Genomic DNA, 115343 nt, shown 5'->3' with positions numbered 1-115343 from the left:
TGTACGCAGGTCAATTGTACGCACAAAACTACTTTTATAAACTATGAATATCAAAGAAAAATTCGGATTCAAAGTCAAAGAACTTCGAGAACAAAAAGGATACTCAATCGAGTACTTAGCCAATATTTCCAACGTTGACAGGAACTATATTTCTGACATTGAAAAAGGTCAACGAAATGTTTCAATAGAAATAATAGAAAAAATAATAATAGCTCTTGATACTGATTTTGGAGCTTTTTTTAATGATAAGGATTTTAAAAAATGAAGAAAGTAAAAAAATATTCAGAAATCAGACAAAAACTTCAGATTGATATTGATAAAAAAACAGATAATGGTCTAGCTCAATTCACTCATTACTTACAAAATCATAAAAATGGTGTTTCAGAATATTATAAAAATGATGCTACCGAATATCTTATAAATGTACATGAAAAATTAAACATCTTAGAAGAACCTAATTTTCAATATTATTTACCTATAAAATGGGACATTCCTTTTCCTTCACCTGAAAAACCAAAATTTAAATTTATAGATTTATTTGCCGGAATTGGAGGAATAAGGTTAGCTTATCAAAACTTGGGAGGAAAATGTGTTTTCACTAGTGAATGGGATACTTATTCAAAAAAAACTTACGAAGCAAATTTTGGAAAAGTACCATTTGGAGATATAACTCAAATTAATGAAACAGAAATTCCTGATCATGATATTCTACTTGCTGGTTTCCCATGTCAACCTTTTTCTATTGCTGGAGTTTCAAAAAAGAATGCTCTTGGCAGAAATCATGGCTTTTTAGATGAAACACAAGGAACTCTTTTCTTTGACATTGCAAGAATTCTTAAACATAAGAGACCAAAAACTTTCATGTTGGAAAATGTTAAAAATCTTGTATCTCATGATAAAGGAAACACATTTAAAGTTATTCAAAACACATTAAGAGAATTAAATTATACTATTTATTTTAAGGTTTTAGATGGCAAACATTTTGTTCCGCAACATAGAGAAAGAATCATCATTGTTGGATTTGACAATGAATACTTTAGAGGAAAAGAAAACTTCAAATTCCCTGAAATGAGTGATGTGAAATTTGCCTTAAAAGATATTCTTTTACCGGAAGTTGATCCCAAATACACATTATCGGATAAACTTTGGAATTATCTCCAAGAGTATGCAAAAAAGCACAAGGCAAAAGGAAATGGATTTGGATTTGGATTAGCTGACTTAAATGGAATTTCTAGAACTATGAGTGCCAGATATTACAAAGACGGCGCAGAAATACTTATTCCTCAAGAAGGCAAAAACCCGAGACGATTAGTTCCAAGGGAATGTGCAAGACTTCAAGGATTTCCAGATAATTTCATAATACCTGTATCTGACAATCAAGCATATAAGCAATTTGGAAACTCAGTTGTTTCACCCTTAATGCAAGCTGTTGGAAAAAATATTATTAAAGAACTAATTGCAATTGATGAACTTAACTCAATTAAAGAAAATATTCTCGGATAATGGCTGTCTTAAAATTTATGTGAAAATTTTATCTCCAAATGACAACTCTAAAAATCAAGTATATTTTAGCGGTAGTTTTGATGTTTTAAATGTTTTACCGATTAAAGAGATAAAAAATGAGGCGCCAGGTGATTGGAGTAAAGAAAGATTTAAAGCTAAAATAGATTTTTCTTGGATTGATCATAAGGGAGAAATAAATATAGCTCCTAAATCACAATTAATCCTTTATCCAAAATATCCAGAAGTAAGATTTTCTGGTTTCTTACTTGGTTGTAAAAATCCTCCTTCGGAATTAATGACACAAAGAACCGCGGGAAGATTATTCTTTTTTAGTGTTTCTAATAAAGGAATGGTTTTAGGACATGTAAGTGGTCCAGATTCGGAAATAGCTCGAGAATTTAATCATACTACGACACTAGAGAATTATGGGGTATTCAAAATAATTGAACTACCAATTGCACAGAATAATAGAGAAAAACTTATCTCTGAATTATTAAGAATCCATCAATTGGGATGGATAAAATCGAAAAGACTTAATAGAGAAGGTATGATTCTATCTTGTGATGCTCCAAATTGTGGTGGTTATACATTGGAAGCAGAATTAGGAATAACTCCGAACGGATATTCTGAACCTGATTTTTTAGGCTGGGAAGTAAAACAGTTTGGAGTGGCAAATTTTGCCAGGATTAATTCCAAAATAATAACCCTAATGACACCTGAACCTACTAATGGTTTATACAAAACAGAAGGGGCTGAAGTTTTCGTACGAAAATATGGCTATGCAGATATAAGCGGAAGGGAGGATAGAATGAATTTTGGCGGAATTCATAAGTCTGGAATAATACATCCTAGAACTAAACTCACTCTTGAATTAATAGGCTTTGACAGCGAATCTGGAAAGATAAGAAACACAGATGGAAGAATAGCTTTATTGGATGAAAATCAAAATGAAGCAGCATCATGGAGCTTTTCTTCAATGCTACTTCATTGGAATAGAAAACATAATCAAGCTTGTTATGTTCCATCTCTATCAGAAACTAACGACGGAAGAAATTATAAATATGGCAACAAAGTTATTTTAGGAACAGGCACTGATTTTCAGCTTTTTTTAAAAGAAATGAGTAACGGACATATTTATTACGATCCTGGTATTAAAGTAGAAAATCTCTCAACAAAACCTACAATTAAGAAAAGAAGCCAGTTTCGTATAAAATCTGAAAATTTAGTAAATTTATACAAAACGAATGAAATTATTGACATAACTGCATGAGTTTTCAATAATATAAAAAGCCACTTCTACAAGTGGCTTTTTCCAATTCTATAATCATTCAACATCCAAATAAGGATCTAAAATCTCCGCCAATTTATTCAGCCAGTAAAAGCTTTCATCCAAGCTGATATTTTCTTGCTGTAAAAATTCAGTTTCGTGCATTACATTTAAGGCAAGAATATAATTTACTTGTCGAATGCTTTTGGCCATACTTTTGGCATCAATAGAATTGTTGAAGAATTCAGTTAACCTTAATTCTGTTTCTTTGGAAAGGGTGTTTGTAGTCATGATCTTGAAGTTTAGGAATTATAAAACCCGCAAGGGTTAGCTGTCCTACGCCTTCAAGAAAGCGTTGCAGTTGTTTCCAATACCGCCAGCATACCACGCGGGCAAGAAGTTTTGTCTTGTTCATAATCTTGAAGTTTAGGAACCGCAAACATACGAAAATTATTATCATAATATTTCCTTAACTCACTTGGCTTTTCCTTCTAAAATGGATAGATTTGAGAAACAATCATTAAATACAATCCGTTATGAAAGTACAAATCAACACCGACAAGAACATTGATGGACATGCAAGATTAGAAAGTTACTTTTCTGCAGAATTAGAAAAAGGTTTAGCTCGTTTTGAAGATAAAATTACCCGAATAGAAGTTCATTTTGGAGATGAAAATGGAGAAAAATTCAGTCTGCAAGACAAAAAATGCGTAATCGAAGTTCGTCCTGTAAAATTACAGCCAATCACTGTTACAGAACACGCTGATACACTGGAAAAAGCATTCAGCGGCGCTTTGGCAAAAGTCAAAAAATCGTTAACTACAACTTTCGAAAAAATAAAAGCACATTAATATTTGCGCTTATTTCTATAAAAAAGGACGTTTCAAATGAAACGTCCTTTTTGTTTTATATCAATTCGATTACTGATTTATGACTTTGGCAGCGGAGCTCCAACTGCAATATCGCAGCGATGTCCAGGTTTTCCGTGTGCTGGGTTTAGTCCGTCTGCTACTGTGTTATCAGTACTTTCTGTACTTAACAATGCCGGAACTGCATTTGATGGCGGAGGTGTTACGGTAAAACTTTGAGAAACCGATCCGCTTTGTGCTGTATTTGAAGTTGTGGCAGTAGTTTTTGCTGTAGGCGAATTTAACGGCGCTCCAACTGGAATATCACATCTATGTCCCGGCTGTCCGTGCGGCGGATTCATTCCTTTGGCAACTTTAACTGGCGTAGCTGTTGTTGTAACTACCTTTTGTTGAGTCGGATTTACTTGAACAGTTTGTCCTTGAGTCGCTTGTACTTGTTGTGTTGGCGCAGAATTTAAAGGTGCTCCAACAGCAATATCACAGCGGTGTCCTGGCTGTCCGTGTGCTGGGTTCAGTCCTTTTGTATCGCTCAAAACTGTATTAGGGTTTGCTGCTGGAGTTTGTACAACCGGTGCTGCAGCTTTTGTAGTATCTTTTGCAAGTCCTAACCTTACCAATTCAGAGGTTGCTGTACTTTCTTGAGGCTCTAATTCTTTTTTACAAGAAACAAATAATAGAGAAGTTATAGCGAGTGAACTTATAAGTATTTTTGGATTCATTGGGGCGGTATTTAAAAATCTCTCAAATATAATCGTTTTTTCGTGATTACGCCATATCAGATTTTTTTAGAAATTAATCTGTGTTTATTTCCTTGGATCTTTTAAAATCTTCGTGAAACCAGAATTATAAAAACTTCCACTTTCTTATATCATTTATATGGTTCAAAAAAATTAATACCTTTAAACTCAAATAATACATCTCATGAAAAAAACATTTTTACTTCTTTTATTCGTTGCTTCTTTTGCAAATGCTCAAACTGAGAAAGACAAAATAAATCAAACTTTAGATGCCTGGCACAAAGCCGCTGCCGACGTAAAATTTGATGCTTATTTCAATGCTTTAGCAGACGATGCTATTTATATAGGAACTGATGCAACCGAAAATTGGCAGAAAAAGGATTTTAAAACTTGGGCAAAACCGTATTTCGATAAAGGAACAACATGGAATTTTAAAGCATTAGAACGTCATATCTTTTTTGACAAAACTGGAAAATTAGCTTGGTTTGACGAATTATTGGACACTCAAATGAAAATCTGTCGTGGCTCTGGAGTTTTGGTAAAAGTGGGTAAAGAATGGAAAATCCAGCATTATGTTTTATCCATGACTATTCCGAATGACGAAGTTGATGCTGTAACCAAAATCAAATCTCCAATTGAAGATGCTTTAATAGCAAAGCTTCAAAAGAAATAAAACATTTTAGGCTTTTCTTATTATAAACATAACTTTTATAGCACTTTACGAAACGTATTGAGAAATTAATTTTAATAAATTCGGCAAAAACGATACTTTTTTGTAACTTTAAAATAGGATACTGTCAAAAAAAGACCCCTTATTTTAAAAAATCAACCAAAATAAAGCCCGCACCTCTATTTTAACAGCCTTCAAAACAAGAATCTTTATTTTTTTTTAACTTTGACCCCAAAAAAAATAGGGTTAACAAAGTATTTTAAAAATGAAAATAGAAAAACGCTGGATTATTTCCTTTATCATGATCAGTGTCGTATGTACGATAGGTGCATTTTGGCCAACAGTAACAGAAAATAGTTATGTCCTATCAGAATTTGGAACTACAGATCATATTGTTCCTGCCGATGTTGCCTGGATGCTTACTTCAAGCTGTCTGGTACTCATCATGACTCCTGGATTATCTTTCTTTTATGGCGGAATGGTTGGTAAAAAGAATGTAATTTCAACTATGCTTCAAAGTTTTATTTGCCTAGGAGTTGTAACGCTTTTATGGGTTGTGGTAGCTTTTAGTCTTGCTTTTGGAGAGCCGGTTGGTTTTGGTTCTGGAGATCATTTTTACAGCTTTTTCGGAAATCCAACAACTTTTGCTTTTATGGATTATGTTGGGGTTCTGCCTCATAAACAATTGGCAAATACGATTCCGTTTATGCTTTTTGCTTTGTTTCAAATGAAATTTGCCATCATTTGTCCTGCGATTATCACGGGTTCATTTGCAGAACGTGTTCGTTTTATTTCTTATTTAGTTTTCATTAGTTTATTTACCATTTTTATATACGCTCCTTTATGTCACGCCGTTTGGTATCCGACAGGTGTTTTAGGAAGCTATTTTGGGGTAAAAGATTTCGCTGGAGGAACTGTAGTTCACATGAGTTCTGGTTTTGCAGCTTTGGCTGGTGTTATTGTTTTAGGAAAAAGAAAAAACAGCCAGCATATTCCAACCAATATTCCATTTGTATTATTAGGAACTGGAATGCTTTGGTTTGGATGGTTCGGTTTCAACGCTGGATCTGCTCTTGCTGCCAACGGAACAGCCGCTATGGCTTTTGCAACTACTACAACCTCATCTGCAGCCGCAATGTTAACGTGGATCTTCTTTGACAGAATGAACGGAAGAAAAGTTTCTGCATTAGGTGCCTGTATCGGGGCTGTTGTTGGTCTTGTGGCGATTACCCCTGCTGCGGGATATATCTCTGTACCAGAAAGTATGTTCTTCGGATTTGTAACGGCTTTGGTTTCTAACACGGCTGTAAATTGTAAATATTCAAAAAGATTTGACGATACGCTTGACGTTTTTGCCTGTCACGGTGTTGGTGGAATTATGGGAATGATTTTAACGGCTATTTTTGCTCACGGAGAAAATGCTAGTTTACTTCACGGAGGCTGGAATGTTTTTGGACATCACATGATGGCATTGGTATTGGTTTCAATCTTTACTTTCTTCGGAGCTTATTTCTTGTTTAAAGTAACCAATTTCATTATTCCGTTAAGGGTTTCTGAGGAGTCAGAACACATCGGACTGGATTTATCACAACACGACGAAACTTTAGATCCAAAATCTAAACCAATTACAGAGCCTCATTACGGTTAATATTTGTTGCCACGAATTTCACTAATTTTCACTAATTTCTTTTCGCAATCAGTTAAATTGATTCGTGAAAATTTGTGAAATTCGTGGCAAAACAAAATATACTTCATAGAAATTCGTGGCTAAAAAAATTAAACCGCAATTACATCTTATCCATTCGTTTATATTCCTTAATTTTGCGGAAAATTTTTGTAAAAGTGGGAAGTAAAAATAAACTAAAAAGATTCAGAGAAAACGAAACATTTCAAAACGTTTTTCAACCAACCAGAGAAGAAGTTGTTGGAAATTTAATGCCTTTAAGAGGAAAATGGAATTCTGATTTCTTTAAAAACGATAATCCTTTAGTTTTAGAATTAGGATGTGGAAAAGGAGAATATTCTGTTGGATTAGCTGAAAAATACCCAGCCAAAAATTTTATCGGAATTGACATTAAAGGCGCGCGTTTCTGGCGTGGTGCTAAAACAGCTGTTGAAAACGGTTTGCATAATGTTGCTTTTGTACGTACTCAAATCGAATTGATCGATCATATTTTTGCTGAAAATGAAGTAGATGAAATCTGGATTACTTTCCCAGATCCGCAGATCAAATACAAAAGAACCAAACACAGAATGACAAATTCTGAGTTCCTGAAATTATACAAAAAGATCCTGAAAAAAGACGGTGTCGTAAACCTTAAAACCGACAGCGAATTTATGCACGGATATACGCTTGGATTGCTTCATGGTGAAGGTCACGAAGTTTTATATGCTAATCATAATGTTTACAAAAATGAAGGAAGCCCAGAAGTTGTAACTTCAATCCAGACATTTTATGAGAAACAATATTTAGAAATTAACAAGGCAATTACGTATATTCGTTTCAAAATTAAAGACTAATTTTAGTTCTGAAAACTATCTTTTAACCACTTAAACAACTGAATGGTATATCTTACTCCATTACTTTCAGGTTTTATTGCCGCCGCTATTGGGATTATTCCACCAGGATTAATCAACATGACAGCAGCCAAAATAAACTTGAAAGAAGGAAAAAAGAATGCTTTTTGGTTTGTTATTGGTGCGGTTTTGGTGATTTTTTTCCAAGTTTATGTAGCTGTTTTATTTGCTCGTGTAATTGACAACCGTCCAGATGTGGTAACGCTTTTGCGCGAAGTAGGTTTTGTTATATTTTCTATACTTACAATTTACTTTTTGTTTATTGCAAAAGATCCGATAACTAAGAAAAAATCAAAAATAAAGAAGAGTAGTAAAAAAAGTCGATTCTTCCTTGGGATGCTGCTTTCGAGCTTAAACTTTTTTCCAATTCCTTATTATGTTGTGGTAAGTGTCACTTTGGCTTCGTACCATCTTTTTGTATTCGAAAACAATATTATTTTTACCTTTGTGCTCGGTTCGGTAATAGGTTCATTTGCCGTTTTATACAGCTATATTGCCTTCTTCGGCAGAATTGAAAAGAAAACCGATTACCTGATGCGAAATATGAATACTATCATTGGAAGCATTACGGGCTTGGTTGCAATTGTAACACTTTTTAATATTTTAAATTATTATTTCGGTTAATTTTATAACCACAGATTGAAAGGATTAAAATGATTTTCTATTTTGTGGTGAATAATTTTTCACGGAGATTTTGCAGATTCAAACAGATATTTATGCTGCAGATTAATTAAGTTTTGCTTCAATTTTAATCTGCTTAAATCTTTAAAATCTGCGTGAAACTTGTAGTTTATATGTGGCAAAAATGATAAAATCATGGTTGAGGAAAATTTTTTCGAAAGAGTTTATACAATCGCAAGACAGATTCCGTACGGAAAAGTAACCTCTTATGGTGCAATTGCAAAAGCCTTGGGAGCCGCTCGTTCTGCCAGAATGGTTGGCTGGGCAATGAATGCCTGCCATAACATGGACGATGTTCCAGCTCACAGAGTTGTAAACCAAAAAGGACTTTTGACAGGGAAGCATCACTTTGACGGAACGAATTTAATGCAGCAGCTTTTAGAGAACGAAGGAATTAAAGTTGTCAATAACCAAATTGTAGATTTAGAAAAACACTTTTGGAAACCAGAAGTCGAACCTTAAGTTTTTTGAACCATATAAGTTCTTTTTAAGTTTGCTTTACTTTATCAATTAATCGCGCAAAGACGCAGAGCCGCTAAGTTTTCCTTTTTAAGTCTTCCTTTTTAAGTCTTCCTTTGCGACTCTGCGTCTTTGCGCGATTAAATACCAATAACTTTGCGTAAAATTTATACGCAATGTTTAAATGAACTTATATCACTTATATGGTTCAAAAAAATCAAATCAAGCAAATAACAAAATCTGTTTTCTCTTCATCGGTTTGGTAGCTTAAATAACCACCGTGTGCTTCGATGATATTTTTAGAAAGCGTCAAGCCAATACCAGCGCCGTCTTTTCTAGTCGTGAAGAAAGGCAAGAAAACTTTATCTCTAATTTCGGGATCTACTCCTCTACCATTATCAGAAATTACAATAAAGAAGCGATTGTTTTCGGTATAGCTGGAAAGAATTAATTTCTTTTCTGTTTTTTCTTTTAAAGCATGAATACTATTGGTAATCAAATTAATAATCACTTGTTCCATTTGGTTTTTATCTATCAAAATAGAACGGGAGCTATTGATTTCATTAACCAATTCGATGCCTTCTGCTTTCAAAATCGGACTCATAATTCGCAGACAATCTTCAAACAAGGCATTAATGGGCGTCATTTGTTTATTTGGTGTCGGAAGCATGGCTAGTTTTCTATAATTTTCAACAAAAACCTGTAAATGATCGCTCCGGTTTATAATTGTCGAAATACTGCTTTTAATATCTTCAAAATCATCTTCTTCGAGCTTTTCCTGATCTACAATGTGAAGTAAATTCTGCGAAAGCGCACGAATCGGAGTCAAGGAATTCATTAATTCATGCGAAATGATTTTCATTAAATTAATCCACGCTTCTTTTTCTTTTTTCTCAATAACACGCTGAATGCTGTCTAATAGAATAATAAAATATTCTTTATCATAAGTTGATGTATGCGAAGTCTGCAGCATAAAAGTCTGCAGATCTTGATCTTCAATTTTGATCGAAATAGCAGTTTTTAGTTCTGTAAAACCAACATTTTCGATTTCGCTGCAAAGCGCAGGAATATAATTTTTTAGGTATTTCCAATGACTCACTTTCGGCACTTTGAATAAGTTCGAAAAGCAGTCATTCATTATAAAAATTGACCAAGTATCATTATCTTTTTCTAAAATTAAAGCTGCAGTATCGATACTGTTTAATATCGAACGATAAATCAATTCTTTTGAAGTCTGCTCCTGTTTTTGAACTTTTAAAGTATCATACAAAAGATATAAACTCTTGAAATTGTCTTTTTTATGTTCTTCTTGAAAATGTGTAGAAAAGTCATTGTGCAAAATGGAGTTTATCGTTTTGTCATAAAACAATAATTGGTTCTTGACAAAAAAATACATTTCGAACAGAAAAATCAATACAAAAAAACCAGCTAAAATGGCGTTGAATCGAAATCCTTTGTAAAGCAGCAAAACACTGCATAAAAAAAGAATCATGACAAACAAAACCCTTACAAACAAAGCGTTATAAAATTTCCAATTCTTCATGTTTTAATTTTTTCTTGCCATAGACTTTAAGAATTAAAAAGATTGATCTTAATGACCAACCTAAATTCAATCTAAACCGCACAGCATATAATAATCATTTTTAATCGTCTAAATCTGTGGCAAAACTTAATTTAAGTCTAATTCTTTAAATCATATTTTTCGATTCTTCGATACAGGGCGGCACGTGACAAACCTAGTTCTTCGGCTGTTTTAGAAATATTTCCGTTGTGTTTGAACAATGCTTTTTCGATTGCACTTTTCTCCATTTCAGACAACGGATTTTCATCGTTTTCCTGAATTTCTTCAAAATCTAGAATATCCAAATCGATTACTGAAATTGTATTGTTTTCAGATAAAATTAAAGCTCGTTCAATTTTATTTTCCATTTCACGAACGTTTCCTTTCCAAGGATATCGCTCTAAATATGGAGCTGCATTGTCATCAAAATGCCATCCCGAAACGTCGGGACCTTGATTGTATTTTTCTGCAATCTGCTGCAGGATAAAATTTGCCATTGGCACAATATCGTCTTTTCTTTCGCGCAGGGATGGCAGATTTATTTCCATAGTATTTATTCTATACAATAAATCTTCGCGAAAAGTTTTGTTCTTTACTTCGGCTTTAATATCGCTGTTGGTCGCGGCAATAACACGTACATTTAAAGGTCTGGGTTTGCTTTCGCCTAAACGCGTAACGGTTTTAGTTTGTAAAACATGAAGCAATTTAGCCTGAAGATGAAACGGAATATTTCCTATTTCATCTAAAAAAATCGTTCCGTTTGAAGCGTTTTCAAAACGTCCGGGAGTGTCAATTTTTGCATCAGTAAAAGCTCCTTTTGCATAACCAAAAAGCTCGCTTTCGAATAAATTATCACTTAACGAACCTAAATCGACATGTACAAAAGGCTGATTTTTTCTTTCAGAATGCTTATGAATAAATTCGGCAAAAACATATTTACCAGTTCCATTTTCGCCTAAAATCAAAACATTGGCATCCGTCTTAGCTACTTTTTCAGCTATGGAATAGGCTTGTTTTATTTTGACTGAAGTTCCTACAAAGTATTTCTTTTCGGCTTTTTCATTTTTATCCAAAGATGTTTTCTTGCTGTTCTTTCTGCTTTCAACTACAGCTTTATCAATCGTCTCTAAGAGTTTTTCATTGTTCCAAGGTTTTAGAACATAATCAAAAGCTCCAATTTTTATTCCTTCTACAGCCGTTTCAATTTTACCAAAAGCTGTCATTAAAATCACAATAGTCTGCGGGGAAAGTGTTTTAATTTCTTTCAGCCAATGAATTCCTTCCCTCCCATCTTCAAAACCAATTCGGTAATTCATGTCAAGCAAAACCACATTTATTTCATTTTCGCTTAAAATTGAAATGATTTTTTTGGGACTATTTGTTGTAAAAATCGTCTCAAAATGCTTTTTAAGAATCATTTTTGCCGAAAAAAGAATTTCTTCCTGATCGTCTACAACTAATATTTGGGCTTGTTTCTTTCTCATGTGGTATTTTTTCTGTCCGCTTCCGAACGGTCAACTGTTCATTATCGAACACTAGTTTTTCAAAGCGGTTTTAAAAGCTTCTTTAAAATCAAGACTTTACAAATAATAAATTTTATGGCACAGTATTTACCTATTGATTATCAGTAAAATATTGAAAAAATGGACAAGATAATTCCTCGTAAAAGTAAAAAATTTAGATATGTCGCAATAGCAATTGCTGTTTTTTTAGCTTTGGCGGTAATCATCATTTTTGCTTTTAACACCAAAAGAACTTTAAATGTAAAAACAGAAGAATTGGTCATTCAAAAAGCTGAAAAAGCTTTTTTTGAAGACTTTGTTGTTTTTCAGGCAAAAGTTGAACCTTTAAATGTAATGTTGGTTAACGTTACCGAAGGCGGTTCTGTAAAAGAAATTTTTGTAGAAAATGGTGCAATGGTGACCAAAGGACAATCACTTGCTCGTTTATACAATCCGAATACAGAATTGAATTATTTGACTCAGGAAACGGCTATTATCGAACAAATCAACAACTTAAATACAGGGAAATTAAATATCCGAAATCAAGAACTAAATTTAACCAAAGATTTTGTTTTAATTGAACATGATTACAACGACGCCAAAAGATTATATGATGTAAATGCTAAACTGTTTGCCAAAGATGTAATCTCGAAAAACGATTGGAATACTTTTAAGGAAAGTCTTCGTTTTCAGGAAGAACGTAAAAGAACGATTCAGCAGAGTATTCAAAAAGAGAAACAAACCAATCAAATTCAGATTTCTCAAATTAATCGTTCGATTCAAACTATGGAGAAAAGTTTGGAAATCCTTAGAAACAACAAAAAGAATTTTTTAATTACAGCGCCAGAATCTGGAAGATTAACTTCTTTTGAACCTGTTTTAGGAAAAACTTTTCAAGCTGGGGAAAGCATTGGAAAAATCGATTCAAAACGCGGTTACAAACTTTCTGCTGATGTTGATGAGTTTTATTTAGAAAAAATTAGAGAAGGCTTAAAAGGCCAAGTCGAATATAAAGGAAAAAATCTTGAGGTTTTGGTTACCAAAGTTATCCCAGAAGTAAAAAGCGGCCACTTTACAGTTGAATTGGTTTTTACTTCAAAAGAAGATATTGCACTGCAAGACGGACTTAGCTTTGGCGTGAAACTAATTTTATCTGAAAAGAACAAAACTCTTGTAATTCCAAAAGGAAGTTTTAATCAGGAAACAGCAGGAAAATGGATTTTTGTAGTAAAAGGAAATAAAGCCGAAAGAAGAAATATAAAACTAGGACGCGAAAATCCTGCTTACTATGAAGTTTTAGAAGGTATAAAAGAAGGCGAATCTGTAATTACTTCTTCTTATTCTGATTATAAAGATATCGAGGAACTTTCGCTTGAGAAGTAATTTTTGTTTCAAGTTTCAAGTTTCAGGTTTCACGCCGCCAACCAACCTGAAACCTGAAACTTGAAACTTGAAACAACAAAAAAACAAAAAAATCATCGTTTCAATCATCAATCAAAAAACGTATTTAATAACATTTCAAAACCTAAAAAATTATGATCACAATTCAGAATTTAACCAAAGTTTTTAGAACAGAAGAAATCGAAACTGCTGCTTTAAGCGGAATTAATTTAGAAATAAAAAAAGGAGATTTTCTAACAATTATGGGGCCTTCGGGCTGCGGAAAATCAACTCTATTGAATATCATCGGACTTTTGGATAGCGCGAGCGACGGAAGCTATAAATTATTAGATCAGGAAATGATTGGTCTAAAGGAAAAAGGAAGAGCTAAGGTGAGAAAAGAAAATATCGGTTTTATTTTTCAAAACTTCAACTTAATCGATGAACTTTCTGTTTACGATAATATCGAATTACCGTTGCTTTACAACAACGTAAAAGCTTCTGAAAGAAAACAAAAAATTGAAGCTATTGCCGAGAAACTGAATATTTCTCATCGTTTGAAACATTTCCCGCAGCAACTTTCGGGCGGACAGCAACAAAGGGTTGCCGTTGCAAGAGCTTTGGTGAATGATCCGAAAATTATTTTGGCCGATGAGCCAACTGGAAATTTAGATAGTAAAAATGGTAATGAAGTGATGGAACTTTTAACGGATTTACATGCTAAAGGTGCTACAATTTTGATGGTTACCCACTCTGATTATGATGCTTCTTTTTCACAAAGAACGATTCACATGAAAGACGGAGTTATATTTTCTGAGAAATTAAACCAACGTAATGTTGATGTTTTTATGGATGCTAAATAAAAAATGATGATCAAAATTATTGTTACTGCACTCGTAGCTCTGGTAGAGCTGGCCTGCAAAATATTTACTCTTCTTTAGAACCAAACGGTTTTATAAACTGCCATATCAACTATAAAAATATACATCAAAATGATTTTCAACTGGTTTAAAATATTTGTTTATCATTTAAGACAAAGCAAATTGTTTTCGTTCTTAAATGTTTTAGGATTAAGTATCGGAATTTCTGGTGTCATTTTCGCCATTTTATATTGGAACAATGAACACGCATACGATCAATGGAATCCTGAAAAAGAAAATGTCTATCAGGTACTTAATAAAATAGGCGCAACTGGAGACACTTGGACCACAAGTTCAATTCCTTTTGGACAAACTTGCAAAACTACAATTCCTGAGATTGAGCAAATTTGTTTCTTAAACGATTGGTACAGCGAAGCTGTAATCAAATATCAGAATAAGAAAGTAATTGATAAAAAGATAACTGTAACAGATAATAACTTTTTTGATTTTTATCCTTTCCCAATAATCAAAGGTGCCAAAAAAGATATTCTGAAAGAAAAAAACAGCGCGGCTATTTCGGAAGAACAGGCAAAACTGCTTTTTGGAGATGAAGATCCGATAGGAAAATCTATTACTTATGACGATAAGTCTTATACTGTAAAATCTGTTTATCGCATTGTAAAACCTTCATCTGTTGAACCTAATTATGTTTTTGGAGGGATTTTGCGTGAAAACGATCTTAATCAATGGGGGAATTTTAGTTATGGTTTGATGATTAAAACCAAAAAAGGTGTTGACGTTGCAACGGTTTTAAAGAAAATGCAAAACGTAAATTTTGTAAACAGAACTTTAAAAGATGCTAAAGCAAGCGGCCAAACTGTTGAGCAGTACATAAAAGAGAATGGCGAAGTCAAAGTTATACTTGACCAGCTGAAAACACGCTACTTGCATGGCACAAAATCTTCAGGTTCAGCATCTCCAGAAGGGAAAGGAAATTTGCAGCTTTTGTATATTATGGCAGGTTTATCTCTTTTAATTTTAGTTTTATCATTGGTAAATTACATTAATCTAGCGACTGCATCTGCTATAAAACGTGCTAAAGAAGTTGGTGTCCGCAAAATTGTGGGAGCTTCAAAAAACCAGATTGTTGCACAGTTTATATTCGAAACAGCAATAATTGTAACACTGGCGATTTTGTTTGCGCTGGCAATCGTAGAACTTTCTCTACCGTATTACAATACTTTTTTAAGAAAAACTTTGACTATGAATGGCAGTGAATTTTACCTGCAGCTCATTTTAATATTTGGATTAATAATCATTCTTGCGGGTATTTTCCCTGCCATTTATATCTCAAATTTCGAAACCCTAAAAGTTTTAAAAGGTAATTTTTCTAGAAGTAAAAGCGGCATCTGGATTCGAAATTCGATGCTTATTTTTCAATTCGGAATTGCAGCATTTTTCATTATCGGTGCTTTAATTGTAAATTCTCAGGTTGATTACATGATGAATAAAGATCTTGGTTTTAGCGGTAATCAAGTAATTCGTATTCCGTTTAATTATCAGGATTACAGCAAAAAAGGTCAAAAATACGAAACCACAAAACAAGAAATTCTTAAAATGCCTGGCGTTCAAGAAGTCTCTACTTTTGCAGGAACTTTTGGAAACAGTACGAATTCTAGTTCTGGTTTTACTCATAATGGCATTTTTGTACAGCCAAGAAATGTCGAAATGGATTTTGGCTTTTTGGAAATGATGAAAATTAAAATTGTAGAAGGCCGTAATTTATCGCCAAAATTTGCTTCAGATACTATAGACAACTGGCTAATAAATGAAACCTTAGCAAAAGAATTAATGCTTAAAAACCCTATAAATACCGTTATCACTTCGGGATGGGGCACCGAAAAAGGAACTTTAAAATTTAAGATTGTAGGTGTTGTAAAAGATTTTCATATTACAGGTTTACAAAATAAGGTGCCGCCAATGGTTTTTATCAACATGAAAACTCTAAAATGGAATAATTTTCAAAATGTTTATGTAAAAGTTTCTCCAAATAATTTGAGTGAAACATTATCAAAATTGAAAACATATTGGGAAGCTAATATTAACCCTGATTATCCGTTTGATTATGAATTCGTTAATAAAGGATTCGCGAAAACTTATGAGGAACAAGTAAAACAAAAAAACCTCTTTTTTATCTTAAATTTGGTAGTAATCATCATTGCGATCTTCGGATTGTTTGCTTTGGCATCATTTTCGATGGAGAGAAGATTGAAAGAAATCGCTATTAGAAAAACTTTAGGAGCAGAAACAGATGCTCTTTTAAAAGAATTGTCAAAACAATATATTGTTTTTTGTCTAATAGGATTTGGAATCGGAATTGTTCCTGCCTACATTTTATTGCAAAAATGGCTTGAAGATTTTGCTTTTAGAATCGGAATTTCAACTGTTCCTTTTGGCATTGCACTGATTTCTCTTTTGTTTTTAACTTTATTAATTGTTCTAACAAAAGCTTTCCAAGTAACTAAAATAGATGTTTTAAAATATTTAAAATACGAATAAGCTTGTAGACCCATTTTTTTTAGAACCCGGCAGATTCCCAAGAAATCTGCCGGGTTTTTATTTCAATTTACTTCATACTTACCGAATCAGAATAAAGCAGTTTATCTAAACTTTCATCTCTGCTGTACACATCTGGGAAAAAATTTATTTCGCCATCATCCTGAACCCAAGCTGTAAAATATCCAATATAAACTGGAATTTTATTTTTAAGCATGCAGGTTGTTTCTTTTTCACCGCTCATTGCTTTATCAATTTTATCTACCGGCCAGTCTGGATCATCTTTTAAAATTGCCAATGCTAATGCTCTTGCTTCTTTTACATTAATACAGCCGTGACTAAACGTACGATTTTCAAACTCGAACAAACTTTTTGCAGGTGTATCATGCATGTAAATATCATTCGGATTCGGAAACATAAATTTTACCAGTCCTAAAGAGTTTTTAGGTCCAGGTTTTTGTCTCACTTTCCCGCCATTCCATTCCATATTATGATCGGCCAAATAGTTTTTATCGTTTGCCATCTGGAGTTTTAATTCGTTTTGAATAATGCTGTTCGGAACATACCAGTAGGGACTAAATACGATTCGGTCCATAGTACCGCTAAAAATTACAGTTTCGCTCAATCTATTACCAACGAAGATATCAGAGACGAGTTCGTATTTTCCATCTTTTACATAAAACATTCTAAATGACGGAATATTGACCATTACATATTCATTCGCTCTGGCCAATTTGGTCGGAATCCATCTGCATCTTTCCATATTCAGCATTATAGTTTTAATTCTTTTGCTGATCGGTTCATTCATTTGGTTGATATGATCTCTCGTTATAACGTAGTTTAATTTTAAATTGTACCGCTTTTTATAGTTCAGTATGCCGGCCATCAGCTCTTCATCATAAACATCACTTTTAGAATCCTGCTTTAAATCTCCCACAACAAATAAGCGATTTCTAATTTGCTGAATAGCAATACCCTTATCATCTGGTCTCAATTCTTTAAAGTTTACACTATCAATTGTTATCTTCTGCCAAAGATTATCAGTTTCTATTTTTCTGTATTTTTTTAAGGCATCTTTCAGCTTATAATATTGGCTAAACAATAAATAATCGTCTTCATTTAATCGATTTGTGTCGACAATCAGCGAATCTAGAATTCTGGAATACGAAATAGTTTTAGCCGGTAAGTACCAGCCAATTTTCTTTAAAGTCGCAGGATCTACACCAGAGTAAACATTACTGGCATAAAAAATATACATATTTGTAAGGAGTAATTCTGTATCTATTTGCTGAGGGGTGATATTATCACTCTCATTAAATGCTTGATCGATTACTTCTTTATAAGGCATTTCATTATTTATTCCCTGGTCTTTCAGCACATTTACTTTTTGATACAGTAATGCACCAAATTCGGTTATGCTTTTATCATCATACCAAATAGATTTGTATTGTTTGTTTTTGTAGATATCCTCTACATCTTTTTGATATTTTTTTAGTTTGGGATATTTTTTAAAAAAAGCATTTATAGATGCCGCATCTATAGTTATGATTGAAGCATATTTATAATTTGCTGAAGCTTCTTTGCTTTTTTGGCCTGAAAATGACTTAAATGAAAATGCAAAAAAGCAAATCGCAAGAACGATTGTTGAAAAAGTAAAATTTCGCATATTTTTAAAGTTTAAATGATAGAAATAACTTTTGTAAAAAATATCGAAAACCCAATAGACATTACTTAAAAAACTAGTTTTCACATACTTTTTTATTAACTGGAAATTATCGATTTGGGCAATCAAATATAGCGAAGATTTATGAGATTCTAATTTAAAAAAGCAGAAAATTTATACAAAAACTACAATTTTGGCTTAATTTGAAAGCTGCAATAATTTTCATATTTGATCTTTTACTCTTATTTATTCAATACAAAAAAAGCTTTTAGAGGCTATTGAATAATTTTGAATAATCTCTCTATCAATAATTACAATTCAAAATCGCTTAATTCCGAACTTAATCTGTTATCTTTGCACCCTGAAATCAGTTTAAATAAACATAATATTTAAACCGACTTCATACAATAGAAAAATAGCCCATTACAATGAAATTAGATAGAAAAGAAATTCTTAAGGCTTTAGAAACAATTACTATTGCTGGAGAAGGAAAAAATATGGTGGAAAGCGGCGCTGTAACCAATGTTATAACTTTTGGTGATGAAGCTGTGGTAGACTTAGTGCTGCACACGCCTGCGATGCACATTAAAAAAAGAGCTGAAGATGATATTAAAAAGACAATTCACGAGTTAATATCGCCTGATGCTAAAGTAAAAGTAAATATTAAAGTAGAATCTCCAGAGAAGCCTGAAATCAAAGGCCGTGCTATTCCTGGAATCAAAAATATCATTGCAGTTGCTTCTGGTAAAGGAGGAGTAGGAAAATCTACTGTAACTGCAAATCTTGCTGTTACACTTGCAAAAATGGGATTTAAGGTTGGTGTTCTCGATGCCGACATTTACGGTCCTTCGATGCCGATTATGTTCGACGTTGAAAACGAAAAACCAGTTTCTATTACTGTTGACGGAAAATCAAAAATGAAACCTATTGAAAGTTATGAAATCAAAATGCTTTCAATCGGATTTTTTACGGCTCCAAGTCAGGCTGTAATTTGGAGAGGTCCAATGGCAGCAAAAGCATTAAATCAAATGATTTTTGATGCAGACTGGGGAGAATTAGATTTCATGCTTCTTGATTTACCTCCAGGAACTGGAGACATTCACTTATCTATCATGCAGTCTTTACCAATTACTGGAGCTGTTGTAGTAAGTACTCCACAAGCTGTAGCTTTAGCAGATGCTAAAAAAGGAGTTGCAATGTTTATGCAGGATAATATTAATGTTCCTGTTTTGGGAATTATTGAAAATATGGCGTACTTTACACCAGAAGAATTACCTGACAATAAATATTACATCTTTGGACAAGAAGGTGCTAAAAACCTTGCTGCAGATTTAGATGTGCCATTTTTAGGAGAAGTTCCTATTGTACAATCTATTCGTGAAGCGGGAGATTACGGTCGCCCAGCAGCATTGCAAACAGCTTCTCCTATAGAAAAAGTATTTGAAGAAATTACACGTAACGTTGTACAGCAAACAGTAAACAGAAACGAAAGTTTACCAGCAACAGAAGCTATCAAGATTACAACTATGGCTGGCTGCTCAGCAGTAAAAAAGAATTAGATAATTTAGACAATGAGGCAATGAGATAATGATTTAAAGTAATTTAGGATAATTTTAAAATTATCTAATTAACACATTATCTCATTGGCACATTATTTAATTGACACATTAAATATTATGACAACAGAAGAATTAACAAATAATGTTTTATTGGCTTTAGATGAGATTAGGCCATTCTTGAAATCAGATGGAGGAGACATTTCATTAATTTCTATTGAAGACGATAAACATGTAAAAGTTCGCCTGGAAGGAGCTTGTATTAGCTGCAGCGTAAATCAAATGACGTTGAAAGCAGGTGTTGAAACAACGATAAAAAAATATGCACCACAAATAGAAACGGTGGTAAATATTATGTAACAAAAAATTCATTTTTTTTGAAAGTAAAGTTTTATAATTAACAAGAATAATAAGCCTTATTATGATTTGTTTAAAAAAACACTAAAAAAACCTTCAAAAAGCAATGGTTTTTGCGACATTCACAAAAAACAACTCAAAGTTTTAAGAGTTTTAGTTAGAGATTTGTTACATTTTAATTTAAATTTGTAAACATAACCCTAAAATCTAAACTTATGAGAAAATACTACGCTCTTTTTATATTATTGTTTACAAGCGCTGTAAATTATGCTCAACAGAGTCAAACGCTTTTTGCCGACAAAGCATGGGTAAATGAATCTGAAGAATGGTCTGACTTTCAATATTCGGGACAGATTATTTTTTCTACCAAAGGAACAAATGAAGAAGGTACCTTGAGAATTGGCAATTATGATTTTTTATATGACCTTTGCGAAGGAAAAGCTAAATTCTCAAATAAAGCAACTTACAGCTCTGCCGAATTCGCGCACCCAAGAAAACTTAGTGCTCAGACAGACAAACAAGGAATATTAAATTCTACTTACGAGGGAACATTAATATTTCAATCAGATAAGGATTATTATTCTGTTATTTCAGTTGTCACGATATTAGAAAAAGGAGGCAATATTATTGGTGTAAAAATGCGCCTTAAAGACAGTAATCGAAAAGAATATGCTTTTAGCTTAAAAGAAAAAAGTTAAAATTAATAAGGAATTTGAACACGTTTTCAAATTCTACAATAAAATTCCAATAATTAAAAATGGATGTATTAATAAAGATTAAGGATCGAGAGGGAGTTATACACGAATTACAGGCTCCAACTGATATGGCAATGAATATAATGGAGTTATGCAAAGCATACGAACTTCCTGTTGAAGGAACCTGTGGCGGAATGGCCATGTGCGCTTCCTGCCAGTGTTATGTTCTTAATGATGTTGCATTACCAGAAATGGGAGATGAAGAAGAAGCCATGCTTTCGGAAGCGTTTTATGTTAAATCTAATAGTCGTTTAGGCTGTCAGATTCCAATTACTACAGAATTAGAAGGACTGGAATTAGAACTGGCTCCGGAATATTAAAAATAAAAAAAAGCGAGAATTTAAAAGTTCTCGCTTTTTTTATGAAATTTTTACAACAACAAAAGCATTAAGCTTTTCTGCTTCTTCGTAAAATCTTTTAAGTTCGTTGAATTCTTCTTTCAAGTAAACAAATTTATCAGGATGTATTAGTTTATAAACTATATTCTGCATTTCTTCTAGATTATAATATTTAATAAGCTCATCAAATTCAACACATTTTAGAAGATTATAAATTTCGTTCACTTTTTCCTGATTTATATACTCAAATCTTACAAATTGCGAATCATTTTCAATCATAATTCCTGAATAGAAAATCTCTGAGACCTTAATTTTGTTTTTATCCTTTAAATAATGTTTTAAGAGATAATTAATGGTATCGTAGCCTCGTGTCCGACTATAAAAGTTATAATTTTCAATATTTTGATTTGGATAAAAATAGACGACCTTAATCGAGTCCTCTATTAATTCTTCTAATCTATTTTCAGTATTTACATCTGAATTTTTCTGGATCATTTTTAAATGAAGCCTTAAAGTTTTAACATCTAAAATTTTATCAAAATCTATAGCATACGACAAGTTTGATTTTGCTTTCTCAATAACAAAATCAGCTTTTCCTGGAATTGAAAAAAGATGTAAATCTAATCCCATCATTATGAGTTAAAAAAATGAATTTAAGTTTTCTGTTTGATAAAATCAAGGTTTTATTTCCACTTCCAATCTAGTTCTGAAAGGAAATCGATTTGTTGTTTTTCAGTAATTGTTTTTAATTTATTTCTTAGATTTTCAACATTCTCAATTTTATCTTTAGGAATCATCAAGTTTCCAGATGCTTTAAAAGTAATAAAAAAATAATCTGCAATTTCAATTATATTCTCAAATGAAGAAAAATTCAATTCTGCTTTTCCAATATTCTCACTAGTAGTTTCAAATAAATCTTCTTTAAATATTATACTTGACACAATACCAACTCTCTCTTTAAGATTTTCATTTACATATTTTTTAAAAAGTCTTTGATAATAATGTTTTAAATATATTGGAAAAATAAAAAAACAAACAATTCCAGCACTCGTAAAGTAACAAGCCTCAACTAAACATTTATTCAAATAAAACAAAAATCCTATTAGCAACAGTATTAGTGTCACAAATACTCTAGCTAATTTTTTTTGTTTTTTAATTAGTTTACTTTTTGATGCTAGATAGAGTTGTTGTTGTAAAAAGTCGTTTTCTGTTAGGGTAAAATTTATTTCCATATTTTTATAATAATGCTACATCCGTAATTTGATAGTTTTAGTTTCAAAACTTATACTTTCTGCAAAACAAATACTGTTAACACCTTTGCAGTGACCCCTAAAGACATAATTATAATATTATAAGGTTTTATTTCGAAATATATTTGTCTTTTTATAACACTATTATGTCTTTTAAAGACCAAACAGTCCTTTCTTAAAAATTACTTTTGCGAAAAATTAGAGCAACAAAAATCTTCTTAAGCTCTTTTTAAATTATTTATAATTAACAACAATGACCAAAATGAAAGGAATTTTAAGCTTTATCGGCATTACATTATTGACAGTTACTTTATTTTCATGCAACAAAAACGAATGGACACCAGAGAAAGAAGCCATCTTCAAAAAGGATATAAAACAGAATATACAAACCAAAGAAAAAAGTATCCTTTCAGATAAGCAGATCAATTATATCGCTGATTGCATTTTTGAGCAAATTAAGAGCAAAAATTTAAACCAAGATGATACTAGGAAACCTGAAAATGTAGAAATGATAAAAAAGATAGAAGCTGAGTGTGCTAAAAACTCGTTTATAAATACATTGACTAACGCTGATGTAGCCAAAGTTTGGAATCCAGAAATCAACAAATTATATAAGGCTACTTTAAAAAATATTTTTCTTGAAAACGGTCTAAAAAGCGAACAAGCATCAGTCATTGCTGATTGTACCGCTTATTATTTAATGATGCAAAATGTAAGTCTGGCAGATTTAAATGATCCTAATTATAAGGATGTCATTCTAAAAACCGGAACGTACTGCTCGGAACAATTACAAAAAACAACTAAAATGAACAACTAAAATGAACAAATTTCTAAATTACATTGGTATTGCCCTGATTGCTTTGACATTATTCTCTTGCAACAAAAATGAATGGACACCAGAAAAAGAAACCGAATTCAAAAAGGCATTCAAAGACAGTTTACAGAGCGCAGGAAAAGGTATATTCTCTGAAGATCAGATAATTTACGTTTCTGATTGTGTTCTTGAGAAAATGAAGAGTAAAAATTTAAAACCGAATGACGCGCAAACACCAGAAACTTCTCTAAGTGTTATGAATATGGGAAAAGAATGTGCACAAGAATCATTCGTAAAATGCAAAACGCTATCCAAATCTGAAGTAAAAAATAGCTGGGATTCAAATACTGAAGAAAAATACAAAACAATTTTAAAGTATGGTTTTGTTCGTACTGGTCTAAGCAGCGAAAAAGCTTCTTTTATTGCAGATTGTGCCATTTCTAAATTGAAAGAACAAAATATACGCCCTGCAGATTTACAAGATCCAAAAAATGGTGATTTGGTTCAAAAAATTGGTAAAGCTTGTGGTGAAGAATTAATGAGAAAGAAATAATTTTCAACTTTAATTAAAATCAGAAAAGCCGTAATTACATTCTTGTAATTACGGCTTTTTCTTTATAATATTTTTTATTAAACAAATTTAAATAGCTGACTACGATTCAATTAATCCTTTTATATTTTCTGCAACTTGTTCATAATCTCCAGTTTCATGATGCCACAGATAAATATGTTCACTTAATTTTTTATTGTTATCTAAAGAAATAAGAATTAAGTAATCACCACAGCCGTTTCCTGCAATAGCAATTGCATTTAACGGAAAATTATCCCATTCTCTAGCTTGTTTGGTTTCTAAAACAATATGATTGCAAGTTCTGCTTATTCTCTTCTTATCGCTCTTATCAAAAAACGGGTAAAGATTCCAATTATCGTTTTCGGTTATAGCTTCACCTCCATTTTCTGCTGTCATTTTTTCTTTGAATAAAGTAGGAAAGCTTACTCCTAATTCTTCTTCCGTTTCAATTATATATTTTAGATCGACTGGAAATGCCATAAAACTTAATTTAACTCTATTTACAAAAGTAATTTTTAAACACTAGATAACAAAAAACAATCCAATAGAATTCAAAAAAGCCGTAATTACATTACTGCAATTACGGCTTTCTCTTTATAACAAGTTTCTTTAAACTCTTAAATATGCCAGAAATACTTAAATTAAATATTGGGTAACTATGAAGATTTTTGATATTTGATTCATCTGAAAAGTTCTTAAAGTTTCTCTTCCACATTGGGATAAATTCTAACATTTCTTCAGCTAATTCCTTTATGAATTGCTGATCAAATTCACCATGCCGTTCTTTTACTTTTCTTATTATGTGTTTCTTGTAAACATTTTTTATTCTTAAATTCTCAACTAAATTTGCTTTAATACAAACTGATATAATCCTCTTTGTTTTTCTATGAAGTCCTACAACAACGATGGTTTCACACATACCCGGATACCAATCAATTATATAAACTTTTGTCCCTCCGCTAAAATTTTTTGTCCCGTTTTTAATTTCTTTATTTGGTCCAAAATATCTTTTAGCTACTATGTTTCCAACCAATAAATAAATTGGTTTAATCCCTGGTTTCATTAACTTTAAATCTAAGATATTTAAATTGAGCTCAAAATTATCCAAAATATATCTTTAAAGTAATCTTGTCAAGCCATAAAACAAACAAAATAAGCCATTTATAAAATCAAAAAAGCCGTAATTACAATCTTGCAATTACGGCTTTTTCTTTATAACAATTTTCTTTAATCTCTCAGATTATACCAAACCTGCTTGAATTAAATATTCAGCGATTTGAATCGTGTTTGTTGCAGCGCCTTTTCTTAAGTTGTCAGCAACGATCCACATGTTTAATGTATTTGGCTGGCTTTCGTCACGACGGATTCTTCCAACAAAAACATCATTTTTACCTTCTGCGTATAATGGCATTGGATAAGTAAAGGTATCTAAATTATCCTGAACTACAACTCCATCAGTATGGTGTAGAATTTCGCGAACTTCGTTCACATCAAAATCATTTGTAAACTCAACGTTTACCGCTTCGCTATGTCCGCCTACAACTGGTACACGAACTGCAGTAGCTGTAACTCTAATCGTGTTATCACCAAGAATTTTTTGAGTTTCACGAACTAATTTCATTTCTTCTTTAGTGTATCCGTTTTCTTCAAAACTATCGCAGTGTGGAATCGCGTTTCTGTGAATTGGATATTTGTAAGCCATATCACCTTGAATTCCTGCGTACTCATTTTCTAATTGTTTTACCGCTTTTACACCAGTTCCAGTAATCGATTGGTAAGTAGAAACAATGATTCTTTTAATGTTGTATTTTTTGTGCAATGGAGCCAAAGCCAATACCATTTGAATAGTAGAACAGTTTGGATTTGCAATAATTTTATCTTCTTTTGTCAATACAGAAGCATTGATTTCTGGAACTACCAATTTTTTAGTAGGATCCATTCTCCAAGCAGATGAGTTGTCGATAACAGTTGTTCCTGCTGCAGCAAATTTAGGAGCCCATTCTAATGAAGTATCTCCACCTGCAGAAAAAACAGCGATATCCGCTTTCATATCAACAGCTGTTTGTAAGCCTACTACTTTATATTTTGTTCCTTTGTATTCAATTTCTTTTCCTACTGATCTTTCAGAAGCAACAGGAATTAATTCTGTAACCGGAAAATTTCTTTCCGCTAAAACTTTAAGCATTACTTCGCCAACCATTCCGGTAGCACCTACAACTGCAATTCTCATTTTTATATTTTTAAATAATTCAATAATCAAATTTTATAGGACAAAAATAAGTATAATAAAAGTCTAAACAAGGTGATTCACAAAAAATAACAAAATGTTGCAAAATAAACATTTTGTAAAAAAACCGCCTCTTTAGAAGGCGGTTAAGTTAGACTTAGTGTAGCGGTATTATATCTTATTGTTTATTTTTCAATAAATCTCTAATTTGAGTAAGCAATTCTTCCTGAGTTGGTGCTGCAGGTTGATTTGGAGCTGGTTCTTCTTTCTTTTTAAGACTGTTTAATCCTTTAATTATCAGAAACAAAACAAATGCCACAATAATAAAGTTAATTACTGCAGAAAGAAACATTCCGTACTTAACACCTCCAAAAGCTGTTAAATCTTCTATTCTTGACAAATGAGCTGCATCTAAAGCAGGTTTTAATACTAAAGGCGTAATTACATCTTCAATAAATGAACTTACAATTTTACCAAAAGCCGCTCCAATAATTACTGCAACAGCAAGATCAACTACGTTGCCTTTCATTGCAAATGCCTTAAATTCTGAAAAAAATCCCATATCTAACGTGTTTGTGTTTATAATAAGTGAATATCGAAAATACGGAATTTTATTGAAAGTTTTTAAGATTATCGGAAAAATACCCGTTTTACGCGCTGCGAAATACTCGTCATAATCTCGTACGGAATTGTTTTTAAAGCTGCTGCCATTTCAATAACGGTTGGGCTTTCGCCGAAAATAATTACAGAATCGCCTTCTTTGCAATCTATTTCGGTTACGTTTACCATCAGCATATCCATACAGACACTTCCAACAATTGGTGCTTTTTGATTTTTTATGACAACAAAACCAACTTCATTTCCCCACAATCTGGCAATTCCGTCAGCATAACCAATTGGAATTGTAGCAATTTTAGTTTCTTTTTCGGCCATAAAACGGCGTCCGTAACCCACGCTGTCTCCAGCGGGAATAGTTCGAACCTGCGAAATAATCGATTTTAAGGTTCCAACATTTTCCAAATATTTTTGTTCTAATGGATCGTTGGAAACTCCATACAAACCAATTCCTAAACGCACCATATTGTATTGGGCATTCGGGAAATTGCTAATTCCAGACGTATTTAAAATATGACGAATCGGATTGATATTTAATTCGCTTATTAATTTTGACGATAGTCTGTCAAATAAGTTGATTTGTTGGTTTACAAATGCATAATGTTTTGGTTCATCGCTTGTTGCCAAATGCGATAGAACACTTTGAACACGAACGGTTGAATTTCCTTTTAAAGTAGCGATCAATTCGCCGATCGTATTGTCTTCAAAACCTAAACGATGCATTCCAGTATCAATTTTAATATGAATCGGGAAATCTTTTAGATTCTTTTCGCGGGCAATTTTCAAAAAGGCATTCAGCCCTTTTATGCTGTAAATTTCAGGTTCTAACTGATATTGTATAATAGATGGAAAACTTGTCGATTCTGGATTTAAAACCATAATAGGCAGTTTGATACCGCCGTTTTTTAACAAAATCCCTTCATCGGCGAAAGCCACACCTAAATAATCTACTTTATGATGTTCTAATAATTTAGCGATCTCCAAACCTCCGTTTCCATAACCAAAAGCCTTAACCATTACCATCATTTTCACATTTGGTGCCAATTTTGATTTGTAGTAGTTAAAGTTATGGCTGATTGCATCGAGATTAATTTCAAGAACCGTTTCGTGTGTTTTCTCTTCAAGCATTGAAACAATTTCTTCAAAATGAAACGACCTTGCTCCTTTTATTAAAATGGTTTCATTGGCAAAATTTAAACTTTCAATGGCCTCGATAAAGTCATTTTTAGTTGGAAAAATAGTAATGTTTGAAAATTTAGAGGCGAAAGCGCTAATCGTTTCTCCAATTCCAATTATACGGTTTATTTTATTAGAAGCAATTAAGTCAGCAACTTTTGAGTACAATTCTTCATTGGAAAATCCGCTTTGAAAAATATCCGACAAAATAACTGTTTTGGCAGCATTCTTTTTTTGGCTTTCCAAGAAATCTAAAGCGATTTTTAACGATTGAAAATCGGAGCTGTAACTATCATCTATTATACTGCAATTGTTAATTCCATTCTTAACTTCAAGGCGCATTCGAACGGGATAAAGCATCTGGATTCGATTTTGAATCGCTGCCTGATCATAGTTAAAATGCAATAAAACCAATAAACAAGAAATACTGTTTTTTACAGAAGCCGAATCACTGAACGGAATTTCTAAATCAAAAATTTCATTTTGATATTGATATTGAATCTGGGTGTGATCGTTTTTACTTTCTTTTTTCAGAATAAAAACATCAGCAGTTTTATCGGTAAAACTCCATGAAAAAAGTTTTCGAGGATGAAGCATATATTCGGCTGCAAATTGTGTCAAACAAGAATCTACAACTTCATTTTTTTGATAAATAATAACTGGGCAGTCTTTAAATAAAAGCAATTTTTCATCAATCTTTTGCACTAAATTTAAAAAGCCTTCATCGTGTGCGCTTCCAATATTTGTGAGCACGCCAATTGTAGGTTTAATGATTTTTTCGAGATTAACCATTTCGTTAACCGTAGAAATTCCAGCTTCAAAAATTCCGAGATTGTGTTTTTCGTTAATGGCAATTACCGAAAGCGGCACACCAACCTGCGAATTGTAACTTTTTGGACTTCTGATAATATTGTATTCTGGGCTTAGTAAAAAGTTAAGCCATTCTTTTACTATCGTTTTTCCGTTACTTCCCGTTAATCCAATAACTGGAAAATGAAAAAGATTTCTATAATATGCTGCAAATTTCTGTAATGCTTCCAGCGTATTTTCAACAACCAAAAAATTAGCTTTTCCAGAATAATTATCGGGAATATATTGCACAACAAAGTTCTGCACTCCTTTTTCTATTAAATCGGGAATAAATAAATGAGCATCATTGTTTATGCCGGCCAAGGCAAAAAATAATGTCTGAGGTCCGTTTTGGAGTGAACGGCTGTCAATCGAAATATGATCTATAGAAATAGATTCATCAGAGCCAATCCATTTGGCATTAAGAACTGAAACTAGGCTTTTTAAATTTAGGCTCATTTAGGAAAATCTTTTTTTCAAAATTAAGATATTAAAGATAGAAAAGAGTTGTGATTTTCTTAAAAAATAAAGCGTTTTAGCTTCGCTATTTATATTTCTGTATATTTGTTTATTACCACAAATTTGAGCGTTTTGAAAAAGTTACTTCCTATTTTCTCCTATATATTACACCCCATTTTTATATCGTTGTATGCAACATTGTTTTATTTATTCTATAAAGGAGACATTTTTAGCACACAGGAAAAATATTTTGTTTTAATCCAGATTTTGGTGATTAATGTGGTTGTTCCTGTTTTATTTTATTTATTGCTGCGATCCACTGGACATGTAAAATCGATCATGCTGAGCCAGACTTCAGAACGCACCATTCCGTTAATTTTACAGTGCTTTTTGTATATTTTACTGGTAAAACGAAGTATAGTTATTATTCGTTATCCTGAACTTCATTTCTTTTTTCTGGGAGCCTTGTTTAGTACAATTTTGGCTTTAGTAAGTACACTATTTAAAGTAAAGGCAAGTTTACATATGGTTGCTATTTGTGGTTTTGCCATTTTTGTAATTGGCTTAAACATTCACCTGCAAATGCATAATCCGTATTGGCCAGCTTTGCTTATTTTATTATCTGGAGTTGTGGCTTCATCCCGTTTAGAGATGAATGCACATACATCAAGAGAAATATTAATTGGATTATTTATTGGAATTATGCCCCAGCTTTTATTTTTATATCTGTGGTTATAAAATATAAAAGATCAATCCGGCATTTAAAGTTTTCAAATTGATTTTTTCGCCAGCCCCAGTAGTGGCAGAATTAAACAACGGATTTAAACCGTAGTAAATATATATGTTCCAGGTATTATATCCCGCGGCAAGATAAGGCCCGTATTGAAATTTATTGATATCGGGATTATTATTGATTTTATAGGTTTTCTCTCCATCATCCAAAATTGATGCACTCGAAAAAACATAACTCAATTTCACACCGCCATAAATACGCCAGAATTTAGTGCTTTCATAAGTTGAATTTCTCCATCTAAATTCTATCGGAAGATCTACAGAATATTGTTTATAACGATTTGAAACAAATTCTCCGTAATCATTTACCCCATAAGCAATTGCACCTGATCCATCTTGAAAAATGGTTAGATTTTGATAATAATTTTGATAGCTTAATCCTAAACCGGCAGCAATTGATACTGTTCTTGATTTGTTAACCGGCATATCGCGCAGAAAACCTCCAGAAAGTCCCAAAGAAAATTTATTCTGTTTAAACTTATCAGGAATATCAGTAAACATGTTATAGGTAACCGAAAAGAAAAACTGATCTTCTCGATATAAAGAATCAATTTTGATTACTGGTTTTACTTCAGGTTTAACTTCTTCCTGTGCAAAAGAGCTAAAAAAAGTGAGTAAAAACAAGCAGCTAAAAATAATTCGCATATCGTGGTTTGGTTTTAAAAGGTTTTAAAAATAAACGCTCTTCTGCGTCTATTTATTTCATATACAAATATAACATAATGCTTTTTCTAGTAACGATAAGAAATATAAATATTCTCTTTTTGTTGGAGATTAAAATTAATTGCTGCGTTTTTTGCAATAAATCAATAGGGATAAGCAAAAAATAAATGAATTTTCTTTTTATCTTTTATACCTTTGCTGGAAATGAAGAAAAAACAGCTCATATTAAGTTTATCTTTTGCTGTAACAATATTGTTCTCGATATTGTTTCAGTCGATACACAGTTATGAGCATATTGCAAAACAGCTTTCAGAAAAGCAGTGTCATCATAAGTACAATGATCCCAGCGGAGAAATAACGCACCAGCATCATAATTATGAAGTTTGTTTTGTTTGTAATTTTGCGTTTGAATCATTTGTGGTTCCGCAAGATTTCTCTTTTCAGTTTTATTATTTCAACAGCGATATTCCTTATTTCTTTCCGCTGTCAGAAAAGATTTTTTCTGTTTCCCCAAGCGCCTATTTATTGCGCGGACCTCCTTTTGCTGTAGTTTCTTAAATTTTTCGGTTTCTAAAAAAATCACATTTTCTTTTTATTTTAAATTGAAACTGCGTTGAGTTTCCTAATCCTAACTTATTTTTAATTAGGATCAGAATGCTTTGCTGCTTGTTTTGGTTTTCATTCAAAAAAGAAAAAATCAATTTAACTATAGCATCATTTTCAAATGAAAAAAATTATAATTGCCCTTATTTTAGGGTTCTCGAGCATTCTTACTGCTCAAAATTCGGTTTCAGGTATTGTAACCGATGCTCAAAATCAGCCATTACCAGGAGTTTCAGTTTACGCACCTGAATTACATAAAGGAACAACAACAGATGTGAACGGAAAATACGAATTAAAAAATCTTCCAAACGGAAGTCTTCGCATTGCTTTTTCTTATGTTGGATATGCTAATCAGAATCAAACTATTGCGAAATTAGTAAAGGAAAATACCCTTGATATTATTCTTTTAGAATCTGTTTTAGAAATGGATGAAGTGGTTGTTTCTACGCCTTTTAATAAATTGCAATCGCAAAACGTAATGAAAATTGAGCACGAAAGCATCAAAACATTACAGCAAAAAGGTACCTCAACTTTAATTGAAGGTTTAGCAACAATTCCTGGAGTTTCTCAGATTTCGACTGGAACTTCTATCGGAAAACCTGTAATTCGCGGACTTAGCGGTAATCGTGTTTTAGTGTATTCTCAAGGTGTTCGTATCGAAAATCAGCAGTTTGGAGACGAACATGGTTTAGGTTTAAATGATGCCGGAATCGAAAGTGTCGAAGTTATAAAAGGACCAGCTTCCTTATTATATGGTTCCGATGCTTTGGGAGGTGTTTTATATTTTAACCCCGAAAAATTTGCTGATGCTGGAGATTTTAAAGCTAATTTCAGTCAAAAATATTTTACTAATACGCAAGGAAGTAATTCTTCTATCGGATTAAAAACTTCGACAGATAATTGGAAATTCTTAGCTCGTGGAAGTTACAACACACATTCTGATTACAAAATTGCCGATGGCGACCGCGTAACCAATTCACGCTACAATGAAACTGATTTTAAAACTGGAATTGGATACAGCAATTCAAGCTTTTCAAGTGTTTTAAGATACAATTACAACAAATTGGACATTGGAATTCCAGAAGATGGAATTGCGGAACAATCTTCAAGCAAAGACACTCAATTTCCGAGACAAGGAATTTTTAATCATTTATTGAGTTTGAATAATGTTATCTTTTTTGAAAACTCAAAATTAGACGTTGACTTAGGTTATATCGCGAATGATAGAAGCGAATTTGAAGACAGCAACGAAGCTTCTCTTCATATGAAATTGAATACTTTCAACTATAATGCAAAATATCATTTACCTAAATTCGGAAAAATCGAAACTATTTTTGGAGTTCAGGGAATGCATCAAACCAATAAAAATTCTGGTGAAGAATATTTAATTCCAGATGCTACAACAAATGATTTTGGCGTTTTTGGAACTGCGAATTACGAATGGGACAATAGTGTTATTCAAGCCGGATTGCGTTTTGATAACAGAAATATTACTTCAATTGCTCACGGAACTGAAGGCGAAGAAGGCTATTTTCAAGCTTTAGATAGATCGTTTGACAGTTTTAATGCTTCTTTGGGATATAAAACAAAACTGGCGGAACCGTTGACGCTTCGTTTAAATGTGGCAACTGGTTTTAGAGCACCAAACTTAGCCGAATTAACTTCAAACGGTGTTCACGAAGGAACAAATCGTTATGAAATTGGAAATGCTAATTTGAAAACAGAACAAAACGTTCAGACTGATTTGAACTTAGAATACAAAAACACACATTTCGAATTCTTTGTTAACGGATTTTACAATCACGTAAACAATTATATTTATACCTCTCCAACTGGAGACGTTTTAGATGATAATGATGTTTTTGCTTATGTCCAGGATAATGCAAAATTGTTTGGAGGCGAAGTTGGTTTACACTTTCACCCGCATCCTTTAGATTGGTTACATTTTGAAACTAGTTTTGAAACTGTAACAGGTAAAAAAGACAATGATGATTATCTGCCTTTAATTCCTGCTAACAATTGGAACAACACGCTTAGAACTGAATTTAATATCAAAGATTGGTTAAGCGAAGGTTTTGCTTCATTAAATGTTTCGTCTACTTTCAGCCAAGATAATGTAAGCGGATTTGAAACTGCTTCTAAAGGTTATACTTTAGTAAATTTAGGTTTTGGAGGAACTGTAAAACTAGGAAAAACAGCATTTGACATTAACTTAAACGGAAACAATTTATTTGATAAAAAATATATTGCACACCTTTCTAGATTAAAAACAGACGGTATTCCGAATATTGGAAGAAATATCGTTTTGGGAGTAAATTTTAATCTATAATATTTAATTTAACCGCAAAGAGCACAAAGAGTTTACACAAAGTTCGCTAAATTTAAAAAGTTGTAATTAAAAAATCTCGCAGAGACGCAGAGACGCAGAGACGCAAAGTTAAAAAAACCTCTTTGCGACTTCGCGTCTTTGCGAGATTAAAACATTGCGCTCTTTGCGTTAAACATTTACCAATCTCACAAAAAGTGCTATTTTTGTTACAACAGATAAAAACTAACTATGAAAAAAACATTTTTATTAATGACACTTACAACCGCAGGAATTTCATTCGGGCAGCTAAAATACCCTGAAACAAAAAAAGGAGAAACTGTTGATGTATATTTTGATACCAAAGTAAGCGATCCGTACCGATGGCTTGAAGACGACAAATCTGCAGAAACTGGAGCTTGGGTAAAAGCTGAGAATGAAGTTACTTATGGATATTTAGATAAAATTCCGTTTCGTGAAGAACTCAAAAAACGAATGGAAAAACTATGGAACTATGAAAAAATAGGTGCTCCTTTTAAAGAAGGAAAGTTTACTTATTATTCTAAAAATAATGGTCTTCAAAATCAATCTGTTGTTTATAGAAAAGATGCAAATGGAAAAGAAGAAGTTTTCTTAGATCCGAATACATTTTCTAAAGACGGAACAACTTCTCTTGGAGGTTTAGATTTCTCTAAAGACGGAAACAAAGCCGCTTATTCTATTTCTGAAGGAGGAAGCGACTGGAGAAAAGTAATTATAATTGATGCTATTTCTAAAAAAGTTTTAGAAGATACTTTAGTTGATGTAAAATTCAGCGGGGTTTCTTGGCACGGAAATGAAGGTTTCTACTATTCTAGTTATGACAAACCGAAAGGAAGTGAATTATCTGCCAAAACAGATCAGCATAAATTGTATTTTCATAAACTGGGAACTTCTCAAAAAGAGGATAAAGTAATTTTTGGTGCAGATCAAAAAAGAAGATATGTAAGTGGTTATGTTACCGAAGATGATCATTTTTTAATTATTTCTGCTGCCAATTCTACTTATGGAAATGAATTGTACATCAAAGATTTGACGAAACCTAATAGTCCAATTGTTACGATTGTAGATAATTTCAATAGTTCAAACTCAATTATTGAAAATGAGGGAACTAAGTTATTTATAGAAACTGACTTAAATGCTCCAAACGTACGCGTAGTTACTGTAGATGCTGCAAATCCGAAGGTGGAAAACTGGAAAGATTTTATCAAAGAAACTGAAAATGTTTTATCTCCTTCAACTGGAGCAGGATACTTCTTTGCTAATTATACAAAAGATGCTGTTTCGTTTGTACAGCAATATGATTACAACGGAAAATTGGTTCGCGAAATCAAACTTCCTGCTGTTGGAACTGCAGGCGGATTTGGCGGCAAAAAAGAAGAAAAGATTTTGTATTACAGCTTTACAAATTACACAACTCCAGGAAGTATTTATTCTTTTGAACCAAAATCTGGTAAATCAGAAGTATATCAAAAACCAAAAGTTGATTTCAAAAGTGAAGATTACGAGTCTAAACAAGTATTCTACACTTCAAAAGACGGCACAAAAGTTCCAATGATTATTACTTATAAAAAAGGAATCAAATTAGACGGTAAAAACCCAACTATCCTTTACGGTTACGGTGGATTCAATATTAGTTTAACTCCAAGTTTCAGTATTGCAAATGCTGTTTGGATGGAAAACGGAGGTATTTATGCAGTTGCCAATTTAAGAGGCGGCGGCGAGTACGGTAAAAAATGGCATGATGCAGGAACAAAATTGCAAAAACAAAATGTATTTGATGATTTTATTGCTGCGGCAGAATACTTAATTGCTCAAAAATATACTTCATCAGATTATCTAGCTATTCGCGGAGGATCGAACGGAGGTTTATTAGTTGGAGCAACTATGACGCAGCGTCCTGATTTAATGAAAGTGGCTTTACCAGCGGTTGGGGTTATGGATATGCTTCGTTACAATGCTTTTACAGCTGGTGCAGGATGGGCTTTTGATTATGGAACTGCTCAAGACAACAAAGAAATGTTTGAATACTTAAAAGGATATTCTCCTGTTCATAATGTTAAAAAAGGAACTCATTATCCTGCAACAATGGTAACTACAGGTGATCATGATGATCGTGTGGTTCCAGCGCATAGTTTCAAATTTGCTTCTGAATTACAAGAAAAACAGACAGGAGAAAATCCGGTATTAATTAGAATTGATGTTAAAGCTGGTCACGGTGCAGGAAAATCTGTTGCTGCTTCGATACAAGAAAATGTAGACATTCAAGCTTTCACACTTTACAATATGGGTTTTAAAGCTTTACCGAAAAAGTAAAACTTTAAACTGGATTTTTTTAAGCCACGAATTCACGAATATATTTTGTGAATTTGTGGCTTTCTTTTTTGCCACATATAAAAGGATTAAAATGATTTATTCGCGTGCTTTTAATTTAATCTGTGAAAATCCTTTAATCTGTGGCAAAAATTCAAAAAATAAATTCGTGACAATTCGTGTAATTCGTGGCAAACCTTTTTTAAATTTGAGAAACTAAAAAACCAAACGATGAAAATTATAAAATGGGGAATTATAGGCTGTGGGAATGTAACCGAAGTAAAAAGCGGACCAGCTTTTCAGAAAGCCCCAAACTCTGCTTTAGTTGCTGTAATGCGAAGAGATGCTGCACTTGCTGAAGATTATGCAAAACGCCATAATGTTCCAAAATGGTATTCTAATGCCGCAGATTTAATTAATGATCCAGAAGTTGATGCTGTTTATATCGCAACTCCTCCCTCATCTCATAAAGAATATACTATTTTATGTGCCAAAGCCGGAAAACCAGTTTATGTTGAAAAACCAATGGCGCTGACTTTTGAAGAATGCAATGAAATGATCAGCGTTTGCAAAGAACATAATGTTCCTTTGTTTGTTGCTTATTATAGAAGAGCTTTACCACGTTTCTTAAAAATAAAAGAAATCATCGACCAAGGAAAATTAGGAACAATAAGACATGTAAACTGTGTTTTATATCATCCTTTTGAGCAACGCTATGATGATGAAATTAATCTTCCGTGGACTGTTCTGCCTCACATTTCCGGGGGTGGAATTTTTGTTGATTTAGCGTGTCATACTCTAGATTTTCTAGATTTCGTCTTAGGTCCGATAAAGTCTGTTCGCGGTCATGCAACTTCTCAATTACAAGCTTATCCTGCTGAAGATGCTGTTTCGATGTCGTTTTTATTCGAAAACGGAATTCACGGATCTGGTCTATGGAATTTTGCCAGTTTTGAACGTTATGATAATACTGAAATTGTGGGTGATAAAGGAAAAATTTCTTTCTCAACTTTTGGCAATGATCCTTTGCATATTCAATATGCAGATGGAGAAAAAGAAAGTATTACGATAGAAAATCCATTACATATTCAACAGCCATTTATAGAAACTGTTATTGCTGAACTATTAGGAGATGGCGCTTCTCCATCAAAAGGAATTTCTGGTTCAAGAACGACTTGGGTTATTGATGAAGTTTTGAAAGAGTTTAGGAATTCTTCAAAATAATAGCATTTAGAATTGAATTGCCTCAAGCTTTAGCTGGAGGTTTATGAATTTATTACAGTAATAGGGCTTTAGCCAAATTTAGGTTTGGCTAAAGCCTTTTTATTCTAGTCCATTTTCAACCTCCAGCTAAAGCTGGAGGCAATTCATCGTAAAAACTTTGACAAAGGCTGGTATCTGTAAAAAAAAGAGGATATTCTTTCGAATATCCTCTTTTTGTAAACTATAAAAAGTCTAAAATTACAAGCTGTATTTAAGACCGAAAGTCAAACCTAATCCAGAGATTCCAACATATGAACTAATATCATTCATAGCATCATTAGGTCTAGTTGTATCGGTAGGAATATTTGTTGTTGCAGTATTTGGATTAAACAAATAGTGATTAGACCCTGTGTTTAATTGCTTAACGTAATCAACATGACTAGCAGAATAAGAAGCGTCTGGACGGAAAGATGTAGGCGTGTTTAATTTGTCTACACCATTTTCAGTATATACCTCTGTTTCTTTACTTTTACCATGAACAGTAAAGTTACGGTACTCTAATTCTGCAAAAACAGCTATGTGCTTACCTAATTTATATGATGTTCCTAAAGCTGCCAAAAACCCTACTGTTGGATTTGGTTTTACTACATCTTTAGCATAACTATTGACAACTCCCGCAGGATTAGTGTAAGTTCTAGTAGTTTCGATTGTTAAATCTCCGTGTATAGGTACAATAACTCCTACTTTCGTATAAGGTTCAAAGCCATGAGATTCTCCTAAAAACAATACAAGAGCTGGAGCAACATCAAAAGCTTCAATTTTCCCAACTGCTTTTCCACTAGCAAAGGTAGGTCCAGCAGCAACTAATCTATTAGTGGTTTGAACCATAGTTTTACTAGCACTGCTAAAATAATTAATTCCCATTTCAACTCCCAAACGAGCTGTAAAACGATATCCTGCAGTTATACCTGTACGAAATCCTTCCCCAAATGAGCCGTGATTTGTTTCTCTTGAAAGTAATGTTGTACCATCTGCGGCATAAACATCGGTATTAGGCAATGCACCATTTACAATTGGAAACTCTGTAGCTGCTGTTTGAATAAAATAAGATCCACCTAGTTTAAAATACCAGCTTTCTGGTTTATCTGCTTTTTCTGTTTGCGCCATTGTGGCCATAGAGCAAACTAATAATCCTAATAAAAATAGGTTCTTTTTCATAATTCTGATTTAATTGATTAATACAAACTTAGAGTATTTTAACATATTCTTATAGTTTGTAAAGTTAGACTTGGCACGAAAACGTTGTAATTTTGGGCAATATTACTAAAAAAGTATTATGCATGCATATTTTTAACTAAAAAATTTAACATCTGGTTAAATTTTAACTGTTAATTTTTTAGTTCAATTTAAAATTGATCTGCATTTTCTCCAATTCCTGCAATAATTCAGTTGAAATTCTCACTTTTAAACGACGACTTGGCATAGTTAATTTCGTCACGACTTTTATTTCTTCAACCTCATTTACCTCTTGCACTTTTGTACTTTCAAGTACTTCATCTTCGTTTTCATTTTCATCTTCAAAAACGGCATCATCGGGTTCAAAATCTGTTGGTGTTTCCACCTCAACTAATCGTTTTATCTTTTCTAATTCCATGATTTCAAAAGTCACAGAATTATCTCCCTTGTTCTCGTTAAACAAATGACTCAGCTTATGAATAAATTCTGCCTGAATATCTTTAATATTTAATAGGACAATTAGTTTCTTAGCAAAAGCTTCTAAAATATCCTGCAGTTGTCGTATCTCTACAAACTGCATCCTCGGTTCAGATTTTTTACCTGTGTCATGATTTACCCAACCGTCTTTTATCAATATCTTTATGTAGGCAAAATTATTCTGAATCAGGAAATGACGGAATTTTAAATATTCTTCACCAAAAATTTTAAACTCATAACTTTCGTCATATCCTTCTAAATTAAATACAGCCCAGCCTTTTCCATTTTTAGCTACACGGTGCTGTACGTTATTAATAATTCCGGCGAAGTTTAAATTTTTACCCACATATTCATTCATACTTTTTAATGCTTCTAATCGGGCATTACAGAAGTATTTCATTTCAAATCTAAAATCGTCCAGAGGATGTCCAGAAATATAAATTCCGACAACTTCTTTTTCTTTGGCCAGTTTTTCCATTGTACTCCAGTCCTCGCATGGAGGCACAACTGGTTCTGCAATTTGTACTTCGCTGGTTTCCCCAAATAAACTTACCTGAGAGGAATTTTCATTTTCCTGAAACTTCGATCCATAACGCATTGCTTTTTCATAAAATGTAATTCCGTCACCATCATCATGAAAATACTGCGCTCTCGTTGTTCCTTCAAATGAATCAAAACCACCGGCAAGAGCTAAATTCTCAATCGCTTTTTTATTGGCAGCACGCAAATCAATTCGCTTCGCCAAATCAAAAATCGATTTGTATCTTCCGTCTTTTCTGTTGGCTACAATAGTTTCAACGGCTCCAGAACCAACACCTTTAATCGCTCCCATTCCGAAACGAACAGCATATTCATCATTTACCGTAAATTTATAATACGATTCATTTACACAGGGACCCAAAACCTGTAATCCCATACGCTTACATTCTTCCATGAAAAATGACACTTGTTTAATATCATTCATATTATTCGAAAGTACCGCTGCCATATATTCTGCAGGATAATGCGCTTTCAAATAAGCCGTTTGATACGCAATCCAAGCATAACAAGTCGAGTGCGATTTGTTGAAGGCGTAACTCGCAAAGGCTTCCCAGTCTTTCCAGATTTTCTCTAGAATTTTAGCATCGTGACCTTTAGCAGCAGCTTGTTCCACAAACTTCGGCTTCATTTTATCTAGTACGTCTTTTTGTTTCTTACCCATCGCTTTACGCAAAACGTCGGCCTCACCCTTTGTAAATCCTGCCAAAGACTGAGACAAAAGCATTACCTGCTCTTGATAAACCGTAATTCCGTAGGTTTCAGACAAATATTCGGCACAGGCATCTAAGTCGTATTTAATTTCTTCGTCACCATTTTTTCTTCGAACGAAAGACGGAATATACTCCAAAGGTCCTGGACGATAAAGTGCATTCATCGCAATTAAATCTCCAAAAACTGTTGGTTTCAGATCTTTCATGTATTTCTGCATTCCAGGTGACTCGTATTGGAAAATACCTACCGTTTCACCTCTTTGGAAAAGCGCATACGTTTCTTCATCATCAATCGGGAAATTATCTGGATCTAAATCAATTCCTGTTCTATATTTTACCAGTTTAACGGTATCTTTTATCAGCGTAAGGGTCTTCAGACCCAAGAAGTCCATTTTAAGCAGTCCGGCACTTTCTGCAACCGAGTTATCAAACTGGGTTACATATAAATCAGAATCTTTTGCGGTAGTAACGGGAACATAATTCGTAATATCCGACGGCGTAATGATTACCCCGCAGGCGTGAATTCCAGTATTACGCATTGATCCTTCGAGGATTTTTGCCTGCTGAATGGTTTCTCCTGCCAAATCATCTTCATTGGCAATCGCGATTAATTCTTTTACATTATCAAATTCGTCAGAACGAAGTGCTTTTTTTACCTCTTCTTCACTTTCAGAAATAAAACGTGCCAAATTCCATTTTGACGGCATCATTCCCGGAATCAGTTTGGCAATTCTGTCGGCTTCGAACAAAGGTAAATCCAGTACACGAGCGGTATCACGAATTGCCGATTTGGTTGCCATTTTACCATAAGTGATAATCTGCGCCACCTGTTTTTGACCATATTTATTGATTACGTAATCCATTACACGTCCACGACCCTCGTCATCAAAATCGATATCAATATCGGGCATCGATACACGGTCAGGATTAAGGAAACGCTCAAAAAGTAAGTCGTATTTAATAGGGTCAATGTTGGTAATTCCGAGGCAGTACGCAACGGCAGAACCTGCCGCAGATCCACGTCCGGGACCTACCGATACGTCCATTTTTCTGGCTTCGGCGATGAAATCCTGTACGATCAAAAAGTAACCTGGATATCCAGAATTCGAAATCGTTAATAATTCAAAATCCAAACGTTCCTGAATCGATTCTGTAATTTCGCCATATCTTCTTTTGGCACCTTCCATAGTAAGGTGTCGCAGGTATTTATTTTCCCCTCTAACACCGCCGTCTGCTTCATCTTCGGGAACCATAAATTCTTCTGGAATATCAAATTTCGGAAGCAATACATCTCGATAAAGAGAATATCCTTCAACCTTATCTATAATTTCCTGAATATTGATAATCGCTTCTGGCAAATCGGCAAAGAGTTTTTTCATCTCTTCTTCCGACTTGAAATAATACTCCTGATTTGGAAGTCCGTAGCGATATCCTCGCCCGCGTCCAATAGGTGTTGCCTGCTTTTCACCGTCTTTTACACAAAGTAAAATATCGTGGGCATTGGCATCTTCTTTGTTTAAATAATAAGTATTGTTGGTCGCAATTAATTTGACATTATGCTTTTGCGAAAACTCAATCAGGGTTTTGTTTACGCGATTTTCATCTTCCTGATTGTGGCGCATTACCTCTAAATAGAAATCTTCGCCAAATTGTTCTTTCCACCAAATTAAAGCTTCTTCTGCTTGATTTTCACCAATATTCAAGATTTTACTCGGAATTTCTCCGTATAAATTCCCAGACAAGACCATGATATCTGCTTTATATTGCTCCACAATCTTTCGGTCAATTCTCGGAACATAATAAAATCCTTCCGTATAAGCAATCGAAGCCATTTTCGCCAGATTATGGTAACCAGCTTTATTTTTCGCCAGTAAAACAACCTGATAACCGTTGTCTTTTTTGCTTTTATCTAAATGATTTTCACAGATATTAAATTCACAGCCAACAATTGGTTTTACCTCAGTTTCTGTTGGCTCTTCTCCCGCTTCAACCAGAGCTTTGTTTTTTCCAGATGCTGCTTTGTTATGGTTCATAACGGCGCTCACAAAGTGAAAAGCTCCCATCATGTTTCCGGTATCCGTCATGGCAACTGCCGGCATTCCGTTTTTGGCTGCAGCCGCAACAATATTTCCGATTCCGATAGTTGACTGGAGAACCGAAAACTGTGTATGATTGTGTAAATGCGCAAATTTTGCTGCTTTAAAATCTGCCTTATCAGATTCTGAAACTACAGTTGGAGTATCATCAACTTGTAAAGCTTTAATTTGCTCTCTAACTTTTTCAGAAGCCGCTTTTAAATTGATATGCTTTAAACCAATCAGTTTAAATTCCTGCGGATTTCTATCTTGAAATTCTTTAAAATATTCCTTCGGAACGTCTAATTCTTCTTTGGTAAAAACTTCTCTTCTTACCAATTCCAAGAAACAACGCGTAGTTGCCTCAACGTCGGCAGTTGCGTTGTGCGCTTCCGCGAATGGCTGATTGAAAAGATAACTGTGTAATTCTGTTAAGGTTGGAAGTTTGAATTTTCCTCCACGACCTCCAGGAAGCTGCAATAACGAAGCCGTAACTTCTGTACATGTATCCAAAACCGGCATTGTACCCATAGGAGAATCCACACCCATTCTGTGAAATTCAGCTCCCATAATATTAACGTCGAAACCTAAATTTTGACCAACGATAAATTTGGTTTTGCTTAAAGCGATGTTGAATTTTTCTAAAACTTCGGCCAAAGAGATTCCATCGGCTTCAGCCAATTCAGTCGAGATTCCGTGAATACGTTCGGCATCATACGGAATATTAAATCCTTCTGGTTTTACCAAATAATCCTGATGCTCAATAAGCTGTCCCATTTCGTCATGAAGCTGCCAAGCGATCTGTATACAGCGGGGCCAGTTATCAGAATCGGTTATCGGGGCATCCCATCGTTTTGGTAATCCGGTTGTTTCGGTATCGAATATTAAATACATAGAGTTGTAAAAATCAAATTTTAAAGCTCCAAAATTTCAAATCCTACACATTGCAAAACATTGACAACATGAAACATAACAAAATGCGAAATGAAAAATGGAAGAAGTTCAAATTTACGCTTTTTTTACAGAAATAAAGAAGCTAAAGTTGTTAACAAAAGCATTTTTAACACCTTGTAAAATGTAATTCTTAAAAAACTCAAAATATAGATTTCAACGCGGATGATACGGATTCGTTATCACGAAGACGCTGATTAAAACGGATTTTTCAGATAAAATACAAAATCCGTTTTAATCAGCGTTTTTGCAAAGCAAATCTGTGTCATCCGCGTTGTAATCTTACGTTAAATCATCGATTATTCATTTTGAACACTCATTACACCAAAATGAACACTTTTAAACTGTGATGTATACTGAACTTTGCTTAATCAAATTATAACAATTAAAAAATAATAATCATGAAAACAATTTTTATCACAGGTGCGTCATCAGGTTTAGGAAAAGCAACAGCAAAATTATTCCACGAAAAAGGATGGAATGTAATTGCAACTATGAGAACTCCAGAAAAAGAAACAGAACTTTCTAAGTTAAAGAACGTAACGCTATTACCGTTAGACGTTACAGATTACGATCAAATACAAAATACAGTTCAAAAAGCACTTGAAATTAGTGACATCGATATTGTCTTTAACAATGCTGGTTATGGGTTAATTGGCCCTCTAGAAAGCTTTTCAGATGATCAGATCACAAAACAATTGAATACTAATTTATTGGGAGTAATTCGTGTTACAAATGCTTTTATCCCGTATTTCAGAGAAAGAAAAAGCGGATTATTTATTTCAACAACTTCAATTGGCGGATTGATTTCTTTTCCTTTAGGATCAATTTATCACGCAACAAAATGGGGGTTAGAAGGCTGGAGCGAAAGCATGGCTTATGAATTAAATCCATTTGGAATAAATATTAAAACAGTTTCTCCAGGAGGGATCAAAACAGAATTTCTTCATGGTTCTCTTGACACCGGAGTTAAACCTGAATATCAGGCAATGGCAGACAAAATGTTTAAAAATGTAGATGCAATGTTTGAAATGGCATCAACTGCAGAACAAATTGCAGATGTAGTTTACGAAGCCGCTACAGACGGAAAAACTAAATTAAGATATGTAGCTGGAGAAGATGCTAAAGCACTGTACCAGCAAAGATTGGAACAAGGCGACGAAGCTTTTCGTACTGCATTTGGAAAACAGTTTTTTGAAGCATAATAATTCCTGATGAGGCAATCCAAAAAGTATTTTACGTTCTTTTTATTAAGCTCCAGCGGAGCGAAATACAACAGTATTAAAAATATTTCGCTTCTCCGAAGCTGATGTTTCATAAATCAAAGAGCTTGTTTAATACTTTTCGGAAAGCCTCATTAGTCTTTTAATGTCATATTTTATATTTTTATATTATGGAAAAGAAAAAAAATAACCCTGCAAAGATTTCCTCTATATCGCAGTTTCATGACCTGCTTAAACTGCAAAAACCTCTTCATCCGATGGTGAGTTTAATAGACAATACACAATTGGTTATAAACGAAGATTTGGCAAACTATGCCTTTTTACTTGATCTGTATAAGATATCTTATAAATTTTCTACCAATGGAAAAATGGGTTACGGACAAGGTTTTTATGATTTTAATGAAGGCGGATTACTATTTTCTTCTCCCAATCAGCTAATCTTTACAGAAAATGAAGAAGGTGCTGAATATGGCGGCTATACGCTGCTTTTTCATCCAGATTTTATTCGAAATTATCCTTTAGGGAAAAACATCAAGAAATATGGTTTCTTTTCTTATGACACCAATGAAGCACTGCATCTTTCTGACAGCGAAAAAACAATTATTATAGGTTTATTAAACAGTATTGACACTGAACTTCGGAACGCTATAGACGAAATGAGCCAGGATGTAATTGTTTCCTATATTGATGTTTTGCTGAATTACAGTAATCGTTTTTATAAACGTCAATTTATTACCAGAAAAACAATCAGTCACGACTTATTAGTCAAAGTTGAAGAAACACTGGATAATTATATAAATAATGCTGAAACCCTAAAAGAGGGTTTACCAACAGTAGATTTTCTTGCCTCCAAAATTAATGTGTCTACTCACTATCTAAGTGACATGCTCCGCAATTTAACCGGACAGAATACACAGCAGCACATTCATTCAAAACTAATTGAAAAATCAAAGGATTTCCTAATTACTACCGATCTTTCAGTCGCAGAAATTGCGTATCAACTGGGTTTTGAATATCCACAGTCGTTTAGTAAATTATTTAAAAAGAAAACAAACCTTACTCCTCTCGAATTTAAAAATTCATTGAACTAATTTTCAAAATTATTAGCAGCAAAAATTCCCTTTTTGACTAAAAAAAACATAAAATTTTATAAAAATATACTTCTTGGATGTCGTAGTATTTTGATACTTTATTGAATCTAAATAATGTCCATAAAACTCCTTTAAAAGCTTTAAAAAACCGCAAAAGCATAGTTTGCACACAGAAATCAAAACTAACAATTATTACTATTTTTATTCATTTTGTTAGATTTTTTTAATTAAATCCTTATATTTTATAGCGATTTTGAGATAAATTTGCAAACTATTAAAACAAAAAACAAACAAGGAAAATTAAAGCCGAAAAAGAAAATCAAAATCAATTTCTTTATCATTTTTCTTTCAAATTTTAATGCATAAAAGCAGTTTCGCAATTTGTAATTTAATTTGGGTATCGTATATAATGAAATATTGAAATTGACGCTTTTCTATCTTTTTTTACTTTTGTTTTGCTATTATAATGAACAGGAGATTGCTGTGGTTATAGAAATTACAATTAAAAAAAATAAAAATGAGTAAGACATTATTTGACAAAGTATGGGATTCACATGTAGTGCGTAAAATTGAAGATGGACCAGATGTGTTTTTTATTGACCGCCATTTCATTCACGAAGTTACGAGTCCTGTTGCTTTTTTAGGATTAAAATCAAGAGGCGTTAACGTATTATATCCAGAACGTACTTTTGCAACTGCAGACCACAATACACCAACCATAAACCAACATTTACCAGTTCAGGATCCGCTTTCTGCTAATCAGCTTAAAGCTCTTGAAGACAATGCAATCGAATACGGAATTTCTCACTGGGGATTAGGTCATCAAAAAAATGGAATTGTACACGTAGTTGGTCCTGAAAACGGAATTACTTTGCCAGGTGCTACTATTGTATGCGGGGATTCGCATACATCTACTCACGGTGCTTTTGGAGCTATTGCTTTTGGTATCGGAACTTCTGAGGTTGAAATGGTGCTTTCTACTCAATGTATTATGCAGCCTAAACCAAAGAAAATGCGTATCAACGTAAACGGTCAATTAAGCAAAGGTGTTGGTCCAAAAGACGTTGCACTTTATATTATCGCTCAATTAACTACTTCTGGAGGAACAGGATATTTTGTTGAATATGCTGGTGATGTTTTTGAAAACATGACTATGGAAGGTCGTATGACTGTTTGTAACTTAAGTATCGAAATGGGTGCTCGCGGCGGAATGATCGCTCCTGACCAAACTACTTTCGATTTCCTTGAAGGAAGATTATATGCCCCTAAAGGTGAAGCTTGGACAAAAGCTGTTGAATATTGGAAAACTCTTAAAACGGATGCTGATGCCGTGTTTGATGCTGAATTAAACATTAAAGCGGAAGATATCGAACCAATGATTACTTATGGTACTAACCCTGGAATGGGAATTGGTATTACAAAACATATTCCGAATGCCAACCAAGTTGAAGGTGGTGAGGAAACGTATAAAAAATCTTTAGCTTACATGGGCTTCCACGAAGATGATGTGATGATTGGAAAACCAATTGATTATGTTTTCTTAGGAAGTTGTACAAACGGACGTATTGAAGATTTTAGAGCTTTCGCTGAAATTGTAAAAGGAAGAAAAAAAGCAGATAATGTTACCGCTTGGTTAGTTCCAGGTTCTCACGTTGTTGAAGCGCAGATTAAAGAAGAAGGAATTTTAGATATTTTGACAGAAGCTGGTTTCGTATTACGTCAGCCGGGTTGTTCTGCTTGTCTAGCAATGAACGATGATAAAGTTCCTGCTGGGAAATATGCAGTGAGTACTTCAAACAGAAACTTTGAAGGCCGTCAAGGTCCTGGATCAAGAACACTTCTTGCAAGTCCAATTATGGCTGCTGCAGCTGCGGTTACAGGAAAACTAACAGACCCAAGGGAATTATTTTAATTCCGCTGTAAGCTTTAAGCAATAGGCTTTAAGCTTCTAACAGAATTTAAAAAAGGCCTACAGCTTAAAGCTTATAGCCTAAAGCAAATAAAAAATAAACGCTGTGCAAAAAGCTTAAAGCATACAGCTTATAGCCTAAAGCAGAAAACAGCCTAAAGCAAAAACAAAAATGGCATACGATAAATTTAATATACTTACCAGCAGTGCAGTGCCGCTGCCAATTGAAAACGTAGATACAGATCAAATCATTCCAGCTCGTTTCTTAAAAGCTACAAAACGTGAAGGTTTTGGAGATAACCTTTTTAGAGACTGGAGATACAACGGAGACGATACACCTAAAGCAGATTTCGTTTTAAACAACCCAACTTACTCTGGAAAAATTCTTGTTGGAGGAAAAAACTTCGGTTCAGGATCTTCTAGAGAGCATGCTGCTTGGGCAGTTTACGATTACGGATTTAGAGCTGTAGTTTCTAGTTTCTTTGCTGATATCTTTAAAGGAAACTGTTTAAATATTGGAGTTTTACCAGTACAAATTAGCCCAGAGTTTTTGGAAAATATCTTCAAAGCGATTGAAGCTGATCCTAAAACAGAGTTGGAAATCAATCTTCCAGAACAGACTATTACTTTATTGTCAACTGGTCAGCAAGAATCTTTTGCTATTAACGGTTACAAAAAGAACAATATGATTAATGGCTTTGATGACATTGATTATTTACAAGATATGAAAGAAGATATTAAAGCTTTCGCTGATAAACTTCCTTACTAAATAGAAATCTCATTCAGGATATTAGACCCGACAGGTTTCAAAGACCAGTCGGGTCTTTCTAGAATAATAGGACGCGGATGAAACTGATTTCCTTTCACAAAAGCGCGGATTGCCACGGATTTTATTCTATTCAATATAAAAAAATCCGTTTAATCAGCGTCTTCGCAAAGCGAATCCGTAAAATCAGCATCAAAATTAAATAGGATATTAATAATATTCGACCCGTTAGAAACATCAATATGGAAAAAAGAAAAATTGAAATAATGGATACGACGCTTCGTGATGGTGAACAAACCTCAGGAGTATCTTTTTCTGCTGCAGAAAAACTAACCATTGCGCAATTATTGCTGGAAGAATTAAATATTGATAGAATCGAAATTGCTTCAGCACGCGTAAGCGAAGGAGAATTTCAAGCTGTAAAAGGCATTACTTCGTGGGCTGAAGAACGCGGTTATATTGACAGAATCGAAGTGCTTTCATTTGTTGACGGAGGTGTTTCAATTGATTGGATGAAAAAAGCCGGCGCTAAAGTGCAGAATTTATTGACCAAAGGTTCAATGAACCACTTAACACATCAATTAAAAAAGACACCAGAACAGCATTTTTCTGAAATCGCTCAAATAATAGCTTTAGCTAAAGAAAATAATATTGAAACGAATGTTTATCTGGAAGACTGGAGCAACGGAATGCGAAATTCTCCTGAATATGTTTTTCAATTTCTGGATTTTCTAGCAACGCAGCCCGTAAAAAGAATTTTACTTCCCGATACTTTAGGAGTTTTAATTCCGTCTTTGACTTTTGAATTTATTTCGAAAATTAGAGCAAAATATCCTCAAATTCATTTTGATTTTCATGCTCATAACGACTACGATTTAAGTATCGCTAATGTTATGGAAGCCATAAAAGCTGGAGTAAACGGACTTCACGTTACGGTAAACGGAATGGGAGAACGTGCTGGAAACGCACCCCTTGAAAGTACTGTTGCTGTTATAAACGATTATCTGCCAGAAGTAAGCATTAATATTAAAGAGACATCTTTATATACGGTCAGTAAATTAGTGGAAACTTTTACTGGTTATAGAATTCCTGCCAATAAGCCAATTGTCGGCGATAATGTTTTTACGCAGACAGCTGGAATTCATGCTGATGGAGACAATAAAAACAATTTATATTTTAATGATCTTCTTCCAGAGCGTTTTGGCAGAAAAAGAAAGTATGCTTTAGGAAAAACTTCTGGAAAAGCTAATATCGAAAAGAATCTTCAGGAATTAGGTTTAAAACTAAACAATGAAGATCTAAAATTGGTTACCCAAAGAATTATCGAATTGGGCGACAAAAAAGAAACTGTAACTAAGGAAGACCTTCCATACATTATTTCAGATGTTTTGGACAGTCATACTTACGAAGAAAAAATAAAAATTGAGTCCTATATATTAGTACACTCAAAAGGAATGCGTCCGTCAACCACTTTGTGTTTAAAATTTGGCGAGGAAATCATCGAAGAAAATGCACAGGGCGACGGTCAGTTTGATGCTTTCATGAATGCTTTATCCAAAATCTATAAAAGCAAAAAACTTACGCTTCCAAAATTAATTGATTATGCAGTAAGAATCCCGCCAGGAAGTAGTTCTGATGCGTTGTGCGAAACCATCATTACATGGGTCAATAACGGAAAAGAATTCAAAACCCGCGGATTAGACTCTGATCAAACCGTTGCAGCGATTATTGCAACGCAGAAAATGCTTAACGTAATAGCCTAAGGTGCTAAGAGACTAAGATTCTAAGTTACTAAGATTTTTTCTTGACCTTAGAATCTTAGCAACTCAGAACCTTGGAACCTTTTAAAAAAAATTAAGTCACTAAGAATAAAAACCTTAGAATCTTAGCAACTCAGAACCTTAGAATCTTAAATAACACATAGAATGAAATTAAACATAGCCCTTTTAGCCGGAGACGGAATCGGACCAGAAGTAATAAATGAAGCTGTAAAAGTATCTGATGCTATTGCAAAAAAATTCGGACATGAAATCACTTGGAAACCAGCTTTAACTGGAGCTGCTGCAATTGATGCAGTAGGCGAACCTTATCCAGATGCAACACACGAGATTTGCAAAAATGCTGATGCAGTTCTTTTTGGAGCAATCGGCCACCCTAAATACGATAACGATCCTTCTGCACCTGTAAGACCAGAACAAGGTTTGTTAAAAATGCGTAAAGCGTTAGGTTTGTTTGCAAACGTTAGACCAACTTTTACATTCCCTTCGTTATTAGATAAATCTCCATTAAAAAGAGAAAGAATCGAAGGAACTGACTTAGTTTTCTTAAGAGAATTAACTGGCGGTATTTACTTTGGTGAAAAAGGAAGAAGAGACAATGGCGATACTGCATTTGACAACTGTGTTTACACAAGAGCTGAAGTACAGCGTTTGGCTAAAAAAGGTTTCGAATTAGCAATGACACGTTCTAAAAAATTATGCTGCGTTGACAAAGCTAACGTTCTAGAAACTTCACGTTTATGGAGAGAAACAGTTCAGGCAATGGAAAAAGATTATCCAGAAGTTGAAGTGAGCTACGAATTTGTTGATGCAGTTGCTATGCGTTTAGTACAATGGCCAAACTCTTATGATGTATTGATTACTGAAAACTTATTTGGAGATATTTTAACAGATGAAGCTTCTGTAATTTCTGGCTCAATGGGATTAATGCCTTCTGCTTCTATGGGAGCTGAAGTATCTTTGTTTGAACCTATTCACGGTTCTTACCCGCAAGCTACAGGATTGAACATAGCAAACCCAATGGCTACTATTTTATCTGCTGCTATGATGTTCGAAAACTTCGGATTGATGGAAGAAGGAAAAGCAATGAGAGATGCAGTAAACAAGGCTCTAGAAGCTGGAGTAGTTACCGAAGATTTAGCCAATGGAGGCAAAGCATACGGCACTAAAGAAGTTGGTGACTGGTTAGCTGCGAATGTATAATTAGTTAATTTTTGTTTCAGGTTTCAAGTTCGAGCAACTTGAAACTTGAAACTTGAAACAAAAAAGGGATCAACTTGCGTTGATCCCTTTTATATTGTAGAAAAAAAATATTAATATCCTCCTCTGTTTCCGCGGTCATTTCCTCCACGGTTGTTTCCATAACTTCCACGAGAGTCTCCTCCACGGTTGTTATTAAAACTTCTTCTTTCGCCTTCTGGTTTTGGCTCAGACTTATTAACAACGATTGTACGTCCTGAAACAACAGCACCGTTCAATTCGTCGATAGCTTTCTGAGCTTCGCTATCATTTGGCATTTCAACAAAACCAAAGCCTTTACTTCTTCCAGTAAATTTATCAGTAATAATTTTAACAGAGTCAACTGTTCCATAAGCCTCAAAAGACTCTCTTAAATCTGCTTCCTCAATACTGAATGGAAGGCTTCCAACAAAAATATTCATAGATATTTATTTATAATAATAAGCAAATGTACTCTTATTATTCTGTAATCTACTATATATTAGTTTATTTATGTTTTTATTTTGATTTTAAAACCTAAAAAGCCTCAAAAACCTTAATCTATGGTAAATTTAGTATCTAGTTCAACGGGGATTTTATAGAAAACACCTTCTGTAAAATGTATTTCTTTTTTTTCAGCACCATTATTTACATTAATGGCTGTAAATTTAAATGTACCCGAAATTGTCTTATCAATAGTATTGTATTCTGTAACTATAATTTGCCCACTTCCTTTGTCTTCTCCAGTAGTAAATTCTTCTTCTTGTCCTGGATAAGTATTTTTAAATGTCGCTTTTGTAACATCATCTACACCTAAAATATATGTTTTTTGAGATGGTGCAGGGAGCTGAAAACTTATTTTTTCATAACCCAAAGAACCTTCAACAACAAAAATTCCAGTTGTTTCTGTTCCCGACTTATAGCTCTGAACCCTCCAAAAAACATTATCTTTTAAAGTTTGAAAAGCAGGATTATTAAACCTAATATCCTCTGTGCATGATGTTAGTAAAAATATAAGTGGTAAAAAGTAAAAGTATTTTTTCATATTCTTAGGATGAATTTGGCACAAAAATACCGCATTACAATTAATAAACGTTTGAAAGGAAAAGCAAAAACAGCCAAAAAAATGGTAAAAATTTATCTTAAAGATATTTAATACTTTTTGAAACGCATTATTGATAAAAAAATTATATCTTTGCGCCCTTAATTAACAGAGGTCGAGTACCTCAAAATTTAATCACAAGATTATGTCAGTAAAAATTAGATTACAAAGACACGGTAAAAAAGGAAAACCTTTTTACTGGGTTGTAGCTGCAGATGCACGCTCAAAAAGAGATGGTAAATACTTAGAGAAAATCGGTACTTACAATCCAAACACAAACCCAGCAACTGTTGAGTTAGACCTTGACAGCGCAGTTAAATGGTTACACAATGGTGCTCAACCAACTGATACTGCTAGAGCAATCCTTTCTTACAAAGGTGCTTTATTGAAACACCACCTTGATGGAGGTATCCGTAAAGGAGCTTTAACTCAAGAGCAAGCTGACGCTAAATTAGCTGCTTGGTTAGAGGCTAAAGCTGGAAAAGTTGATGCTAAAAAAGATGGTTTATCAAAAGCACAAGCTGATGTTAAAGCTAAAGCTTTAAAAGCTGAACAAGAAGTTAATGCTAAACGTTTAGCTGCTGCAGCTCAGGCTGAAGCTGATGCTATCGCTGCTGCAACTCCTGCAGTTGAAGAAGAAGAAGTTGCTGAAGTTGAAGCTGCAACTGAAGAAGCTCCTGCTGCTGAAGAGAATAACGAAACAACTGAAGCATAATTTTACTTAGCGAGAATGCGTAAAGAAGAATGTTTTTATTTAGGTAAAATCGCTAAAAAATTTAGTTTCAAAGGTGAAGTTCTAATCTATTTAGATACGGATGAACCTGAGTTATACGAAAATCTGGAATCAGTGTTTGTTGAACACAACAAACACTTGGTTCCTTTTTTTATTGAAACAAGTTCTTTACATAAAAACGACTTTCTAAGAGTTCGTTTTGAAGATGTAAATACAGAGGAAGAAGCAGATTCTTTAGTAGGCAATGCGATTTATCTTCCTTTAACCATGTTACCAAAACTTACAGGTAACAAATTTTATTTCCACGAAGTTATTGGTTTTGAAATCGAAGACAAACGTTTAGGTGTTTTCGGAAAAATAACTTCTATTAATGACTCAACTGCTCAACCACTTTTTGAAGTTTTAAATGGTGAAGTGGAAATCTTAGTTCCAATGATCGACCATTTCTTGGTAAAGATTGACCGCGACAACAAAAAAGTAATCATGGATCTTCCAGAAGGTCTTGTGGAGATGTACCTTTAGGTTTAAATTTCAATTTTTTTTTAAATTCCAAATTCCAAACGGAAGGAAATTCCAAATTCTAAATTGCTATAAAAATTATTGTTTAATGTTTTTTTGAAAGAAAAAACTCATAAAAAATAAATGCTTATTTTTGAAATCCAGCTATTGAGATTAAAAATTGGAATTTATTTTATTTTATGAACAAACCTTATGATTTAGAAGAGAGGACTTTCTTGTTTGCAAAAGAATGTCGAACATATATTAGAACTTTATCGAAAACAACATCCAATATTGAAGACGGCAAACAATTAATAAGATCGCCTGGTTCTGTGGGAGCAAACTACATTGAAGCGAATGAAAAATTAGGTGATAAAGATTTAATATTTAGACTTAAAATATCCCGAAAAGAAGCCAAAGAATCTAAATTCTGGCTGCGCTTATTACACGAACTAAACCCTGATCAAAGAATGATTTCTGATTCTTTATTATTTGAGGTAGAAGAATTGCGTAAAATTTTATCAGCAATAATCACGAAAACTTCAAAATAATTATTAAGATTTTAATCTTACTTTTGCCAAACAATAAATCTTACTGATTTACTGCTTTCAATTGGTTTGAGAATTTCGCTTTGGAATTTACACTATTTGGTTGGAATTTGGAATTTAAAAAAAATTGGAATTTTTCACTTATGTTTTCATTTAAGCAATTTACCATTAATCAAGATCGTTGTGCAATGAAAGTTGGTACAGACGGCGTTTTATTGGGTTCTTGGGCTCCAATAAATCACAATCCATTTAGTATTTTGGATATTGGTGCAGGAACAGGAATTATAGCTTTGATGCTGGCTCAGCGCACTCATGCAGAACAAATCGATGCTCTTGAAATTGATGAAGATGCTTACGAACAAGCCGTTGAAAATTTTGAAAGTTCTCCTTGGGGAGATCGTTTATTTTGCTTTCATGCTGGTTTAGACGAATTTATCGAAGAACCTGAAGACGAATATGATTTGATTGCTTCGAATCCTCCTTTTTATGCTGAAGATTACAAAACAGAGAATGAACAGAGAGATTTAGCACGTTTTCAAGATGCAATGCCTTTTGAAGAAATCGTCGAAGCTGCAGATTTATTGCTTTCAGAAAACGGAATACTTGCTATAATTATTCCTTTTAAAGAAGAAGAAAAATTCATCGCTTTAGCAAAAGAAGCTGAATTGTACCCAATAAAAATCACAAGGGTAAAAGGCACTCCAAAATCAGAAATTAAGCGAAGTTTACTGGCTTTTAGCCGCAATGAAGTTTCCACAATTGAAATCGATGAATTAGTTATCGAAATCGACAGACATGTTTATACTCCAGAATATATCGAACTAACTAAGGATTTTTATTTGAAATTCTAAACTTGTTCAAATATACTTTTAAATTGATACAAGATTCTTTCAATTAATCGCAAATCTTCTGTCACAATTTCGGCACTTCCTTTCATTTCCTGCTGGAAGATAATTTGTTTATTATAAGATGTTTTTAAGCCGTTTGGAAGTGCGACGTCCAGCAATAAGTTTCCATCTTTATCGGGCACTAACGAAATATTTTTGATTTCACCTTTCAATACACCAAACTCTCTATCAGGATAATTGGCCAGACGAATATTGACTCTCTGCCCTACTTTTATTTTTCCTGAATTCAGAGCGGGAGCTTTTACTTTTCCAACAAAACTGTTTTTAGCATCTGGAATTATAGAGAAAACATTATCCCCCACATTTATAGTCTGATTTTCGTTCCAAACCTGCAGAAAAGTAACAACTCCGCTTACAGAAGATTTTAATGTATAAGCCAGTTCCCAGTCTTTTATCACTTTTTTCAGCTGATAAAATGACTGCGCCATACTCCTTCCAAGATTAACCTCCTCTTTTGTGCTGTTTATGTGCGAATTTTGGCTCGATTTTGTATTATCGATCAAAGAGGACCTTAATTGGGAAATCGAGGTTAAAAGGCTTTTATAACTCTTCATTGCCTGAAGATAGCCCAGTTTCTTCAATTCCATTTCCTGAGCAGAAATAATTCCTTTATTGAATAAAACTTCAAAACGCGCTATTTCATTTTTCTGCAGTTCCAGTTCACTTTCATTAATTACCTTTTGCTGCTGGAGAATATCCAGTCTTTCTTTGATCTGGATTTTCTCTGAGCTCTGCGCCCTGCTTTCAATTTCAAAAGGATGCAGATTTTCGTTTAATTCCTGAGCCTGATAATCTTTCTGAAAAACAGCAAAGGCACTTTCTATTTCACCTAGCTGTTTATTTTTCAGCATCGCAAACGGAAATGCTTTTTTAGCATTAATATCATAGCTATCTATAATGCTTTTTAATAAAAAAACATCCTTGTAGTCAGCGGTATTTTCAATGATGGCTAGTGTGCTGTTTTTAGGAACCAAAGTTTTGTTTTTTACCAAAATTGCCTCAATACGACCAGAAGATTTCGAAACAATTCTCTCAGGCGGAATATTTGTGGTAATTACGATTTCGGTATGCACAACATCTGGATATTTGACAAACCAGGAAACAAAAAACAGCATTACAATTATGGCAAATATCAGCACTGTTCCCCATCGGATCATCCAATGCGGTACTTTGGTCAGGATATCCTGAACTTCTTCGCTTCTTAACTCAAATGTATCTTCAGCCATGATTAATTTCCTAATTGCAGTTGATTTCTAACCAGTTCAAAATAATTTCCCTTCTGTTCTACTAATGCTGAATGACTTCCGATTTCGATAATTTTTCCTTTATCTAAAACCACAATCTGATCTGCATTCATAACAGTACTCAATCGATGCGCAATTACGATTACCGTTTTATCTTTGAAAAAAATATCTAATTTTTTCATTATTTCTTTCTCATTATTGGCATCTAATGCAGAAGTAGCCTCATCAAAGAAAAGTATTTCTGGGTTTTTATAAACAGCTCTGGCAATAAGAAGTCGCTGCTTCTGGCCTGTGCTCATTCCAATACCTTCCGCTCCTATTTTAGTATTAAAACCCAACGGCAGACTGCTGATGTATTCTTTAATATTTGCCACATCTGAAGCGTAGATTAATCTTTCTTTATCAATCCTGTCTACTCCAAAAGCAATATTATTAGCAATTGTATCACTAAAAATAAAGCCTTCCTGCATTACAGCACCAATATTTGACCTCCAGGCTTTTTGAGATATATTTTTAAGCTGTGCATTTCCAATTAAAACCTCTCCTTTTTCGGGTTCGTAAAATTTCAAAAGCAGTTTCATCAGGGTTGTTTTACCGCTTCCGCTGACACCCACAATTGCAGTTACTTTATTGGCCGGGATGATTAAACTTAAATTATCCAATACTGGAATATCCGACCCTAAATAACGATACGAAAGATTTTTAATCTCAATATCAACATCATTCGGCACTTCAGTTGTCTGGTGCACTTCCTGCTGCAGTTCATCTTCTTTTTGATGAATCTCGGATAATCTGGCAAGTGAAATTTTAGCATCCTGCAATTCTCTAACAAATTCTATTAACTGAGTAATTGGGCCATTTAAATTTCCAACAATAGCGCTTATCGCGAGCATCATCCCTAATGTAATGGATCCATCAATTACAAGTTTTGCAGAAAGAAGAATTATAAAAATGTTTTTAAGCTCATTGATAACCGACGAACCGATCGTTTGTGCCTGTTCTAAAACCAGGCCTTTTATTGAAACCCTAAAAAGTCTTGCCTGCACATACTCCCAGCCCCAGCGTTTTTGTTTTTCGGCATTATGAAGCTTTATTTCCTGCATGCCGTTTATCAGCTCCATTACTTTACTCTGTTCGTTTGAAACTTCTGCAAAACGTTTATAATCTAAAACTTCTCTTCTTTTTAGGAACATTGTTATCCATGCAAAATAAAGTACGCTTCCTAAAAAGAAAACTAAGAATATCTGCAGATTGAAATAGGCTAAAACCGCTCCCATTATAAACATATTTATTACAGAAAACAGCACATTAAGAGAGGATGTGGTAAGTATTCTCTCGATACGGCGGTGATCGTTTATTCGCTGCATAATATCTCCTGTCATGCGGACATCAAAATAGGAAATTGGCAGATTCATTAATTTAATAAAGAAATCTGAAATTAACGAAATATTGATTCTCGTTGATAAATGAAGTAAAATCCAGCTTCTAATTAACTCCAAACCAGTCCTTCCTGCAAAAATAAAAAGCATTGCAAAAAGAATTAAATAGATAAAATGAATGTTCTGATTCTGAATCCCGACGTCGACTATACTCTGGGTTAAAAATGGAAAAATAAGCTGCAGCAGACTGCTGGCTACAAGTCCAATTGCAAGCTGTATAAGAAATGATTTGTATTGAAATAAATATTTAAAAAGAAATTTAAATCCTAAACCGGAATTTTCTTCTTTGTCAAAATCAGATTGAAAAAAGTTTGGTGTCGCTTCGATCAGTAATGCAATTCCTTCCTTCGTCTCATCGCCTGCGTTATTACCAATCCAGAACTTAACAAAATCTTCTTTGTTATATTCTAAAAGTCCAAAAGCGGGGTCGGATATATAGTATTTACCTTTTTTTATTTTGTAAAGAACAACATAATGATCTTTATTCCAATGCAGAATACATGGCAGCGGAGCTTCTTCTATTCTCTTTACAGACAATTTAACCCCTAAAGTCCTAAAACCGATTTTCTCGGCAGCGTCACTCAAAAAAAGCAAATTACTTCCTTCACGAGTTGTTTCGCTAAAATCTCTCAACTCCTGAATATTGATTGTCTTACCGTAATATTTAGCTATTATCTTTAAACATGTCGGCCCGCAATCTTTATGATCGGCTTGTCTGTAATGAGTGAATTTTTTCAATTTCAATTTGATTTATTCAAGGCCAATTTAAGAAAAAAAATTCTTGTTAATCCATAAAAAAACAGAGAAGATATAAATCTTCTCTGTTTGGGTATTTAAAAACAAAATTACCAGTAACACAATTTCTTTAGGACATGGCCGCGGTTTACCCTAACCAATTAAAATTAACACAGCGGCCAACTCCTAAGAATCCCAGTACCAATCATCAATACTGAGAATTTGCTCAATGTTCCACGATCGAGCGCCTATACATTCAAAAAAAACATGACTAAATTCTAAATAAGGCTATATCGTATTACTTCTAAAAAAGTTAAAAAAATCAACAACAAAGACGACTTGTATCGCAAATACCTGATGTGGTATTTAAAGGACAAGTTTCGTCTGATGAAATTAAAATGCATCCAGCTTCTAAGGCATAAATCCAGCACTCAGGAATTCCTCCTCTCATGGTTTTCTGCTCATTTTTATTAATACTTTGAGCACCGTTCAGATTTAAAATTTTCTTTAACATCTTTAATCTCATTTTTAATAGTAACAGAGTTTTTTGGTCTCTGTTACTATTTAAATATTCAAATTAGCAAGCATAATATTTTTCGTCAGCAGGATTATTACAATTTGGTTCTAGTGCATATTCACCTGCCAAAATGTTTTTCTGCTCTTTTTTTGTCAGCTTTTTAGTTTCTTTACTTTTTAAAATCTTTTCTAACATAATTGGTTATTTACGTTTTCTGGGTATAAGCCTCAAATCTGTAAAAAACTTGATGCTTAAAAATTTCCTTAACAGCTTCCGACATAATTATTTGGCACACAATCCCAATATGATGATACTGTTCCAAATTCTGTACATCTTTTAGCTTTAAATCCATCATCACAAATAGGAGCGTTACTTCCGTTTATTGTTTTTTGCTCATTAGCAGATAATTCTACTGCACCTTTCAACTTCAAAATATTCTTTAACATAACTGCAGGTTTTAGGGGTTATTATTTCTATTTAAACAGTTTAAATTCTGTTTTCACTTTATGCTGTTTTTTCTAAAATTTGAACTTCATCGACAAAATCGTTCAAGAAGTATTTTAACTCATTCAGCTCATATTCATTTGGAAATAACCTTTCGTTTACAATTTTAACTGGTGTGTAATTAAAATTATTCATTGAACACCAATCATATTGTTTTTGAATTTCCTGACTAATCATCATACTCACTGACTCAACAGACCATTTTTTAAGCCATTTTTTATGAACCATTCTCTTAATGTACCAATCAGAAATTGCCTCTACTGTTTTTCCAGGCGTTGTTCTATTAATAGTTAAAAGTCTTTCAACAACTGCCTTATAAGGATTGTCGTTGTTTTCTGGATTAATATTAAAAAGAACGTTCAAATATATTTTATCTGGAAACTTCAATACTAAATCAAAAGCTTCTTGAAAAGTTTTATAACAGTGTCCGCAGCTTGGGCTTAGTATAATAGAAAGCTTTACGGCTGCATTTTTATTTCCAAAGTTCAACCCTCTTAAATCTTCAAATCCTTTTGTGTATTTTACTTTCTTAGACAAGAAGTTTAATAAAGAATAATTTCTTTTGAACTTTTTAAGTTCTTTTAATGAACTTTCATTATCAAGCATTTTTCTAATCATCACTTTAACTGCTGCCCAAATCGGGATTAAAAGCAATAAAGAAAATACATAAGGAAAAATAGCACTTAAACTAAAGCTCAATGTAAATAGGTCTGATGAAAACCATAAAACACTTTGAACTACAATTAAAAATGATACTGCTAAACACATAACACACCATTTTTGAATTTCAAATTTCTGAATCCAAATAGAACAAACTACTACTGGAATTGCCAACAGACTTAAAAACCCAACAAAAACTGCTGAACTCAATGGCTGTACCAAAATTGCAATAATGCTTGAACTAAAGAAAAGCAATGGTAAATCTGAAAAACTCAACCATCTATTTGCTATATCGTCATTGAAACTAATTACTGAGTGACAAGAAGAGTTAGAACTTAAATTACAAAATTTTGAAATTACAGTGTTTTTAACACCCCATTTCTCCTGAACAATAAATATGCTCACGATTAAACCCAAAATTGATGTTACTAAAAAAATAGTACTAAATAAATCAAAGCCGTTATAGAAAAAAGATAATCCTGTAAGAAGGGCAAGAGGCAAAAAATATTTTAACCAATTATATTCTACTTTTAAATTATCTCTCGAAACTACATTATTTGGCTCAATAGCAACAATTACTCCATTCCAGTCCAAAAGAAATTTATCATAAGATAACTTTTGAGTTCCTTTTTTGTTAGTCGTAATTCGAACACCACTTTTAGTCTTTTCAACCAATATCAATTCATCTTTAAAATACGCCAAAAAATTAGACGGTAAATCTACAATTTGCTCTTTCGAAACTCTTACTGCTGCATTCTCTACAGAAAGCAAATCGAATGAATCTGTAATCGCAAATAAACTCGGATAATTGGGATGAGACAAAAACAGATCCTTGAACTCATTTTTTATATCTGAGTATCGATTAATTTGTAGAAATTTTTGGACCAGTTTCAACATCGCTTTTGATCGTTTTTAAATCATAATTACACTGCAAATATTGTAGTTTTTATTGATAAAAATCGCATGCATATATACAATTTATTAATTATACCACATACAATTTATAAATTATACCAAGTATAGTACACAACATAAATTACTGTAAAACAATATATTATGATTGATTATCTAGTATAAAAAGCTCAGAAAGGCTATTTTCGATTAACGGCTTTACTTTTTGCCTAGTTTTGGAAAAGCAATAATCTAAATACCGAAAAACATGAAAAACATGGTATCAAAATCGAATGGTTTTGAAGAAGAAAAAACAAAATAGAAGAGATTAAAATGACTCAAAAAAAGTCTAAAATCAACCTCAAATTCGCAGCAAAAATCCCCCCAAAAAAGCAATGCTTAAAAATAATTTGACAAGATTTAACTTATAAATAAAGTTCAATTTTATTGCTTTTTTTAAGTAAAATAACAACCCAAAATTCTTAACGTAAACCAATTTTTAGCGCTTTTTCATCGCAATATGACAAAATTGCTTAAAAATTTTATGAAAGATTAATCGTATTAAATTTAAATCCAAAAAAAATTAAAAGACATGAAAAATTCAGCATTCACATTAGAAAATTTTGAAACAGAAACAATTTCTAAACAACAACAGCAAGCTATTAAAGGCGGAGGTAATGACAGCCAAACACCACCACCTACTGACACAAACAATCCTGTAAAAGGTACTGGAGGAAACGGAAATGGTTAATTCTTTCTACAAAATTAAAACACATAGTAAATAGTATAAAAAGCAATCCAAAAAAAAAGAAACATGAAAAATAATTCACTGAAAATCAAAGATTTTGAAATAGAAAAAATAAGCACAGAAGCACAAAAAGTTATAAAAGGCGGTGATGGAGAATCTGTGGATCCGCAGAACAATCCAGCTAAAGGTACTGGAGGAAACGGAAATGGTTAACTCTCATTTATAATAGTGTAAATAATAATTAAAAAACATACGACATGAAAAATATAAAATTGGCAATTAAAGATTTTCAATTAGAAAAAATAAATAAAGAAGCTCAAAAAGTTATAAAAGGAGGTGATGGAGAAGATGTCGATCCGCAGAACAATCCAGCTAAAGGTACTGGAGGAAACGGAAATGGTTAACCCTCATTTATAATAGTGTAAATAATAATTAAAAAACATACGACATGAAAAATATAAAATTGACATTTGAAGACTTTCAATTAGAAAAAATAAATAAAGAAGCTCAAAAAGTTATCCGAGGCGGTGATGGAGAAGATGTTGATCCAAAAAACAATCCTGCTAAAGGTACTGGAGGAAACGGAAATGGTTAATAGTACAGCTTTAAATATTGTTCGCAAATTGAGCTGGAGATACTCCAGTTCTTTTGCGAAACGATTTTGCAAATGAAACCGCATTCTTAAACCCAACACTTTCTGCAATTGCCTGTGTTGAATATTTACGATATAAGTGGTTTGTAATCATTTGATTAATAACATAATTAATTTTTAACTCATTAGAATATTCTCCAAAAGATTTACCAAATCGTTTATTTACAACATAAGACAAATAAGTTGTATTAGTTTTGATTTTTTTGGCAACATAAGACAATGTAAAATCAGGATTTAGGTATTCTAATTTTTCTTCTAATGCTAATAATTTTTCTACAATTTTATTTTCTTTAGCTTCATCAATACTAAGGTTTGCATTTTCCTTTTTAAGTAATGTATCTTCTAGTTCTGGAGTTTCAACAAGTATATTTTGTTCTGCAGCTGCTTTTTCGATTTCAGCTTTTTCAATTTCTTTTTTCTCCAGATTAGCTTTAAATTCTTCAATTAAAGCATTCATTTTTTTCTGTGCTTTATTTTTGTCCCGAATATTTTTAATTAGGAAAAACACAATTCCAACAACTAGAATAACATATAAAACTTTAAGGGCTTTATTCCATAAAACCTCGTACTTATACTTTTCTTGAATGCTTATCATCTCATCGCTAAGATTCGCCGTACCCAGTTTGTAATTGACTTCTAAAGCTTCTTCTCTTAATTCTCCTTCGTACTTTTCATAAGAATCTAAATACATTTTAGAATATTTGAAAGCTAATTCGGGTTCATTTTTTGCACTATAAATTTTAGCCTGAAGATAATTGGACTGAAAAGAAATTCTATCTGTTTTTTTTTCTTTAACAGACATAGAATCAACCTTCTTTAAAAATACCAAAGCTTTATCATAATTTTTTAATGAATGATAAAGGTCTCCTAAATTATAATTTGCAATCCTATAATAATAATCATCATTATTTTGCTTAGCATACATCGAAATATCGAAGTAGGTTCTTTCTGCATTTTTAAAATCTTTTTTGTATAGATAAATATTTCCTAAACTAAGAGTAGAAGTAATTTTATTGTCTAAATAATTTTGCGAATAATTGATTGCTCTTTTATAAAAGTATTCGGCAGAATCTAATAAAAATAATTTACCTCGAGCTTTCATGAAATAGCCTTCATAGACATTTCCTAAATTGGTATAAATATTACTTTTACTATTTTGAAATTGATCTTTTTCGTATAGACTTTCATTTTTATCTAAAAAAATACTATTCTGCCTTAGATTTCTAATAGCAAGTTCATAATTCCCTACTTCTTCATTAACTAAAGCTATATTGCTTTTAAACTTAACGATCTGTATAACATCCAATGTTTTGGTAGAAAGTTTTATTCCTTCCTGGTAATTACTTAAAGCATTACTGAAATTTTTTCTTTTCCATTCCGTTAATCCTCTATAATTATATAGGTATGCCCGAAGATTTATTTTTTGAACAGATTCGGGAATTCTATTATAATATTCTAGTGCTTTTTTATACCATTCATCACACTTAGCTCTATTGTTCTTTAGTTGATATAAATAAGATCCTGATCCATAAGCAAAAGCTAAATGTTCATTATTACTAGATTTTTGTAATTCAGCAGCATACTTAAGTCCTTCATCAAAATTACCGTTCATGCTGAAACGAATTTTATCCTGCAATTCTAAATACTCTTGTTCAGTAAGCTCTTTTTGAGGTTGAGCCACAGTAGTATTAAGTATCAATAAAAATAAAAAAGAGATGATCAGCCTCATTTAATTAGTTTTTGGTATTCAAAAATAGTCTATAAATTATCAATAAACTACAATTAATTTGCCAAATTCCTATTAATTTTATTTTTGGCTTAAAAAAATATAACAATTTAAGCGTTATTTGTTATATTTTTATTGCGTAAATTTGTTTAAGTAAAATTAAAAAACATGAAACCAGACTTATTTCAATCTCCAGATTATTATAACCTAGATGATTTACTAACCGACGAACATAAATTAGTTCGAGAATCTGCTCGTGCATGGGTAAAAAAGGAAGTTTCTCCTATAATAGAAGAATATGCTCAAAAAGCAGAATTTCCTAAACAAATTATTAAAGGACTTGGAGAAATTGGCGGTTTCGGACCTTATATTCCTGTAGAATATGGCGGAGCGGGATTAGATCAAATCTCTTACGGCTTAATCATGCAGGAAATTGAAAGAGGCGATTCTGGCGTAAGATCTACCTCATCTGTTCAATCTTCTTTAGTAATGTATCCTATTTGGAAATATGGTAATGAAGAACAGCGAATGAAATACCTTCCGAAGCTAGCTACTGGTGAATTTATAGGATGTTTTGGTTTGACCGAACCAGATCACGGCTCTGATCCTGGAAGTATGATTACCAATTTTAAAGACATGGGAGATCATTATCTTCTAAATGGTGCCAAAATGTGGATATCAAATGCGCCTTTTGCTGATATTGCTATTGTTTGGGCAAAAAATGAAGAAGGAAGAATTCATGGTTTAATTGTAGAACGAGGAATGGAAGGTTTTACAACTCCAGAAACGCATAATAAATGGTCGCTTCGTGCATCTGCAACTGGAGAGTTGATTTTTGATAACGTAAAAGTTCCTAAAGAAAATCTTTTACCTAATAAATCTGGTTTAGGAGCTCCGCTTGGCTGTTTAGATTCAGCTCGTTACGGAATTGCCTGGGGAGCAATAGGAGCGGCGATGGACTGTTACGATACGGCATTAAGATATTCTAAAGAAAGAATTCAGTTTGGAAAACCAATTGGAGGTACTCAATTACAGCAAAAGAAATTAGCCGAAATGATTACTGAAATCACAAAAGCGCAATTATTAACCTGGCGTTTAGGTGTTTTAAGAAATGAAGGAAAAGCTACTACAGCACAAATTTCGATGGCAAAACGTAATAATGTAAACATGGCAATTACCATTGCAAGAGAAGCTAGACAAATGCTTGGAGGTATGGGAATCACTGGCGAATACTCTATTATGCGTCACATGATGAACCTTGAAAGTGTAATTACTTATGAAGGAACTCATGACATCCATTTACTAATAACTGGAATGGATGTGACTGGAATTCCAGCATTTAAATAGTAGACAACTATTAAAATATATACAAAATCGATCTAAAAAGCTTCTTCTAACAAAGAAGCTTTTTATCTTTGCACCAAAATTTTTTCCAAAAATGAATATTGAAGCAATAAACAAAAGCATACAACCACAAAAAGACCAACTGTTAAAACATTCTTTATATAATAAGATTCAGAACATAGATGACTTACATAGTTTTTTAGAAAGTCATGTTTTTGCTGTTTGGGATTTTATGTCGTTATTGAAAGCTTTACAAGCCAAACTTACCTGCACAACAACGCCTTGGTTTGCTACTAAAAATCCAGAAACTCGTTATTTAATCAATGAAATTGTTCTTGCCGAAGAAACAGATTTAACACTTGACGGAAGAAGACAAAGTCACTACGAAATGTATTTGGAAGCAATGGAAGCTTGTGGCGCTGACACAACTGGTATTTTAAATTTCCTATCAGAAGTAAGTTCGCTTCACAATATATTTGTTGCTATTAAACAAAGTCAGCTGCACCCGAATGTGAAAGCTTTCTTAGATTTTACTTTCAGAGTTATTGAAGAAGGAAAACCACACCAAATTGCCGCTGCATTTACTTTTGGAAGAGAAGATTTGATTCCGAGTATGTTTACCGAAATCCTAAAAAATTTCCAAAAGAATCTTCCCGAAGTTGATTTGACAAAATTGCTTTACTATTTTGAAAGACATATCGAGCTGGATGCCGACGAACACGGACCAATGGCCATGCAGATGATTACAGAATTATGCGAAGACGATGCTCAAAAATGGAAAGAAGTAGAAGAAGTTTCTATTCTAGCCTTAGAAAGACGTATCGGACTTTGGAATGCAATTGAAGAAGATATTGTGATGAAAACCGAAATGGTTTAATAAATCCAAACCCGCATATTTAACGTAACTATTTGTTTAAAACGACCTCAAGATTTAAATTTAAACAAATTATGAAACCACATTTTAAACAAATAGTTACCATTATACTTTCAGTATTTCTTCTGAGCTGCAGCTCATCAGAAGAATCTGCTCCTATCACAACTACACCGCCAGTTGTAACCCCTCCCAAAACCCCAGAGCCACCAATTGCGAGTTCGATCAATTATTTAGCATTAGGCGACAGTTACACAATCGGGCAGAGTGTTTGTGCTACATGTCGTTTTCCAGAACAATTAAAGACCAGTTTAAACGCGATGTATTCCAGTACAATTTCGCTAAAAATAATTGCTACAACAGGCTGGACAACATCCAATTTACTTTCAGCAATAAACACACAAAATCCAGAAGCCAATTACGATTTGGTGACGCTTTTAATTGGTGTAAACAATCAATATCAACACAGAAATTTTTCGGTTTACGAAAAAGAATTTCCAGAATTGGTAACCAAAGCAATCATGCTTGCCAAAGGTGACCGAAAAAATGTTGTCGTCATTTCTATTCCAGATTATGCATATACACCTTACGGAAAAAGTCTCGCCGGTGATCAAACCTCAACGATTTCTGCCGAAATTGACCAATACAATTCTTTTGCCGAGAAATATTGTGCCAATAATCAAGTGGCTTTTGTTTCCATTACAGACATTACACGACAAGGACTCAACAGTCCCAATCTTGTTGCTTCAGATGGTTTACACCCTTCAGAATCAGCCTATAAATTATTTGTGGACAAAATGATGCCGGAGGTAAAAAAAGCTTTGCAGAATTAATATTTTTATTTCCAGAAGCAGAAAATTCATTTTCATTACACCTTTAGTCCCGCTATTCACTATATCTTTTGCGGCGAACCCCGCCGCAAAAGGATATCGTTTCTATCGGGGCTAGATTAGATACTAAAAGTTTTTCAAGAAAAATATCCCTAATTTTGCTAAACTCATAATTACTTGCAAAATGACATTTCAATTTGCATTCAAATCAATTAGAGTTATGCAGATTTCGCCATCAAAAGAATTATCACCTTATATCAAACATTATCTGTTTTTAGATAATGCAGAAACTGCTGTCCAAAAGTTTCGTTTGTTTTCTGATGGTAATACTGGTATTGTATTTTCTGTAAAAAGTAAACTCATTTCTGAAATCGGCAAAGTAAAAGATTATTTACCAGCTTCATTTTTGTATGGACAGCTTAACGGTTTTAAAGATCTATATTCTGAGAATAAAATAACATTAATAATTGTCGTTTTTCAACCCAACGGAATTCATCAATTATTAGGAATTCCTGCCCATGAATTTCACGATTCTATTATTCCGGTAGAAGATGTGTTTGACCAAAAAATTATTGAGCTCCAAGAAAAATTATTAGAACAAAATAATCAGGCTCGTGTTAATCTTTTAAATCATTTCTTCAGATCAATCATTGCTTCTAAACCGTCTTCAAATCAGTTCCTAATAAATGGTTCCCTAAATTTTATCATTGACAAAAAAGGTCTCTTTTCTATAAAAGAATTGGTTGAATATATTGGGTATACCGAAAGACATTTGGAAAGAAAATTCAAAGAATGCATTGGATTAAATCCGAAGAAATTTGGGAATGTTATACGAATCCATCATTTTTTGAAATTATTAAAAAACAAACCTGACGACACCAATCTAACCACAATTTGTTATGATGCTGGATTTTCAGATCAGTCGCATTTAATAAAAGAATTTAGAAAACATACTGGAATTACTCCAACGGAATATGTCTGCACCACGGGAAAACTAACCAACAATCTTATAAAAAGATTTCCCGCATCAACATTCTAAAATGTCGGTTTTATACAATTTATAACGTATTGCTCACACTAATTTTGACCCTAATTAATAGTGAAAAATATGAAAAATCTAAAAATAGCTACAGCTCAATTTGAAAACAAAAGCGGCAATAAAAACTATAATTTATCTGTAATTGAAAAGCTTTCGAAAAAGGCATCTGAAGAAGGCTGCGATGTAATTTCGTTTCACGAATGTTCAATAACAGGATATACATTCGCAAGAAATCTATCCAAAGAGCAAATGCTAGACTTGGCAGAATTAATTCCGAGCGGCGAAAGCATTTTAAAATTGACTCAAATTGCTAAAAACAACAACATTGTAATATTGGCAGGGCTTTTTGAGAAAGATGAAAATGATAATTTATTCAAAGCCTATGCATGTGTTGATAAAAATGGTCTAGTTGCCAAATATCGAAAATTACATCCTTTTATAAATCCATATTTAACCGCTGGAGATCGTTATTGTGTTTTTGAAATTGCAGGATGGAAATGCGGTATCTTAATTTGTTACGACAATAATATTATAGAAAATGTCCGCGCCACAAAGCTTCTAGGAGCCGATATTATTTTTATGCCTCATGTAACAATGTGCACACCTTCTACCCGACCGGGCGCTGGTTTTGTTGCTCCGCAGCTTTGGGAAAACCGAGAAGCTGATCCAACATCGTTACGATTAGAATTTGATGGGATGAAAGGCCGTGACTGGCTTATGAAATGGCTTCCGGCAAGAGCTTATGACAATGCGGTTTATACCATATTTTCAAACCCGATTGGTATGGATGACGACCAGCTCAAAAATGGCTGTTCTATGATTATTGATCCGTTTGGAGATATATTGGCAGAATGCAGAACTTTTGATGATTCTTTTGCAACTGCTATAATTACTCCCGAAAAATGCATTCAAGCAGGAGGAAATCGTTATATAAAAGCTAGAAGACCAGAATTGTACAAAGAAATTATTGGACAAGATCACAATTCTGAACAAAATGTCGTTTGGTTAAACCCTGATAAAAAAAGCATAAATTAAACATTTCACCCGTATAAAGCTGTTGAAAGATTTATCTTTGAAGATTCATTAATTTACAGAATTAGCCCAATAATGGAATTTTTTAAAACTACAACTCAAGATATCGACGCTGTTTTCGATATTTACAATCAAGCTACATCGTATCAAAAAACAGTCAATAATAAAAGCTGGAGAGGTTTTGAAAGAGCATTAATAGAAAAAGAAATTGCCGAAAATCGTCATTTTGTAATCAAAGAAGGAGATGAAGTTGCTTGTACATTTGTAATTACTTTTAATGATGAAATTATTTGGAAAGAAGCTAGCAAAGATCCTGCGGTATATTTGCATCGTATTGCTACGAATCCAAAATTCAGAGGGCAGTCGTATGTCAAAAAAATTATAGAATGGACTAAGGAATATGCCAAAGAAAATGGTAAAGAATACATTCGTCTTGACACACACAGCGGAAACGAAAGAATAAATAAGTATTACACCAGCTGTGGTTTTACATACAAAGGAATCAGCACCATAGAATGGACCAATGAATTACCAGAACATTACAAAGAAGGTTCTTTTAGTTTGTTTGAGATTAAGGTTTAAATTTATTTTTTAGATTTCCAGATAAATCCATCCAGCAGATAATGCGTAAACTGCGGAACACTCAACAACGGAACTAATAAAATCTGCCAACTCGAAAAATCAAAATTGGTTATGTTTATGTTTTCATTCCAAACAAAAAGTTCCCAAAGAAATTCTTCTGAAAAGGCAATTAAAACTAAGATACCAACGTAAACAAGAATGCCTTTATATTGTTTTAAAAAAGACAGACGACCCAATTCTGATTTAGATTTACCGTCAATTTCTTTAAAATAAATCAAAGCCATATATGGAATTCCGTGCGAAACGACGTTTAATAAAGTAAAAATCAAATCGTCATTAAAATACACTATTCCGAAATACCAAGAAAGTGCTGTACCTAGAATAATGCTGTTTTTCGGAATATTAAAAAAGTGATTTCGAATTGATTTTATGGCAGTATAAAAGACATACAAAATCAAAATTCCGATATAAATCCAAAATAGGATTTCTAAGATTGTTTGGCTTTCAAACCTAAAAAATTCATTTTCTACAAACCAGTTAAACTTTCGCTTAGACGAAAAAAACCAATACAACATTGGATATCCAGTTGAAGCATAAATCGCCAGATTATCAATCCAAACCGATATTTTAGTTTTGGTTTCTTTTCTGGCGTACAATCTCATAAAACCATACTGCTGTCTGATAAAATGAAAGACAGCAACATAAGCCAAAAACGACCAGAAAACTAAACTGCCAAAAGAAAAAAGTACAATTCCTGTCAAAAAACAAATAATCGGTAAAAGAATCAATCTTTGTTTTTGTTTCTTGAATTCATCGGCAGCAAAATAGGTTTTGAATAATGTTGCATAAACGTGTGCTACATCAATAAAAACAATTAAAAAAAGCCAAGTATAAAAAGAATAATTTTCTTCAATTCTGGTAATATAACCTTGAAAAATAAAAATTATGGCCAGCACAAAAAATGACGGACCTATAATGAATGCTAAATCTGTTTTTGCTTTATGAATCCACGGTTGTTCCATCTAAAATCTCATTTACAACATTAATTCCTTGGTGAAAAGCTTCTTCAAAAATCGAAATTCCTGATAAATCGCTATGTGCAAAATAAACAGCATTCTGAATATTCTGTTTGGCTAGTTTCTTCGATTCTCCAAAAATAAACCCCGGCGCAGGCGAAATCATGCCGTGCCCTAATAGAAAAACTTCAATGTCTTCTGTATATTCTTCAATATCAGGATGCGCAATTTTTAAATCATTCAAAACAAACTGTTTCCAATATTCTTTGTCTTTTTTATACAGCTCTTTTCTCGTTTTTCTTAAATCTGCAGAAGAAAAACTAAAGTAATACGTAATTACTTTTTTCTCCTGAACCTGATTTAAATTCTGATGCTGATCGTAAACATAACCCAAACCTTTGGAACCGTAAATTACATTATCCCAAGCCAGTGGAAAACTGAAATTATCGGGCAAATCCTCTACAACCAAAGTTGCTAAAAGCCAAGGCGTGTAATGAAAATCTTTGGTAAACGTTTTTCTGTCCTTGATCAAATATTGATTTACAAATTGCGGAGAAGCCATTATTACTTTATTGGCAATGATTTCAACAGCTGTTTTGCTGACATCATCAAAAGCTTTTGCAATTACTTTGTTGTTTTCGATTTTTACTTCATAAACCAAATGGCTTTTTAAAGCTTTATCGTTTGTATACTTTTTTAAATGATTGGCAAGACGCGAATTTCCCTCTGGCCAAGTTAAAACGCTGTCGTGTTTTTCGGCTGTGCTGTCTTGTTTTCTTCCTGCAAAATAATGAATCCCTGCCCAAGCCGAAACAAATTCAATTCCTAAACCAAAGTCATCTTTACAGCAGTAATCGATATAATTGAATAAAGGTTCAGAGGTAAAATGATTATCTTTAAACCATTTCTTCATTGTAATTTTATCTAAAGCTCTCGTCTTTTCATCTGACGATGAAAGATAAAGCGGAATATCAAATAAGTATTTCTGATCTTGTCCTTTTGCTGTTCTAAAAATATCCATTTCTTTGAAGAATTTCTGAAACTCCAAGTCATCAGAAACCATGTTTCCCTCTTTTGGAACAACGCCTTCCTGCCAATTATTTTTATAAAACAAACGCTCGTCTGGTGCAAAAGTCAATTGTAATTCGTCGAAAACAGGAAAACCTTTTGGATCGTAACCCAGAATTATTTTTTCTTCTTCGAGAAAACCAAGCAATTCTTTATCTTGAAAATTAGGGAGCGGCAGATAATGCGCACCCAAAGGATATTTGGAATATTTGTTTTCTCCGTTTGAAGAATTTCCTCCCAAATGATTATCTAATTCTACGATTAAAAAATCTGTTATTCCTCTTTTTTGAAATTGGCGTGCTGCACTTAAGCCAGCAATACCTCCTCCGACAATTAGATACGGAATCTCAACTTGTCTGGTTGGTTTAGGAAAATCTTTGATCCACAAACGATGTCCGAGCAAATGTTTGGTGCCGGATAAACGAATCATTAGTACCGCAATTTTATTAGAACAAAACTGCAGAAACGGAATCAGCAGCAACGAGGCGCCGACACCTTTTATAAAATTCCTTCTGGATTTATTGCAGTTTTCCCCACTCTTCATCAAAATAGCGTACTAAAATCTGGTTATCTAAACGATTGATTTCGATTTGATTTGAAATCATATCGTTGCTAAAATAATTAAAACGGTCAAACTGGTAATTGTAAAATTTTAGTCCGTCAGCTTTTCGGTTTACGGTATTAAAAGTTGTTCCAAAACCATTTATGGCAATGGTATAACCCCACTCTCCAAACGACGGAACATAGGCATGATATGCATCGACCTGCGGAAAAACCTGCATTACCGTTTTATTGATACACCAAAAAGATTTTGGCGCAAAATAAGGTGAAGTAGTTTGTATAACAACCGCAGCGTCTGGCTGCAAAATGGTTTTTATGGTTTGATAGAAATTAAGCGAGTACAATTTCCCTAAACTATAATTGGACGGATCTGGAAAATCGATTATCACAGCATCGAATTTCTCTTTACAGCTTTTAGCCCAGATATAAGCATCGGTATTGATAACGGTAACCTTAGAATTATTAAGTGAATTTTTATTGAAATTGGTCAAGACTGTATTAGTTTTAAACAACTTTGTCATTCCTTCATCCAAATCAACCAAAGTCACTTTTTGCACCTCTTTGTATTTCAATATTTCGCGAACTGCCAAACCGTCTCCACCTCCCAACACCAAAACGTTTTTTACACTTTTTGCCATCGACATAACGGGATGAACCAAAGCTTCGTGATAACGATATTCGTCTGCCGAACTGAATTGCAGGTTATTATTTAAATAAAGCCTATAATCGCTTTTATTGTGCGTTAAAACAATACGCTGATAAGGTGTCGAATTGGTATAAATAATATTTTCTCCGTACAATTTCCCTTCTGAATAAGCTAGAATATCATTCGAAAAAACAAAAACAGTCAGCAATAATAAAAATGAAAAAACGGCTTTTGCACGCAGTAAAGCAGGTTTCTTTAGTTCTCTTTTCAATAAAAAACATAAAGCAATAGCAATACTTACGTTAATCATTCCGAAGAAAAGAGAGGTTCCCATAATTCCCAATTTTGGCACTAAAACCAACGGAAATAAAATTGAAGCTAATAATGCTCCGATATAATCAAATGTAAAAACATTCGAAACCAAATCTTTAAACTCGACTCTGTCTTTTAAAATATTCATTAAAAGCGGAATCTCTAAACCAACCAAAAATCCGGTTACGAAAACAAATAAATATAAGATGAATTGAAAAGAGCCCACACTTTCAAACAGTAAAAACAAAACTACCGAACTCAGACCTCCAATAAGTCCAACCAGTATTTCTATTTCTACAAAAGTGTTAAGCAGATTCTTGTGAAAAAACTTTGAAAAAAAAGAACCTATACCCATAGAAAACAGGTACACGCCAATAATAAATGAAAACTGTTTTACCGAATCGCCTAATAAATAACTCGCCAGAGTTCCTGCAACCAACTCATAGATAAGTCCGCAGGTGGCAATTATAAATACGGCAAAGAGTAAAAGAAATTCAAACCTAAGAAACTTTTTACCCATGAATTGCGGCGCTAATAATCATTGAAATTCCAATGATAAATGCTGCTAAAACAATGGCAACAGCAATATTATTCTTTTCTACAACTTCTTTCCAAGTATTTTCTGGAGTAAGTTTTTCAATAATATAATAACCGATTAATAAAATGATAATGCCTAAAAAAGAATAAATAATTGAATTTACTATTGGTTGCGCGTGAATTAATTCCATATTGTTTGAGTTTTTATTTGTGGTAAAAATGATTATAAGAAGAACGGCTTCCTGTTGGTTTGTAATTTTCTGTGGTTTCGCAGTCGCAGATTCTATTTCCTGCTAGAGCAAAATAAATATAAACTCCAAAGCAAAAGAATCCAATTGCTAATGGCGCCCAATTATTGATAAAGAAATCTGAAATTCTTTTCATATTATTATTCGTAAGTCGAGTAGGAACTGTCTGACCATCTCTGTTTTTCAAATTGATTTTTAAAATATCGTATTACGAAATAAATCACAACCATACCGATGATAACCAGCCATAGATTTCTATTCGAAGGCTGATTCCAAACCACATTAACATTCATTTCACTATTATTAGCATCTTCAGGAGCTTTCATTGGTGTTATTAGAAGATGGTATTTACCTGCTTTTACGCCACAGATATTAAACTTCTCAGACTGACTCCCTTCTGTCCAAGATTCTCCATCAGAATAACCGTAATAGTATTCTATATCTTTGTTGGCATAAATCTCGTCGCCATTATCTTCATTAATTAAAGCAACATTCAAATTTGCCCATGAATTATTAACCCCTGTTGAAACCTTAATCGTCATAGGAGCAGAAGCACCATTGAGCACAAAAGATGGACTGGTAATTTCTTTATTATCAAATTCGCTAAATTTAATAGCACTATTGAAAACATTTTGCTCCACCTGATCTTTATAAATATACCAGTTTGCCATTATAATCAATAAGGCGAAAAGACAGAAAATAATGGCTGTATTTCTAAGGTCAAAGCGAGATGGCTGAATCATATTAACACCAGACTGATATGGCATTGTTCTTTTTGGAAAAGCTTTCTGAATGACACTTTTGCTCACATATTCACCATAATATGCCGTTTGTACGTTATTCATCTTTTCAACAGAAATGATATTAGGCGGATTTATAAATTCAGCAAGATGAATTAATTTGTTTTGAGGAAGTTCAAAATCAAAAAAACCTTGTGCATCTATAATCTCAGCATCCGAATGTTCAAACAGATCATAATCTACATCATCATGCTTTAGAACTTTAACACCTTTTTTTAGTTCTTCAATACTTTCCATTTCGGTAAGCATCATCCAATGTCCATTAGAAACAGAAAGATATAGAAATTCTTTAGCGTCATTCTGTAGAATAAACTCTGTCCATGTATAATTAGGATGTACATTTTTCCTTAATAAGCCTGTAACTTTGTATTCACTCCCTTTCAGAAATCCTACATCACCAATTTCTAGCGGATAATCTCTGAGAACGTTTCTATATTTGGATCTTCTCCGAAACTTTCCCTCTTTGTCAATAGCATATAAACTCTGACATTTCGGACAGACAAAATTGATTACTTCAAAACCAACCTCTAATTCGGTTTCTGTATTACAATCGTAACAAGGAATCTTCATATCTTATCGGTTAATTTCAAAATCCTTAATAATTTCTGCATCAAAATAGGCAATATAGTCGGCCATTACAGCACGTACTTTCTGCGAATTATCCTGAAGATAATTGCATAAATAAACATCCAAAGTAAGCTGCTTGTATTCTGGCCAGGTGTGTATACAAATATGAGATTCTTTAAGGCAGAATGAAATTGTAAAACTTTCGTTTTCAAAATCATGCACTACAACACCAACCTTTTCAAGTTCATATTTTTCTAAAATAGAATTGGTAACCGCAACAAAACCGTCGCTATTGGTAAGCTTAGAAATTTCGTCGACATGTAAAGTAACCAGTTTATGCAAACCTGGCGAATAAGGAGGTAAATCCATCAAATTATTTATATTACACAGCAGCCAAATATATAATAATTTCTGTAATAAAATAATCTAAAGAAAAGCATTTTTAACATAACTTCTCAGAACTATGTATTGGTGTTTTTTTTTGTTTTAGGAAGCAGATAATATTCATTTTCATAAAACCTTTAGTCCCGCTATTCACTATATCTTTTGCGGGGAACCCCGCCACAAAAGGATATCGTTTCTATCGGGGCTAGATTAGAAATTTTCGTTTTCATTTATAATTTTGAAAATCAACTTGCACTTTCTCAAACAGTTCTGACTTTTCCAAAATCGAATCAATCCTAGCTAAACCATCCTGATTATTTTCTGCCATTATAAAAGCAAAACCCCAGATATCTTTTGAAATTGTAAAACTTCCAATTTCAGAATCGTACGTCATTAATACTTCATCGTTCATCCATAAATCGAGAATATCAATCATTTTGGGTTTTATTTCTTGAATCGCATACAGGAAATCAGAATTGAAATTTTCGCTTTCAGCACCGCTAAAAACATCTATTAAAAGTTCTGTTGATTGATAACCTGGACGAAAATGATATTTATACATGCAAATACTTTTTAATCAACAAATTTAAACTTTAAAATTACTTGATTCGGTTGTAATGATAGCCCAGATTATAAGCAGATCCAGCCCAAAAAAGAAAAAGAATTGCACCAGAATTATCATAAGCATAATTGACTAAAAGTCCGTTGTCTTTTGCTAGTCCGATTCTTGTTTTATAATTGGTAAAACCGCCGGCAAGATACGGAATGCCGTTTCGTTTTAAGAATTTATTGTTTAGGTAAAAAAGTCCATTTTTGAGTGTTCCACTTAACTCAATGCTGTCAATTTTAGCAGTTTTATTTTTGGTAATAAACTTGATGGTGTTCTTATTAATTAGTTTTACCTCAACAGAATATTTCGATTTAGAATCGTATTTCACCTGTTTAGATGAAACAAAATAATTGAGACTATGGTTTATTTTAGAATCTTCAGAATCAATTGGTTCAGCCTTGCTTTTTTCATCATATTTCAAATCTGGAAATAATTCATAAGTTCCTTCTAGCTTCGATAAATCATTTTCCACTAAAGTTACTTTAGCATCTTTTATCATTTTGTCTGAAAATGAAGCGCAGGAAGATAAGAGCAGTATAATGAGAAATGTGATTGAGGCTGGTTTCATGTATCTTCTTGTAATTCTTAAAATTATGGTTACTTAAAGATAGCTTTTATTAGCAGTATTTTATCAAATAGAAAAAATCTTTTAGAATAAGGTTGACACAATTTTGACACAGTAAATTTATAAAATCAGCAAAAAGCCCAGTAAATACTGGGCTTTAGGAATAATTCGCAGAAAGGAAGGGATTCGAACCCTCGATACAGTTACCCATATACTAGCTTTCCAGGCTAGCTCCTTCAACCACTCGGACACCTTTCTTTATTGGTTTGCAAAGAACACAAAAAAATCTGAGTTACAAAAACAAAATGCAAGTTTACTTTAAATGCTTTTTTTAAATTCTTCCATAAATAGTTTAACAGCTTTCTTTTGGTAACTCCCAAGCGTGAGCATATACGAATCTCGTTTAGTGACAACTCCTGTAATTTGAATAGCTTTGAGATCGTCCCAATCTTTTAGAGCCATCTCGGCAACAATTGTTGCCCAATCGCTATTTTCTACCATTTGCAGTAATGCGTGAATGGACTGAAGCTCTATTGAAATTTTAGGTTTCATATTAAACTTTTTAAACAGTTCTTCGACATATTCTCGCGAATTGGATCCTTTCCCTGGCAATATCAGCGGAATCTCTTCTATTTTCTTAAAAGCGATTTTATCTAAATGGGCTAAAGCATGATTTTTAGAAACCACCATAACCATATTTGAAGTAAATAATGGTACTTTCTGAATCGGCATTTCAATTTCGTGTGACGAAATAACAAATACTAAATCTAATTCGTTATCAAGTAATTTCTGTTCTAAAACCTCGGTAGTTCCATACTCGACAATAATTTTGAGATTTTGGTATTTCTTAGCAAATGCATTTACAACAGGCAGAATCAATAATCCGAAGATATAGGTTACGCCAATTCGGAGTTCGCCGCCAATCATTTCGTTTAAATCCTCAATTGCCTGTTTTCCGTTTTCGACATTCTCAACTACTTTTTTAGCGTGAATTAAAAAAACAGCTCCAGCTTCTGTCAATTGTACTTTTTTCCCAATTCTTTTAAACAAAGGCATTCCGAGCTCTTCTTCCAGCTTTTTAATTTGTTGCGAAAGTCCCGATTGCGTTACAAAACACAATTCGGCAGCTTTGGTAAAATGCAAAACCTCAGCTGTTTTGATAAAATACTGCAGTTGATAAATTTCCATATTGATAAGTTTTACTACTTATTATAAGTAAAATTATTAATTTTTCTAATGAAATCATAATCCCGACCTTTGTATCAAATATTTCAAGGTTATGTTTAAAGCGTTAAAATCAAAAAATTTCAAGTTATTCTTTTATGGTCAATCTGTTTCTGTAATTGGAACCTGGCTGCAGAAAACCGCCGTAAGCTGGATGATTTACAGTGTAACGGGATCTGTTTTTCTACTGGGATTAGCGACTTTTTTAAGCATGATTCCGTCACTCTTTTTAGCTCCTTTGGCAGGAAGCATGATCGGACGTTACGATAAACACCGCGCCATGATTGTTTTGCAGTCTCTCGCAATGCTTCAGGCTGGAACTTTAGCTTTGCTTATTTACCTAAAAATTTACAATATCAACTTTATTCTGGCTTTGAGTCTTATTCAGGGAATAATCAATGCTTTTGATATGACCTGCCGTCAAACAATGATGATCGATATTGTTGATAAAAGAGAAGATCTTCCAAATGCCGTTGCGCTTAACTCTACAATGAACAATTTTGCTCGTATCGCAGGACCTGCACTTGCGGGAATTATTCTGCACCAATATGGAGAGGATATTTGTTTTATCGGGAACTTCATTAGTTATGTTCCGGTTTTGATTTCATTGCTGATGATGAAAATTACTCCGCACATTAAAGCTGAAAACAAATTAAATATGCTCGACGATCTTATCGAAGGGTTAGATTATGTAAAAAAAGAAACCGAAATGGCGAGAATGCTTCTTATGCTTACCTGCAGCAGTTTGTTTGTAATTTCTTTTAATACTTTGATGCCAGTTTTTGCTAAAGATATTTTTAGCGGAAATGCTCAGACTTTCAGCTGGTTTGAAAGTGCTGCCGGAATTGGTTCGGTTTTATCTGCCATCTATTTAGCCAATTTAAAATCGACTGAAAACATGAATAAATTGATGATCGCAGCAAGCTTACTTCTCGGTTTTAGTATTATTATTTTGGCTGTTTCTAGCAGTTTGACGATTGCCTTGATCTGCATGACCTTAAGCGGAGTGGGAATGATGGGGCAAACTTCTTCTATCAATATTTATATTCAAACGCAGAGCACAGTAAATATGCGTTCTAGAAGCATCAGCTATTACATGATGGCTTATCAAGGAATGATACCAGTTGGAAGTTTAATTATTGGTTACGTTTCTCACTTTATTGGAACTCGAAATACTGTTGTTATTCAAGGAATTATCTGTATTATTTCTGTAATTGTGTATGTATATTACAAAAATCATAAAACTTCAGAAGATTTGGAGACTTGCCCAGTTCCTTATCAAAATTCCAAAAATTAAAATTCCAAATTCCAATTTTAGAGAGATATTCCAATATAAAAATTCCAAATTCCAAACTGAGTGAATCTCAAAATTGAATTTGGAATTTTTTATATTTGAATTTTCATCTACGATATCTCCCCGCGCAAAGCAGTTTCAAAAATATCCTTAAACTCATTTTGAGGGATATTATGACCAAGCAAATACATCAATTTAGTAATTGCCGCTTCTGTAGTAATGTCTTTTCCTGAGATTACTCCAAGTGATTTTAAAGCTGTACTGGTTTCATATTGTCCCATATTCACGCTTCCGCCAGAGCATTGCGTAACATTTACAATATGCAATCCCGATTGAATTGCTTTCTCAATTAAATTTAAAAACCAATCTTCGGTTGGAGCATTTCCTGAGCCGTAGGTTTCTAAAACAATTCCTCTTAAATCTGGAATAGCAAGAATTGAAGCCAAAACTACTTCGCTCATTCCTGGAAACATTTTGATTATCGCTACATGATTATTCAGATTTTTGTGAACAATCAAATCGGCGTTTTTATTTATAGGAAGAAATAAATGTCTGTTTAGTTTTAAGTGAACACCAGATTCTACTAATTCAGGATAATTTGGTGCTGTAAAAGCTCTAAAATGTTCTGCATTTACTTTAGAAGTTCGGTTGCCGCGGTACAATTTGTATTCAAAATACAAGCAGACTTCGGTAATAACTGGTTTTCCGTTTTCTTGAAGTGAAGCAATCTGAATCGCTGTAATCAGGTTTTCTTTTGCATCGGTACGTAAATCTCCAATAGGAAGCTGAGAACCTGTAAACACAACTGGTTTAGCTAAATTCTCCAGCATAAAACTCAATGCAGAAGCCGAATATGACATTGTATCTGATCCGTGAAGCACCACAAATCCGTCATAAGCAGCGTAATTTTCCTCGATAATTGTGGCAATTTTTGTCCACATTTCGGGATTCATATTAGAAGAATCAATTGGGTGTTCGAATGAAATAGATTCGATTTCACAGTCCAATTGCTTAATTTCTGGAATCTTTTGTATTAATTTACCAAAATTGAAGGCTTTAAGTGCCCCTGTTTCAAAGTCTTTGCTCATACCGATTGTTCCTCCGGTATAAATCAATAATATTTTAGCTTTAGATGACATCTTGGTATTTTAATTTATTGACAACAGGATTGGCATACATTGCCAAAAATCCTTGTCTGGTAACAGGATTATCGCTTCCGATACGCATTTCTAAACGACGCTCAAAAAGCGATTTTTCGCTCTCTTTGTATTTGTGCGCAAACTTGTCTGTTCCGTTTAAAATATCGTAAGCAATAAAATTGGTCGGCCACAATTGGTAGTTTTTTAAAACCACATCATCAATAGTTTGTGCCAAAGCCTGAACTTGCTTATTAACATTGTCATTTTCAGCTACAATCTGATCAATTTCTTTGTCTAAAACATCTCCAACAGAAATATGGATTCTCTTTTTAGTTCCCATGATACCACTTAGAATGGTCATGAAATCTTCGTTTTTATCTTTAACGTAAACTTCGTTATTTGCTTCTGCCATTAATTGCGGCATTTTCAAAACATCTGTCGGATCATACTCGTACGAAATAGAAACTGGAACGATTTTTAATTTCTTAAAATAATCCATTAAGTTTTCTTCATCAGAACCCATTCCGATCATTTTTAAAACTCCTGGATTGGTTTCGTCGTTTCCATCTTTTGTTCTTCCTTCTCTTTGGGCAATCCAAACCGAACGATTTTCGCGAAGCAGCAATTGTCCGATATATTCGGCTAATAATTTTGAACTTTGAAGCATTTCACGAGGTGTTAATCCTCTTAAAACTAAAAAGTTTCTATTCAGTTTTGCCAAAGTAGCCAAGAAAGCTTTTTTAACCAGATTATCTCCAATTGCCGATGCCGTCATGACCAAACCATGTTCGAAAAGGCAGACATTTAATAATGTTGTATCTAAAAGAATATCTCTGTGATTTGAGATAAACAAATAAGAAGTGTTTTTTTCCAGTTTCTCAAAACCTGAAGTTGTAAGTCCTTCAGAGCTTTTTTCTAAAACCTTTTGTATCGTATTATAAATAAAGTTGCATTGAAAATCACGAATCGAATGTGTCTTCTTTAATTGATCCTTCCAAACCTCATCTTCTACTTCCGGAAAAGTAAAGTTCATCATGGTTTTCATCATCGGATGGTTTACCACATCATGAAGTGCTTCATTTATTTCGGAATCATAAAACGGTCGAATGGCATCAAATTTCTGCATTATTTATATCGATTTTAAGTGGGCAAAAGAACAAAAAAAAAATTAGATTAAAGTAACGATTATATTAAATCCCAAAAACGTCTTTGGAGTTTTGAGTTGTGACTGCTGCAATCTCTTCTTCAGAAACATCGTATAGAGCTGCCAGTTTAGAAATTACATTGACTAAATAACTGCTTTCATTTCTTTTTCCTCTGTATGGAATTGGCGCTAAATAAGGCGAATCTGTCTCCAAAACAATATGTTTTAAATCAATTTGATTTAAAAACTGATCAATTTTTCCGTTCTTGAATGTTACCACACCACCAATTCCTAATTTCATATTATAGGAAATTGCCTGCTGTGCTTGTACTAAAGTTCCGGAAAAACAATGAAAAATCCCAAACAAATCTTCAGATTTTTCTTCTTCTAAGATTTCGAAGATCTCGTCAAAAGCTTCTCGACAATGAATTACGATTGGAAGTTTGTATTGTTTTGCCAGTTGAATTTGCGTCTTAAAAGCGATTTGCTGTTCTTTAAGATGTGTCTTATCCCAGTACAAATCGATCCCGATTTCTCCAACTGCGTAAAACTTTCTTTTGGACAATTCAGTTTCTACATGCGCTAATTCGTCTAGATAATTATCTTTCACGTAAGTAGGATGCAGCCCCATCATCAGGAATATATTTTCAGGATAATTTTTCTCTAAATCGTACATAGACTGTGTCGCAGCCGCATCGATTGCCGGAATAAAAAAACGAGTAATGCCGGCATCAATAGCGCGCTGAATCATTTCGTCGCGATCCTGATCAAATTCTTCAGAATATAAATGCGTGTGTGTATCTGTAATAATAGGTCTCAAATTCAAGGGTATAATTTTAAAGCTGTCAAAATTACGACAATATTAAAAGAATAGCAATTTTGTAGAATTTGTATAGAAAAACGAAGACCTTTGTCAAGTTGTGAGCTTTGACAAAGGTCTGCTGATTTTATCTTTTATTTTGTCATACTGAGCGAAGTCGAAGTAAGCAAACAAAAGCCCCCAATTCTTTTCGAAATGCTTATTGAGCCTTCGACTTCTCTCAAGATGACATTTATTTTAATTATTTTCCTGTTTCAATAAACAATAAGGCACGATCTAAAACCTCATCTTTTCCTTCCTGAATTCCTTTTATGGTTGGTTTTACTTCAATATCAGGAATGATGCCAATTCTTTGGGTTTCGCGGCCATCAGGATAATAAACTCCAATTCCTGAGAACTGTGTATTAAATCCTTCGAAATCAAATATTGAAACATTTCCGTCTGCACCAGAAGTCTGACTTCCAACAATTGTTGTATTTACGGCCGTTTGAAAACACATCGCAGTCCATTCTGCCTGACTTTGTGCTTTTTCATTCAGTAACAGAACCACTTTACCTTTATAATAATCCTTATTATCAAAACCTATTGAAGTTCCTTCGCTCCATTTATATCGTCCTGGATAGCTTAAATCTGGATGTGTGTAAATTGCAAATTTCTTTTCTTGTGGATTTAAAAAATTTCCTATTGCTTCAAAAGTTCCTTTAGGATAATTTCTCATATCAAAAACAATTGCTTTAGTGTTTTTTAGTGCTTCAATCATATCTGGAATATTTTTAACGCCAATAACCCCCATATCAACATAACCGATATTATGATCTAAGAGCTTAAATTTTTCCTTCTTTTTTCGTGCTCCCTTTTTAAATTCATTTCTGTGCGAATCATGATAATTATACCAAACCATTGTTTTTGTCTCATAATTATCGTTTTTAAAAAACTCTATTTTTATTTTCTCATCAGTATAACTTCTTAAAATTTTCTCTGCCAGTTTATCTAAATATTTAGGTTCATTTGAAGCACAAATCAAATCTCTATTCTCTGCAATAAGCTCCTTTATTGTTTTATCGTTTATTTTTGTAATTACGGTACCAACTTTTATATCATCTGCCTGAGCCAGACTATCAGCCAAAATTTCTGTAACTATAAGTTTATCATCAATGATCTTACCGTTGCCTGGAAAGTAGTTTCTTATTTTTGGCGTTGCTGCATTTAGATAAGCATAAAACTCCGTATGACTGTCATTAATTTTTGATACCAATTTTCTCATTACTTCATAAAAATCATCCTGATTATCTGCTTTAATTACAATTGGTATGATTTTTTCTAAAGTAATATCCCATTTCTGATCCATTAAATATTTATCAGGAAAAAAATATTCTACTAAATTCCAATACATAAATACCATTCGAAGTTTTGAATTCTTATATGTAAAATCTGGATGCTTAAGATTTTCATTTCTCAAACCAACATTCCCAGCATTTTCTACTCCGTATATGTAAAATTGCTCGCCTTGAAATCTATTTTGCTCTATAAATCTCAATTTCTTCGAAAGCTTTTTCGATAGTAACTTATTGCTATTTATCCAAGATAAATCAAAGTTTTTATCAAAATAATCTACATCTTTTGGCACTGCAATGGGCGCTATTTCTTTTATTGGTCCGAGATCGTCGATCCAGTTTTCCAATATTAATGAAAACTCTTCTTTTGTTTTCGCGTTTTCTATTTTTGGCAGTTTTTCTAATAATTGATTGTCCCAATTGACTTCTCCTCCAGCAACTTTTGGATGATAATACTTTAAAAATCCCCAAACTTTGCAAGTGGCAAAAAGCTTTTCGGCTTCTGTAATTTTAGCAGCACTAAAAATGGTTTGAGAAAAAATGATAAAAAGAAACAATGTGATTTTTTTCATCGAATTGGGTTGGTTAATTTTTGGTTGTTTTGGTAGCAATTCTTATAAAAACAAAATCGAATTTAGAACTAAAAATCTAAATTCGATTGAGGTTTCACGTAAAAGCAGGAAATTTTTTAATTTATTTTCAAATTTGCTTTTGTTTTTAATTAATTCAACTCATCTAAAAGCTGTTCTACTTCATCATAATCTTCATAATCCTGAGAAATAGTCTGAAGAATCTCTTTGCAGGCTTTATAATCTTTTTGTTTTAATTTGGATAATGCCAGATTCCATTTTGCTTTTTCCTTGTAAGCAGAATTCCCTGCTTGCAATTCTTTAAAAATAGTTTCTGCTTTATTATACTGACTTTCTTCGACCAAAGAAATACCATAGAAATATTGAATTTCAGGAGATGTATTTTCTTTTAAAATTGCTTCAAAAAGCGGAATTGCTTTTGCATATCTTTTTCCGTTAAAATTATCCTCTGCTTGTTTTAAAGTTTCTTCAGAAACACCTCTTTCAGTAAAATAGGCACTTTCTGGATGATTATAATAATCAAACGACGGATTCTCATTATAATCAAAGAAAAACAATCCGAATAAAATAACTGCCGACGCTGCCGCGACGTAATACCAAGGCTTAAGGGAAGCTACTTTTCCTTTATTTTTATTAAAATATTTATCTGAAATTCGGCTTAGGTTTTCTTTAAAAATTTCTCGATCCTGCTCTTGTCCGAATTTATTTTCCAATTGAAAATGCATTTCTTTGAAACTCTCCAATGCCGATGCCAATTCTGGATCTTCAGTCAATTGTTTCTCCAAATTAGCTCTTTCATCAACGGTCAGTTCGCCTTGAAGATATTGATCAAATAAGATATAGCGTTCTTCGTTCATGATTACTTGTTTTTTAAAGAGTTAAAATTTTTCGCTTCCTGAATCCATTGCGTTAACTGCCCAACACATAACGATTTCTTTTTCCGAACATAGCCGTAAGTTACATTGAGTTTTTCGGCCACTTCTTCCATTGATTTTAAAGTAAAACTGAGTTTTAAAACTTCTTGGCATTTTTCTCCCAATTTCTGAAATATGGTGTCAAAAAGCTTTTGTTTTTCGTCAAATTCTTCCGTTTGTGCAATCAAGTCATGCGCAGATTCATTGATAGATAAAACATCTTCTAGAATTGTTACCCCTTTATTCGATGATTTTTTCAGCTCGTTGAGCCAGCGTCTTTTGCATAATAAGAAAAAGTAAGCATCAAACGGACAAGTCAATTGAAGCGCATTGGCTTTCGCCTGATTAAAAAGCAGTATCATAATTTCCTGAATCACATCCTGCGCCTGATCCTTATCTCCAGAATTGTTGGTTATAAACAAAACTACTTTTGGAGCAAACTTTTTATATATCATTTCAATAACCACCGAATCATTTGCGGCAAGTCCATCGATATATTTTTGGTCAGGATGAATTTTATTTTGATCCATAGAAAGCTATTTTAATACTAATGTAAAAAAAGAATCTCATAAAACTTCAAAACAAAGGGTAACAATAATGCAATGAATTGTATTTATGAAAACAAAAGTCTTTTAAAAACCTTTAAAAAATTAAAAGAAATGGAAAGTTACCAATTTGTAAACGAAAAAAACACAGATCGATTCTACGAGATAATCGCAGCCAAAACTCGCAGTGGTTTTGTAATTACAGAACATAATGAGAAACTCCCTTATGTGGTTTTGTCTAAAGAAAAAAAAGCCATAAATCATTCCCTTCATTTATTTATCAGTTGTATGACTTTAGGTTTCTGGATAATTGTCTGGATTTATCTCATATTAAATTTCTCTCAAAAGAAAGATATTCTCGTAGCTGTTGACGAAGACGGAAATCTATTTGAAGATAAATGCCTTTCTGCCTAAATAAAAAAACAAATAAATGGGTAACAAATTTTAAAGCCAATTGATATAACCATATAAGCTTAAAAAATAATTCAAAACTGAGGGTAACAAAATTAAACCCAAATTGATTTAACTATAAAATTAATAACCAGAATCTGAAAACCACTTGAACAATCAAGCCAGATTTATAAAACTAGAAATTATGAAAACAAATTTTAAAAAAATCGGTCTTTTAATAATAGCAATGTCAACTTTCGCCAGCTGCGATAACAGCGACGGAGACGATATTAAACTTTCGCCTCCAACTTCGGCAGCGTTTAAAAGCATTAGTGAAAAAGGTGTAAAAAGGAATACTCAAAATTTTACCATAACCGCGGGAAATGGAGTGGTAACTTTAACTTCCGCAAAGGGTGTGAAGCTTTACATTAACGGAGATTGTTTGACCAAAAACGGAAATCCCGTAACTGGACAAGTAGATATTGAATATATCGAACTTTTTGACAAAGGAAATATGCTGGTTACCAATAAACCAACAATGGGAATTACTTCTGATGGAAAGAAAAATTTATTAATCTCTGGCGGTGAATTCTTTATTAAAGCAACGCAGGGCGGTGTAGAACTTCAAACTTCTTGTTCATTAAATATGATTGTTCCAACAGCTTTAACTGACGGTTTTGACAATTTAATGACTTTGTGGACTGGTGTTATTGATGAAGCTGGAGAATTGGCTTGGAGAGAAGCTAAACCAAACGCTGACGGAACTGGAGGAAAAGGCGGCGTACAAGGCGAAGGAAACAATTATTATGTAACATTCGGAAACTTTGGGTGGACAAATGTTGACCGTTTTTACAGCGATCCTAGACCAAAAACAACAATTTTAGCCAAAGCACCAGAAGGATATGATAATAACAACAGCGCCATTTACCTTTCTTACGACGGCGAAGGAACAAATGCACTTGCTAAACTTGATACTTTTACTCCTGCAGGTTTATTTAGCGAACATTACGGACAAATTCCTATTGGATTAGCTTGTCATGTGATTTTTGTGACTGAAGACAATGGCCAATGGAGATATGCGATAAAATCCGTAACCGTTGCTGCCAATGACGTTTACACTTTTACCCTTGCCGAAACAACAGTCGGTACCGAAGCTCAGCTGGTTGCTGCAATTAATGCCATTCAGTAACTTACAAATGCTTTTTTAAGAAAAAGTGGTGATTTGCTCATCACTTTTTTTTACATTTAATCCTGTTTTAAGATTGATTCTGATGATTTTAAAACCCAAAACTGTCTAGTTATGAAACCACAACTGTCTATTTTCTTTATTCTATTCAGCATTTATTCTATTGGACAAACAAAAGTTAAAGACACCATAACCCGAAGAGCCAATATTGGTTTTACACAAAACGGAAATCAGGTTATTTTTAAGCCTGAAACACCGCCTTTGATTCCGATTGCTGGTGCACCAAAACCAAGTTATTCTTATTTATGGGAACTTGGCGACGGACATTACAGTAAAGAAGCAGAACCCAAACATGTGTACAAAAAGAAAGGAAATTACACCACAAGACTTGCTGTAACAAACAATTACGACAACGGGAAACCTCCTGCAACCCGCCCGAAGAAAGTCGCAGTAAATGATATTACGGATACGAATTTTAACGATATCGCTTCAATTGCCGATCAGAATGGGTTTGCGATTATTAAGAATTGTGATCCTATTCCAGATCAGGAAATGGTAGTCGTAGTAAGTTATCAAAATCTGGAAAATTATGTTTCTAACGGAAAGCTTTATTTATTTTATAATGAAAAGCAATTCAAACACAACAATTTCGAATTAAGCGACTTTAGAACATATGCAGGCGAACGTGAAATAAAAGAAAATTTAGTTGCTGCGGTTGATGATCTTAACGATTCGAATAATTTTATGGCTTCCGCTGAAGGAAATTTCAAAACCAAAAAATACCGAAATACAACTACAGAAGAAGATTTGGATGCTTCGTTATTAGACGCCAATAAAACATATCATAATGTTTCTATTTTAGAATTTGATGATGCCAATCCAGGAGAAACGCGAAATGTTTTTTATACTTTCAAAACTACTCCTGAAATGATTAAAGACACGAGTGCAACGGTTACGATGCGAGGTATTTTTGTTCCGAATCGAAGTTATAAAAACCATAAAGTAAAAAATCTGGAAATGGAAATCGTAACTTCTCACGATCCAAACAAAATGGGATCTAACGGAAGGTTTATGAATTATAGACTGGTACGTTTTAAAAGGGTAAATTTTAAAACCCGTTTTCAGAATAACGGAGAAGGTCCCGCTCGAAAAATTCGCTTGGAAACTGATATTCCTGATATGTTTGACAAGAAAACTTTTCAGATTGAAAGTATGTATCCCGAATGTCCAATTTGCCCTAAAGGCGAAGAACCAACTATAAGCTGTCTAGACACGATTATCAAACAGAAACAAATCATTTTTACCTTCAAAAACATTTATCTCCCAGGAAGCGAACAGAAAAATGTGCACGAAAAAGATTCTACAAAAGGTTTTGTAAAATATTCGATGAAGTTTGGAGAAGATTTTCATAAAGTAAAAACCAAAAGCAGAACCGCCATTATTTTTGACAAGAATGAACCGATAATTACCAATTATGCCACTACTCGATTTTTGCCTGGAATTTCGATTGGTGCCAAAGCGGGTTACAATTTATATCCAGATTTAGAAAATTCGACCAGTTATTTTGTTGGCGCTACAATTTCGCCTTTTAAATCGTATCGCTTTTATTGGCAGGTTGAGTGGGAAAATGCATTAAATAAATACGACAGCGACATTTCTGTACTAACTGAAACTGTATTGAATCCTAACGGACAAAAACAATTGCAGCGTGTTACCACCTCAACAGAAAACAAAAATGTCAATTGGGAAGTTCCTGTTTTAATTCGTTACAACATTAATAATTACTTTGGAGTCGGGGCTGGAATTCAGGCTAATTTTGATGTTTCATCCCAACAAAATTACAATCGAACAATAGATCTTTTTGAAGGTGACAGCGATAAATATATTATCAATACCCGCTCAGAATCGAGTTCGTCTAAAGAATCTTTTACCAATTTTAAAACTGGATTACTGCTTGATTTTACAGCTGGTTTTGCCAGAATTGGTCCGAGTTTGGGCGCGCGATATGTGATTAATTTTGAACAGAATTTCAATTATTTTCAGTTTTATGGAATTTGGAAGTTTTAGAGATTGTGCCGCAGAGATACGCAAAGATTTTTCGCAAAGACTTACAAAGTAAATAAACGTATTTTGTGCCTCTCTGAGTTCTCTTTGCGAATCTCTTTGAAATAAAAAAACAGCTTAACATGAACTTATATCGCTTATATGGTTTTATTTTCCTTTTCCTGAGTCTAAATGTTTTTGGACAAAATCAGGCTGAGAAAATTTATAATGCGATTGATAGTTTTACGGCTCATCCTTCCGCGGAAGCGTTACAAAATTTAAGAAATATTGAAAGTGATTTTTGGAAAAGCGCTAAACCTAAAACCAAAGATGAATTACTGACTATAGTGATTTTAAACTGCAATAAAGCATATTATGAAAATCAGTTTGGGCAGACTCAAAATGCGATTTCGAGTTATGAAAAAGCGTGGCAAATCTATCAAAAATATAAACTAAGCGATTACGACATTATTGAGTTCTGCTTAAAACCTTTGGGAAATTTATATACCGTTTTAGGCGACTATGACAGTGCAGAAAATACCATAAAACAATACTTTTTTATCGTAAATTCTTCTAAAAATTATCCTGACACAAAAAAACAAAAGTTTGCCGCAATTCTTAATTTATCAAATGTTTATCAGAGTTCAGGCAAAATTTCTTTGGCTATTGAACTTTTAGAGAAGACTTTAAAAACGGAGAAATTATCCAATTTGCAAAAGGGAATTTTATGGAATAATCTGGGGAATAATTATCTGCTAAGTTCTACAGGAGATTTAATGAGACCAGAAACTCATCAAAACGCTACGAAAGCATTTGAATCTTCGATAAAATATCTTCAAACCGAAAAAAATCAATTGGAAACCTTATCGAATTCTTATCGAAATCTTGCTGTTCTAAATCGTCAAAGACAAAATTTTGATGCTGCAAAATCTTATTTAGAAAAAGCTGAAAAATTATTTTTGCAGACAGCAAATCAGCAGCCTAGAAAACTAGCTAAACTTTATTATGAAAAAGCTTTACTGCTTTTTGATGAAGAAAAATATGAAGAAAGTACAAAGCAAATTGCTGTCGTTTTTAAAACATTGATTCCAAATTACAATTCAAAAAATATTCTTCCAGCGAAAAATCAATTGTATGCAGAAACAGTCTTAGTTGATGCGCTCGATCTTCAGGCCGAAATTTTAAGGATAAATCAGCCAAAAAAGGCACTTATAGCTTTTGATATGTCTTTTTATATCGAAGATTTAATGATGAATAGTTTGATTTATGAAAATTCTAAAATCCTGATGCAGCTGCGATCTCGAAATCGTACCGAAAAATGCATTTCTATTTGTAATGAATTGTTTAAAAAAGAAGGCAAAACTTCATATTTGGAAAAGGCTTTTCAATTGGCTGAAAATACAAAAGCTGGAATTTTAAAAAGTTATCACTCTACTATTAAAAATGCTTCGACAGAAGAAAAACAACTTTTATACAAACTTCAAAATCTAAATAATAATATTATAAAAGAACAGCAAAAAGGAGATTCTGCTGATATTTTGAAGATCAATCAATTTATAAAAAAGCAAAATGAATTGATGATTTCACTAAAAAAAATCCAATCTGAAAACCCAGATTACATTCCTGAAAAATGTGATTTGAAAGCATTATTTAAGAAATTGGAAAATGATAAAGCGATGATGGTTTATTATCTTATGGGATCCGAAAATCTCTATTTCTTCATTTTACAAAACAACCGAATTGCTTTAAACCATATTAATATTACTGATATTGCAATTCCAAAAATTGTTCAATTCATAAACTATTTTAATAGTCCTGAAGCAATTACAAATGATATTTCTGGCTATAATCATTATGCTAAAATAGCTTATGATGTATTGAAATTGCCTACCAATTATGTTAACCAAAATCTGATAATTGTTCCTGACGGAATTTTAAATTTTCTTCCTTTTGAAGCTTTAATCACTCGAGAATCAAATACGACGAATTTTAGCAAAATGAATTATTTATTGAACGATTTCAAGATTGCTTATAATACGTCGGCAAATATTTACCTCAACTCAAAACCAATTTCTAACTCGAAAAAAACGGTTTTAGGAATTTTTCCTGTTTTTGAGAAATCGGCTTTTGAACTTCGTTACTCCAAGAAAGAAATGGAATCTATCCGAAGTAATTTTAGCGGAAAATATTTAGAAAATTCAAATGCAAGTTTTACTAATTTTAAAAACAATGCCTCTCACTATTCCATGCTTCATTTGAGTACACATGCATCTTCTGGCGATATTGAAACTCCTGCAAGTATTAAATTTTCCGATCAGGAAATTCTGTATTCTGAATTATATAATCTTCATATCAATCCAGATTTAGTGGTTTTAAGTGCCTGCGAAACCGGTATTGGTAAATTGTATAAAGCAGAAGGCGCAATGAGTATTGCTAGAGGTTTTCAATTTGCAGGAGCACAAAATTTATTATTTTCTTTATGGAAAGTAAATGATTTTACGACTTCGGTTTTTATGTCGGATTTTTATAAAAACATTCAAAAAGATGTTCCTTATTTTGAAGCTAATACCAATGCAAAACTGGATTATTTAAACAATAAATCAATTCCCAATGCAAAAAAGTCACCTTATTATTGGAGTGCTTTTGTGTATTACGGAACTATTGAAGAAGCAGAAAAACCAACAAATTATATCTTCTATATCATTAGTTTTTTGGCTGTAATTGGCTTATTTTTGGTTTTCAATCATTACAGAAATGGAAAATCTTCACGAAATTCTCAAAACAGAGAATTACAAAAAAATAAAATTCAAGATAACTAAAACGCAGCATTTACAGATAAAAGCCAAAATTAACGGCGTTTCTGGAAATTTCATTTTAGATACCGGCGCGTCTAATACCTGCGTAGGTTTTGAAAGTATTGAACTTTTTGAATTGGCTGCAAAAAATTCAAAAACAAAAGCATCTGGAGCAGGCGGAAGCGGCATGAAAACGCAGATTTCGTCTCAAAATAAATTGCAGTTAGGATCTTGGAAAAACAAGGATTTCAGTATTGTTATTTTTGATCTTTCTCATGTAAACGAAGCTCTAGAATCTTTTAAAGCTAAACCTGTTCATGGTATTATTGGTGCCGATGTTTTATTGGAAGGAAAAGCTATAATTGATTATTTTAATCATTATTTGTACCTTAAATAGAAAAATTCCAAATTCCAAATTCCAAATTCCAAATTCCAAATTCCAAATAAAAAAGTCTCCATTAGAATGAAGACTTTTTTAGTTTTATACTGTTTCTTGATTATCAATTTCTATTTTGGGAACAGTATGTTTTTTCAACGAAAAATAAGCTACAACAGTACTTAGCAGCATTAAAGCTCCACCCAAAATAAATGGCGCTCCGGCAAATTTAAAAGGTGCATCACTATGTGTAAAAAAATAAAAGGTATTCGCCATCATAGGCGGACCAATGATTGAAGACGCGCTCATTAAACTGGTCAAAGTCCCTTGAATTTCTCCTTGTTCGCTTGGCGCAACTTTACTCGCCACAACAGATTGTAGAGCTGGACCAGCGATTCCGCCAAGACAATATGGAATTAAAAATACGAACATCATCCAGCTTTCTGTTGCAAAAGCAAACAACAGCATTCCAATTGTATATAACGCCAAACCAATGTAAATACTTTTTTCGTTTCCTATTCTCGGGTTGATAAAACGAACCAATCCACCTTGCACAACTCCAACTAAAAGACCAATTATTCCTAATGAAATTCCGATCATTCGTTCATCCCAATTGAACTGATAAATGGTAAAAAAACTCCAGTTGCTTTGTACGGCATGAGAACCAACGTATAATAAAAATATAGCTGCGATTAAACCTATTAGTGTTGGATGTTTTCTTAAGCCTAAAATAGCTCCAACAGGATTAGCACGTTTCCAGTCAAAAGGTCTGCGGTTTTCTTTTTTAAGTGATTCTGGTAAAATGAAAAATCCGTAAAGGAAATTGACCATACACAAAACTGCTGCTGCGTAGAAAGGAACTCTTGATCCGTATTGTCCTAATAATCCGCCAATAACGGGACCAATAATAAATCCTAATCCAAAAGCGGCACCAATCAATCCAAAGTTTTTAGCTCTGTTTTCTGCCGTACTGACATCTGCAATATATGCAGAAGCAGTTGTAATACTCGCGCCCGTAATTCCTGCAATAATTCTTCCTATAAAAAGCCAGATAATTGTAGGCGAAAAAGCCAGTAAAATATAATCTAAAGAAAATCCGAAAAGTGAAATTAATATAATTGGTCTTCTTCCGAATTTATCACTTAAATTTCCAATTACTGGAGCAAAAACGAATTGTGTGATCGCATATGCGAAAGTTAACCAGCCGCCAATTTTTGCGGCTTCGCTGATATCTCCATGAATCAATTCTTCAATCAATTTTGGAATTACGGGAATTATAATTCCCCACCCTGTAATATCAATTAACATGGTTATGAAAATAAAACCAATTGCTGCAGATTTATCTTTTTGTAGCATAGTAAGTTTAGTAAGGTGATGCAAATAAACATATTTTTAAATTAACAATAGAAAAAATCCAAATCTCAAGGTTAAAATTCCAATACTAAAATTCCAATTTCCAATTTGAAAGACTTGAATTTCATTATTGAATGATTTAAAATTATCTCTATATTTTTCAAGAATCAAAAAAATCCCAAATTCCTAATTGAAGGAACTTGGGATTTTAATGGGGAAATTCCAATTTCGGACTTTGGAATTTCTATTGAAAATCAAAACTATTAATGAGTATGTTTCGGATTAAAACCGTCTTCGCTTAATTCTGTATGCTCATAATCGGCAACCATTTCAGCTTCGTAATCGATTTTTTCTCCTTTAGAGAATTTTCTAATGATTTTCTCCATGATATCATAGATTACAGGAACTACAATTAACGTTAGGAATAATGAAGAAATCAAACCTCCAATAATTACCCAAGCTAATCCATTTTTCCATTCTGCTCCAGCTCCAGATGCTAATGCAATTGGGAACATACCAAATACCATCGCAATTGTTGTCATCAAGATCGGACGTAAACGTGCGTGGTTTGCTTGGATTAATGCTGTTCTGATCGATTCTCCAGCAGCTCTTCGCTGATTGGTATAATCGACAAGCATGATCGCATTCTTACACACCAGACCAATCAACATGATGACCCCTAAGATTGTAAAGATATTTAATGTGTTGTTTGTTAATGCCAGTGCAAATAATACTCCAATAAATGAAAGCGGAATTGCAAACAATACAACAAACGGGTGAACGAAACTATCATATAAACCAACCATTACAAGGTAAACCAAAATAATAGCCGCTAATAATGCGATTCCTAATGTACCAAAACCTTCTGATTGGTTTTCTTGGTCACCACCCCAGATGTAGTTAACACCTGTTGGTTTTTGTAATTTATCTAATTTTTCCTGCCATTGTGTTACAATTGTTCCGGCTGGCACCCCAACGTTCTGTCCTTGTACGGTTACAGAAGCTGTTTTATCTCTACGCTCTAATTTACTCGGTCCAGAACCTTCTGTAATTGTAGCAAACTGATTTAATTTAATTTGCTGACCTGCGTTGTTTATAAAAATCAAATTACTAACATCGGTAATGTTTTTTCTATCAAATTCGTTGTATTTGATATTGATGTCGTATTCGTATTCACCTGCTCTAAATTTACCATCAGTATTACCGCTGTAAGCTGTCTGCATTGTTAAACCTACCGTTTGAAGTGTAAGTCCTAAAGCAGCCATTTTATCTCTATCAACCTGAACGTTAATCTCTGGGTTTCCGTCTTCAACTGTTAATTTGATCTCAGTTGTTCCAGGAATTGTACGTAATTCAGCTTCAGCTAATTTTGCAAATTTCATGGCACTTTCTACGTTTGGACCTGTAACGATCAAACCTAAAGTTGCATCCTCAGCCGTACCTAAGATACCTACAGGAACTGTTTTTACTTTAGCTCCAACTAAGATTTTCTCCAGCTTACGCTTTGTTTTAGCAGCATAAACGTTCGCATCATCTGTACGATCTTTTTGCTCGATCATTTTAACATCGATCTCAGCTTTGTAAGCAGTTGCCTGAGCAGCTCCTAAACCTTCACTGGTTTGTCCTACAGTTGTAATTTGACTGAAAACATACTTCTCTCCTTTTAAGAAAGCTTCTGCTTTTTGCGTCATAAAGTTAGTCTGCTCTAACGAAGCATCTTTTGGCATCTCGATTTGTACTAAGAATTCACCACTATCAGATGATGCGAAGAACTCTCCTCCAATATATCCACCTCCCATTAACCAGAAGATTGAACCAAAGAACATTACTAATACAATTACAATTGTTTTAACATAATGATCTAAACACCAGTTTAGTAAGTTTGATACCCAGTTCGTAAAACGAGTTAAATAGCTTTCAAATCCAAGGATAACTTTACCGAAAAGATTTTTACCTTCAATATGCTCTAATTTTCCAAAACGTGAAGATAACCACGGAATAATAGTAAATGAAGCCAACAATGAGAACATTGTAGATATAATTACCGTAACACAGAATTGCGTAATAATGTTTGATACCAATCCTGTACTCATTGCAATTGGTAAGAACACCACCACAATTACTAATGTAATCGAGGTTACTGTACCGCCAATTTCGGCAGTTCCGTCGTAAGACGCACGAATTCGGCTTTTACCCATCTCCATGTGTCGGTAAATATTCTCCAATACCACGATGGCATCATCCACAAGAATACCAACAACAAGAGATAAACCAAGTAAGCTCATTAAGTTAAGGGTATAACCTAATAAATAGATTCCAATAAATGTAGCGATCAAAGAGGCAGGAATAGATACCATTACAATCAATGAGTTTCTAATACTGTGCAAGAAGAACAACATTACAAATGCTACCAGAATAACCGCAATTAATAAATCGTGTACAACAGAATCTGCTGCTTCAAGTGTAAATATAGTACTGTCTTTTGCGACATCTAACTTCAATTGAGCTGATTTGTAATCGCTCTCTAAGGTTTTGATTGTTTTAACCAATTGCTCACTTACCGCAACGGCATTTGCATCTGATTGTTTTACAATTTGAAGTACAATTGCACTTTTTTGATCAACACGCGCAATTTTTTCCGCGATTTTTTGTGTATCCTGAACATCAGCAATATCTCCTAAACGAACTTGAATTCCGTTTTGTGAAGAAACTACTAAATTTCTTAATTCATCAACATTTTTATATTTACCCGCTAAACGAATTAATATTTTTTGGTTACGAGTTTGGATGTTACCTGTAGGGAAATCCAGATTCGAAGTTAAAATTGTCTGCTGTACTTGAGGAACAGAAAGTCCGTAACCCTGCATTTTAACAGCATCAAGATTTACCTGAATCTCACGTTCCTGCCCACCAATAATGTTTACCTGGGCAACACCTTGCACACGAGATAAAACTGGAGCAATCTTTTTATCAATCAAATCATAAAAAGCAGCTTCGTCCATTTTACCATTCGCACCAAGCGTCATAATTGGTAAATCACTCAAAGAGAATTTGGTTAACGAAGGCGGATCAGCATCATCTGGTAAATCACTCAAAATAGCATTAATTTTTCGCTGCGCATCATTCATCGAAATATCAACATTTGCAGTAGAAAGCAATGTAATTGACACTACAGATAAACTCTCATAAGATTTCGAGTCAATTTTTTTGATATTTTCCAAAGATGCAATCGCATCCTCAATTTTCTTTGTTACGGTATTTTCAACCTCACTTGGAGAAGCACCCGGATAAACAGTTGAAACCGTAATAACATTGGTTTCGAATTTTGGGATCAGCTCGTAGCCTAATTGGCTGTAACTGAACAATCCACCAAGAATCAGAATTGTAAACAATACAATTACTAACGACGGACGTTTTATGGATATTTCGGCTAATTTCATATATGTTGTTTTTTGCTGTAGGCTATACGCTGTAGGCTTTAGGCTTTTATTAAGGCTTAAAGTTTATTGCTTACGGCTTAAAGCGTACAATTACTTAATAATTTCTACTGTATTTCCGTCTTGTAAATTGATTTGACCTGTAACAATTACAGTATCTCCGTCATTCAAACCATTGATGATTTCAACCTTGTCTCCTAAGATTCTTCCAGCAACCACTTTTTTCAATTTTGCCACGTTATTTTCAACTACGAAAATTTCGTTGCTGCTTACACTTCCAACAAATGCATTTCTAGGAACCACTTTCAAGTTTTGTTTTTGGTTGTTTGAACCAAAGTTTGCAGTTCCGTACATACCTGCTTTTAAGTCGTTATTAGCATTGTTTGTGATTTCAATTTCAACTGGGAAGTTTAATGAAGCATCTGCTTTTGAAGCAATGAAAGTGATTTTTCCAGAGAATGTTTTATCAGGATAAACACTTGCTGTAATGTTTACTGTATTTCCTAATTTTAAACTTGCTACTTGGCTTTCGTTTACTGTAACTGCCAATTTTAATTTAGAAACATTTACGATATCAAACAAAGCAGTTGCAGGCATTCCAGCTAAAATAGAACCTGGCTCAATATATTTTTTATTGATGTATCCATTAATTGGTGCTTTTACTTTAGTATCTCCAACATTAATATTTGCTTGTGTCAAATTAGACTGAGCATTTGTCAAAGCCAATTTTGCCTGATCTAATTGTTGTTTTGTAACACCACCTGTTTTAAAAGCATTTTCGTATCTCGCATAATCAGATTTTGCATTTTGATAAACTGCCTGAGCTTGTTGCGCGTTTACATTAATAACGTCACCTCTTACTGTTAAAAGAGTTTGTCCTACTCTTACGTAGTCACCTTCTTTTGCTAAAACACTAATTACTTTTCCAGATTTTTCTGCAGAGAAAGTTAATTCCTGAATTGGTGCAAAGTTTCCGTTTGCAGTAAAACCAAGATTAACATCTTCTGTTTTAACTGTTGCAACTTTTACGGAAACAGCAGCATTTTTCTCTGCTACGATTGCAGTTTTACCTTCGTTTTCTTTCTTATTTTTATTTAATATGTAGCTAATCCCGAAAAATGCTACGGCTATGATTACGATTGTTATAATTATTTTCTTCATTGTAATTAGTTATTTAATAAGAGATTTAAGTTCGCCTTTCGATTTGATTAGAGATATTTCGGCAATTTTATAATTTAAAACTGCTCTTGTATAATTGTTTTGAGCTTCAAGTGATGCATTTTCAGCGTCTAACAAATCGGTTAAAGATGCTAACCCTTGAAGGTAATTGTTTTTAGTATTGCTAAGGATCTCAGATGCCAAACGCATGTTTTCTTTTTGATTCTCGATTGTTACCAAATTATTATTGATTTGTGTAATGGCATTTCTATAATCTAAATCAAGTGAAAGTTTGGTGTCTTTAATATCTTCCTGAAGTTCTCTAATTTGAACATCAGCTTGTCTTACTTTAGCACGAGTTCCAAAACCTGTAAAGATTGGCACATGCAGATTTAATCCAATTGCTGAGAAATCTGACCAGTAAACTCCTTTATCTGGTTTTGCAAACCAAGGAAATTCCGGACCTTGACCGATATAGTTGTACCCAGCAGTTAATGAAAGTGTTGGATAATATCCAGCTTCAACAGCCTTTTTATTATATACTAAAAGCTCTTCTTGTTTTTTCAAAAGCAGATATTCTGTTCTGTTTTCGATATTTGGTTCTTCAGTTAATGCAGCAGGAACAACTTCAAATTCTTCTTTTGGCATCGCGATTTGAGTTTCAATAGGCATTCCCATATAAAACTTCAAAGCATTTTCCTGTAAAGCAATTTGGTTTTTAATCTGCTGACGTTCTGTATCGATATTTGACATTTTTACAATAATACGATCTAAGTCAATTTTCTTAGCCAAACCGTTATCAAATTGCCCTTTTACGATATCACGAACTTTAGTTGTGTTTACGTAATTGCTGTCTAACAAAACCAATCTTTCTTTTTGTACATAAACAGAATAGTAATTATTTGCAACTCTTTCTATAACTTGTTCTTCTGTTAACTGATCGTTTATTTGATAAAACTCACGTGTAGTTCTTGCTGCTTTTAATCCTGTAAAAACAGATTGATCAAATATTGCCTGAGTTAAAGAAAGCCCTGCAGTCGAAGTCCATTTTTGACCAAATGCTGCTTGGATTGTAGTTCCCGGTGCACCAAAACCTGCTCCGTCAATAACAGTTGTTTGAATTACCGGATTATAAGTTAGGTTTCCATTTGCGCTAATTTGAGGTAACGCTCTAGAACGTACTTCTTGAATTTGGTATTCACTGTTTTCAACCTGAAGTTTTGCTTTTTTAGCATCGGCTTTATTTACAAGCGCGTAGCTAACAGCGTCTTTTAAGGTTAAAGTGGTTACTTGTGCGTTGGCCGATAAGCCAATTGTGCACAAAACTATAAGAACTATTCGTTTCATATGTAGTTAAATATTTATTTTTAAATTTTGAGATAGTATCGCCATTATTATCTTCCCGCTCTCTAACAATAATGACAAATAGTTTTGAATAATAATTAATTGATAATTTTTTTAAGCTGTTTTTCTAATTCTTGCACTCCTTTTTCTGTTGCCATTGCACGAGTGTGATATTCTAATGCTTCTAACTCTATTCTTTGTGCTTCACTTTCAGAAACTGTATTTTCATTAATATGAAAGATCAATGTGTAATAAAATCTCACATAGATTTCTACATTTAAATCTGGTCTGTAAAGCTCTTCTCGTATTCCCTTTTCAATATTATCTCTAAAACATTGTGTGCATTGCTCAATTTCGTGAGATAAAATATTTTGATAAATCTCTGGATAATGTTTTTTTAACTGATAGATAGGAGAAGTATCCGTATTGTTTTTAAACATATCACGAAACATTTCTCTAATTTCAAAATTCTCGTGAATCGCATTATAATTTTTAGCAACAATGGTATCCATAATTTCATGAACCTGTCTGTGTACCATTGAAGTGCTCTCTTCAATCAAAACCTCTTTATTACAGAAATATTTGTAAATCGTTTTCTTCGAAATACACATTTCTCCTGCAATATCATCCATTGTAACACTTTTAAAGCCGAGCTTTAAAAAAAGCTCACTGGCTTTTGCTATGATTTTCTCTTTCATTTTAATTTTCCCAATTGCCATACAAATATAATTAGGAAACTAAAATTTAAAAAATAGTTTCCGTAATATTTGTAATAATTTTACATTAAATTATTCCTACATATAAGATTTATATGCTAAATTCAAGATTAGCGATTAGCTTAATGTCTTTTCCAAGAGCTAAGCCCCCATTATGATGAAAAGAATTATAATCTAAGCCAAAGTCCTGACGCTTAATTTCACCTTTAATTTCAAAGGCTACTTTTTTCTCTCCATTATAAGTATTCACTCCTATAAATTCTGCATCAAGTTCTACAACTCTCGTAACATCTTTTATCGTTAAATCTCCCTTAAAGAAATTGATATTGTTATTTACTTTTTGGAATGAAGTCGATTTGAAACTAATGATTGGATGCTCATCTACATCAAAAAAATCCTGAAGCTGTAAATTGGTGTCAATTTGCTGAAAGCTTTCAGTTTTATTATTAATATCAAGTGAAAATTCAACCGATGCATCTTCAATTTCATTGTCTTCTAAGCTCACATAACCGCCAAATTTGTTCGTAGTTCCTCCTAAATAGGCAATTATCGAATGTCTCATTTTAATTAAAACATCTGATTGAGTAGAATCTAAAGTCCATGTTGTTTTCATAAATAACTGATTTTAATGAGTTTATAAATTATCCAAACTCTTATGGAAACTTTCACAGTGTTTCAAGTTTCCATTTTGATGCTGCAAATATAGACAGGAAACTGTAAATACCAAAAAAGTTTCCAAGTTTTTTAAAAAATATTTTAATAAATTCATTCTTAGTCGTTTTTATTTTAAATTTTAATGTTTTCTCAGCAAATGAAATTTAGAAAGCGAAAATTCATAATTGAATTGTATCTTTGAGGCTCGTAAATCAGAATTTCATTATGCACGATATTAGCCAGTACCAGGATTTTTTTATTAGTTATCTTAAAAAACAAGACATACATAAAGAACCTAAAAACCTTTACGAACCTATTGAATATATTTTAGGACTTGGCGGAAAACGCATACGTCCTGTTTTAACTTTAATGGCTGCTGAAGTTTTTGATACCGAGTACGATGCTGCACTTCCAGCTGCAATGGCCGTCGAAGTTTTCCATAATTTTTCGCTGGTTCATGATGATATTATGGATGATGCGCCTTTGCGAAGAGGACAAGTTACAGTTCATGAAAAATGGGATTTAAATACTGGAATACTTTCAGGAGACGCCATGCTTATTTTAGCTTATCAATATTTTGAACAATACGAACCGATAGTTTTTAGAAACCTGGCAAAATTATTTAGTAAAACGGCTCTTGAGGTTTGCGAAGGACAACAATGGGATGTTGATTTCGAAACTCGTAAAGATGTTACGATTCCCGAATATTTAAAGATGATTGAATACAAAACAGCTGTTTTGGTTGCCGCTGCCATGAAAATGGGTGCAATTGTTGCCAAAACTTCTGAAAAAGAAGCTGATTTAATCTATGATTTTGGACTTAATTTAGGATTGGCTTTCCAATTGCAGGATGATTATTTAGATGCTTTTGGTGACCCTGAAACTTTTGGAAAACAAGTTGGAGGCGATATTATTGAAAACAAAAAAACCTATTTATATCTAAAAGCTTTAGAGTTTTCTTCTACAGAAAAAGCTCAAGAATTAGAAAAATTATTCAGCTTACAATTAGAAGATAATTCAGAAAAAATAGAAACTGCCAAAGCCATTTTTAACGAATCTGGAGCTTCAAAAGCCACACAAGAAGCAATCGAAATGTATACTTTTAAAGCTTTCGAAACTTTAGAAAAAATGGAAATTAATGCTGAAAAGAAAAATGTTTTAAGAACTTTCGGCGAAAATTTAATGGGACGTAAGGTTTAGTAATCAGTTTTCAGTAAAAAAATCCTACAATCATAAATCAGCAATCTAAAATCTAAAATAAATATGTTTGTAGCACCAATTAGTACAGAAGCACTTTTAGAACAAGCACAAGCAGAGACTCTATATTTAAACCTGATTGAGCAGATTAATAAAGATTTTAATTTGGCAAATGAAGGAATTGACTTCCCTTTGAGCATTTCACCCGACGAATTAAAAATCCAGCTTCACGAAAAAATCTACAGAATGATTCAGTATAAATTTGCTGAATATTTGAACCTTCTTTATATTATTGATGTTTCTGAAATCGAAATTAAAAAACTTGACGGATCAGATTTAGTCATTCTTGCTGAACAAGTCGCTTTTCTGATTTTAAAAAGAGAGTGGCAGAAGGTTTGGTTTCGAAATTATTACAAATAAAGACTATAATTAATTAGCCTTTTAACGGTATTTCATAAAGCTTAATAAATAGCTCTAAAGAGGTGTTTAAATTAGAAATTTTATCAAGAATTGGTTGTAATGTTTCTGGTGCATTTTCAACAAAATAATCAATATGAAATTTTAAAGTTTCTCCAAGCTGAGAATAATTCCCTGCTTTTGGAGGAAGTGCAAATGTTCTCAATTGTATTAAACCTCCTCCTCTTGAATGATCACGAATAAACCAAGAAAGAAACTCTAACGAAATTAAACTTTCAACAGATCGATCTAATGTAAATTCAAATTGCAACATTACTTCATCATTCAACCCTCCATCAGTCCTTAAAAGTGTTGCAATAGGAAGATGCGAAAATGATGAACTTCCTAATTCAGAGCCTTTAATTCCTTCTAAATTATCAATTCCACTACAAACATTTTCTATTCCTTTTAAACTTTCAAGTGTTTTTTGAAATAATTCGATTTCTTTTGGCAACTGTCCCATCTTTAAGTTGATTCTTTTATATTTATAATTAAAACCCTCCTATCTATTATTGGTTTTAATTTTTTTTCAATTACAAAGATAATTATAAGAGCAACTAAAAAGAAAGAAAAAACTTATTTTTTAAACTATAATAATTTTAAAAGCTAGTATAACCTTAGAATCTTAGCATCTCAGTCCCGAGACTTCGGGATAGCAACTTAAAAATAAACTCTCACAAACGGCATAAATCCAGATCCGTAAAGACTTCTGTCTGGATCGTACAAAACATCGTAGCGCGCACCAATAGTTACATTTCCAGTTCTGTAACCTGCACCTAGATAAAGAGCGGTGTTCCAAAAATTATCAGAATAACTTGGCCTGTATGGTGTAGAATCATAATCTGTGTTAACACGAACCTGCTCTAACTCTGCGGATAATTGAAGTTCAGGAATCGGGTTTACAAGCGTAATTACGCTTCCGCCATAAACATACGATTCATAATAGTTTCTTGAGTTTAAGTAACCAAATTGTAAACCGAGACCAACGGCAACAATTTCGTTAACATTGTAAATGGCACTTGGCATTACAGAAATATCAGTATAACCAGAACCAATTCCTAAACCTAATCCGCCGCCAAATTGTACTTTTTCCCAGAAATGATTACTGTTGTCAATAACATATTTTTGTTGTGCAATAGAATAACTTGAGAATAAGGCTGTCAAAATCACAAATAAATATCTGCAATCGATTGAAAATTGAATTTTATTCATAGTTAACGTTTATTTTAACAAATTTTTACGTAAAAGTACGTAAAAAAAAGATTTAAATAAATGTGATTGTTGTACTTTTGCCTTTCTATATAACAAAAAGTATATTCACTCATATTATGGATAGGTTTTCATTTTTAAACGCAGCGCATACCGAGTTTTTTGCACAATTATACGATCAATATCTAGTAAACCCAGACAGCGTTGAGCCTAGCTGGAGAAGTTTCTTTCAAGGTTTTGACTTTGGAATGACTACTTATAACGACGAAAATCCAGTGCAGACTATAGTTGAGTACGTGACTAGCGACAACACAGATTACAGTCAGATTTCTGAAAAACTAAAGAAAGAATTCAACGTTCTTAAATTAATTGACGGATACCGTACGCGCGGGCATTTATTCACAAAAACAAATCCAGTTCGTGACCGTAGAACTTCATCTCCAACTTTGGATATCGAAAACTTCGGATTATCTACAGCAGATCTTTCGACTGTTTTCGATGCTGCACAAACAATTGGAATGGCACCTTCTTCTTTACAAGATATCGTAAATCGCCTTAAGGCTATTTACTGCCAGCATATTGGTATTGAATATATGTACATTAGAAATCCTGGTGTTGTAAAATGGATTCAGGATAAATTAGCAGTTGATAATAATCAGCCTAATTTTTCTACAGAAGAAAAGAAAACGATCTTAAATAAATTAAACGAGGCTGTTTCTTTCGAGAACTTCCTTCATACTAAATATGTTGGACAAAAACGTTTTTCACTAGAAGGTGGAGAATCTATTATTCCAGCTTTAGATGCTTTAATTGAGCAGGCTGCAGAAAAAGGTGTTGAACAATTCGTAATGGGAATGGCTCACCGTGGCCGTTTGAACGTTTTGGCAAACATATTCGGAAAATCTACTCAAGATATCTTTGGTGAGTTTGACGGAAAAGATTACGATCAAGAATACTTTGATGGTGACGTAAAATACCACTTAGGTCTTACTGCCGACAAAAAAACAAGATCTGGAAAAAGCATCAATATCAATTTAGCACCAAACCCTTCTCACTTAGAAACTGTTGGAGCTGTAATTGAAGGAATTACAAGAGCAAAACAAGATAAATATTTCCCAGAAGATTTTTCAAAAGTACTACCTATCGCCGTTCACGGAGATGCTGCAATTGCAGGTCAGGGTATTTTGTATGAAATCATCCAAATGGCGCAGCTTGACGGCTATAAAACTGGAGGAACAATTCATATTGTAATTAACAACCAAGTTGGTTTTACGACTAACTATTTAGATGCTCGTTCTTCTACTTATTGTACAGACGTTGCTAAAGTTACACTTTCACCAGTTTTACACGTAAATGCTGATGATGCTGAAGCTGTTGTACATGCAGTATCTTTTGCATTAGATTACAGAATGCAGTTTGGACGTGACGTCTTTATCGACTTATTAGGATACAGAAAATATGGTCATAACGAAGGTGACGAACCTCGTTTCACGCAGCCGGTTTTATATAAAATCATCGCTAAACATAAGAATCCAAGAGATATCTATGCTGAAAAATTATTGTCTGACGGCGTAATCGATGCATCTTATGTAAATGCTTTAGAAAAAGAATACAAATCTGCTTTAGAGGAAAATTTAGAAGCTTCTCGTAAAAAAGATTTAACAATCATAACTCCATTCATGAAAAACGAATGGGATGGATTTGTTCAGGTAACTGATACACAAATGCTTCAAAAAGTAGATACTACTTTTAGTAAAGAAGGATTAGATTCTATCATCAATACAATCTCAACATTACCAGAAGACAAGAAATTCATTAACAAGATAACTAAAATTGTTACGGATAGAAAAGCAGGATACGACAACAACACTATCGATTGGGGAACTGCAGAAGCTCTAGCTTACGGTTCACTTTTAACAGAAGGATTTGACGTTCGTATTTCTGGTCAGGACGTAGAGCGTGGTACATTCTCTCACCGTCATGCTGTAGTTAAAGTTGAAGATTCTGAAGAAGAAGTAATTCTTTTAGATGCTATCGAAAACAAAAAAGGAAAATTCGGCGTTTTCAACTCTCTTTTATCTGAATATGGAGTTCTTGGTTTTGATTATGGATATGCATTGGCTAATCCAAAAGCATTAACTATTTGGGAAGCACAATTTGGAGATTTCTCTAACGGAGCCCAAATCATGATTGACCAATATATTTCATGTGGTGAAGACAAATGGAACAACCAAAACGGTATTGTTTTATTATTGCCTCACGGATACGAAGGACAAGGTGCAGAACACTCTTCTGCAAGAATGGAACGTTATTTACAACTTTGTGCAAGACAAAATATGTATGTTGCAGATTGTACAACGCCAGCTAACTTCTTCCACTTGTTAAGAAGACAAATGAAAACTAATTTCCGTAAACCTTTGGTAGTTTTCTCTCCAAAAAGTTTACTAAGAGATCCAAGATGTGTCTCTACAGTTGAAGAATTGGCAAGCGGAAGCTTCCAAGAAACAATTGACGACAATACAGTAGATAAAAAAGCAGTAAAAACTTTAGTTTTTGTTACTGGTAAATTCTACTATGACATTACTGCAGAAAGAGAAAACAATGGTAGAAATGATGTTGCAGTTGTTCGTATCGAGCAATTGTTCCCTTTCCCTGTTGAGCAGATTAAAGAAATCATTGCAAAATATCCAAATGCTGATGATTATGTTTGGGCTCAGGAAGAACCTAAAAACATGGGAGCTTACAGTTTTATGTTAATGAACTTTGATCTAGTAAAATGGAGATTAGCTTCGTTAAAAGCTTACGCTGCGCCAGCATCTGGAAGTTATACACGTGCAAAACGTCGTCATGCAGATGCAATTAGAATGGTATTCGATAAAAATTTATTTAGATAAAAAAAATGTTTCAAGTTTCGGTCCCGATAGCTATCGGGATTAAAACCATAAAAACCTTAAACAAAAACAAAGATGATTTTAGAAATGAAAGTCCCATCACCAGGGGAGTCAATAAAAGAAGTTGAAATTGCAACTTGGTTAGTAAAAGACGGAGATTATGTAGAGAAAGATCAGGCTATTGCTGAAGTAGATTCAGATAAAGCTACTCTTGAATTGCCTGCTGAAATGAGCGGTGTAATTACACTAAAAGCTGAAGAAGGTGATACAGTTGCAGTAGGTGCTGTAGTTTGTTTAATTGATACAGATGCTGCAAAACCAGCAGGTGATGCAACAGCTCCAGCGGCTGAAGCTCCAAAAGCTGAGGCACCAAAAGCGGAAGCTCCGAAGGCTGAAGCGCCAAAAGCTGAGGAACCGAAAGCGGCTCCAGCAGCAACAAGTTATGCAGCCGGAACTCCATCTCCTGCGGCAAGAAAAATATTAGACGAAAAAAATATTGCTCCAGCAACAGTTTCTGGAACTGGTAAAGGCGGAAGAATCACTAAAGATGACGCTGTAAATGCAGTGCCTTCGATGGGAACTCCAACTGGTGGAAGCCGTGGAACTGAGCGTACAAAATTATCAATGTTACGTCGTAAAGTAGCAGAAAGATTAGTTTCAGCTAAAAATGAAACTGCTATGCTTACTACTTTCAACGAAGTAAACATGACGCCAATCAACCAAATTCGTAATGAATACAAAGATGCTTTCAAAGCGAAACACGGTGGTTTAGGTTTAGGTTTTATGTCATTCTTTACAAAAGCAGTTACAAGAGCTTTACAATTATACCCAGATGTTAACTCAATGATGGACGGTGATTACAAAATTGCTTATGATTTTGCTGATATCTCAATCGCAGTTTCTGGACCAAAAGGATTAATGGTTCCTGTGGTTCGTAATGCTGAATTATTGACTTTCCGTGGTATCGAAGCTGAAATCAAAAGATTAGCTTTAAGAGCTCGTGATGGTCAAATTACAGTTGACGATATGACTGGAGGAACTTTCACAATCACTAACGGTGGTGTTTTCGGAAGTATGTTAAGTACTCCAATCATCAACCCTCCTCAATCAGGAATTTTAGGAATGCACAACATCATCGAGCGTCCAATCGCTGTAAACGGTAAAGTTGAAATTCACCCAATGATGTACGTAGCACTTTCTTACGATCACAGAATTATCGACGGACGTGAGTCTGTTGGTTTCTTGGTTGCTGTAAAAGAGGCTTTAGAAAATCCAGTAGAATTATTAATGAATGGCGATGCTAAACGTGCTTTAGAATTGTAATTATAATAATTTTCTGCTATACAAAAAACCTGTTCATTAATACGAACAGGTTTTTTTTGCTTAATATTAGCTTAAAATCTCCTTAATTTGTTAATTTTTTAAACAAATGTAAATTTTACCCTTTAAAAATATTTTATTTAGAATAAATAAAAACAAACTTGCATGATTTATATTCAACATGTAAATTTGCGCTATTAAAATCAATTCTAAATAAAAATGAAATCTAAATTTACAATTTCTTTTTTGAGTTTTTGTTTTTTCTTATTAGCGGGCACAATAGCTTCTGCACAGGAAAAAGCAACTATTAAAGGTCAAATTAGTTTATCCAATGATGAAGCTGCTGATAATGTTTCGGTATCATTAAAAGGAACCAAAATAGGAACCAATACAGATAGCAATGGTTTTTATGAAATTAAAAATCTTAAACCAGGAAACTACGTAATTAGAGTTTCTGCTGTCGGGTACTCATCAAAAGAAAAAAGTATTACCTTAAATAACGGTGATGATTTAGTTGAAGATTTTATTATTAGCTCAAATTCAGAACAATTAGATGAAATTGTTTTAAATGGAAATGCTAAAAAAAACACATTTGCTCGTAAAGAAACACAACAAGTTTCAAGATTACCTCTTAAAAATCTTGAAAATCCACAAGTATATACTACAATTACAAGCGAACTTTTAAAAGAGCAAGTTGTTACAAATATTGATGACGCTTTAAAAAATGCTCCAGGATTAACACCGCTTTGGGCCTCTACGGGTCGTGGAGGTGACGGTGCAGGATATTTTTCGTTAAGAGGATTTGCTGTACAGCCAACTATGATTAATGGATTACCAGGATTATCAAACGGAGGTTTAGATCCTGCAAACATTGATAAGATTGAAGTAATCAAAGGGCCATCTGGAACTTTATTTGGAAGTAGTTTAATCTCTTACGGAGGTTTAATTAACTTAACTACAAAAAAACCTTACGATCATTTTGGTGGAGAGGTTAGTTATACTGCTGGAAGTAATGGTTTAAACAGAGTTACTGCAGATGTTAATACTCCAGTAGACGACGAGCACAAAATTAATTTCCGTGTAAATACAGCTTACCACACAGAAAATAGTTTTCAAGATGCAGGATTCAAAAAATCATTCTTTTTTGCACCATCATTATCATACCAAGTTAGTGACAAACTTTCGTTTTTCATCAATACAGAATTTATGAACAACAAACAGACTAACCCTACCATGTTATTTTTGGACAGAGGTGCTGTATTAAGAGTTCATAATATGGATGAATTAGGTTATGATAATAAACGTTCTTACACTAGTAATGAACTTGCAATTGAAACACCATCATATAACTTACAAGGTCAAATGATGTACAAATTTAATGATCAATGGACTTCGCAGACTGTAGTTTCAAGAGGTTCATCGTCATCTGAAGGATACTATTCTTACATCTACGAAGGCACGCAATACGCTCCTGATGAGATAAGTGAAGGAATTGTTTTATCACGTTATATGAATTACCAAAATTCAACAACCCTAACAACTGACATTCAGCAGAACTTTATTGGCGATTTCAAAATTGGAAACATGAGAAACAGAATCGTTGCTGGTTTGGATTACTTTAATAGAGGATTAATTGACAATAGTTCAAATTATGTAACAAATGGTAATATTTACATTGGTAATCTAGATGTAGCAACTGTAAATCAGTATTTATACCAAATTACAGACCCAGCTAAATATATTACAAATGGAGACAATGGAAATCTAACTAAAGCAGGAACTGACGCTCTTATCGCTAATGCAGGAATTAGCATGAATAGAACAAAGCAAGAAGTTTATAGTGCTTATGTTTCTGATGTATTTAACTTTACTCCTGCTTTGTCTGCAATGGCAAGTTTACGTGTAGACCGTTTTATTACTGCTGGAAATGTAGCAACAAAAGATGATGATTTTAATCAAACTTCTTTTTCTCCTAAATTTGGTTTAGTGTACCAGCCAATTCTTGATAAAGTTTCGATTTTTGCAAACTATATGGATGGTTTTGCTAATTCTGCTCCAGTAACAGAAATTTTAGCTGACGGATCTACACGTCCAAGAACTTTTAAACCAGAGCATGCTAACCAATTCGAAATTGGAACAAAATTAAACGTGTTTCAAGATAAACTTTATGCAACATTCAGCTACTATGACATTCAAGTAAAAGATCAAGTTTACGTAATTTATGGTGCAACAACTCAAACAGCTTTCCAAGATGGAGCACAAAGAAACAAAGGTTTTGAAGCAGAATTCGTGGCAAATCCAGTTGCTGGTTTAAACATCGTTGCTGGTTACAGTTATGTTGATGCTATCTTAAACGCTGGAGATCCATCGTTTGTAGGACAAAGACCAGAAAGTTCTGGACCAAGAAATTTAGCAAATCTTTGGGCAAGTTATAAATTCCCTCAAGGAGATTTACAAGGTTTTGGTTTAGGTTTTGGAGGAAACTATGCTGATAAAAACTTAATCATGAACAGAAATGTTATAGGTCAGTTTGCATTACCTTCTTACACTGTTTTAAATTCATCAGTATTCTACGGAACTGAAAAATATACCTTGACATTAAAATTAGACAATATTACTAATGTTGATACTTACGATGGTTGGTCTACAATTCATCCAAGAAATATGAGAACTGTTGCAGCAAACTTCTCATACAGATTTTAATAAAAACATTCAACCACCTTTCTTGCAAGAGAAAGGTGGTTTTTAAATTTCTAAGATTATGATAACAATTGCCAGCCTTATCGTTTTTCTAGCTTTTTATACGCTTTATTATACTTCAAAAAGAGCGGTTTTGTCTTATGATTTAGGTTTTGAAAAATGGATGCAGAAAAATCCAAAACAGACAAAAATCATCGGACTAGCTCTTTTATTATCTGCTTATTTGATGTGGCTTTTTACTCAGTCTTTAGGCTGTGGTACTTTGATGTTTTTTGTTCAGCTAATGACAGTTGGAAGTTTAATCATCATTCTTACTCCTTTAAAAAAAGTAAACAGTAAAGCACTTCTAGCAATCTTGATTATAGTTGCATTACTAGAACTTTATTATAATTAGAAACCTCATTAAATTAAAATATGCCGGCAAATTCAAAATATTTAAATCCTGCTTTTTGGCCTCGTTTTACCAAAATAACAGCTGCTATTTTAGGAGGATACTTTGTTTCTGTTACTTTTCATTTGGCTTTAGCTTCTTGGTTTAGTCGTGCAGATGTTTTAATAACAATGGCTTTTACTGGTTTTATTCTTTGGGTTGCTTTAATGGTAATTGCCTTTTTAGCCAAAAGCGGCTGGAAAATCTGGGGAATTTACATCCTGCTGACTTTACTTTTTTGTCTTTTTATTTATCTGGGTCAAACTTATAACCATACGGCAAAATAATATTTATGAACAACCGTCATTACAATATCTATTTTCATACACATACTGTCAGCGGAATCGTTATCAGTGTAGTGCTTTTTGTAATTTTCTTTGCTGGATCTTTTTCTTTTTTTAGAGATGATATCATTAATTGGGAAAGAAGTGAATCTACAGCAATTACAAGAGAAATTCAGTTAGACTACGATAAAGCCCTGCAGCATCTTGATAAAAAATATGTTTTGCACGGAAGAAATATTACTATTTCTAAGCCTTCTACAGAAGAAAGAGTAGCTGTTTATATGGAAGGAACCAAAGATACTATGGCTCCAGCCAAGCAAAAAGAAGGACAGTTTTTTTATTTAAACACAAAAAACTTTAAATCTTTTACTTATGAAGAATCATATTCTTTAGGTGAGCTATTATATCGTTTGCACTTCTTAGCACAAATTCCTTATCCAATAGGATATTATCTTTCAGGTTTTACAGCTCTATTTTTCCTATTCGCAATTGTAACTGGAGTATTGCTTCATTGGAAAAAAATTGTATCTAACTTTTATATGTTCCGTCCGAAAGAAAAATTAAAAACACTTTGGACAGATGCGCACACGGCGCTTGGAATGATTGGTTTACCATTTCAATTCGTATATGCAGTTACAGGTGCTTTTTTTATGATCAAACTTTTGATCGTAGCTCCCGCAGTAATGGCTCTATATAATGGCGATCAAGATAAATTGTATAAAGAATTAGAATATAAAGATCCTGATTATAAATTTGAAAATAAGAAACTAGCAGCTCCTTTTAATATTGATGAGCTGGTTGCTAAAACAAAAAAGAATTGGTCTGATTTTGAAATCACACGCGTTTTTATTCAAAACTACGGCGATGCAAACATGCATGTTTTAGTTGAAGGAGAACTTTTAAGTCACAAAAAATTTACTGGAATTGGAAAGGTCATTTACCGAATTGCTGATGAAAAAGAAATTGCTAAAAAAGATCCAATCTCTCAAACCAATTATTTAGACATCGTAAAAAATGTTTTATACCGAATTCACTTTGGTGATTATGGCGGATATGCTTTAAAAATCGTGAGCTTTATTTTAGGAATTATTACCTGTTTTGTAATTATCTCTGGAGTTATGATTTGGCTGATTGCAAGACAGAAAAATAATATGCCTGAAAAGAAAAGACGATTCAATGCAGCTGTTGTTCGCATTTATCTGGCTATTTGTTTGAGCATGTATCCAATTACTGCTTTGGCTTTTATTGGAAGTAAAATTTTCTATCCGTTGAGCCAATCGAATCTATTTACGCTTTATTTTGGCGGATGGTTATTACTTGCAATCTTCTTTATCATTAAAAAGAACGATGCTTTTACCAATAAATTCTGTTTAATTTCAGGAAGTGTTTTAGGATTTTTAATTCCAATTACAAACGGAATTGTTTCTGGAGATTGGTTCTGGACATCTTTCTTAAACAACAAAATTCAAATCTTCTTTATTGATGTTTTCTGGATTTTCCTGGCTTCTATTTCATTATATGTTGCCTATCATTTAAAATCTAAAAAAGCGGTTGCTTAATTATTTTTTTGCCACAGATTATAAGAATTATAGTTTTTTTTAATTAAAGTGAACAAAACAAAAATCTGCTTAGATTGTAGAATCCGCTCAAAAAAAACTTTGTGCCTTAGCGTCTTTGCGCGATTTAATCTTTTGCATAAACATACATAACAAATAAAATAATCTACAATAATTTGTCCCATATGAGTTTTGAGCCTACTTTTACGCTTTTAATCAAAAATGGGATTCAAAACCAAAATACGTTTTCTGCATAAATGGCTCGGATTAATTTCCGGGCTTATTGTTTTTATAATCAGTATTACAGGTTGTATTTTTTGTTTTCATGATGAAATAAAAGATATTACCCGAAAAGAATGGCGATTGGTTGAACCTCAAAACAAACCATTTATCCTTCCTTCGGTTTTAGAAAAAAAAGCAAAAGAGATTGTTCCGAAGAATAAAACGAGCATGGTTTCTTATTACGGCAAAAACCGTTCAGCTATTGTTTATACTTATTCTGAAACTGAAAATTTATACCTCTATTTCAATCCTTACACAGGTAAATATTTAAAAACCGAAAATCCAGAAACAGATTTTTTTATTATTGTTGAATACATTCATTTGTATTTACTCCTTCCCGATTATATTGGAAAACATATTATTGGCGGCGCGACCATTATTTTTATTCTGTTATTAATTTCTGGACTTATCCAATGGTGGCCTAAAAAGAGATCTGACCTTAAAAGAAGTCTCACGGTAAAATGGTCTGCAAAATGGCGTCGGGTAAATTACGACTGGCATAATACTTCTGGTTTTTACATTTTGATTATAGCATTAATTTTAGCTATTACCGGACTGACCTTTACTTACGAATGGGTTGGCGACGGAATTTACAAAACATTTAATTTTGGCGGCGACAAAGCAGTCGAAACAAAACTTCCTGTAATTGACACAACTCAATTCAAAACCAATTCAATTACAGCAATAGATCGCGCTTATATTCAAACCACAAAACTACAGCCAGATGCCGAAATGCTTTTTGTATTAATTCCGCAGCAAAAAGGAGATATTATTAGTACAGGCGCTTATCCGCACACGTTAAGATACGATCACCAGAGCAATTATTACTTTCATCCAAATGATGGGGAATTAATTGAAAAACAACCTTTTGAAAACAAAACTCTGGGCTTACAGATTGTCGAAATGAATTACGGAATTCACACAGGCCAAATTTTAGATTTACCTGGAAAAATTATTGCTTTTATAGCAAGTTTATTTGCTGCAGCACTTCCTGTAAGTGGATTTGTAATTTGGTATGGAAGAAAATACAAAAGAAAAAAATTTAAGGCATAAAAAAACCGCTCTGAAAAGAACGGTTTTATTTATCTCAATAAATCTTTTTAATTAATTTCTATTGGCTAGAGGGTTTTTCTGTAAATTCTTAACAGAACTAACTTTACTATCTACATAAGCTACTTCAGAAAGATTTTTTTCATTGAAAAACATCCATTTTCCAGTTTTTAATCCATCTGCATATTCACCTACTACAGTTTTATTTCCGTTTTCATCATAAGATACCCAAACACCGTCCAATTTTCCATCTTTAAAAAAGCCTTCCTGCTGTATTTTTCCATTGTCATAATAGTAAGTAGCTTTTACTTTATTTCCAACAGCTTCCAATTCAGGTTTAGTTTCTTGTGCTGTTAGAATTCCAGAGAATAACACAGCCGCTAAAATCACACACTTTTTCATATCTTTAGGTATTAAATGTTATTGAATGTTATCAAATTGTTATCAAATA

General features: G+C 33.3%; 107 protein-coding genes and 1 tRNA gene. 58 read left to right on the top strand and 50 right to left on the bottom strand.

Translation table 11 applies throughout. The annotated features are described in order from the left end of the window. Nucleotides 1–43: 43 nt before the first annotated feature. Genes EDB96_RS02520 through EDB96_RS02510 form a run of 3 tightly spaced genes read left to right on the top strand, consistent with a single transcriptional unit; the run spans nt 44 to nt 2773 of the window. Nucleotides 44–265, top strand: coding sequence for a helix-turn-helix domain-containing protein (locus EDB96_RS02520; protein WP_134139068.1), 222 nt, complete (start codon nt 44–46; stop codon nt 263–265). After that, nucleotides 262–1503, top strand: coding sequence for a DNA (cytosine-5-)-methyltransferase (gene dcm, locus EDB96_RS02515; protein WP_134139066.1), 1242 nt, complete (start codon nt 262–264; stop codon nt 1501–1503). The genes EDB96_RS02520 and dcm overlap by 4 nt, the downstream gene beginning before the upstream one ends. Then, entirely contained in the window at nt 1466–2773 is a 1308-nt protein-coding gene (locus EDB96_RS02510; protein ID WP_134139065.1) for an MvaI/BcnI family restriction endonuclease, read from the top strand. Before dcm ends, EDB96_RS02510 begins: the two co-directional genes overlap by 38 nt. Nucleotides 2774–2827: 54 nt before the next feature. Here EDB96_RS02510 and EDB96_RS02505 read toward each other — a convergent pair whose 3' ends face one another. After that, nucleotides 2828–3061: a hypothetical protein gene (locus EDB96_RS02505; RefSeq protein ID WP_134139064.1), complete on the bottom strand. Its 234-nt coding sequence runs from the start codon at nt 3059–3061 to the stop codon at nt 2828–2830. A gap of 245 nt (nt 3062–3306) precedes the next feature. On the opposite strand from EDB96_RS02505, the gene EDB96_RS02500 reads away from it, so the two are divergent. Beyond that, entirely contained in the window at nt 3307–3621 is a 315-nt protein-coding gene (locus EDB96_RS02500) for an HPF/RaiA family ribosome-associated protein (protein ID WP_134139063.1), read from the top strand. Nucleotides 3622–3698: 77 nt separating this feature from the next. Here the strand turns inward: EDB96_RS02500 and EDB96_RS02495 are convergent, their stop codons facing one another. Beyond that, on the bottom strand, nt 3699–4358 hold the full coding sequence (locus tag EDB96_RS02495) for a hypothetical protein (protein ID WP_134139062.1): 660 nt from the start codon (nt 4356–4358) through the stop codon (nt 3699–3701). A 202-nt stretch (nt 4359–4560) separates the two neighbouring features. Here EDB96_RS02495 and EDB96_RS02490 point away from each other — a divergent pair, with 202 nt between their 5' ends. The 5 genes from EDB96_RS02490 to EDB96_RS02470 all read left to right on the top strand — a co-directional run bounded on the left by EDB96_RS02490 (nt 4561) and on the right by EDB96_RS02470 (nt 8766). Then, nucleotides 4561–5049 carry a nuclear transport factor 2 family protein gene (locus tag EDB96_RS02490; RefSeq protein WP_134139061.1) on the top strand — a complete coding sequence of 163 codons (489 nt, stop codon included), beginning with the start codon at nt 4561–4563 and terminating at the stop codon, nt 5047–5049. A gap of 262 nt (nt 5050–5311) precedes the next feature. Then, nucleotides 5312–6694: an ammonium transporter gene (locus EDB96_RS02485; RefSeq protein ID WP_057115893.1), complete on the top strand. Its 1383-nt coding sequence runs from the start codon at nt 5312–5314 to the stop codon at nt 6692–6694. Between the two features lie 194 nt (nt 6695–6888). Next, nucleotides 6889–7566, top strand: coding sequence for a tRNA (guanosine(46)-N7)-methyltransferase TrmB (gene trmB, locus EDB96_RS02480; protein ID WP_134139059.1), 678 nt, complete (start codon nt 6889–6891; stop codon nt 7564–7566). A 42-nt stretch (nt 7567–7608) separates the two neighbouring features. Further along, entirely contained in the window at nt 7609–8247 is a 639-nt protein-coding gene (locus EDB96_RS02475; protein ID WP_057115888.1) for a LysE family transporter, read from the top strand. Nucleotides 8248–8439: 192 nt separating this feature from the next. Next, nucleotides 8440–8766, top strand: coding sequence for an MGMT family protein (locus tag EDB96_RS02470; RefSeq protein WP_134139058.1), 327 nt, complete (start codon nt 8440–8442; stop codon nt 8764–8766). Between the two features lie 214 nt (nt 8767–8980). On the opposite strand, the gene EDB96_RS02465 is transcribed toward EDB96_RS02470, so the two are convergent. After that, a complete protein-coding gene (locus EDB96_RS02465; RefSeq protein WP_134139057.1) occupies nt 8981–10306 on the bottom strand; it encodes a sensor histidine kinase in 1326 nt (441 codons plus the stop codon). 137 nt (nt 10307–10443) lie between these two features. Next, entirely contained in the window at nt 10444–11808 is a 1365-nt protein-coding gene (locus EDB96_RS02460; protein ID WP_134139056.1) for a sigma-54-dependent transcriptional regulator, read from the bottom strand. Between the two features lie 159 nt (nt 11809–11967). On the opposite strand from EDB96_RS02460, the gene EDB96_RS02455 reads away from it, so the two are divergent. From EDB96_RS02455 to EDB96_RS02445, 3 genes are all read left to right on the top strand, one after another. Further along, nucleotides 11968–13209: an efflux RND transporter periplasmic adaptor subunit gene (locus tag EDB96_RS02455; protein ID WP_134139055.1), complete on the top strand. Its 1242-nt coding sequence runs from the start codon at nt 11968–11970 to the stop codon at nt 13207–13209. 152 nt (nt 13210–13361) lie between these two features. Continuing rightward, nucleotides 13362–14069 (top strand): ABC transporter ATP-binding protein, encoded by a 708-nt coding sequence (locus tag EDB96_RS02450; protein ID WP_057115876.1) that lies wholly within the window; start codon nt 13362–13364, stop codon nt 14067–14069. A gap of 129 nt (nt 14070–14198) precedes the next feature. Beyond that, nucleotides 14199–16625 carry an ABC transporter permease gene (locus tag EDB96_RS02445; RefSeq protein ID WP_134139053.1) on the top strand — a complete coding sequence of 809 codons (2427 nt, stop codon included), beginning with the start codon at nt 14199–14201 and terminating at the stop codon, nt 16623–16625. 67 nt (nt 16626–16692) lie between these two features. Here the strand turns inward: EDB96_RS02445 and EDB96_RS02440 are convergent, their stop codons facing one another. Further along, on the bottom strand, nt 16693–18288 hold the full coding sequence (locus tag EDB96_RS02440; RefSeq protein WP_134139052.1) for a L,D-transpeptidase family protein: 1596 nt from the start codon (nt 18286–18288) through the stop codon (nt 16693–16695). 425 nt (nt 18289–18713) lie between these two features. Between EDB96_RS02440 and EDB96_RS02435 the strand changes: the two genes are divergently transcribed. The 4 genes from EDB96_RS02435 to EDB96_RS02420 all read left to right on the top strand — a co-directional run bounded on the left by EDB96_RS02435 (nt 18714) and on the right by EDB96_RS02420 (nt 21273). Then, nucleotides 18714–19844 carry an Mrp/NBP35 family ATP-binding protein gene (locus tag EDB96_RS02435; RefSeq protein ID WP_057115871.1) on the top strand — a complete coding sequence of 377 codons (1131 nt, stop codon included), beginning with the start codon at nt 18714–18716 and terminating at the stop codon, nt 19842–19844. A 117-nt stretch (nt 19845–19961) separates the two neighbouring features. Further along, nucleotides 19962–20201 carry a NifU family protein gene (locus tag EDB96_RS02430; protein WP_057116000.1) on the top strand — a complete coding sequence of 80 codons (240 nt, stop codon included), beginning with the start codon at nt 19962–19964 and terminating at the stop codon, nt 20199–20201. Between the two features lie 212 nt (nt 20202–20413). Next, the gene (locus tag EDB96_RS02425) at nt 20414–20896 is read left to right on the top strand and encodes a hypothetical protein (RefSeq protein ID WP_057115869.1); all 483 of its coding nucleotides are present in this window, start codon (nt 20414–20416) and stop codon (nt 20894–20896) included. Nucleotides 20897–20955: 59 nt separating this feature from the next. Then, nucleotides 20956–21273, top strand: coding sequence for a 2Fe-2S iron-sulfur cluster-binding protein (locus EDB96_RS02420; RefSeq protein ID WP_026982672.1), 318 nt, complete (start codon nt 20956–20958; stop codon nt 21271–21273). Between the two features lie 39 nt (nt 21274–21312). Here EDB96_RS02420 and EDB96_RS02415 read toward each other — a convergent pair whose 3' ends face one another. Both EDB96_RS02415 and EDB96_RS02410 read right to left on the bottom strand, forming a co-directional pair. Continuing rightward, nucleotides 21313–21921 (bottom strand): DUF1877 family protein, encoded by a 609-nt coding sequence (locus EDB96_RS02415; RefSeq protein ID WP_057115866.1) that lies wholly within the window; start codon nt 21919–21921, stop codon nt 21313–21315. A 53-nt stretch (nt 21922–21974) separates the two neighbouring features. Continuing rightward, nucleotides 21975–22523 carry a YcxB family protein gene (locus tag EDB96_RS02410; protein ID WP_134139051.1) on the bottom strand — a complete coding sequence of 183 codons (549 nt, stop codon included), beginning with the start codon at nt 22521–22523 and terminating at the stop codon, nt 21975–21977. Between the two features lie 280 nt (nt 22524–22803). On the opposite strand from EDB96_RS02410, the gene EDB96_RS02405 reads away from it, so the two are divergent. Together EDB96_RS02405 and EDB96_RS02400 are read left to right on the top strand one after the other, a co-directional pair. Beyond that, nucleotides 22804–23358 (top strand): hypothetical protein, encoded by a 555-nt coding sequence (locus tag EDB96_RS02405; RefSeq protein ID WP_134139049.1) that lies wholly within the window; start codon nt 22804–22806, stop codon nt 23356–23358. 1 nt (nt 23359) lies between these two features. Next, complete coding sequence (locus EDB96_RS02400; protein WP_134139047.1) at nt 23360–23908, top strand: hypothetical protein; 549 nt, start codon at nt 23360–23362, stop codon at nt 23906–23908. 99 nt (nt 23909–24007) lie between these two features. On the opposite strand, the gene EDB96_RS02395 is transcribed toward EDB96_RS02400, so the two are convergent. The 5 genes from EDB96_RS02395 to EDB96_RS02375 form a co-directional block, all read right to left on the bottom strand. Beyond that, nucleotides 24008–24406, bottom strand: a complete 399-nt coding sequence (locus EDB96_RS02395; RefSeq protein ID WP_134139046.1) for an SMI1/KNR4 family protein — start codon at nt 24404–24406, stop codon at nt 24008–24010. Between the two features lie 100 nt (nt 24407–24506). Beyond that, nucleotides 24507–24989 carry a hypothetical protein gene (locus EDB96_RS02390; protein ID WP_134139045.1) on the bottom strand — a complete coding sequence of 161 codons (483 nt, stop codon included), beginning with the start codon at nt 24987–24989 and terminating at the stop codon, nt 24507–24509. Nucleotides 24990–25166: 177 nt separating this feature from the next. Further along, nucleotides 25167–26156, bottom strand: coding sequence for an aspartate-semialdehyde dehydrogenase (locus EDB96_RS02385; RefSeq protein ID WP_057115858.1), 990 nt, complete (start codon nt 26154–26156; stop codon nt 25167–25169). A gap of 175 nt (nt 26157–26331) precedes the next feature. Beyond that, nucleotides 26332–26715: a large conductance mechanosensitive channel protein MscL gene (mscL, locus tag EDB96_RS02380; RefSeq protein ID WP_134139043.1), complete on the bottom strand. Its 384-nt coding sequence runs from the start codon at nt 26713–26715 to the stop codon at nt 26332–26334. 68 nt (nt 26716–26783) lie between these two features. Further along, complete coding sequence (locus EDB96_RS02375; protein ID WP_134139042.1) at nt 26784–29252, bottom strand: bifunctional UDP-N-acetylmuramoyl-tripeptide:D-alanyl-D-alanine ligase/alanine racemase; 2469 nt, start codon at nt 29250–29252, stop codon at nt 26784–26786. Nucleotides 29253–29384: 132 nt separating this feature from the next. On the opposite strand from EDB96_RS02375, the gene EDB96_RS02370 reads away from it, so the two are divergent. Continuing rightward, on the top strand, nt 29385–29990 hold the full coding sequence (locus EDB96_RS02370) for a hypothetical protein (RefSeq protein ID WP_057115999.1): 606 nt from the start codon (nt 29385–29387) through the stop codon (nt 29988–29990). Here EDB96_RS02370 and EDB96_RS02365 read toward each other — a convergent pair. Then, nucleotides 29985–30689 (bottom strand): porin family protein, encoded by a 705-nt coding sequence (locus EDB96_RS02365; RefSeq protein ID WP_057115855.1) that lies wholly within the window; start codon nt 30687–30689, stop codon nt 29985–29987. The genes EDB96_RS02370 and EDB96_RS02365 overlap by 6 nt on opposite strands. Before the next feature lie 222 nt (nt 30690–30911). Between EDB96_RS02365 and EDB96_RS02360 the strand changes: the two genes are divergently transcribed. The 4 genes from EDB96_RS02360 (at nt 30912) to EDB96_RS02345 (ending at nt 37191) form a co-directional block, all read left to right on the top strand. Beyond that, a complete protein-coding gene (locus EDB96_RS02360) occupies nt 30912–31265 on the top strand; it encodes a hypothetical protein (protein WP_166669261.1) in 354 nt (117 codons plus the stop codon). 166 nt (nt 31266–31431) lie between these two features. Continuing rightward, the gene (locus EDB96_RS02355; protein ID WP_134139039.1) at nt 31432–33639 is read left to right on the top strand and encodes a TonB-dependent receptor; all 2208 of its coding nucleotides are present in this window, start codon (nt 31432–31434) and stop codon (nt 33637–33639) included. Between the two features lie 228 nt (nt 33640–33867). Beyond that, nucleotides 33868–35970 carry a prolyl oligopeptidase family serine peptidase gene (locus tag EDB96_RS02350; protein ID WP_134139037.1) on the top strand — a complete coding sequence of 701 codons (2103 nt, stop codon included), beginning with the start codon at nt 33868–33870 and terminating at the stop codon, nt 35968–35970. Nucleotides 35971–36198: 228 nt separating this feature from the next. Further along, nucleotides 36199–37191 (top strand): Gfo/Idh/MocA family protein, encoded by a 993-nt coding sequence (locus tag EDB96_RS02345; RefSeq protein WP_134139036.1) that lies wholly within the window; start codon nt 36199–36201, stop codon nt 37189–37191. 237 nt (nt 37192–37428) lie between these two features. Here EDB96_RS02345 and EDB96_RS02340 read toward each other — a convergent pair whose 3' ends face one another. Then, the gene (locus EDB96_RS02340) at nt 37429–38388 is read right to left on the bottom strand and encodes an outer membrane beta-barrel protein (protein ID WP_057115850.1); all 960 of its coding nucleotides are present in this window, start codon (nt 38386–38388) and stop codon (nt 37429–37431) included. A 178-nt stretch (nt 38389–38566) separates the two neighbouring features. Further along, nucleotides 38567–43102, bottom strand: coding sequence for a DNA polymerase III subunit alpha (gene dnaE, locus EDB96_RS02335; RefSeq protein WP_057115849.1), 4536 nt, complete (start codon nt 43100–43102; stop codon nt 38567–38569). 458 nt (nt 43103–43560) lie between these two features. On the opposite strand from dnaE, the gene EDB96_RS02330 reads away from it, so the two are divergent. The 6 genes from EDB96_RS02330 (at nt 43561) to leuB (ending at nt 51129) form a co-directional block, all read left to right on the top strand. After that, nucleotides 43561–44364 (top strand): SDR family oxidoreductase, encoded by an 804-nt coding sequence (locus EDB96_RS02330; RefSeq protein ID WP_134139035.1) that lies wholly within the window; start codon nt 43561–43563, stop codon nt 44362–44364. Nucleotides 44365–44552: 188 nt separating this feature from the next. After that, a complete protein-coding gene (locus EDB96_RS02325) occupies nt 44553–45473 on the top strand; it encodes a helix-turn-helix domain-containing protein (protein WP_134139034.1) in 921 nt (306 codons plus the stop codon). 517 nt (nt 45474–45990) lie between these two features. After that, on the top strand, nt 45991–47385 hold the full coding sequence (gene leuC, locus EDB96_RS02320; protein WP_057115846.1) for a 3-isopropylmalate dehydratase large subunit: 1395 nt from the start codon (nt 45991–45993) through the stop codon (nt 47383–47385). A gap of 169 nt (nt 47386–47554) precedes the next feature. Next, nucleotides 47555–48151, top strand: coding sequence for a 3-isopropylmalate dehydratase small subunit (gene leuD / locus EDB96_RS02315; RefSeq protein WP_134139032.1), 597 nt, complete (start codon nt 47555–47557; stop codon nt 48149–48151). A gap of 239 nt (nt 48152–48390) precedes the next feature. Further along, on the top strand, nt 48391–49911 hold the full coding sequence (locus EDB96_RS02310; protein WP_057115844.1) for an alpha-isopropylmalate synthase regulatory domain-containing protein: 1521 nt from the start codon (nt 48391–48393) through the stop codon (nt 49909–49911). A 162-nt stretch (nt 49912–50073) separates the two neighbouring features. Beyond that, nucleotides 50074–51129 carry a 3-isopropylmalate dehydrogenase gene (gene leuB, locus EDB96_RS02305; protein WP_057115842.1) on the top strand — a complete coding sequence of 352 codons (1056 nt, stop codon included), beginning with the start codon at nt 50074–50076 and terminating at the stop codon, nt 51127–51129. Nucleotides 51130–51239: 110 nt separating this feature from the next. On the opposite strand, the gene EDB96_RS02300 is transcribed toward leuB, so the two are convergent. Both EDB96_RS02300 and EDB96_RS02295 read right to left on the bottom strand, forming a co-directional pair. Next, nucleotides 51240–51587, bottom strand: coding sequence for an RNA recognition motif domain-containing protein (locus EDB96_RS02300; protein ID WP_057115840.1), 348 nt, complete (start codon nt 51585–51587; stop codon nt 51240–51242). Between the two features lie 113 nt (nt 51588–51700). Continuing rightward, complete coding sequence (locus tag EDB96_RS02295; RefSeq protein ID WP_134139031.1) at nt 51701–52189, bottom strand: DUF6252 family protein; 489 nt, start codon at nt 52187–52189, stop codon at nt 51701–51703. A gap of 202 nt (nt 52190–52391) precedes the next feature. Here EDB96_RS02295 and EDB96_RS02290 point away from each other — a divergent pair, with 202 nt between their 5' ends. The 4 genes from EDB96_RS02290 to EDB96_RS02275 all read left to right on the top strand — a co-directional run bounded on the left by EDB96_RS02290 (nt 52392) and on the right by EDB96_RS02275 (nt 54876). After that, nucleotides 52392–52961, top strand: coding sequence for a 30S ribosomal protein S16 (locus EDB96_RS02290; RefSeq protein WP_057115836.1), 570 nt, complete (start codon nt 52392–52394; stop codon nt 52959–52961). A 15-nt stretch (nt 52962–52976) separates the two neighbouring features. Further along, entirely contained in the window at nt 52977–53501 is a 525-nt protein-coding gene (rimM, locus tag EDB96_RS02285) for a ribosome maturation factor RimM (protein ID WP_134139030.1), read from the top strand. Between the two features lie 176 nt (nt 53502–53677). Then, nucleotides 53678–54028, top strand: coding sequence for a four helix bundle protein (locus EDB96_RS02280; RefSeq protein ID WP_134139029.1), 351 nt, complete (start codon nt 53678–53680; stop codon nt 54026–54028). Nucleotides 54029–54168: 140 nt separating this feature from the next. Next, nucleotides 54169–54876: a tRNA1(Val) (adenine(37)-N6)-methyltransferase gene (locus EDB96_RS02275; protein ID WP_134139027.1), complete on the top strand. Its 708-nt coding sequence runs from the start codon at nt 54169–54171 to the stop codon at nt 54874–54876. On the opposite strand, the gene EDB96_RS02270 is transcribed toward EDB96_RS02275, so the two are convergent. The 6 genes from EDB96_RS02270 to EDB96_RS02250 all read right to left on the bottom strand — a co-directional run bounded on the left by EDB96_RS02270 (nt 54873) and on the right by EDB96_RS02250 (nt 60854). Further along, complete coding sequence (locus tag EDB96_RS02270) at nt 54873–56159, bottom strand: HlyD family secretion protein (RefSeq protein ID WP_134139026.1); 1287 nt, start codon at nt 56157–56159, stop codon at nt 54873–54875. The two genes, EDB96_RS02275 and EDB96_RS02270, sit on opposite strands and share 4 nt — an antisense overlap. Nucleotides 56160–56161: 2 nt before the next feature. Then, on the bottom strand, nt 56162–58354 hold the full coding sequence (locus EDB96_RS02265; RefSeq protein ID WP_057115997.1) for a peptidase domain-containing ABC transporter: 2193 nt from the start codon (nt 58352–58354) through the stop codon (nt 56162–56164). Nucleotides 58355–58673: 319 nt separating this feature from the next. After that, on the bottom strand, nt 58674–58877 hold the full coding sequence (locus tag EDB96_RS02260; protein ID WP_128414932.1) for a hypothetical protein: 204 nt from the start codon (nt 58875–58877) through the stop codon (nt 58674–58676). Nucleotides 58878–58928: 51 nt separating this feature from the next. Beyond that, entirely contained in the window at nt 58929–59063 is a 135-nt protein-coding gene (locus tag EDB96_RS21240; RefSeq protein ID WP_262487361.1) for a hypothetical protein, read from the bottom strand. Nucleotides 59064–59131: 68 nt separating this feature from the next. Beyond that, nucleotides 59132–59314, bottom strand: coding sequence for a hypothetical protein (locus EDB96_RS02255; RefSeq protein WP_057115824.1), 183 nt, complete (start codon nt 59312–59314; stop codon nt 59132–59134). 58 nt (nt 59315–59372) lie between these two features. After that, nucleotides 59373–60854 carry a vitamin K epoxide reductase family protein gene (locus tag EDB96_RS02250; protein ID WP_243839299.1) on the bottom strand — a complete coding sequence of 494 codons (1482 nt, stop codon included), beginning with the start codon at nt 60852–60854 and terminating at the stop codon, nt 59373–59375. 661 nt (nt 60855–61515) lie between these two features. Between EDB96_RS02250 and EDB96_RS02245 the strand changes: the two genes are divergently transcribed. The 4 genes from EDB96_RS02245 to EDB96_RS02240 all read left to right on the top strand — a co-directional run bounded on the left by EDB96_RS02245 (nt 61516) and on the right by EDB96_RS02240 (nt 62266). Continuing rightward, nucleotides 61516–61674, top strand: coding sequence for an rSAM-modified peptide (locus EDB96_RS02245; protein ID WP_128414931.1), 159 nt, complete (start codon nt 61516–61518; stop codon nt 61672–61674). 63 nt (nt 61675–61737) lie between these two features. Beyond that, a complete protein-coding gene (locus EDB96_RS20990; protein ID WP_166669260.1) occupies nt 61738–61884 on the top strand; it encodes a hypothetical protein in 147 nt (48 codons plus the stop codon). Between the two features lie 44 nt (nt 61885–61928). Beyond that, a complete protein-coding gene (locus EDB96_RS20985) occupies nt 61929–62075 on the top strand; it encodes a hypothetical protein (protein ID WP_157848499.1) in 147 nt (48 codons plus the stop codon). 44 nt (nt 62076–62119) lie between these two features. Further along, nucleotides 62120–62266, top strand: coding sequence for an rSAM-modified peptide (locus EDB96_RS02240; RefSeq protein ID WP_128414930.1), 147 nt, complete (start codon nt 62120–62122; stop codon nt 62264–62266). 10 nt (nt 62267–62276) lie between these two features. On the opposite strand, the gene EDB96_RS02235 is transcribed toward EDB96_RS02240, so the two are convergent. After that, nucleotides 62277–64052 carry a helix-turn-helix domain-containing protein gene (locus EDB96_RS02235; RefSeq protein ID WP_134139024.1) on the bottom strand — a complete coding sequence of 592 codons (1776 nt, stop codon included), beginning with the start codon at nt 64050–64052 and terminating at the stop codon, nt 62277–62279. Nucleotides 64053–64217: 165 nt separating this feature from the next. On the opposite strand from EDB96_RS02235, the gene EDB96_RS02230 reads away from it, so the two are divergent. The 6 genes from EDB96_RS02230 to EDB96_RS02205 all read left to right on the top strand — a co-directional run bounded on the left by EDB96_RS02230 (nt 64218) and on the right by EDB96_RS02205 (nt 69747). Next, on the top strand, nt 64218–65396 hold the full coding sequence (locus EDB96_RS02230) for an acyl-CoA dehydrogenase family protein (protein ID WP_057115817.1): 1179 nt from the start codon (nt 64218–64220) through the stop codon (nt 65394–65396). 91 nt (nt 65397–65487) lie between these two features. Beyond that, nucleotides 65488–66270, top strand: coding sequence for a DUF3050 domain-containing protein (locus EDB96_RS02225; protein WP_057115815.1), 783 nt, complete (start codon nt 65488–65490; stop codon nt 66268–66270). A 71-nt stretch (nt 66271–66341) separates the two neighbouring features. Further along, nucleotides 66342–67097 carry an SGNH/GDSL hydrolase family protein gene (locus EDB96_RS02220; RefSeq protein WP_134139022.1) on the top strand — a complete coding sequence of 252 codons (756 nt, stop codon included), beginning with the start codon at nt 66342–66344 and terminating at the stop codon, nt 67095–67097. Between the two features lie 181 nt (nt 67098–67278). Then, nucleotides 67279–68133, top strand: coding sequence for a helix-turn-helix domain-containing protein (locus tag EDB96_RS02215; protein WP_243839298.1), 855 nt, complete (start codon nt 67279–67281; stop codon nt 68131–68133). 69 nt (nt 68134–68202) lie between these two features. Continuing rightward, nucleotides 68203–69168, top strand: coding sequence for a nitrilase family protein (locus tag EDB96_RS02210; protein WP_134139021.1), 966 nt, complete (start codon nt 68203–68205; stop codon nt 69166–69168). Nucleotides 69169–69240: 72 nt separating this feature from the next. Next, the gene (locus tag EDB96_RS02205; protein WP_057115809.1) at nt 69241–69747 is read left to right on the top strand and encodes a GNAT family N-acetyltransferase; all 507 of its coding nucleotides are present in this window, start codon (nt 69241–69243) and stop codon (nt 69745–69747) included. A gap of 2 nt (nt 69748–69749) precedes the next feature. On the opposite strand, the gene EDB96_RS02200 is transcribed toward EDB96_RS02205, so the two are convergent. From EDB96_RS02200 to EDB96_RS02150, 11 genes are all read right to left on the bottom strand, one after another. Further along, nucleotides 69750–70769, bottom strand: a complete 1020-nt coding sequence (locus tag EDB96_RS02200) for a hypothetical protein (RefSeq protein ID WP_134139019.1) — start codon at nt 70767–70769, stop codon at nt 69750–69752. After that, nucleotides 70747–72261 (bottom strand): NAD(P)/FAD-dependent oxidoreductase, encoded by a 1515-nt coding sequence (locus EDB96_RS02195; RefSeq protein WP_243839297.1) that lies wholly within the window; start codon nt 72259–72261, stop codon nt 70747–70749. Before EDB96_RS02195 ends, EDB96_RS02200 begins: the two co-directional genes overlap by 23 nt. Before the next feature lie 88 nt (nt 72262–72349). Next, nucleotides 72350–73870, bottom strand: a complete 1521-nt coding sequence (locus tag EDB96_RS02190; RefSeq protein WP_134139017.1) for a polyamine aminopropyltransferase — start codon at nt 73868–73870, stop codon at nt 72350–72352. Continuing rightward, a complete protein-coding gene (locus EDB96_RS02185; RefSeq protein WP_057115800.1) occupies nt 73863–74078 on the bottom strand; it encodes a DUF350 domain-containing protein in 216 nt (71 codons plus the stop codon). Before EDB96_RS02185 ends, EDB96_RS02190 begins: the two co-directional genes overlap by 8 nt. 13 nt (nt 74079–74091) lie before the next feature. Further along, nucleotides 74092–74271, bottom strand: coding sequence for a hypothetical protein (locus tag EDB96_RS02180; protein ID WP_057115798.1), 180 nt, complete (start codon nt 74269–74271; stop codon nt 74092–74094). Between the two features lie 4 nt (nt 74272–74275). Continuing rightward, nucleotides 74276–75505 (bottom strand): DUF4178 domain-containing protein, encoded by a 1230-nt coding sequence (locus tag EDB96_RS02175; protein WP_057115796.1) that lies wholly within the window; start codon nt 75503–75505, stop codon nt 74276–74278. Nucleotides 75506–75508: 3 nt separating this feature from the next. Next, complete coding sequence (locus EDB96_RS02170) at nt 75509–75871, bottom strand: S-adenosylmethionine decarboxylase family protein (protein WP_134139015.1); 363 nt, start codon at nt 75869–75871, stop codon at nt 75509–75511. Nucleotides 75872–76112: 241 nt separating this feature from the next. Further along, nucleotides 76113–76448 (bottom strand): hypothetical protein, encoded by a 336-nt coding sequence (locus EDB96_RS02165; RefSeq protein ID WP_134139014.1) that lies wholly within the window; start codon nt 76446–76448, stop codon nt 76113–76115. 37 nt (nt 76449–76485) lie between these two features. After that, entirely contained in the window at nt 76486–77064 is a 579-nt protein-coding gene (locus tag EDB96_RS02160; protein ID WP_134139012.1) for a hypothetical protein, read from the bottom strand. Between the two features lie 168 nt (nt 77065–77232). Beyond that, nucleotides 77233–77319: transfer RNA gene (locus EDB96_RS02155), tRNA-Ser, on the bottom strand. A 60-nt stretch (nt 77320–77379) separates the two neighbouring features. Continuing rightward, nucleotides 77380–78249 (bottom strand): LysR substrate-binding domain-containing protein, encoded by an 870-nt coding sequence (locus EDB96_RS02150; protein ID WP_057115790.1) that lies wholly within the window; start codon nt 78247–78249, stop codon nt 77380–77382. 91 nt (nt 78250–78340) lie between these two features. Between EDB96_RS02150 and EDB96_RS02145 the strand changes: the two genes are divergently transcribed. Next, on the top strand, nt 78341–79582 hold the full coding sequence (locus EDB96_RS02145; protein WP_134139011.1) for an MFS transporter: 1242 nt from the start codon (nt 78341–78343) through the stop codon (nt 79580–79582). A gap of 107 nt (nt 79583–79689) precedes the next feature. Here EDB96_RS02145 and EDB96_RS02140 read toward each other — a convergent pair whose 3' ends face one another. The 6 genes from EDB96_RS02140 to EDB96_RS02115 form a co-directional block, all read right to left on the bottom strand. Beyond that, complete coding sequence (locus tag EDB96_RS02140) at nt 79690–80718, bottom strand: asparaginase (protein WP_057115785.1); 1029 nt, start codon at nt 80716–80718, stop codon at nt 79690–79692. Next, nucleotides 80708–81844 (bottom strand): 1-acyl-sn-glycerol-3-phosphate acyltransferase, encoded by a 1137-nt coding sequence (locus tag EDB96_RS02135; RefSeq protein WP_134139009.1) that lies wholly within the window; start codon nt 81842–81844, stop codon nt 80708–80710. The genes EDB96_RS02140 and EDB96_RS02135 overlap by 11 nt, the downstream gene beginning before the upstream one ends. Nucleotides 81845–81908: 64 nt before the next feature. Continuing rightward, on the bottom strand, nt 81909–82688 hold the full coding sequence (locus tag EDB96_RS02130; protein WP_134139008.1) for a TatD family hydrolase: 780 nt from the start codon (nt 82686–82688) through the stop codon (nt 81909–81911). Between the two features lie 235 nt (nt 82689–82923). Next, nucleotides 82924–84588: a S41 family peptidase gene (locus tag EDB96_RS02125; RefSeq protein ID WP_134139007.1), complete on the bottom strand. Its 1665-nt coding sequence runs from the start codon at nt 84586–84588 to the stop codon at nt 82924–82926. A gap of 149 nt (nt 84589–84737) precedes the next feature. Then, nucleotides 84738–85463 carry a tetratricopeptide repeat protein gene (locus EDB96_RS02120; protein ID WP_134139006.1) on the bottom strand — a complete coding sequence of 242 codons (726 nt, stop codon included), beginning with the start codon at nt 85461–85463 and terminating at the stop codon, nt 84738–84740. Nucleotides 85464–85465: 2 nt separating this feature from the next. Then, nucleotides 85466–86050, bottom strand: a complete 585-nt coding sequence (locus EDB96_RS02115) for an RNA polymerase sigma factor (protein WP_134139005.1) — start codon at nt 86048–86050, stop codon at nt 85466–85468. 129 nt (nt 86051–86179) lie between these two features. Here EDB96_RS02115 and EDB96_RS02110 point away from each other — a divergent pair, with 129 nt between their 5' ends. The 5 genes from EDB96_RS02110 to EDB96_RS02090 all read left to right on the top strand — a co-directional run bounded on the left by EDB96_RS02110 (nt 86180) and on the right by EDB96_RS02090 (nt 92876). After that, complete coding sequence (locus tag EDB96_RS02110) at nt 86180–86479, top strand: hypothetical protein (RefSeq protein WP_057115994.1); 300 nt, start codon at nt 86180–86182, stop codon at nt 86477–86479. 181 nt (nt 86480–86660) lie between these two features. Continuing rightward, nucleotides 86661–87644: a hypothetical protein gene (locus EDB96_RS02105; RefSeq protein ID WP_134139003.1), complete on the top strand. Its 984-nt coding sequence runs from the start codon at nt 86661–86663 to the stop codon at nt 87642–87644. A gap of 111 nt (nt 87645–87755) precedes the next feature. Beyond that, on the top strand, nt 87756–89708 hold the full coding sequence (locus EDB96_RS02100) for a PKD domain-containing protein (protein ID WP_134139002.1): 1953 nt from the start codon (nt 87756–87758) through the stop codon (nt 89706–89708). A 119-nt stretch (nt 89709–89827) separates the two neighbouring features. Further along, nucleotides 89828–92503: a CHAT domain-containing protein gene (locus tag EDB96_RS02095; protein ID WP_134139001.1), complete on the top strand. Its 2676-nt coding sequence runs from the start codon at nt 89828–89830 to the stop codon at nt 92501–92503. Continuing rightward, nucleotides 92439–92876, top strand: a complete 438-nt coding sequence (locus EDB96_RS02090) for a retropepsin-like aspartic protease (protein WP_057115763.1) — start codon at nt 92439–92441, stop codon at nt 92874–92876. The genes EDB96_RS02095 and EDB96_RS02090 overlap by 65 nt, the downstream gene beginning before the upstream one ends. A gap of 84 nt (nt 92877–92960) precedes the next feature. On the opposite strand, the gene EDB96_RS02085 is transcribed toward EDB96_RS02090, so the two are convergent. The 6 genes from EDB96_RS02085 to EDB96_RS02060 form a co-directional block, all read right to left on the bottom strand. Continuing rightward, complete coding sequence (locus EDB96_RS02085) at nt 92961–94211, bottom strand: TCR/Tet family MFS transporter (RefSeq protein WP_057115761.1); 1251 nt, start codon at nt 94209–94211, stop codon at nt 92961–92963. 260 nt (nt 94212–94471) lie between these two features. Next, nucleotides 94472–97648: an efflux RND transporter permease subunit gene (locus EDB96_RS02080; protein WP_057115758.1), complete on the bottom strand. Its 3177-nt coding sequence runs from the start codon at nt 97646–97648 to the stop codon at nt 94472–94474. 90 nt (nt 97649–97738) lie between these two features. Next, a complete protein-coding gene (locus EDB96_RS02075; RefSeq protein ID WP_057115756.1) occupies nt 97739–98806 on the bottom strand; it encodes an efflux RND transporter periplasmic adaptor subunit in 1068 nt (355 codons plus the stop codon). Between the two features lie 9 nt (nt 98807–98815). Further along, nucleotides 98816–100150 carry a TolC family protein gene (locus tag EDB96_RS02070; protein ID WP_134139000.1) on the bottom strand — a complete coding sequence of 445 codons (1335 nt, stop codon included), beginning with the start codon at nt 100148–100150 and terminating at the stop codon, nt 98816–98818. Nucleotides 100151–100245: 95 nt separating this feature from the next. After that, entirely contained in the window at nt 100246–100845 is a 600-nt protein-coding gene (locus EDB96_RS02065; protein WP_057115993.1) for a TetR/AcrR family transcriptional regulator, read from the bottom strand. A gap of 109 nt (nt 100846–100954) precedes the next feature. After that, complete coding sequence (locus EDB96_RS02060) at nt 100955–101476, bottom strand: YceI family protein (protein WP_057115752.1); 522 nt, start codon at nt 101474–101476, stop codon at nt 100955–100957. A gap of 266 nt (nt 101477–101742) precedes the next feature. Here EDB96_RS02060 and EDB96_RS02055 point away from each other — a divergent pair, with 266 nt between their 5' ends. Both EDB96_RS02055 and EDB96_RS02050 read left to right on the top strand, forming a co-directional pair. Next, nucleotides 101743–102717, top strand: a complete 975-nt coding sequence (locus EDB96_RS02055; protein ID WP_134138998.1) for a polyprenyl synthetase family protein — start codon at nt 101743–101745, stop codon at nt 102715–102717. Nucleotides 102718–102780: 63 nt separating this feature from the next. Continuing rightward, a complete protein-coding gene (locus EDB96_RS02050) occupies nt 102781–103134 on the top strand; it encodes a hypothetical protein (RefSeq protein WP_134138997.1) in 354 nt (117 codons plus the stop codon). Nucleotides 103135–103147: 13 nt separating this feature from the next. Here the strand turns inward: EDB96_RS02050 and EDB96_RS02045 are convergent, their stop codons facing one another. Next, complete coding sequence (locus EDB96_RS02045; RefSeq protein WP_134138996.1) at nt 103148–103633, bottom strand: hypothetical protein; 486 nt, start codon at nt 103631–103633, stop codon at nt 103148–103150. Between the two features lie 197 nt (nt 103634–103830). After that, nucleotides 103831–104382, bottom strand: a complete 552-nt coding sequence (locus EDB96_RS02040) for a hypothetical protein (RefSeq protein WP_057115741.1) — start codon at nt 104380–104382, stop codon at nt 103831–103833. Between the two features lie 116 nt (nt 104383–104498). On the opposite strand from EDB96_RS02040, the gene EDB96_RS02035 reads away from it, so the two are divergent. The 7 genes from EDB96_RS02035 (at nt 104499) to EDB96_RS02005 (ending at nt 114895) form a co-directional block, all read left to right on the top strand. Further along, a complete protein-coding gene (locus EDB96_RS02035; RefSeq protein ID WP_057115738.1) occupies nt 104499–107273 on the top strand; it encodes a 2-oxoglutarate dehydrogenase E1 component in 2775 nt (924 codons plus the stop codon). Nucleotides 107274–107345: 72 nt separating this feature from the next. Further along, complete coding sequence (gene odhB, locus EDB96_RS02030; RefSeq protein ID WP_134138994.1) at nt 107346–108593, top strand: 2-oxoglutarate dehydrogenase complex dihydrolipoyllysine-residue succinyltransferase; 1248 nt, start codon at nt 107346–107348, stop codon at nt 108591–108593. Nucleotides 108594–108809: 216 nt separating this feature from the next. After that, a complete protein-coding gene (locus EDB96_RS02025) occupies nt 108810–111293 on the top strand; it encodes a TonB-dependent receptor (protein ID WP_134138993.1) in 2484 nt (827 codons plus the stop codon). Nucleotides 111294–111351: 58 nt separating this feature from the next. Then, nucleotides 111352–111684: a hypothetical protein gene (locus EDB96_RS02020; RefSeq protein ID WP_134138992.1), complete on the top strand. Its 333-nt coding sequence runs from the start codon at nt 111352–111354 to the stop codon at nt 111682–111684. 20 nt (nt 111685–111704) lie between these two features. Then, nucleotides 111705–112007: a hypothetical protein gene (locus EDB96_RS02015; RefSeq protein WP_134138991.1), complete on the top strand. Its 303-nt coding sequence runs from the start codon at nt 111705–111707 to the stop codon at nt 112005–112007. 5 nt (nt 112008–112012) lie between these two features. Continuing rightward, nucleotides 112013–113563, top strand: a complete 1551-nt coding sequence (locus tag EDB96_RS02010) for a PepSY-associated TM helix domain-containing protein (RefSeq protein ID WP_134138989.1) — start codon at nt 112013–112015, stop codon at nt 113561–113563. Nucleotides 113564–113782: 219 nt separating this feature from the next. Further along, a complete protein-coding gene (locus EDB96_RS02005; protein WP_134138988.1) occupies nt 113783–114895 on the top strand; it encodes a PepSY-associated TM helix domain-containing protein in 1113 nt (370 codons plus the stop codon). Nucleotides 114896–114946: 51 nt separating this feature from the next. Here the strand turns inward: EDB96_RS02005 and EDB96_RS02000 are convergent, their stop codons facing one another. Next, entirely contained in the window at nt 114947–115294 is a 348-nt protein-coding gene (locus EDB96_RS02000) for a toxin-antitoxin system YwqK family antitoxin (RefSeq protein WP_134138987.1), read from the bottom strand. Nucleotides 115295–115343 lie beyond the last annotated feature (49 nt).

Origin of the sequence: Flavobacterium sp. S87F.05.LMB.W.Kidney.N (assembly GCF_004366435.1) — a bacterium.
Taxonomy (GTDB): domain Bacteria; phylum Bacteroidota; class Bacteroidia; order Flavobacteriales; family Flavobacteriaceae; genus Flavobacterium.
Note: the sequence above shows the minus strand (reverse complement) of the source record. Positions and strands in the feature narration are given on the sequence as shown.

Bases quoted from the DNA above. Each gene is read 5' to 3' on its own strand.
- EDB96_RS02520 (WP_134139068.1), top strand. From the start codon at position 44: ATGAATATCAAAGAAAAATTCGGATTCAAAGTCAAAGAACTTCGAGAA.
- dcm (WP_134139066.1), top strand. From the start codon at position 262: ATGAAGAAAGTAAAAAAATATTCAGAAATCAGACAAAAACTTCAGATT.
- EDB96_RS02510 (WP_134139065.1), top strand. From the start codon at position 1,466: ATGAACTTAACTCAATTAAAGAAAATATTCTCGGATAATGGCTGTCTT.
- EDB96_RS02505 (WP_134139064.1), bottom strand. From the start codon at position 3,061: ATGACTACAAACACCCTTTCCAAAGAAACAGAATTAAGGTTAACTGAA.
- EDB96_RS02500 (WP_134139063.1), top strand. From the start codon at position 3,307: ATGAAAGTACAAATCAACACCGACAAGAACATTGATGGACATGCAAGA.
- EDB96_RS02495 (WP_134139062.1), bottom strand. From the start codon at position 4,358: ATGAATCCAAAAATACTTATAAGTTCACTCGCTATAACTTCTCTATTA.
- EDB96_RS02490 (WP_134139061.1), top strand. From the start codon at position 4,561: ATGAAAAAAACATTTTTACTTCTTTTATTCGTTGCTTCTTTTGCAAAT.
- EDB96_RS02485 (WP_057115893.1), top strand. From the start codon at position 5,312: ATGAAAATAGAAAAACGCTGGATTATTTCCTTTATCATGATCAGTGTC.
- EDB96_RS02475 (WP_057115888.1), top strand. From the start codon at position 7,609: ATGGTATATCTTACTCCATTACTTTCAGGTTTTATTGCCGCCGCTATT.
- EDB96_RS02470 (WP_134139058.1), top strand. From the start codon at position 8,440: ATGGTTGAGGAAAATTTTTTCGAAAGAGTTTATACAATCGCAAGACAG.
- EDB96_RS02465 (WP_134139057.1), bottom strand. From the start codon at position 10,306: ATGAAGAATTGGAAATTTTATAACGCTTTGTTTGTAAGGGTTTTGTTT.
- EDB96_RS02460 (WP_134139056.1), bottom strand. From the start codon at position 11,808: ATGAGAAAGAAACAAGCCCAAATATTAGTTGTAGACGATCAGGAAGAA.
- EDB96_RS02455 (WP_134139055.1), top strand. From the start codon at position 11,968: ATGGACAAGATAATTCCTCGTAAAAGTAAAAAATTTAGATATGTCGCA.
- EDB96_RS02450 (WP_057115876.1), top strand. From the start codon at position 13,362: ATGATCACAATTCAGAATTTAACCAAAGTTTTTAGAACAGAAGAAATC.
- EDB96_RS02445 (WP_134139053.1), top strand. From the start codon at position 14,199: ATGATTTTCAACTGGTTTAAAATATTTGTTTATCATTTAAGACAAAGC.
- EDB96_RS02440 (WP_134139052.1), bottom strand. From the start codon at position 18,288: ATGCGAAATTTTACTTTTTCAACAATCGTTCTTGCGATTTGCTTTTTT.
- EDB96_RS02435 (WP_057115871.1), top strand. From the start codon at position 18,714: ATGAAATTAGATAGAAAAGAAATTCTTAAGGCTTTAGAAACAATTACT.
- EDB96_RS02430 (WP_057116000.1), top strand. From the start codon at position 19,962: ATGACAACAGAAGAATTAACAAATAATGTTTTATTGGCTTTAGATGAG.
- EDB96_RS02425 (WP_057115869.1), top strand. From the start codon at position 20,414: ATGAGAAAATACTACGCTCTTTTTATATTATTGTTTACAAGCGCTGTA.
- EDB96_RS02420 (WP_026982672.1), top strand. From the start codon at position 20,956: ATGGATGTATTAATAAAGATTAAGGATCGAGAGGGAGTTATACACGAA.
- EDB96_RS02415 (WP_057115866.1), bottom strand. From the start codon at position 21,921: ATGGGATTAGATTTACATCTTTTTTCAATTCCAGGAAAAGCTGATTTT.
- EDB96_RS02410 (WP_134139051.1), bottom strand. From the start codon at position 22,523: ATGGAAATAAATTTTACCCTAACAGAAAACGACTTTTTACAACAACAA.
- EDB96_RS02405 (WP_134139049.1), top strand. From the start codon at position 22,804: ATGAAAGGAATTTTAAGCTTTATCGGCATTACATTATTGACAGTTACT.
- EDB96_RS02400 (WP_134139047.1), top strand. From the start codon at position 23,360: ATGAACAAATTTCTAAATTACATTGGTATTGCCCTGATTGCTTTGACA.
- EDB96_RS02395 (WP_134139046.1), bottom strand. From the start codon at position 24,406: ATGGCATTTCCAGTCGATCTAAAATATATAATTGAAACGGAAGAAGAA.
- EDB96_RS02390 (WP_134139045.1), bottom strand. From the start codon at position 24,989: ATGAAACCAGGGATTAAACCAATTTATTTATTGGTTGGAAACATAGTA.
- EDB96_RS02385 (WP_057115858.1), bottom strand. From the start codon at position 26,156: ATGAGAATTGCAGTTGTAGGTGCTACCGGAATGGTTGGCGAAGTAATG.
- mscL (WP_134139043.1), bottom strand. From the start codon at position 26,715: ATGGGATTTTTTTCAGAATTTAAGGCATTTGCAATGAAAGGCAACGTA.
- EDB96_RS02375 (WP_134139042.1), bottom strand. From the start codon at position 29,252: ATGAGCCTAAATTTAAAAAGCCTAGTTTCAGTTCTTAATGCCAAATGG.
- EDB96_RS02365 (WP_057115855.1), bottom strand. From the start codon at position 30,689: ATGCGAATTATTTTTAGCTGCTTGTTTTTACTCACTTTTTTTAGCTCT.
- EDB96_RS02360 (WP_166669261.1), top strand. From the start codon at position 30,912: ATGAAGAAAAAACAGCTCATATTAAGTTTATCTTTTGCTGTAACAATA.
- EDB96_RS02355 (WP_134139039.1), top strand. From the start codon at position 31,432: ATGAAAAAAATTATAATTGCCCTTATTTTAGGGTTCTCGAGCATTCTT.
- EDB96_RS02350 (WP_134139037.1), top strand. From the start codon at position 33,868: ATGAAAAAAACATTTTTATTAATGACACTTACAACCGCAGGAATTTCA.
- EDB96_RS02345 (WP_134139036.1), top strand. From the start codon at position 36,199: ATGAAAATTATAAAATGGGGAATTATAGGCTGTGGGAATGTAACCGAA.
- EDB96_RS02340 (WP_057115850.1), bottom strand. From the start codon at position 38,388: ATGAAAAAGAACCTATTTTTATTAGGATTATTAGTTTGCTCTATGGCC.
- dnaE (WP_057115849.1), bottom strand. From the start codon at position 43,102: ATGTATTTAATATTCGATACCGAAACAACCGGATTACCAAAACGATGG.
- EDB96_RS02330 (WP_134139035.1), top strand. From the start codon at position 43,561: ATGAAAACAATTTTTATCACAGGTGCGTCATCAGGTTTAGGAAAAGCA.
- EDB96_RS02325 (WP_134139034.1), top strand. From the start codon at position 44,553: ATGGAAAAGAAAAAAAATAACCCTGCAAAGATTTCCTCTATATCGCAG.
- leuC (WP_057115846.1), top strand. From the start codon at position 45,991: ATGAGTAAGACATTATTTGACAAAGTATGGGATTCACATGTAGTGCGT.
- leuD (WP_134139032.1), top strand. From the start codon at position 47,555: ATGGCATACGATAAATTTAATATACTTACCAGCAGTGCAGTGCCGCTG.
- EDB96_RS02310 (WP_057115844.1), top strand. From the start codon at position 48,391: ATGGAAAAAAGAAAAATTGAAATAATGGATACGACGCTTCGTGATGGT.
- leuB (WP_057115842.1), top strand. From the start codon at position 50,074: ATGAAATTAAACATAGCCCTTTTAGCCGGAGACGGAATCGGACCAGAA.
- EDB96_RS02300 (WP_057115840.1), bottom strand. From the start codon at position 51,587: ATGAATATTTTTGTTGGAAGCCTTCCATTCAGTATTGAGGAAGCAGAT.
- EDB96_RS02295 (WP_134139031.1), bottom strand. From the start codon at position 52,189: ATGAAAAAATACTTTTACTTTTTACCACTTATATTTTTACTAACATCA.
- EDB96_RS02290 (WP_057115836.1), top strand. From the start codon at position 52,392: ATGTCAGTAAAAATTAGATTACAAAGACACGGTAAAAAAGGAAAACCT.
- rimM (WP_134139030.1), top strand. From the start codon at position 52,977: ATGCGTAAAGAAGAATGTTTTTATTTAGGTAAAATCGCTAAAAAATTT.
- EDB96_RS02280 (WP_134139029.1), top strand. From the start codon at position 53,678: ATGAACAAACCTTATGATTTAGAAGAGAGGACTTTCTTGTTTGCAAAA.
- EDB96_RS02275 (WP_134139027.1), top strand. From the start codon at position 54,169: ATGTTTTCATTTAAGCAATTTACCATTAATCAAGATCGTTGTGCAATG.
- EDB96_RS02270 (WP_134139026.1), bottom strand. From the start codon at position 56,159: ATGGCTGAAGATACATTTGAGTTAAGAAGCGAAGAAGTTCAGGATATC.
- EDB96_RS02260 (WP_128414932.1), bottom strand. From the start codon at position 58,877: ATGAGATTAAAGATGTTAAAGAAAATTTTAAATCTGAACGGTGCTCAA.
- EDB96_RS21240 (WP_262487361.1), bottom strand. From the start codon at position 59,063: ATGTTAGAAAAGATTTTAAAAAGTAAAGAAACTAAAAAGCTGACAAAA.
- EDB96_RS02255 (WP_057115824.1), bottom strand. From the start codon at position 59,314: ATGTTAAAGAATATTTTGAAGTTGAAAGGTGCAGTAGAATTATCTGCT.
- EDB96_RS02245 (WP_128414931.1), top strand. From the start codon at position 61,516: ATGAAAAATTCAGCATTCACATTAGAAAATTTTGAAACAGAAACAATT.
- EDB96_RS20990 (WP_166669260.1), top strand. From the start codon at position 61,738: ATGAAAAATAATTCACTGAAAATCAAAGATTTTGAAATAGAAAAAATA.
- EDB96_RS20985 (WP_157848499.1), top strand. From the start codon at position 61,929: ATGAAAAATATAAAATTGGCAATTAAAGATTTTCAATTAGAAAAAATA.
- EDB96_RS02240 (WP_128414930.1), top strand. From the start codon at position 62,120: ATGAAAAATATAAAATTGACATTTGAAGACTTTCAATTAGAAAAAATA.
- EDB96_RS02235 (WP_134139024.1), bottom strand. From the start codon at position 64,052: ATGAGGCTGATCATCTCTTTTTTATTTTTATTGATACTTAATACTACT.
- EDB96_RS02230 (WP_057115817.1), top strand. From the start codon at position 64,218: ATGAAACCAGACTTATTTCAATCTCCAGATTATTATAACCTAGATGAT.
- EDB96_RS02225 (WP_057115815.1), top strand. From the start codon at position 65,488: ATGAATATTGAAGCAATAAACAAAAGCATACAACCACAAAAAGACCAA.
- EDB96_RS02220 (WP_134139022.1), top strand. From the start codon at position 66,342: ATGAAACCACATTTTAAACAAATAGTTACCATTATACTTTCAGTATTT.
- EDB96_RS02215 (WP_243839298.1), top strand. From the start codon at position 67,279: ATGACATTTCAATTTGCATTCAAATCAATTAGAGTTATGCAGATTTCG.
- EDB96_RS02210 (WP_134139021.1), top strand. From the start codon at position 68,203: ATGAAAAATCTAAAAATAGCTACAGCTCAATTTGAAAACAAAAGCGGC.
- EDB96_RS02205 (WP_057115809.1), top strand. From the start codon at position 69,241: ATGGAATTTTTTAAAACTACAACTCAAGATATCGACGCTGTTTTCGAT.
- EDB96_RS02200 (WP_134139019.1), bottom strand. From the start codon at position 70,769: ATGGAACAACCGTGGATTCATAAAGCAAAAACAGATTTAGCATTCATT.
- EDB96_RS02195 (WP_243839297.1), bottom strand. From the start codon at position 72,261: ATGATTCGTTTATCCGGCACCAAACATTTGCTCGGACATCGTTTGTGG.
- EDB96_RS02190 (WP_134139017.1), bottom strand. From the start codon at position 73,870: ATGGGTAAAAAGTTTCTTAGGTTTGAATTTCTTTTACTCTTTGCCGTA.
- EDB96_RS02185 (WP_057115800.1), bottom strand. From the start codon at position 74,078: ATGGAATTAATTCACGCGCAACCAATAGTAAATTCAATTATTTATTCT.
- EDB96_RS02180 (WP_057115798.1), bottom strand. From the start codon at position 74,271: ATGAAAAGAATTTCAGATTTCTTTATCAATAATTGGGCGCCATTAGCA.
- EDB96_RS02175 (WP_057115796.1), bottom strand. From the start codon at position 75,505: ATGAAGATTCCTTGTTACGATTGTAATACAGAAACCGAATTAGAGGTT.
- EDB96_RS02170 (WP_134139015.1), bottom strand. From the start codon at position 75,871: ATGGATTTACCTCCTTATTCGCCAGGTTTGCATAAACTGGTTACTTTA.
- EDB96_RS02165 (WP_134139014.1), bottom strand. From the start codon at position 76,448: ATGTATAAATATCATTTTCGTCCAGGTTATCAATCAACAGAACTTTTA.
- EDB96_RS02160 (WP_134139012.1), bottom strand. From the start codon at position 77,064: ATGAAACCAGCCTCAATCACATTTCTCATTATACTGCTCTTATCTTCC.
- EDB96_RS02150 (WP_057115790.1), bottom strand. From the start codon at position 78,249: ATGGAAATTTATCAACTGCAGTATTTTATCAAAACAGCTGAGGTTTTG.
- EDB96_RS02145 (WP_134139011.1), top strand. From the start codon at position 78,341: ATGTTTAAAGCGTTAAAATCAAAAAATTTCAAGTTATTCTTTTATGGT.
- EDB96_RS02140 (WP_057115785.1), bottom strand. From the start codon at position 80,718: ATGTCATCTAAAGCTAAAATATTATTGATTTATACCGGAGGAACAATC.
- EDB96_RS02135 (WP_134139009.1), bottom strand. From the start codon at position 81,844: ATGCAGAAATTTGATGCCATTCGACCGTTTTATGATTCCGAAATAAAT.
- EDB96_RS02125 (WP_134139007.1), bottom strand. From the start codon at position 84,588: ATGAAAAAAATCACATTGTTTCTTTTTATCATTTTTTCTCAAACCATT.
- EDB96_RS02120 (WP_134139006.1), bottom strand. From the start codon at position 85,463: ATGAACGAAGAACGCTATATCTTATTTGATCAATATCTTCAAGGCGAA.
- EDB96_RS02115 (WP_134139005.1), bottom strand. From the start codon at position 86,050: ATGGATCAAAATAAAATTCATCCTGACCAAAAATATATCGATGGACTT.
- EDB96_RS02110 (WP_057115994.1), top strand. From the start codon at position 86,180: ATGGAAAGTTACCAATTTGTAAACGAAAAAAACACAGATCGATTCTAC.
- EDB96_RS02105 (WP_134139003.1), top strand. From the start codon at position 86,661: ATGAAAACAAATTTTAAAAAAATCGGTCTTTTAATAATAGCAATGTCA.
- EDB96_RS02100 (WP_134139002.1), top strand. From the start codon at position 87,756: ATGAAACCACAACTGTCTATTTTCTTTATTCTATTCAGCATTTATTCT.
- EDB96_RS02095 (WP_134139001.1), top strand. From the start codon at position 89,828: ATGAACTTATATCGCTTATATGGTTTTATTTTCCTTTTCCTGAGTCTA.
- EDB96_RS02090 (WP_057115763.1), top strand. From the start codon at position 92,439: ATGGAAAATCTTCACGAAATTCTCAAAACAGAGAATTACAAAAAAATA.
- EDB96_RS02085 (WP_057115761.1), bottom strand. From the start codon at position 94,211: ATGCTACAAAAAGATAAATCTGCAGCAATTGGTTTTATTTTCATAACC.
- EDB96_RS02080 (WP_057115758.1), bottom strand. From the start codon at position 97,648: ATGAAATTAGCCGAAATATCCATAAAACGTCCGTCGTTAGTAATTGTA.
- EDB96_RS02075 (WP_057115756.1), bottom strand. From the start codon at position 98,806: ATGAAGAAAATAATTATAACAATCGTAATCATAGCCGTAGCATTTTTC.
- EDB96_RS02070 (WP_134139000.1), bottom strand. From the start codon at position 100,150: ATGAAACGAATAGTTCTTATAGTTTTGTGCACAATTGGCTTATCGGCC.
- EDB96_RS02065 (WP_057115993.1), bottom strand. From the start codon at position 100,845: ATGAAAGAGAAAATCATAGCAAAAGCCAGTGAGCTTTTTTTAAAGCTC.
- EDB96_RS02060 (WP_057115752.1), bottom strand. From the start codon at position 101,476: ATGAAAACAACATGGACTTTAGATTCTACTCAATCAGATGTTTTAATT.
- EDB96_RS02055 (WP_134138998.1), top strand. From the start codon at position 101,743: ATGCACGATATTAGCCAGTACCAGGATTTTTTTATTAGTTATCTTAAA.
- EDB96_RS02050 (WP_134138997.1), top strand. From the start codon at position 102,781: ATGTTTGTAGCACCAATTAGTACAGAAGCACTTTTAGAACAAGCACAA.
- EDB96_RS02045 (WP_134138996.1), bottom strand. From the start codon at position 103,633: ATGGGACAGTTGCCAAAAGAAATCGAATTATTTCAAAAAACACTTGAA.
- EDB96_RS02040 (WP_057115741.1), bottom strand. From the start codon at position 104,382: ATGAATAAAATTCAATTTTCAATCGATTGCAGATATTTATTTGTGATT.
- EDB96_RS02035 (WP_057115738.1), top strand. From the start codon at position 104,499: ATGGATAGGTTTTCATTTTTAAACGCAGCGCATACCGAGTTTTTTGCA.
- odhB (WP_134138994.1), top strand. From the start codon at position 107,346: ATGATTTTAGAAATGAAAGTCCCATCACCAGGGGAGTCAATAAAAGAA.
- EDB96_RS02025 (WP_134138993.1), top strand. From the start codon at position 108,810: ATGAAATCTAAATTTACAATTTCTTTTTTGAGTTTTTGTTTTTTCTTA.
- EDB96_RS02020 (WP_134138992.1), top strand. From the start codon at position 111,352: ATGATAACAATTGCCAGCCTTATCGTTTTTCTAGCTTTTTATACGCTT.
- EDB96_RS02015 (WP_134138991.1), top strand. From the start codon at position 111,705: ATGCCGGCAAATTCAAAATATTTAAATCCTGCTTTTTGGCCTCGTTTT.
- EDB96_RS02010 (WP_134138989.1), top strand. From the start codon at position 112,013: ATGAACAACCGTCATTACAATATCTATTTTCATACACATACTGTCAGC.
- EDB96_RS02005 (WP_134138988.1), top strand. From the start codon at position 113,783: ATGGGATTCAAAACCAAAATACGTTTTCTGCATAAATGGCTCGGATTA.
- EDB96_RS02000 (WP_134138987.1), bottom strand. From the start codon at position 115,294: ATGAAAAAGTGTGTGATTTTAGCGGCTGTGTTATTCTCTGGAATTCTA.